The sequence below is a fragment of the Campylobacter majalis genome (genome assembly GCF_905120465.1).
Classification (GTDB): Bacteria; Campylobacterota; Campylobacteria; order Campylobacterales; family Campylobacteraceae; genus Campylobacter_A; species Campylobacter_A majalis.
This window is the reverse complement of the sequence record NZ_CAJHOF010000005.1, coordinates 1-115343: the sequence shown is the minus strand read 5'-3', so window position 1 is coordinate 115343 and position 115343 is coordinate 1. Positions and strand designations below refer to the sequence as shown.

The following is a 115343-nucleotide window of genomic DNA, read 5'->3' as shown; positions in this document are numbered from 1 at the left end:
AGCTACAGCATTATCAAGCGAAGCCCCAAGTGCTAAATTTTGAGCTTGAAGCTTTTGTAAATCTTTTAAAAACCCAAATGTTCTAGCACGTGCTATTTCCTTAATGAAGCTTGATTTTGTATATTCAAAAACATATCTTTGTTCGCCAATTACCGGATGTGCAAATTTTATGGTATAGTCAAATTTTGGTGTAGTAGATGGGCTTATGCGAACAAATTTCTCACCCATATTTACTTGCACTTCTTTTCTGATTAAAATAACTTTTTTGGGCTTATCTAAGTGCCTAACACCAGCTTCGTCAAGCAACATGCAAAAACTAATCGCACTACCATCCATTACAGGCACTTCGTTTGCGTCTAAAGTTATGCGAATATTATCTATACCATAACCATTTATCGCACCAAGCAAATGCTCTATAGTGCTTACAAAACCATTTTGATTTCCTATAACAGTTGCCATTTGTGTGTTTATGACATTTTTTGGCTCAGCTTTAAAACTAATACCAAGATCACTTCTGCAAAAGACTATCCCCATATCTGCATCAAGTGGCTCTAGAACTAACTTTATAGGCTCACCTTTATGCAATCCAATACCAACAGTCTCTACTCTCTTTGCTATAGTTGTCTGTTTCATTATTATTTTCCTATTTTTTGTCTATTATCTTTTTTGCCGCATCTAACACGCTAGTTATATTATCGGCTATCCATTTTTTATCTAGCCACTGCTGTGGTCTTACTTCAAGCGATTGTACAAGTATGCCAAAATGCAAATGATCGCCAAGTGCCAAACCACTCACGCCAGTGTTTGCAATAACTTGACCAGCTTTTACTATATCACCCTGATTTACATTTACACTAGAACAATGAGCGTATAATGAATATAACCCAAAACCATGATCTATAATTATATTTAAGCCATATATTCCATTTTCGCCGACATATGCAACTACTCCATCATTGCTTGATACGATACTAGCTTGTGCAACTGAAGCAAAATCTATTCCCATATGCCAACTTTCACTAACTATCTCGCCATTATATGAGAAGTATCTATGATCGGCAAAATCAGCTACTTTTTTACCATTTTTAAGAGGATAAAAAGGTAAAATTTTAAAATTTTCAATACTCGTTTCATCTACGCCTGATGTAACATTTTTAATTAAAACCTCATTCTCTGCTCTTAATGTTTCATTAATAAATTTCATCTTGTCAAGTCTTGATAGCAAACTCGGATCTTTTGCATACTGATCAGTTAGCTCTGAAATTTTGCCATCTAAAAAACTATCTTTTAAAGGTATAGTTGATGTTTTATATTTTACATTTTGTAAAAAATACCTAATATGAGACCTACCCTCATTGCCTGCCTTATCGGTTGCAATCACGTCTGCACTAAAATTTTCAACATCAACTGGCCACACAACCAAACTTGCATAATAGCCATCTTTATAAAAAGGAGTTGCTTTGAATTTTTTACCATAGTTTGTTTTGACATAAACTTCTTTTAAATCATTATCCGTTGCCTTAAACACAACTATTGCCGAGCCGCCTTTTGATATAGAATAAGAGTGTGACAATACATTTACATCTGGTCTTGTTGTGTCTAAAATAACTTGGATGTTTTTTTGTGTTTTATTGCCAGTAAAAAAGCCCCACTTGCTAAAATCAACTGCTTCAATTTGCATCTCATAGCTATCTTTTTGGTTAAAAAAGCTTGTCTTTGGAATTGTAAGATTAACGTCAAGCTCAGTTATAGGCTCTTGCATCACTTGATTTAGTAAATTTGATGTATTTGTGCCATCATTCATTGAAATTCTTATAAATTTTATACCACTATCATCTTTAAATTTTATATTTAATGGAGTACGCAAATTCCAATAAATTTTGTCTTGTATCAAAATTTCTGGTGCATTTCTTTCAAGCATTTTTGAGTTCAAAATAGCAAAAACACCATACAAAACTGCTCCAAGTAGTATTAAAATTATAAAATATCCAGGTCTTATTCCACGTTTTTTCAAAATTCTTCCTAATCTAAAAATGACACGGATTTTACAAAATCTCAGGTAAATTTACAATAAAAAAATAAATCAATGCTAAATATTTTATAAAATTTCCCTAATTTTTCGTGCATCTTTCATCCACTCTTGCAGCTCATCCCAATTTTCATTTTTAATTATATTTTCACATCTTGTTAATTCTGACTTAAACATTTGTATTGCTTGTATCATATTGTCTTTGTTTTGCTTAAAAATATCACTCCACATTACCGGAGAGCTTTTAGCAACACGTATCATACCTCTAAACGTAGGGCCTCCAAGTGCTATTATATGGCGTTTATCTTGTTGTTTTAACACCCCACTAGCTAACGAAAATGATATGGCATGTGGCAAATGAGATATGATTCCAACATGATGATCATGCTCAGCAGCACTCATAAATACTATCTTCATTCCAAGATGCGAAAACAATTCAACTGAACGTTTTACATGCATCTCGCTACTCTCTTCAAAATCACAAACTACAACAACAGCATCTTTATACAGGCTTTTAAATGCAGCTTCTGGGCCAGAGTATTCAGTTCCTGCCATTGGGTGTGCTGGGATAAAATTTTTACGTATATTAATCGGCACATTTTCAATAATTTTTTGCTTTGTTGAACCAAAATCAATAATCGTTGTATTTTCTTTTATATCCGTTAAATTATTTACAACTTTTAAAATTGCCTCAACCGGAATACACAAAAATATAATATCGCATTGCTTTTTCATCTCTTCGATACTTAAAATTTCATGCACTAAACCAAGCTCTAATGCTTTAGTTTCATGCATGGGATTTAAGTCACATCCAGACACTAATGATATAAGTTTTTCTTCTTTTAATGCAAGTCCTAGTGAGCCACCTATAAGCCCAAGTCCGATGATACCGACTTTCATTTATCTCCTTTAATTTTTGTTAATTTTAAAAAAAAATATGATATTATAGCGAACTTTATACTAAAATTTTAGGTTAAACAACATGAAAAAAAGTTTATTTTTACTATTGCTTGGACTTTCAGGGCTAAGTGCTGAACAAATTCGCTCAATAAATTTTAATGGCTTGTTGCACCTTTCAAATGAGGTTGCAAAAGAGATAAGCGGATTAAAAATCGGCGACACTCTAAGTGGAGAAAATACTGATAAGGCAATCATTAATCTTTTTAAACAAAACTATTTTGATGACATTTACATTACTAGTGATGGCTCTGGCAATGTAAGCATCAATGTAAAAGAAAAACCAAGTATTGCAAGAGTTGATTTAAAGGGCGTTGTAACAAACGACAAAACAGCAATCCAAAGCTTAATCTCAATAAAGCCTGGCAATATGTATGACGAGTTGGCAATAGAACGCACAAAAGAGAAAATTAGACAATATTACGAATCAAAAGGCTATTTTGACACGGTTATAGATGTAGAAAAACAAGCCGTTGCAAACAGTGATAGCTCACTATTTTTAACTCTTAATGTCAATCGTGGTGAAAATATGATAATTCAAAAAGTAAATTTAGTGGGTGCTAAAATTTTTGATTACTCTGACATAGAACCTGTTGTAGCAAATAAAAGTCGTGAGTTTATGGGATGGTTATGGGGTAGAAATGATGGGAAAGTTAAGCTTTTTGAGCTTCCAACAGATCCGCTTAGAATTCAAGATAAATATTTTCAAAAAGGCTATTTAGACGCAACTGTTTCATCGCCATATCTAAATGCATATTTTGACAATTATAAGGCCGATTTGACATATTATGTCACAGAAGGAAAACCATACGATGTATCAAGCGTAAGTATAAAAGCACCTGAGTATTTAGAGCTTGATAATAACAAGATTATTAAAAGCTTTAAGCTCTCAGCCGGAGATAGGGTAAATTCTGAACGAATCAGACGCGATATGAAAATTTTAGATGATTTGGTTGCCGATAAAGGATATGCATTTGTCAAAGTCTATCCAAACACAATCAAACATGAAGAAAATAATACAGTCGAAATTGAGTATGAAGTCGAGCCGGGCGAACAAGTATATATAAGAAACGTGCAAGTATCTGGTAATGAACGAACGGTAGATAGAGTAGTAAGACGAGAGCTTTATTTAACCGAGGGAAATTTATACAATAGGACGGACTTGCAAGATTCAATTGATGCACTAAAAAGAACCAGTTACTTTGATGATGTAGAAATAAAAGAAGAGATGGTTGATGCAAATACAGTTGATTTGCTAGTTGATGTTAAAGAGGCTTCTACTGGCTCAATTAGTGGCGGCATAGGATATGGAAGCTCAGACGGACTACTATTAAGTGCTAGTTTAAGTGATACAAACATATTTGGTTCTGGCATGAAAGGTGTTGTTAGCGTAGATAGAAGCAAAGATGAATTATCTGGTCAAATAGGATTAACAAACCCAAGAATTTTCGATTCAGAATATAGTCTTGGCGGAACATTATATGCAAACGATAGAGACTGGAATAACTACAAAGAAAAATCATATGGTTTTAACTTAACATTAGGTAGAAAACTAACTAGAAATTTAAGTGCATCGCTAAGTTACGTCATAGAGCAAAGTAAAATTTCAGGAATGAATAGAATTTTAATTGACGAGGTGGGCTATAAAGAGGGCAGAAATTTAAAAAGCTCGTTAATACCAGCCATTAATTACAACAGCACAGATGATTATTATTTGCCTAGACGTGGCATATTATCTGGTCTATCTACTGAGTTTGCTGGACTTGGCGGAGATGAAAAATTTATAAAATTAAGATCATACTTTAACTATTATCAGGGGCTAAAAGACTACATTAACTATGATTTAATTTTTAGATACAAAGCTGATTTTGGCAAAATTTGGGATAACGGCTATGTTCCTATAAATGAAAAATTATATCTTGGAGGCATAAGAAGTCTGAGGGGATATGACAGCAGGACAGTTTCGCCAAAGATTCAAGCTAGCAACAAGCAATGGTATGAAACTGGCGGTGAGATTTCGTTTAACAACTCAGTAGAGCTTAGTTTTCCAATTATTGAACGTGTAAAAATGCGTGGAGTGCTTTTTTATGATTATGGAATGATAGGTGATAGCAAACTAAATGAAATAAAGCGACAATCAACTGGTGTAGGAATAGAGTGGATAACTCCTATTGGACCGCTTCAACTAATATTTGCTAAAGCTTTAAATCCTGCTAGCAATGACGAAACAAGCACATTTGAGTTTAATATAGGCAGACGTTTTTAATTTTTGGGGATAGCAACTTCCCCAATTTATAAAACAACTTCCACTAGAGATAACAAAGAGCTTTACAGCATTAGTGGTTTTTAAAATTTCACTTTTACCATAGACACTTTAATTAAAGCTACAAACATAACTAAACTCTAAGTTTTAAAAGCTATTTTGTAGCACTTTTGCCATTTAAACTCACGCTCTTTTAAATGAAATAAGAAATTTGCCTTTGCTATGCTAAAATTTATAAAACTTTAAAACATCCAAAACCCAAAGAGCGATAGTAGCGATAAAAGCAATGACTAGTAAAATAAGATGGGTTTTTTGTAAGCTAAATAAAGCAGGGTGAATATTTATATTTGTCTAACGTAATTTATTATCCTAATGCCAAGCATCTACTAATCTATAATATCTAACTTTGCACTTATAGCGTTATTAATAAATTTAAAATCAAAGTTTTTGATAAAATCCATCAATAATTTTGCGTTTATTTGTTAAACAAACATCATCTTTTAGCAAGTATTAAGTTTGCTATAAAACCATAGATAAAATTAAATGATAAATTTTTAATAGTTGCTAACGCACAAGAGACTATGAATTTATTGATGCTATTTTAGAAACAAACAAAGTAAATTTAAAACAAGTATATTTATACTTTTTAAAATTTAAAAAGCTAATAAAATCAGTGAAATTTTAGAATTTAGTTTATGCAAAATTTTAAAGTAAATCTGTGTATATACTATAGCTAGATAAAAATCATATTGATAAATAAATTTCTTGTGCTTACACTCTTTAAGAAAGAGATAAAAAATAGCTTAAAAGAGTGTGTTTTGCTTGCAAATGAAGCAAGATAGAGTTTAGTTTAATTCTTTATAAATTTTATTTGGGTTAAATTAGGCTATGTTTAATTTGATTAATGCATTTTATGCAACATTGTTATGATTATCAAAAAGACCTCTTAGCTACACTTTGCTATAATTTTATGAAATTATCAATAAAATAGGTGTTTAAAGCACAATTTACCACAAAATAAACATACGCAAAATGCACTATTACTTTAAATCACCCCAGTTTTTTGCACTATTTAAAGATGTTTTTAATGGCACATTTAGTTTATAAATTGTCTGCATTATATCTTGCGCCTTATGACTAAACTCATCAACATATTCATCCTTAACCTCAAAAATAAGTTCGTCATGTATCTGAAGTAGCATTTTTGCATTTTCATTAGTTATCTTTGAAATTTCAACCATGGCTAACTTAATAATGTCTGCAGCTGAGCCTTGAAAACGCGTATTTACAGCTTCGCGTTCATACATGGCTAATTGCATAGGCGTTGCATTTGCAAAATCAAAAAATCGCTTTCTACCGAGCAACGTTGTGACAAATCCATCATTTTTAGCTTCATTTTTTATATTTGTTAGAAAATCTTTAATGCTTTCAAATGCTTGAAAATATCTTTGTATATACTCTTTGGCTTGTGTTTTACTGATACCTAGTTGCTCACTTAATTTATTCGCACCCATGCCGTAAATCAAACCAAAATTTATACTCTTAGCTATATTTCTTTTTTTATCATCGCAATCTCCAAATATAGAAATAGCCGTTCTTGCATGAATATCTTCATCATTTTTAAACGCTTCTAACAAAGCCTTGTCACAGCTAAAATGAGCAAGCAACCTAAGCTCAATTTGACTATAATCAAGCCCAACTAGACTAAAACCATCTTTAGCAATAAAACAAGAACGCACATCCTTAGCCATCGTGCCACGTGCTGGGATATTTTGTAAATTTGGATTTTTAGATGATAATCTACCAGTGCTCGTGCCAGTTTGTAAAAAACTCGTGTAAATTCTATGATTTTTATCTTTTAATGCAAGTGCCAAAAGTGGCTCACAATAGGTGCTTTGAAGCTTGTAAAGCTCTCTATAGCTTAGCAATTTCTCTATTACAGGATGCGTATGTATTAGCTCATTTAAAACCGCTTCGTCAGTGCTATAGCCTGTTTTGGTTTTCTTTTTTGCAGGTAATGCCAACTTTTCAAACAAAACTTCACCTAGTTGCTTAACTGAGTTAATATTAAAATTTTCTCCGCAAAGAGCATAAATTTCACTTGTTAATACTTTTAATTTAGTGTCATTTTGAGCGATTAATTCACGCATTTTATCTACATCAAGCATAATGCCTTCATTTTGCATTTTTAGCAAACTTAAAATAAAATTAAACTCAAGCGTGTCGGCTAGTTTGAGCAATTCGGGTTCAAGTGTGTTTAAAAAAGTTTTGTAAAATTTCAAAGTTATCCATGCGTCTTCACTAGCGTATTTTGTCGCACTTGCAATATCCACACTAGCAAATGTTTCACCCTTTTTTACAATGTTTTCAAATTTTATAGTCTCATACTCATATAATCTTTTTGCCAAAGCATCCATACCGACACTTAAGCCTGGTTCGCTTAGCCATGCCAAAATCATCGTATCTTTAAAATTGCTTGGCGGATTTAACCCTAAATTTCTTTGAACTACATCAAAATCATACTTTAAATTTTGCCCTATCAAAGTGCCTTTATAAATTTGTCCAACTGCCCACTTTGCGTATTCTAGGCTTATTTGTTTGCCAACACCAAGATAATTATGCCCAACAGGCACATAATAGGCCTCGTTTTCATTAAAGCAAAAACTAAAACCAACCAACTTAGCATCTTTTGTTTCAACGCTTGTTGTTTCAGTGTCAAAAGCGACCAATGTTTCTGGCGTTATACTTGATAGTATCGCTTCTATTTTGCTCTCATCGTTTAGCAAAATAGCGTTAAATCCAAGCTTTATCTCACGCTCATCGCCTTCATTTTCTAAATTTTTAATTGCCCTATTTAGTTCGTATTCGCGCAAAATTTCAACAACATTTAAAAGTGGATTAATGCTTGGAAACTCAGCATTTTTTAAATCAAGTTCATCAAATGCGTTATCAAAAAGCGTTACAAGTTTTTTACTAAGAAATGCACTATCTTTACCATCAATTAGCATATTTTTTGTGCGTTCATTTGCGATTAAAGCCAAATTTGCGTAAATCGCATCTATGTCGCCAAACTCATCAAGCAGTTTTTTAGCACCCTTTGCCCCTATGCCTTTGACGCCTGGGATATTATCAGAGCTATCTCCCGTTAATGCTAAAAAATCGCGTATCTTTTCAGGTACAACACCATATTTTTCTACACAACTTGCCCTATTGTGTTCTATTTTGCTTTGTGGGCTGTAAATACTTACTTTACCATCATCTATAAGCTGATACAAATCCTTATCATGCGTTACAACTCGCACAAAAATATCACGCTCTTTTGCCCATTTTACAGCTGTTGCGATTATATCATCAGCCTCGTATCCATCGCGACTCATCGCACAAAGCCCCATTTTGCTAATCATATCTATACAAATTGGAAGTTGTTGTTTTAATTCTTGTGGCGGTTCGTTTCTATTTGCCTTATATTGTGTTGCTATTTGATGTCTTAATGTCGGACCTTTGCTATCTAGTGCAAAGATTATATAGTCACTTTTATACTCGTTTTTCAAAGATGCAATAAAATTTACAAATCCACTCACCATACCGCTTGGCTTTCCTTGAGAATTTTTAAGTCCTGGCATAGCATAAAATAGCCTGAAAAAAAATCCAAATGTATCTATTATGGTAAGCGTTTTCAAAATTCTATCCTTTATCTTTCTTGCATAGTTTTAATTGTATTAAGTAAATTTGTCTGGCTAAAACCAAAAATTTTAGCTAAATTTAGTGCATTTTGTATGCCTTTTTGGCTAAAGCACTCTTTTATATTTATAATTTCTCTAATGACTTTTAGGGCATTTGCTATTTCATTGCTTTGTGTTTGCAGCGTTGAATCCATGATATTTTGCGATATACTTGGCTCAAACTCCCAATGCTCAAATATCTCAGCACTTATCGCCGGACTTGTAATGCCCATATATTTTATCTCCACTTCATCTATATCAAGCTTAGCCAAATCAGCTTCAAACATCTCGCCCTTATTTATCTTAACAAGTTCATTTGCAATTAAAATTTTACCCGTATCTTGAAGAAGAGCAACAATAAACAAATCATCTGATTTGCTCTGATTTTCTAGCTTAAACCACTCTTTTGCGAATGCAGCTTGTAAGCTTGAAATTTCAGCAAACTTTTCAGTATTTATCCCATATGGTCCAAGGTCAATTTTTAAGGCACTTTTAATACTTGAGCTTATCACAAGCGATCTGCTCATAGTTTTGCCAAACAAACTAACTGCCTGAAGTATAGTTTTTATCTGACGCTTAAAACCATAAAGTGGCGAATTTGCCATCTTAAGAAAATCAACTGCGATAAGCGGATCGTTTTCGATTATTTTTGCTATCTCATCAAGTCCGCTATCATCGCTTACTTGTTGTATTTTATGATATGTTTCAGGCAGTGGCGGAAGCGTTTTTATGCTATTTTTAAGCTGTGTTTGCATATTTTCTCCTTCTTGGTTTGTGATATTTTATCAAAAAAACCTTTAAGCGATGTTTTTTGCATTTATTTTAAATTTATAATATGTCTTTAGTTTTTATAAATTTAAATTATTGTCAATTTCTTACTATCAAAATTAACCACCCAATGCATAAATTTATATCAGCATATTTATTAGAAAATCTCCTGGGCTAAAAATTTTCCTGTATAACTGCCCGTTTTTTTATGATTTTTAGCCACTACAAGACTTTTTAATGGGCTTTTATTGCAGACTTTGATAGTATCTAAATATGAAAAATCCATAAACGCATTTTAGTCTTTTTTATAAAATTTCATAAATCTATCATCAAGCATTGCGTTTTCTAGGCTTCTTTGAGAAAACAAAAATCTACCATCACAAACAAACCCAAGCTCATTCCAGTCGATATCATTTAGCATTTCACAAATCATTTTTAACTCATTTAAATCACACTTAAATTTTGGAAAAATTGCCAAAACCGAGCCATCGTAAGCTGTACAAGAATGCGTAAAAAATGGGCGTTTATTGCGAGTTTTTGTATTGACATAAATGCGCGGCAACTCACTTTTAAAATAATCTCTCCCCCACTGCCACCAGTTTTGCTCGTCAAATTTGCGTATTTTTCGACTAATTAACCTTTCTTTAAAATTTAGCAAATACGCACACTCTTTACCATATTCGCCATAAATCATACGCTTTGTTTTGCCAGTTTTAGCCGTTTGTGAGCCTACAAATTCCATATTGCCAAACTTATCATTTGCGAAAATTTTGTCATCCCCACTTACAGCTCCAACCTTAACAAAAAACAGCTCATTAAATGGCACACTATAGTGATTTTTGCTAAAAAATATAACACCATTTACACAGCTAAATTCTCTATAGCAGCGAGTTTGACGGCTAAAATTTGCTTTTTCAAATCGCCAAATCGCACAATTTGGCTGGGCGTTTTCGAAAATTTTCCTATCACCCAAATCAATAAAATCAGTAATCGTGCCTTGCAAAAATATGAAGTTGTTAAGCCAAACACTCGAAGTGCTTTTTAAAAAGTCTCTTGGAGTGATGAAAATTAGCTCTCCACCATCATTTAGATGCAAAATAGCCTTGTAAATAAAAAAAAGATAAAGATTGCTTCGCTCATCAAAATTTTGCATAAATGGCGAGAGCAAAAATTTAGTTTCATAGCTAATGTCTTGATATCTAACATAAGGTGGATTGCCGATTATTGTGTCAAATTTTTGACTTAAATCATATGCAAAAAAATCTATATTTAAAATTTCAGGATTTTTTATCACATTTTTATCAAGCTCGATACCAACTTTATTTTCTGGCAAATTTTCATAAAATGCTCCATTTCCAGCACTTGGCTCTAAAAATCTACCATCATTTTTTACCAAATTTAGCATATCAGCCACAATATTTTGTGGCGTAAAAACCTGTCCTAAATTTTTAACATCAAGCATTTTTGTATTCATCAAAATAATTTATAAAATGAAAATACGCATCAGCCCTAAGTCTAAGCGACTTTGCAAAAGTGCCTAAAATAAAGCTTTTTGCTTCGTTAAAATTTCTTGCCACTTGGTTGCGGTTTGTATCCTATTTTGCTTGAAATGGCAAGTTGTTGCCGTTTGGAACGAGATTTTCAAGTGCTTTTAAAGATGTTGCAAAAACATCACTTGGCTCATTTTTATTTATAATTAAAAAATAATAATCCACATCGTTTTGCTTTAAATTTTCACTCAAAGCCTTAAAATATCGCTCCCAAACAACTTCATTTCCAAATGGTGGCAAATCGCCAGTTAAAGCGTAGTAAATGCCTAGTTTGCAGTTTAAATTATCCGCTGTTTGCGTGGTACTAACCTTGATATTTACAGGGTAAAATATGCCACCATCATCAAAACTAAAATCAACCCAATCACGCATATTTGGGCGATTTACACTAAAATTTGCATTGATTAGGTTAAAAATTTCATCTTCGTTAAATGCTGAATTTATCCTGCCATCACGTGAATTTGCTGATAAATTTAGACTTTGATTTCTTAAAAATTCAACGATGTTATATAATTTTTCAGGTATCATTTTTTATCCTTTTTTATCATATCAAGCTCCTCCGCTAAAAATTTCCCCGTATAACTGCCTGTTTTTTTGTGATTTTTAGCTACATCTTTAACCGAGCCCCGTGCGATGACTAGCCCACCACCAGCACCTCCTTCTGGCCCCATGTCGATGATATAGTCGCAGTTTTTAATCACATCAAGGTTATGCTCGATCACAAAAACCGAATTTCCAAGCTCAACCAAATGATGAAGCACACGAGTTAGCCTATCGACATCGGCAAAGTGAAGTCCAGTTGTCGGCTCATCAAGCACATATAGCGTATTTCCAGTATCACTCCTGCTAAGCTCCTTAGCAAGCTTCACGCGCTGTGCCTCCCCACCACTTAGCGTCGTGGCATTTTGCCCTAGCGTTACATAACCAAGCCCCACATCTTGCAATGTTGTAAGCTTTTGATTTATCTTTGGCACAGCTTTAAAAAACTCCACCGCCTCATCGATACTCATATTTAGCACATCGGCGATACTTTTGCCCTTGTATAAAATTTCAAGCGTTTGCTCGTTATATCTCGTGCCATGACACGCGTCGCAAATGACCATTACATCGGGCAAAAAGTGCATCTCGATCTTTATCTCGCCCTCGCCTTGGCACTTTTCGCAGCGACCACCTTTGACATTAAAGCTAAAACGCCCTATTTTATAGCCCCTTAGCTTAGCCTCCTTGGTCTGGGCAAATAAATTTCTAATCTCATCCATCACGCCAGTATATGTGGCTGGGTTACTTCGTGGAGTGCGTCCGATAGGGCTTTGATCAAGATAGATGACTTTATCAAGGTTTTCAAGTCCAGCCAGTCTCACCCCTGCTACTTTTTTGACCTTTCTGGCTCTATTTAGCTGCTCTTGTGCCTCTGGCAGTAGCGTTTGAAGCACGAGTGAGCTTTTGCCAGAGCCGCTTACGCCAGTGATGCCGACTAGGTTTTTAAGCGGAAATTTCACGCTTAAATTTTTTATATTATTGATATTTACATTTGAGATTTCTAGCCACTTTTCTTGTGGGCGATTTTGCTGATAGTTTATCGTTCTTGTGCCGTTTAGATACTCGGCTGTCTGTGTTTTGCTTCTTAGCAGATCTGTTACACCTCCAGCAAATACTATTTCTCCGCCAAATTTCCCAGCCCCAGGTCCTATATCCACGACAAAATCCGCCTGCTCTATCGTCTTTTTATCGTGTTCGACTACGATTACAGAGTTGCCTTTTTGCTGTAAATTTCTAAGCGTTTTTATAAGTTTTAGCGTATCTCTTTCATGAAGTCCGATACTAGGCTCATCTAGCACATACATGACCCCGCTTAGCCCGCTTCCTATCTGGCTTGCGATACGGATACGCTGAGCCTCTCCGCCACTTATCGTGTGTGCGTCACGACCCAGCGAAAGATAGCCAAGCCCCACATCATATAAGAAGAAAAGTCGCTCGTTTATCTCTTTTAAGATGGGCGAGGCGATGAGCTTATCTTGCTCGCTTAAATAGGCGAAATTTTTAGCCTCACTAAAAAATTTCGTTACATTTTCGATACTCATATCTAAAATCTCTCCTATGCCAAGCCCTGCGACTTTTACTGCCAAAGACTGCGGTTTTAGGCGGTGTCCACCACAGTCTGAGCATTTTTTTTCAGTCATATACTCATCAAAATCCCTATAATCTTTTAAAAGTCCGTGAGAAATTTTTATCACTCCCTCAAAGACACGCTCAAGCTTGTGCCTTTTCCAAAAAAACGCCACAGGCTTTACATTGCCATACATCACAAGGCGCCTTTCATCGTCATCTAGCTCATAAAACGGCTTTTTGATATCTATGCCATTTTGCTCACAAAACGCAAGGATAAATTTATAATAATAGCTCATATTATAGCCATAAAGTAGCTTTACTGCGCCATTTTCTATGCTTTTTTCCTCGTCTATAACCTTGCTCGTATCAAGGCTGTAACGAATTCCAAGCCCATCACAGCTCTCGCACGCACCCTTTGGGCTGTTAAAGCTAAATGAAAGCGGCTCAAGCGGCGTGAATGAAATTTTACAGTCAAAACACGCCAAATGCTCGCTGTAATGGATAAATTTCTCCGCCACTCCAAGCTCATCAGCGTTTAAAATTTCAACCTCCACCTCGCCGTAGCTCTCTTTTAGTGCCTTTTCGACATCTTGGGCTAAGCGTGCCTTGTTTTCGGCATTTACGACAAGTCTATCGATGACTACTTTTATCGTGTGTTTTTTGGTCTTTGCTAGCTCTATCTCCTCATCAAGTCGCACCATCACGCCATCGATTTGAGCTCTGACATAGCCTTTTTGGCGCAAATTTTCTATCAGATCCGCCCAAGTGCCCTTTTTCTCGCGAACGAGCGGTGCATAAAGCACGAGCTTTGCCTCATCTGGAAGCTTTGAAATTTCATTTATTATATCTTGTGCGGACATCTTCGAGATAGGCTTACCGCATTTGTGGCAGTGCTGGGTGCCGACACGAGCGTATAAAAGCCTTAGATAGTCATAAATTTCAGTGATCGTGCCAACCGTTGAGCGTGGGTTTTTAGAAGTCGTTTTTTGATCTATGGCGATGGCTGGAGTAAGCCCTTCAATCTTATCGACATCTGGCTTGCCAACTCGGTCTAAAAACTGCCTTGCGTAGCTAGAAAGGCTCTCCATATACCGCCTCTGCCCTTCGGCGTAAAGCGTGTCAAATGCTAACGTGCTTTTGCCACTTCCGCTAAGTCCTGTAAAGACTACAAGCTTATTTTTTGGGATTTGTAAGTTGATATTTTTTAGATTGTGTTCTTTTGCACCTGTTATTTTTATGCTCTCATTCATATATTCACCTATTAAAATTTTAAATCTGTGATTATATCAAGTTAGTTTAAATTTAACAGCGTTTTGATAAATTAATTTAAAGGCGGAAGTTTTTCCGCCATTTTTATTTTAAGTCAAATACTATATTTTTACCATTTTGATACGATAGTATTTGAAAATTACCATCTTTTAAAATAATGGCACGTGCGTTTGTTATCTCGCTTGGATAGCTTATAGTTTCAATAATGCTTTCATTTTTTATGTCTATTAAAACAATCACATTGTAGTTTTTGCTAATAGCATACAAAACACCATCTTTCTCGCTCATTGCCGTAACGTATAACTCACCTAAATTTCTATTATCTTTAAGCAGGGCTTTTGGAGTAAATTCAGCCGAAAGCACTCTATCTGCTGTTGAAATTTTTGATATTACAAAGCTTTTTTTATCTTTGTTGTTTGGCACGGTGGCTGTATATAGATATTTCTCGTCTGTGGCTACACTCATAATATGATGAAATTTAGCTCTAATTGTATCTACTCTACCGCGACCAAGACCTTTGCCTTGACCTTCAAATTTATCAGCACCTCTTAAAAAGTCAGCATATTGCAAAGCCTCGTCGGCACTATCATTTTTGCCAAATCTTAAATAGCTCTTGTTTGATCCTATTAGTATAAATTTATCGTTCATAAACGGCACAACGCCAACTATTGGATCAATTGTCGCTGAAAAATATGGATCAATCTCAAAATCGCTAGTTTGGTTTAAATTTTCATCCATGAAAAACACTTCCCATTTTGAACTTGCAACGTATTCGTTATTTATTAAATTTAACGAATTTAATGGCTTTGTGATACCTAGCTCTTTTGTGCTTAAAATTTCAAGTGTTTTATCGATATTTAGCGGTGCATTGTTACTATCATTGTCAAATTTTACGCCTAGTTTGTCACTAGCTGGTGCAAAGGCATAGTCTGGATTTCTAACATCTCTTTTGCCCAAAAAAGATATTGTTTTAAAGTGTTTTTTGTATCCGCTATCATCCCATATGATGTATTTTTTGTCTAAAGTAAATCTAACAGGATCACCTTGTCCATAATACGGCGGTATGCCAGTGCTTACAAATGCCTGAAACACATTTGAAGCTATAATTAAAGCAACCGCTATAAAGGCAAATTTTGCACCAGTGTTAAGTTTTCTAAATTTATCCCCATTCATCTCTGCTTCAAAACTTGAAAATTTTGGCAAAAAGAAAAATATCACACCCAAAAGTAGCACAACCGCCCAAAATACAATCTCAGCCCAAAAATATGTATGTATGCCAAAGACAGCTAGACCAAATCCTTGATCTAGGTCTCTTCCAGCATGATTTCCAAAATGTGCTAGTGATTGCCACAATCCAAATGCAGTCATTACAAGCAATGTGCCGATATATCTTGCTTTAAGTCCGTATCTAACGATAAAAAGAGCCATAACGCCTATAAATATCATAGCCTCTCTTTGTCCCCAACAAAGTGTGCAAGGACTATCTTTTAACACATATCCGAAGTAGAAATTTGCTATGCCAACTGGAAGCAAGATGATTAAAAATCCAGCCAAACACATAAGCGTATAAAAAAGCTTTGCTTTATTTATTTCGTTCATTTTAGCCTCCTATAAATTCATATGACTTAGTATATTGCTTGATTTTGCACCAATATACATCACTATCATAAATAGCCACGAGGCAACCACTAAAGTAAAAGCAAGTTTTTCACGCTCTGGTTTTACGATTAGTATTATAACCGAGACTAAAACCAATAAAAGTTGTAAAAACTCCATTTTTCCTCCTAAATTTTTTAATGTTTATTAAACATAAGAATTATATTATTTAAATACTTAAATTTTTTTGATAATGAGATTTAAAAGCAAAATAAAATTTTAAAATACAAAACCAAATTCAATTGCAAATTTTTACAAATAGCATCAAAAATACACGAAATTTTATAAATTTTTCTATTTTTCATTTACTTTCAGTTTCGTTTTTTTTTTGTAAAATGCAAACAACCATTTTAAAAATGGGAATTTTAAAAAAAGGAGCTTTAATGCTTTTAAAGAAATTTTCTATCGTTGCCGCAGTGGCATTAGTTGGCGTAAGCCTAAACGCAGCTGATTTAAAAGGTGAAGTCAGTCTATTTGGTGGTATCGCAAATACTAAAAATATAGCAAACAAAAATGAGAGCAAAAACGCTGGCACATTTGAGCTTGGCTATAAAACTTATCAAGCAAATGGCTTTGTGCTTGATTTAAATTTCAACCGCCAAGATAATAGTGGCATGAAATTTTGGGACATCGAGTTTTTGGCTGGTTGGCAATTTGGCGATACAGCTGATAGTTTAGGTGCATTGCGTATTATACCAGCTGGTATAGGATTTAGACACTATAGTTTTTATAGAATTTATGGTATATCTGGCACAAATGATGTTTCTAAAAGCTTTAGTTCATACTATTATAAAGGTGGTATAGAGTATCAAAAAGACAAACTTTTACTAGATGGACTTACTCTGACAGCAGGAGTGTATTATGAAAGTGCGCTTTATTCTGGAACTTGGAGCAAAGGTAGCAATGGTAGTCGCTACTGGGGTAACGGATACGGATACGGACTAAAATATAAGCCAAGCGGTATAGAAGCAGTGGTTGGAGTGGATTATTATTTTACGGATAACTTTGCGGTTGGTGCAAAAGTTGGCTATTCAAAAATTAGCGACGAACTGCTTACCAATGGTACAAAACTTTATGTAAATGATGGATTAAAAGCAACATTTGGCATAAAGTACAAATTCTAACAAAAGGTAAAAAATGAAAATTTGCAGTGCGATATTTGTTGCAATTTTTGGTATATTTTTTGTAGGTTGTGCAACTGTTGGAATGCCAAACGAGAGCAAAGAAAATGATGCGATAGCAAAACAGTTTGCTAAGCCAACAGATCAAAAGGCAAATTTATACCTTTATCGACCAAGCTCATGGGGAGCGAATGCAAAAATAGACTTAGATGTCAATGGCAAACGCATAGGCTCACTAACTGGAAGTGAATTTGTGCTATTAAAAGGGCTAAAACCAGGTCAAACTGGAATCATGGGCTCAACTAACTTGCAAGGAACTGGAGAAAACTGTCTAGTTGAGATTGATTTAAAAGCAAATGAAAACAACTATGTTTTGGTTCAGATACAAAGCGGTTGGTGGAGTCATGGATGTGAATTAAGCGTGACACAAGATGAAGTAAAAGCACAAAAAGATATCAAAAAAAGCGATCTTGTAAAAAGTTTTTATAAGGAATAATAATGAAAAACATTCTTTTAGTTTTTATTATAATGCTTGTTTTTACTGGATGTTTTAGCCAAATAACTCCAGAGCAACGCATAGCAAACTCAAGCTATCCAGAGCTTACAAGGCATATATTGGACGCGAATTTAAGCAACATAAGCAGGATTGAGGATGAGCGTATCGTGTTTGAATAGTATATGTCTGGTAAATTTGGAAGTGTTTCACACACATTAAACGAGGCAAGAAACGAATATCTAAGACGATACGATTCGTCACGTGATGCAATAGCAAATGCATTTATCGCAAATGCAAAAACCCAAAAACATATCGTAAGAATGTATAAAGCAAATGTAAATGCCGCTCTTACGCATAATTTGCCACTAACTTGGGAGCTGAAAAACAATCCATATTCAAACAATCTTGATAATGCCTTTATTGAGTTTAATGAAAATGATAGGATAATCGCTGTGCTAGCTCGTGCACACTGGCATGGCACAACCATAGGCGTAAATGATTACCTTGTAAGCATTATCGCCTTTGGTTCAAACGCTAGGTATGTTGAAAGTCACATCTCAAATAATACCTTACAAAATGGATTTATCGCAGAGTTTAGATAAATTAAAAATAAGACAACAAAATAAATTTTATCTTGTTGTCTTTATTATATAAAATTTCACTCTGATTTTACACTTTTAACTTGCAATCTCTAAACCTAAAACAAACTAAAAAATATCTCGTAGCGTTACAAAACAAAATAAGCTCATGCATTGTTTTGTTTGCAAATTTATAAAATGGGTTTAAAAAGCAAAAGCCTATATAAAAATAAATTGTTTGTTTGGCTAAAAATTATCGTATCAAATCGTTGCAAAATCACGCCCTGTTGTTAGCAAAAACAACTAAATAAATAAGACTTTTGCAAAGTCGCTAAAGTGTAAATTTTAAAACTGCAAATAGAAGTAAAATTTACTAAAAACTACAAACAATAAGACAAAATCGTAGCTAAAACATGATTTTTAGGATAGCTTTATTTTCAAATCACAAAATTAAAATTTGCCCACTCTAAAACTATTATTTACAAGTACTTTTGTTTAAAATAAACTATATATAATAATCTGGTTCTAAAATTTGCCCACCTACACGCACAACACGTGCAGGTATGCCAACTACAGTTGATTGCTCTGGCACATCTTTTATAACGACTGAGTTTGCTCCGACTTTAGAATTTTCACCAATCGTTATAGCACCAAGCACTTTAGCACCAGCAGATATAACAACGCCATTTTTAAGAGTTGGATGCCTTTTACCACGCTCTTTGCCAGTCCCTCCAAGCGTAACTTGATGATAAAGCATGACATCATCACCTATCTCAGCCGTTTCTCCTATAACTACACCCATGCCATGATCTATAAAAAATCTTTTGCCTATCTTTGCACCAGGATGTATCTCAATGCCTGTAAAAAAACGCGAAATTTGAGAGATAAAGCGAGCTATAAAAAAATGCCCACTATTATAAAGCGAGTGAGATAGCCTATGAAAAAGAACAGCATGTATGCCTGGCGTATTTATTAAAATCGCCAAAAAGCAACAACTCCCAACGGACGGATCTTTTTGTCTGACTACGGCAACTAGCTCCTTTATCTCATTTATCATATTTTATACTCCATATAGCTCCGTGCTTAAATATCTCTCGCCGTTATCTGGTGCGACAAATAGCACTTTTTTGCCTTCGCCTAGACGCTTTGCAGCACGTCTAGCAGCAACAAGTGCGGCACCACCACTTATACCAAGTAATAACCCTTGTGTTTTTGCAATCTCTCTAGCAGCATTAAAGGCATCATCATTGCTTACTTTTTCTATCTCATCTACCATATCGACATTCATTGTATCTGGCACAAACCCAGCACCTATGCCTTGAATTTTATGTGGAGATGGACTACCACCACTTAATACAGGCGATGCCTCAGGCTCTACAGCAATAAATTTCGTATCATATCCATTTGCTTTTAAAGCTTTTGCCACACCACTTATCGTGCCACCAGTGCCAACACCAGCTACAAAAGCATCAAGCGTATCAAAATCAGCCATAATCTCCTTAGCTGTGTGTAGCTCATGTGCTTGTGGATTGTATTTGTTTTCAAACTGACTTAGCATAACGTGATTTTTATTTGCTTGAATTATCTCATTTGCTTTTGCTATTGCACCTTTCATACCCTTTGCCGCTTCTGTAAGCACAAGCTTTGCACCATAAGCAACCATAATTTTTCTACGCTCTATACTCATGCTTTCTGGCATACACAAAACTACTTTTAAGCCAAGCGAAGCAGCTATCATTGATATACCAACGCCAGTATTACCACTTGTTGGCTCCACTATGGTGTCACCTTGCTTTAAACTACCATCAGCCAACATTTGTGTTATCATATTTAACGCAATTCTATCTTTTACTGAGCCACCTGGGTTAAAAAACTCTACTTTGGCGTATATATCAGCCTCGCCAGCCTCACTTTTTAGCTTTACTACTGGTGTATTGCCTACTGTTTTGGTGATATTTTCATATATCATCTTAACTCCTTAAATTTTATTTTTGCGTAAATATAGCGTAAATTTTATAATAAATATTTAATCACAAAGAGCCAAAAGTAGCCTATTGCCACTCTCATTTATCATCTTGCCTTTACTATATTTTTTAGCAAATGCCATTATTGTAGCATGAAAAATTTTAAATACGTGGGCATTATCATCAAGTAAATATTTTGTCTTAATTTTGTCAAAATCAAGACAACTAAGCCACTCTTTTGCTTCGTCATAGCCTTCAAACTCATAACCAAAAACTCTTAAAATCCTAATAGCATACGCATCAACAACCATCTCATCTCTATCACAGGCATAACAAAGTATAGCATCACATGTCTCAGCCCCAACGCCTTTAATACTAAGCAGCCACTCTCTACTTACATTTTGTTTAAAATTTTCAAAATCATAAAATTCTTTTTTAATAGCCTTAGCCAAACCGCTTAATCGCTTAGCCTTTGTGTTATAAAATCCGCTTGGCTTAATCATCAAGGCAAGTTCGTTTATTTGCATATTAGCTATACTATCTAGGTTTATAGCATCTATTTTACGTAAATTTTCAAGTGCTTTTTCGACATTTTTCCACGTTGTATTTTGAACCAAAATAGCCCCTATTACAACCTCAAAGCTACCTTCACCAGGCCATTTTAATGCATTTAGATCACTTTTAAACTCATCAAACAAAGCACAAAAAAGTCTAGTTTGCATTACGCCTAATCCTGCCTTTATAGCTTAGATAAAACTGTTTAGCCGTTCTGCCACTGCGACTAGCACGCAAAGTCGCATAAGATTTTGCCATATCATAAAGTTCTTTTTTGTCTATATTTTCATCCTTAAAATAGTAATCCACTATCTTTAAATACTCATCAAAATTTCCCTGATAAAAAGATATCCAAAGACCAAAACGATCAGAAAGCGATATTTTTTCTTGGACAGCATCTGCGTAGTGTATCTCGCCGTTAAGTACTGACACATCATCATTATCATGTTTATATTCGCTTACTAAATGGCGACGATTTGATGTAGCATAAATTAGCATATTTTTTGGCGGTTTTGCAATGCTTCCTTGCATCAACGGTTTTAAGTATTTATAGTCTCTTGAGCCATTTTCGAAGCTTAAATCATCACAATATATAATAAACTTAAATTTACAATCCCTTAACTCATCAATTATTAAAGGCAAATACTTTAAATCATCGTAGAAAATTTCAATCAATCTTAGATTATCAGCGTGAAATTTTGTAAATACGGCTTTGACTAAACTTGATTTTCCACACCCCATTTCGCCCCATAAAAGCACATGATTTGCCTCTTTGTCTTGAATAAAATCTTTAGTGTTTTTAATAAGTTCTGACTTTTGAAAATCAAGTCCAACTAAGTCATTTATATCGACAAAATCGATATCCTTAACGCTAATTAAACCCTTGTCGGCACGAAAAATAGCAGCATACTCTCTAGTCCAATCTATCATTTTGTCCCCCATAGAATTAAACTTAATGTATTTTACTAATTTTTATCTTTAACCTTGCTTCTAAGATAAACTAAAATTTCAGCCAAAATATCATCATCGTCCATACTTCTTGATTTTAATCTAATTTTATCATCATTTTTATCTGTTAAAACGATATTCATACCAGCATTTGAAATTGCCTTATAACCACACTTAGAGCATAAAATTTTAATCACTATTAAATCCAAAAACTGCTTTGTATAGATATCAAGTTTGCCAAATCTATCCTCGATTTCGCTTGAAATTTCATATACTTTATTAATATCATCGCATTTACTTAAACGCCTATAAAGCTCAAGCCTTAGCCTGTCCTCGCGTATTAAGTGTGCATTTAAGTAGGCATTTACACTAAGTTTTAGCTCAACCTTACTATCTCTTGGCTCATTTTGATTTAAAATTTTATTTATTTCATCTTCTAGCATCTTTAAATAAAGCGAATATCCAATAGCTTCAATATGACCACTTTGTGCCTCGCCAACAATATTGCCACCGCCACGTATTTCCAAATCATGATATGCCAAAACAGCACCACTACCAAGACTTGAATTGCTCTGTAATGCATTCAATCGTTTCAATGCATCTTCGCTTATATTGCTTTTATCATCTATTAAAAAATAGCAATAAGCCTGCTTGTCACCCCTGCCGACTCTGCCACGCAACTGATGCAAATCAGCCATGCCAAATTTATTTGCGTTTTCTACAATTATCGTATTTGTATTTGGTAAGTGTATTCCGCTTTCAACTATTGAAGTACAAAGCAATACGTCATACTCGCCATTTTCAAACCTAATCATCTCCTCTTCGGTTGTTTTAGCTGGTATTTTTGAGTGCAGTGTTAGAATTCTTAAACTTGGCAATAGCTTTTTTAAAAAATTCTCAGTTTGAGGCATATCGGCTATATGGTTGTGTATGTAAAATATCTGACCAGCTCTTCTAATTTCACGTAAAATTGCCTCTTTAATAAGCTTGTCATCAAATTCTTTCACGCTAGTTCTAACATCAAGCCTTGAACTTGGTGGTGTTTTTAGGCTAGAATATGATTTTATCTTTGAAAGTGCCATATTTAAGCTTCTAGGAATTGGTGTAGCAGACATGCTTAAAACATGCGATGTCGATGATATTTCTTTTAACTGCTCCTTTTGTTTAACGCCAAATTTATGCTCTTCATCTACAACTATAAGCCCGATATTAGATGCTTTTAAATTTAACAGTGCATGAGTTCCCACGCAAACCACAGCCTTGCCATCATCTAACGCTTTTTTAAGCGATGCTTTTTCTTTAGTGCTTGTAAATCTATCTAGTCTATAAACATCTATATTAAATGAACTAAATCTATCTTTTAAGCTTTTATAGTGCTGGGCTGACAACAACGTAGTTGGCACAAAAAATAGTGCCTGATATCCTGATTTAACACAAGCGAAAATGGCATTCATAGCAACTTCTGTCTTGCCAAAGCCAACATCTCCACTTAGCAGCCTATCCATAACCATGCCACTTTTTAAATCTGTAAAAATTTCGTCTATCGCTGTTTGCTGATCGATTGTGTAGCTAAATCCAGCACTATTTAAAAACCTAAGATATTCATACTCGTCTTTGCTTAAAATTATGCCCTTTATCAACTCGCGCTTAGCAGCAATAGCGATAATCTTTGAAGCAATTATAAATAATTTTTCACGAACTTTTTCTTTAAGTTTTGCAAAACTTGCCTTACCAAGCCTATCAAGCACTGCTGTAGAACCATTGCTAGCGATATACCTATCAATCATATTTAAATTTTCAACAGGCAATAACAATCTATCATTATTTTGATAGTTTATGACAACAAACTCTCTAGTAGCACCAAGCACACTAATTGTCTCAAGCCCAACAAACTGACCTATACCGTATTCTTCATGCACAACATAATCATTTGGTTTTAGCTCATCAATAACCAAAGATGTGCGACTTATTCGCTTTTTCTTTTCTAATTTATTAAGTGAAACAATAATGTGATTATTTGAAGTTATATTTAAAATAAATGGACTTTGTGTAAAAATAATATTATCGCCAGTTATATTTAATGACCTAAAAAGACTCTCATTTCTAGCTAAAATTTCTATTTTTTTTCGTGAGTTTAACATGACAAAATCAGGGTTTAGGCTTACTTGTAAATCGCTATAAATACTAGCTTCGCTTAATATGCCAAAGCCTTTAAATTTATCACTTTGAATCTCATAAGCATCAAAATCTATCTTTTTTAAAAGCTTAGCTTTATAAATACTTAGATAATCATCAAAATCATCAATCGCCCAAAATCCAAGTGAATTTATGTCGCGTATTATTGCATCTGAGTTAAAATTTTGTATATTTTTATTTACTTTTTCATACTCGGTTGCGGTTAAACTTGCTATTTTTGGCATTATACACACATTTTCAAGTTCGTCTTTTTTGCTTAGTTGGGTTGATGTATCATAATAGCGTATGCTCTCAACTTCTGTATCAAAAAATAATATTCTAACTGGTTGTTCAAAGCCAACGCCAAAGATATCAACAATATCTGCTCTAATGCTAAACTCGCCCTCGCTCTCAACAATATCAACACACTCATAACCAAATCTCATAAAGGTTTGGGCTAAATTTTTTAAATCTAAATTATCGCCAAAATTTATTATAAAATTTTCAAGGTGTTTTTTTGTTGGCAATTTATGAAGCAACGTGTGAAAAGGCGATATTAATAGCTTTTTACCATCAAATTTATGATATTTATTTAGCTGCTTACTAAGCTCAAATAACTCAGTGCTAAATGAGCGTAAATCATCACCATATCTAGCTCTAAAATCGGGCAAAACAAAGCACTCAACTCCAGCAAAACCGGCAGCATGGGAAGCTAAAACAGCCTCTTTATCATCTTCAGTGATTAAAATTTCTGTGTCAAAATTGCCACTAAAGTGCTCAAAAACTTTAGCTTGCAATTTTATAAGCCCTTAAAAACGCCTCAACAAGATAAAATGATCCAAAGACTAAAAATATATCATCAGCATTTAAAACATCAAAATTTTTAAAGCTTTCATGCTCGATATTAAGCTCGTTTAATGCGTTTTTTAAACCATCTTTAGCCAATGCTCTATTGATGCTATCATAATCATAAATCAAAACTTTTTTTGTTATTGGTTTTAAAATTTCAAGCGTTTTTTTATAATCCTTATTGGCAAATGAGTTAAAAATAAGAGTTATTTTTTGGTTTTTAAAATTTTGCAAAATAGCCATTGCTGCAGCCTCATTATGTCCAACATCAACGTATAAATTATGAGCTATTTTTTCACATCTGGCACGTAAATCAAGTGGTTTTAATCCAACAATATGTAACTTGCCAACAGCAGTCCTAGCCGCACCACAAGCTAATAAAAAGTTGTTTGCCAAAAACTCAGGCATATTTTGAGACTTTATATACTCTATCGCCTCTTCTCTTTCTTCATCACTAATTTTTTCACTACCAAATCTCAGCCTTACATTTCGCTTAGTCGCTATATCTAAAGCTATTTTTATACACTCTGGATTCATCTCGTTGCTTATTAAAGCCAGTGTATCGCTTTGCATAGATTTAAATTTCGTCTTTGAAATCTCAACTAAATCTTTCCCTAAAACATCAGTATGATCTATGCTAATAGGCGTAAAAATGCTAAAAAGTTTATCAAAAACATTTGTTGCATCATACTCTCCACCCATGCCAGTCTCACAAACAAAAAAATCACACTCGCTAAAAAGCACAGCAGATAAAAGCGTAGCATATTCAAAATAGCTAGTTTTAATTTTAAACTCATCATCTAAAAATTCTTGAAGTTTTTCGTGTGCGTTATTTAATTTTTCATCACTTACATTCTCGCCATTTAGCCAAAATCTCTCATTAAATGAAAAAATATGCGGACTTGTATAGTGTCCAACTGATTTGCCACTTAAGCTTAAAATTTGAGCCAAAAATCGTCCAGTTGAGCCCTTGCCGTTTGTTCCAACTATATGCATGACTTTAAACGGTCTTAATTTATCCTTTATACTAGCCCAAGCACGAGGCATCCTTGTGTAATCAATCTCTTTATAAAACATTGGCTTTGTAGCCAGAAAATCATTTAGTTTCATTATTTTTCTATCACCTGTGGCATTACTTGATTTCTGCCACCATTTTTAGCGGCATATAGCATTTTATCGGCACTTTCAAGCGTTAAGTTATCATTTATATTTAAGCTTCTTGTAGCAACACCTGAGCTTATGGTTACATTTATTCTTTCGCCCTTATACATAAATTTAAAATTTTCAATGATTTTACGTAACTTATCGGCAAATTTCACACCATCATTTAAATTAACGCTAGGAAGCAGTACAACAAATTCTTCTCCGCCATATCGTCCGACAAAATCAACAGCTCTAGAGTATTTTCTAAGTATCATCGCAACCGTTGCAAGTATAGCATCACCAGCATCATGTCCATAATTATCATTTATCTTTTTAAAAAAGTCTATATCCATAAAACATAATGAATAATCAGTTCCATATCGCTTGTATGCCTCTTCAATGCGACGCAACTCCTCCATTAAAGCACGTTTATTTGCAGTCTTTGTCAAAAAGTCCTCTTTACTTTCGGCCTTTGCGGTTGCTAGTTCGTTTTCAAGCGTTGTTATACGATTTTGAAGCTCAGATATAGTTGCTTGTTTATTATCCATTTCTACGCCTAGCTCACGACTTTCAATCTCAAGTGTTGAGGCTATATTAAAAAGCATATTTCGCACTTGTTCAAAACTACTTGCATCAAAACTTATATCTTTTATATCAGCCTTTAACTCATGTGCTTTTTGTGAGCTAATATGAGAGGTTTTAGAAAGATCTGAAATCTTGTCACTTATACTTACAAGCACACCATTTAAGCTTGAAATTTTGCTACCTATTTCATCTCTATCAGCCTCTATCCTGCGTTCAATAAGTTTTTTAATATTTTCTTTAGTGTCATTAGCACTTAGACAAATTGGATTTTGTTTAATTTGATTTGCCATTTGTTCAATATCATCTTCAAGTATAGTTGAGATGGATGGTTGCAACATTGAGACAATTAAATCACTAATTTCACATAGTGGAGAATTTTCGTTTTGAACAGTTAAAAATTTATCCAATTCACTCATCATTGATTGCAAATCATCAAAATTTCTAACCCCATAATATTTTAAAAAGTCCAAATACTCATCATTGTAATTGCTAACTATATCAAACCATTTCTCGCGCATAGCATCTATCTTGGATGCATCAAATTTACGACTAAGTAGCTGCATACTTGCTTCTGCCATTGCCTTAGCTTCCTTATTATGAAGCATCGATATGGCTTGAAGTATGCGTCTAGTAAAGGCATTTAAGGACTTAAACTCTTTTTCATCATCTATGCTTGAGTTTTGATTTTGCTGAGCACTTCTATTTATTCTAGCCGTTAAAAACGCAACAAACTCATCAACCGTATTAATATTAACAGTTGATGCTTGAGACTTATAATCACCACTTAATCTTGAGATGTATTTTTCAATTTTACGTTTCTCTTCTGTAGTAAAACCATACTTACTTGAAATTTCATTATACACCTCTGTGTAGTTTTCAGGCGTTAGCATAAGTTGCCTTACTTTTATCTCGCTTAATGCTTCTTTAATGATTTGTGCCACACTAATTGCTGCCATATTTATATCCTTTTAATGCCAGTCTTGAAATATATTCATCAAAAGCCTCTTTTGATGCCTCTTTTATCGCTTCGTATCTTTCTGCATCACTTATAACAGAATCAGCATATCTAGTGCTGCGAACACGTCTAGCTATGCTAAAATCATACTCTCCACTTGTTGTTATGTTTTCGGTTTTGCCATCTTTAAATTTTGTCTTAAACTCCAACCTCAATATAGCACGATATGCCGATATATAGCCATACTCATCATAGACCGTTGCTTGATAATCAAGCGATTTTGTAGATACGCTTATAAAGGTATTAGCATTTTGTTTATCGCTTAAAATTTTATTTAGTCTGCTTACTATGCCTTCACGCACAGCATCTTTTATAAAAACACTATTTTTAGGCTCACTTTTATCTATGATTACATCCACATAAATCCTATCATCTAGCACACTATCTGCTATTTTTGATATAGGCTTATATCCACATCCTATCACAAATATAGTAAAAATAAATCCTAAAACAAATCTCACAATCTATCCTTTTATGACTAAATTTACAAGTTTGCCTTTTACGTAAATTTCTTTTATTATCTCTTTGCCTTCTATCCATTTTGCCACTTTTTGTTTAGCTACCGACAAAATTTCCATCTCAACCATATCACTTGCCACTTCAAGCTCGGCACGTTTTTTGCCATTTACCGTAATAGCCAAAGTCATGCTATCTTGGACAAAAACCTCACTTTTAAGTGAAATTTCGCCAAAATTTTTCCTACCAAAAAGCTTCTCACTAAGCTCACATGCAATGTGTGGCACGATAGGTTCAAGCAAGTTTAATATAATATAAAAACCCTCTGCATCCACATCATCATTTTGCTGTGCATTTAGGGCATTTAAAGCCTCCATGCAAGCAGCAATTAGCGTATTAAAAGCAAATGTTTCATTAAACACATCATGCGATTTTTTAAGGGCTTCATATACTTTTAGCCTTGCATATTTTTCATCTTTGCTTAAACTATCATGATTAATATCTGGAATTTTATCCATCTTTTTGATGCTTTTTGATTTATCCCAAAGCCTATTTAAAAATCTAAATGCACCCTCAACTGCACTATCGTTCCACTCTAACTCTTTTTGTGGCGGAGCAGCAAATAATATAAAAAGTCTTGCTGTATCTGCACCGTATTTTTTAATAATATCATCCGGATCTACGACGTTTCCTTTGCTTTTACTCATTTTTTTGCCGTCTTTTAAGACCATGCCCTGAGTTAGCAAATTAGAAAAAGGCTCACTATCTCTTAAATACCCCATATCTCTAAGTGCTTTTTGGAAAAATCTAGCATAAAGTAGGTGCAATATGGCATGCTCTATTCCACCAATGTATTGATCAACACTCATCCAATAATCAACACTTTGTCTATCAAAGGCTACATCATTCCAAGTCTTATCATCACTTGCGTATCTTGCAAAATACCATGAACTTTGAAAAAATGTATCCATAGTATCTGTCTCACGCACAGCATCACAGCCGCAACATGGGCATTTCGTATGTTTCCATGTAGGATGCTTATCTAAAGGATTGCCTTCGCCAGTTATTTCAACATCATCAGGAAGTGCGACTGGTAAATTTTCCAATTTTTCTGCCACTACACCACATTTAGGACAGTGTATAGTTGGGATAGGTGCACCCCAGTATCGTTGCCTTGATATACCCCAATCACGAAGCTTATAGTTTGTAACTCTTTTGCCTAAAGTTTTATCTTCAAAATACCTTATAATGCTCTCTTTTGCATCTTCAGTTTTTAAGCCATTAATTAACGGCGAGTTTATAGCTATGCCATATTCGGCATTTGCCTTGCCTTTTTCAAACTCACCACTCTCTGGCTTAACAACATCAATTATATTTAAATTAAACTGCGATGCAAACTCATAATCACGCTGATCATGAGCTGGAACTGCCATAACTGCGCCACTACCATAATCAGCAAGCACAAAATTTGCAACCCAAACTGGAATTTTTTCATTTGTTAAAGGATGGATTACATAAATATCTAAACTAACGCCATCCTTTGCACTTGCTTGACGCTCTCTTGGGCTTTGATTTAAAATTTCTTTAATCTTTGCTTTTTTACTATCACTTAAATGACTGCCCTTAAGTAGTGCTTTTACTATTTCATGCTCTGGTGCAAGTGCTGTATAACTCATGCCATATATAGTATCTGGACGTGTTGTAAATACACTAAATCCATCAAAATTTTTACCCAAAATTTCAATACTTTGACTATCCAAAAATAACTTAAACTCAAGACCATAACTCTTGCCTATCCAGTTTTCTTGCATAGTTAAAACTTGCGACGGCCATTTGTCTTTTAGCGTTTGCAAATCATTTAAAAGCTCATCCGCATAATCTGTGATTTTTAAATAATATCCTGGTAGTTCACGCTGAACTACGGCATTACCGCATCTCCAGCAACACCCTTCTTCTACTTGCTCGTTTGCTAAAACTGTTTGATCATGCTCGCACCAATTTACGATTGCACTCTTGCGATAAACCAGTCCTTTTTCATACATTTTTATAAAAAAACTCTGCTCCCATTTTGTATAAAGTGGATCAGAAGTGGCTAACTCACGGTTTTTAGAAAATGATAAACCTAAAGTAGCAAGCTCTTTTTTCATATAATCAATATTTTCATAAGTCCAAATTTTTGGATGAATTTTATGCTGTATTGCTGCATTTTCAGCCGGCATACCAAAACTATCAAAGCCTATTGGATGAAGGACATTGTAACCCTTTTTGCGATAAAATCTAGCTAATGCATCACCTATAGTATAGTTTCTAACATGCCCCATATGAATCCTTCCGCTTGGATATGGAAACATGCTTAGGATATATTTTTTCGGTAGAGTATAGTCATTTTTTGGTTCAAACTCGCCACTTTTTTGCCATAAATCTTGCCATTTTTTCTCTATATTTAGTGCTTCGTATTTACTAACTTCAGCCATTTTTTCTCCTAAAATTCTTCCTGTGTTTTGCTTGATTCGATTAATACTAGTGCCAATGAAAAGATGTTTGCTATAACCGCACCAATAACAAGTGAATAAACAAACGTATCATTAGTACTAGTTTGCAATATAACAAATGCAGGTATTAAATGCAAATCAGCCACCAATGAACTAGCAAAAAGCTCTGCCGCTAAAACATTTCTAATGCCAATTTTAAGCAACGTAGATACTAAATTTATACTAGCAGCAACAAAAAGTGCGATTTCATTTTTATCATACAAAAAACCAGCTGCAGTCGTCAAACTCATCAACGCAAAAAATACATATATAACCTTACCCCAATTCATGTCTATCTCCCCTTTATACTACACCTTTTTCAAACATTGCTCTAGTGCGTTCTTTTTCTTTTTTGAGTTTTAGTTTTTCAGCCATTTTTGCCCTATAATCATTTACGCTAAATTTTAGCCAAACCAAAAATGGAGCTGCTGTATAAACAGAGCTAAACGTGCCTACTAACACACCAACCATCAATACAAAACTAAAGCCATTTATCATCTCTCCGCCAAACATATATAGTATAAAAACAACCATAAATGTCGTGCCAGAAGTCAGTATCGTCCTAGACATTGTAGCAGAAACAGACTCATTTATAATATCATTTATATTATCTTTGCGGCTAGTGCCAATACTCTCTCTAATCCTATCAAATATAATAATCGTATCATTTAATGAGTATCCAAGCACAGTAAGAATGGCGGCAAGTGTATCAAGATTAACATCAATAGCAAAAAGGCTAATCGCACCCATTGTGATAACGACATCATGTATCTCAGTTATAACTGCCGCAAGTGCAAATCTCCATTCAAATCTGAGTGCAATATAAATAAGAACCGCTCCAAATGAAATAAGTATTGCCATTAATGCCTTGCTTCGCAATTCATCACCAACCTTTGGACCGACAATATCAACACGTCTTATTTCTAATTTTCCAGTATCTTTTAATAGTTCGCCTACGCTCTCACCTATATCTAGTCCAACATCAGAACTAGAACCAGAAAAGCGTATTACCACCTCATACTCTGAACCAAATTCTGTTACAGAGGCATTTTTAAACGTTTCATTTGCACTAAGTGCGGCTCTTATACTGTTTAAATTTGGTACTTGTTCGTATTTTATTTGTATAAGTGTTCCACCTGAGAAATCTATGCCGTAATTTAAACCCTTTGTTGCTAGTAAAAAAATAGAACTAATAAATAATATAGCAGAGAGTATCACAGCTGGAAATTTCAGTCTCATAAAATCATAAACTCGTGCTTTTGTAAAAATTTGCATGTTTGCCCCTAATCTCTTTTGTAGCCAAACCAAAATCCAGTTTTGCCACTTCTTTCAATTTTTTCCATAAAATAATCAAAAAATCCATGTGTGCCAAGTATAGCAGTTAGCATTGATACTAAAATTCCTATACTCATAGTCACAGCAAAACCCTTAACAGGACCAGTGCCATATGCATATAAAGCTATAACTGTAATTAGCGTAGTAATATTTGCATCAACAATCGCTGACATAGCATTTTCATAGCCTTTTTGCACACTTTGACGCAAACTAGCACCATCTCGCAAAAGCTCTCTAATGCGCTCATTTATAACAACATTCGCATCGACTGCCATACCAATAGTAAGAACTATACCAGCCATGCCAGGAAGCGTTAGCGTCGCACCAAATAGTGCCATAATTGCAACTAAAATTATAACATTTGCTATTAAAGCGACGTTTGCAAACACGCCAGAAATACCATAATAAAGCAGCATAAAAACAACTATCATAGCAGCCGCAAAAGCAAGTGCATTCATGGATTTTTCAATGCTTTCAGCACCAAGCGAAGGTCCAATGCTACGCTTTTCTAGCATCTTTACAGGAGCCAATAACGCACCACTTCTTAAAGCTATTGCTACATCGTGGGCCTCTTGCACACTAAATCCACCGCTTATCTGTCCACTTCCGCCACCTATTCGTTCATTTATCACAGGTGCTGAATAAACCTTGCCATCCAAAACAATCGCAAGTCTCTTGCCAACATTTGCACCAGTAAAATCTCCAAAAATTCTAGCACCTTCAGAATTTAATGAAAAATTTATAATAGGCTGATTATTTTGTTGCGAAAATGCAACTCTAGCATCAGTAAGCATAGAGCCATCAAGCACAGGTATAGCTTTTAGCATATATTTTATCTCTTCGTTTTTCACATCAGAATAGATGATGTTGCCATAAGCTTGAACTTGGACGTCTGACATAGTATGGGCTTGATCTTGACGCTTGTCATCAACAGCCATAAGCTGCAAATGTGCCGCTTTTGCTATTAGTTCTCTTGCTCGTTGTTCATCTTCTTGTGTTTTTATGCCTGGAAGCTCTACCAAAATTTTATCTTCGCCTTGCTTTGCTACCGTCGGTTCAGCTAGTCCAAACTGATCTAAACGATTTCTTATGGTTTCTACAGCCTGATCTATGGCGTATTGTATTGTTGATTGTTTTTCTTCGTCACTTAGGGTTATATGATAGCTTAAATCTCTTTTGTCAATTACCAAACCTTGAATTTCTGAAAGCATTTTTTCAAGTTTAACACTCTCATCTGGATCTATTAAATTAAACTCTATAACGTCTTGTTTAAATTTTAACTTATCAATTAAGATATCTTCTTTTTTTGTGTAGTAGTTTATACTTGCTGCTATAGATTTTATCTTTGATTCTATTGCAACTTCAGTCTCAACACCAAGCAACATATACAAACCACCTTGTAAATCAAGTCCTAAATTAATTTTTGAACCATTTTGTGTTTGCAAAAATGACGGAGCTGAGAAAAATACACCAAACAAAACAGCTAGTAGCAAAACCACTAGCCTATATGTGACCTTGCCACTTCGCATATTACGCTTCTATTTTTTTAGCGATAAAATCGCGTGAAATTCTAACGATTACATCATCGTTAAGCTTTACTTTGATAAAATCCTCTTCTGGTTTTATTACCTCACAAATTAGCCCGCCATTTGTTATGATTTTATCACCTTTTGCCAAGGCTGCAATCATAGCTTGATGTGCCTTTTGTTGCTTTTGCTGAGGTCTGATAACCAAAAAATAAAATATCGCAAAAAGTACAACTAGAGGTAGTAATGAAGCTAGAAAATTTCCGTCTTGCATGTGTTTTCCTTATTTTTAAAAATTTAAGCTCGTATTTTAACATTAAAATTATAATAAAAGCCTTTGTTGGTGCTTTATGCCTTGCAAATTTTATATATATTTATATTTTTAAAAGCGAAATTTTAAACTTAATCTCTCCTTTTATTACAATTTTTGGACTTTTTACAATCATTTATTTACCACGTTTTGGCTATTTTTGGGCTGGATTTTTTAGTGGAATTTTATGGTTTTATTGGATTAGTTTTAGTTTTTATTATTATGATTTAGCGTTTTTGATGCCTTTTGTAATACTTGGTATCGCATTAGTTTATGCACTCATGTTTTTAGTGGCAAGCATACCAAGCTTTGTATATTTACGTGCAATTATGCTATTTTTAATCAGCTATATTTCACCGTTTGGATTTAATTGGTTTAACCTTGAAGCTACGTTGGTTTTAGGTGTTTTTAGAACCGACGAAATTGGGCTTATTTGTATTTTTGCATCAGCATTTTTACTAGGACTTAAGAAATTTTATAAACTAACAGCCATCATGCCACTTGTATTTGCTATACAAATAAACTCATCAAACACAAATTTTATACCATTTGATTTAGCACTTGCAAACACAGACACAAAACAGATACACAAATGGGACAGGGATTATAAAAATCATTTTATAAACGAAACCTTAGATCTTATAAACAACGCAATAAACAACAAAAAAAGAGCTATTTTGCTTCCAGAAAGTGCATTTCCTACATTTATAGATCACGAAAATGAACTCATGGATGAATTAAAAAATTTATCTCATAAAATCACAATAATTACTGGAGGATTGGCTTACGAAAACAAACAAAGCTTTAACTCAACATATCTGTTTGAAAATGGCGATTTTAAGAGATTTGATAAACACATTTTAGTGCCATTTGGCGAAGAGATACCACTACCAAATTTCATAAAAAAGTGGATAAATAAAGTATTTTTTGATGGTGCAAGCGATTACATGGCAGCTAGCGACATTGGTGAATATGAAATAGATGGCATAAAAATACGCAATGCCATATGTTATGAAGCCACTCACAAATCCATTTATAAAGACAATCCAAAAATAGTTTTTGCTATCACAAATAATGGCTGGTTTAAAATAGGCAACATAATCTCAACGGAACCGATTTTGCAAAGCTTGTTATTAAAACACTATGCTACAAAATTTCATACAACAATATACCATAGCGTAAATGGCTCACAAAGCGAGATAATCACACCAAAGAAAAGCTATTTAAATTTTAAAGAATTTTAGATGCTTTACAAATAGTAACACTAAAAATTCAACCAATGACAATATTTAGAAGTTTAAGCCTATAAAAAGTAGATAAATTGCATCCAAATCATAGTTGGACTATTTGATCCCAATAGTATTTTCTAGTTAATATTATATACTTTTAATCTATATTGTCTAATTTTACACCATGAATATTACTCACTCTCTTGTGTTACACTTGTATGCTTTCGTTGTATATGGTTTGTAAAATTACTTGCGTTCACAAAATAAATAAAGCAAAACAAGTAGTGGTTTTAAATTTCTAACCTATGTTAAAGTAAGTATTTTAGGCACTTTGCAACTCCTTAGTATATAACTATATTGTTTTTAGCTCAAATTTTAGTGTATAACTTCAATAAAAATTTAAGATTTTATACACTTTTTTATTAAATAGATATACATAAGTATAAAAAGATATAAATTCAAAATGTAGGCTATAAGCCCTATTTTAAGGGATTAAATACATAAATATACATTGATTTAAATAGTTTAAGTGGTGTCCCCAACAGGATTCGAACCTGTGGCCTCAAAATTAGGAATTTTGCGCTCTATCCAGCTGAGCTATGAGGACAAAATTTAAGTGCAAAAGTGATTAAATTTAAAAAGCCACCCAATTTCTGGGTGGCAAATTTAGCTTATTAGCCATTTCTTTTCTTGATAATCTCTTCACTAACGTTCTTTGGAACTTCTTCGTAGTGATCAAACTCCATTGAGTATGTAGCACGACCTTGTGTTTGAGAACGAAGATCAGTAGAGTAACCAAACATAGACGCAAGTGGGCAAAATGCTGTAACGATTTTATTACCACTTCTTTCATCCATTGAGCTGATTTGTCCACGACGCTTATTAAGGTCACCAATAACATCTCCCATATATTCCTCTGGAGTTTCAACCTCAACCTTCATCATAGGCTCAAGTATAACGGCACCTGCTTTTTTGGCACCCTCTTTAAAGCCCATTGAAGCAGCTAATTTAAACGCCATCTCAGAACTATCAACTTCGTGGTAGCTTCCATCATATAAAGTAACTTTAACATCTTCAACCGGATAACCAGCAAGGATACCATTTTGAAGTGCTTCTTGGCAGCCTTTTTCAACAGCTGGAATGTATTCACGAGGAACAACTCCACCTTTAATGTCATTAACAAACTCAAATCCACCACCTGGTGCAAGTGGCTCAATGCGTAAGAATACATGACCATACTGACCACGACCACCTGATTGCTTAGCATACTTATACTCTTGTTCAACTGATTTGCGTATAGTTTCACGGTAAGCAACTTGTGGCTGACCAACCTCAGCATCAACTTTGAACTCACGAAGCATACGATCAACAATAATCTCAAGATGAAGCTCACCCATACCAGAAATAATAGTCTGACCACTCTCCTCGTCTGTTCCAACTCTAAAGCTTGGATCTTCTTGTGCTAGTTTTTGTAAAGCAATTGCCATTTTTTCTTGATCAGCTTTAGTTTTTGGCTCAACTGCAACGCTAATAACAGGATCAGGGAAGTCCATTCTCTCAAGTATCACTTGATCTTTTTCACTTGAAAGAGTATCGCCAGTTAAAGTATCTTTAAGACCAACTATAGCACCAATCTCACCAGCATGCAATATTGAAATTTCCTCACGCTTGTTTGAGTGCATTTTTAGCAAACGTCCGATTCTTTCTTTTTTACCTTTTGTTGAGTTGTAAGCATAGCTACCACTCTCTAAGCTACCACGATAAACACGAACGAAAGTCAACTGTCCAACAAATGGATCTGTCATAATTTTAAAAGCAAGACCAGCAAATTCACCATCATCTGTGCTCTCAACATTTACCTCAGTACCATCTTCATACTCGCCTCTAATGGCTGCAACTTCATCAGGTGCCGGAAGATAATCAACTACCGCATCAAGTAGTGGCTGAACACCCTTGTTTTTAAATGAAGTACCACAAACCATAGGTATAATGCTCATAGATAAACAACCAGCTTTAATACCCTTTTTTATTTCATCAATTGTTAGCTCTTCGCCTCCAAAGAATTTTTCCATCAAAGCATCATCTGTTTCAGCAATAGCTTCAATCATTTTAGCTCTATACTCTTCGGCTTTATCTTTTAACTCAGCTGGAATTTCTCTCTCTACAAATGTTGTGGGCTTACTTTCATCTTCCCAAACAAGTGCTTTCATGGTAACTAAATCAACTACACCTTTAAAAGTATCTTCAGCACCAATAGGGATTTGAATAGGCACTGGATTTGCTTTTAATCTATCTTTGATTTGTTGCTCTACATTGTAAAAATTTGCACCAATTCTGTCCATTTTATTTACATAAACCATTCTTGGAACGCGGTACTTATTTGCTTGTCTCCAAACAGTTTCAGATTGAGGCTGAACGCCACCAACTGAACAAAATACAGCAACAGCACCGTCAAGAACACGCATAGAACGCTCAACTTCGATAGTAAAATCAACGTGTCCTGGAGTGTCAATTAGATTAATTTGATGATCTTTCCAAAAACAAGTTGTAGCAGCAGAAGTGATGGTAATGCCACGCTCTTTTTCTTGCTCCATCCAGTCCATAGTAGCAGCACCATCATGCACCTCGCCAATCTTGTGGCTCATACCAGTGAAGAATAAAATTCTTTCACTCGTAGTAGTCTTACCAGCATCAATGTGAGCTGCAATACCAATATTTCTCACCATATGTAGTGGGGTTTTTCTATTTGCCATCTTAGCCCTTTCTTACCAGCGGTAATGTGCAAAGGCTTTGTTAGCTTCTGCCATTTTGTATGTATCTTCTTTCTTCTTAAATGAAGCACCTTTTGAATTTGCAGCATCAAATAGCTCATTTGCTAATCTGTCTATCATGGTTCTTTCGCTTCTTTTTCTAGCAAAAGTTATAATCCAGCGAATAGCAAGTGCTTGTTGGCGTGCTGGGCGGACTTCAACCGGAACTTGATATGTGGCACCACCAACACGACGTGATTTAACTTCAAGAATTGGCTTTACATTTTCAATAGCGTCATTAAATACATCTATGCCTTTTATGTCATTGCCCTTTTTTTCTATCGCCTTGATAGCACCATACATTATCTCTGTAGCAACACTTTTCTTGCCGTCATACATCAATGAATTAATAAATTTAGTTATTACTTTGTTTGCATAAATCGGATCAGGTAAAACTTCCCTTACAGGGGCTTTTCTTCTTCTCATTTTATTTCCTTCAAATTTCTTAGAATTTTACTCAAACACAACCAAACAAGGGCGTGTCTGCGAACCTATTATTTTACTTTTTTGCTTCTTTAGGGCGTTTAGCACCATATTTAGAACGTGAAACTGTTCTTTTTGCGACACCAGCAGTATCTAAAGCACCACGAACAATGTGATATTTAACACCTGGTAAGTCTTTGACCCTACCACCGCGAACTAGCACGATGCTGTGTTCTTGCAGGTTGTGACCTTCACCGCCAATATAACTAATAACTTCAAAGCCACTTGTTAGCCTAACTTTGGCAACTTTTCTCAAAGCAGAGTTTGGTTTTTTAGGAGTTGTTGTATAAACTCTAGTGCAAACTCCTCTTCTTTGAGGACACTCTTTTAACGCAGGGGATTTTGATTTTACAATCACTTTCTTGCGTTCTTTTCTGACCAATTGATTTATGGTTGGCACAGTAATTCCTTTCAACTAAATTTAAAAAAGACCTAATTTTATTTAAAAATAGCTTAATAACTTCTTAGTAAATACACTTTAAGCACCAATATTTTTATTGCTATTTATAGATAATTTACTAATCTAATTTAAAATTTATGAAATTTTGTGTAAAATCTGCGTTTTTATAATTCAAAATTTTATGGTGATAGATGACATTTTTTTCAGCCGAGTTTGCAATCATATTTTTATGTTTTTTTTGTATATATTGGCTGATTAAAAACAGCTTTCGTTTGCAAAATTATTTGATTTTGTTTTTTAATTACTTCTTAATATACACTTTTAGTCCATATTTTACATTCGTCGTGCTGTTTCAAACCTGTTTTGTGTCGTATTTTGGGTTATTTATTCACTACAAAAAATCTATTAACGCCCTATTTTCGGCACTATTTTTCACATTAACATATCTTTGCTTTTTTAAATACTACGATTTTATATATACTGATTTTAAAAATATTTTAGAAATTCTAAACTTTGAAATTCTAGCCAAAAATTTAGACATAGTATTTCCGATAGGCATATCATTTTACACATTTGCATCAATCACTTATTTAGTTAGCATACAAAAAAAAGAGCTTAAACCAGCTAAATTTATTACTTTAGCATGTTATTTATCATTTTTTGCAACACTTTTGGCTGGTCCCATTGCTAGAGCTTCGTTTTTGTTACCACAATTTGAGAAAAAAAGAGTATTTAAAAATGCCGACATTATATATGTTTTATTATTTTTTGGGATTATTAAAAAAATTTTAATCGCAAACTATTTACATGGATATGTTGGAGGAGTATTTAGCGATCCAAACGAGCACAATATGCTAAAAGTAATAACTGCCGTATATCTGTATGGCGTGTGGCTTTATTGTGATTTTAGTGGATATATTGATATTGTAACCGCTCTTGCTCTTGCGATCGGATTTACCTTGCCGATTAATTTTAACATGCCTTATGCTTCACTAAATTTAAAAGAGTTTTGGGCTAAGTGGCATATAAGCTTAAGCACATTTATTAAAGACTACATATATATCCCACTAGGAGGCAATAAAAAGGGCTACTTTTTTACGCAAATTAACGTAATTATCGCTTTTGCACTCTCTGGCATTTGGCATGGGGTTGGTTTAAATTTTCTAATTTGGGGGCTAATGCATGGAGTTGGCATAAACATACTAAACACTATGCAAAAATTTCGCATCAATATCTCATCTAAAATGCCGCATTTGTCGATGTTTATAACATACAGCTTTGTAAGTATCGCGTGGGTGTATTTTGATAGAGATGAGATAAGCGAAGCAAACAATGTAATCTTAAGTATGTTTAATACAACACATCCTATAACAAACCACGACATAATGCTGATTTTTGCACTAATAATTTTGTTTTTTATCTACCCAAAAACAAAAAATATAAAAGAGATTTTAATAAATTTTCTAGCCGTTACCCCAGCCATTTTTAAACCGATAGTTTTTAGTTTTATTTTAGCATTTGTGTTTGCCATCATGCCTGATGGAATTCCTGATTTTATATACTCGAGTTTTTGATGTTTAGATTTATTTTTACTATAATTTTTACGATTATCATCACATCTTACATCATGCAAAAACCACTACAAACGTATTTAGGGCAAAAATATAATGATGACTTTGGACTAACAAAACTCACGCAAAACCCTCTGTTTAAAAAAGGTGATGAGTTCTACTCATATCTTAAGGTTAAATTTAAAAACGAAAATTTAAAACTAAGCGATGAAAATACAACGGAACAAGCGTCTAAGCCTTTACAAGAAATTTCAAATGAAAAAACAGCTGAGATACTAGCAATAAAACTAGATACCAACAAAACAGAACAAAGCACATCTAAAATTTCAACCATACAAATAGATACCAACAATACAAAACAAGATGAAATTTTAGTATCAATACCAGATGAAATCAATCTAAAAATTGGCGATGAAGTGCTATTTATAGGCGATTCAATCATGAGAAATATCGCCATTGCTTCTAAGAAATTCTTAGCAACAAAAGAGATAAAGGCAATTGACATTAGCAAACATAGCACAGGACTAATCAATAAAAATTACTACGACTGGAAAAGTGCAAGCAATGAAGCACTAAGGAGCAATAAGAATATAAAACTAATGGTTGTTTTGTTTGGTGCAAACGATACATGGGGTAGAACAATAGATGGAAAATATCGAGATTTTAATACAACAAAATGGACCGCACTCTATCAAAAACGCATACAAGAGATATATGACGTAGCAAAAAATAATAAAACAGATGTTTTGTGGCTTGGTGTTCCATGTATGAAAAAAAGCGATTTTGATGATAAAATGGCTACTTTAAATATTATCTTTGAAAATTCAGCAAAACTACACAATAAAAATTACATCAACACAAAAGAGATAATTTGCCCACAACAAACCTACGCCACACACATCACAAATGACAATAATAAAAGCATAAAAGTGCGTGAAGGCGATGGCATACATCTTAATTATGAAGGCGGTAAGGCTGTGGCTAAAAAAATATTAAGCAAGATAAGAATAGATGAAAACTCTACAAAATAGTATATTTTTTGCACTCATTTTAATGCTTTTTTATGGTTGTAATATCTTGCCATATCCAAAACAAAATCAAACATTTTCAGCCATATTTTTAGGTGATTCTCACATAGCTACTGACGATATGGCAAGTGGTTTTAAAAACGAACTTTTTGACAAAATCAACTCACCTGGCTTTGCCACCGCCCTACTTCCAAAATACCATCTAAATAGCGAAATTTCATATCAAAATAATGGATTTGAGATACTTAATTCACAAAACAATAATAATGCGAAAAAATATGGCTTTTGCGGCGTAAATGCACTCGCAAAAGATTCTGGGGCAAGTATAGAACTAGACGCTAAAAATTTCAACACTTTGTTTAATTTTCAAATCTCATTTATTGGAGATATAAGCATTATAGATGACACCAAAAAAAGCTATAAAATTTCAAATAACACACAAAATTTTAAATCTGAAAGCTTAAAGCTAAAATTTCCTATAAAAATCATAGCAAACAAAAAAAATACAACAATTTCAAACTACAAAATCACGACAAATACCCCAATATACGTAAGCTCATGCGGAATAAATGGTGCTAGTTCAGGGCTTTATAAAAAATGGCAAATCAATAAAAATGATCTAAACTACGATTTAGTGGTAATCGCATATGGCACAAATGACGCTTTTAATGACAATCTTGACGAAGCTAAATTTTATCAAAATTTAAAAGAGCTAATAACAATAATAAAATCAGCAAATAAAAATGCTAAAATTTTACTTCTTTCTCCGCCACCAACACCAAAGCCAAAATTTACAAATGTAAAAAACATGATAAAAAAATTAGCCAAAGACGAAAAAACACTATTTTATGATATAGAAGATTTCATAAATAAAACAGGCTCAAAAACTAAATGGATAGAACAAGGCTTGTCGCAAAAAGATATACATCTAACAAGGCAGGGCTATAAAAAAGTAGGCGAAAATATAGCAAAAACTTTAAAAAATAAAATTTTAAAATAATCCGCCAAAGCCATAGCCTAGACGGACTTAAACTAACAATTATAAATCTTTTTATGTTTGGTTATTGCTTCAGATATAGCACTTTTAACATCGGCTTCATTTTCAATAAATTTATCGTGAGTATTAGCTAAAATGCTATCCATATTTTTCTCAACATAGCTTGTATCAAAAAATCCACGCCTAAACTCACGCGATTTACTAATGGCTAATAAAAATGGAATGATTGTCTGAACACCCTCAATTGTAAATTCCTTCAAGGCTCGTTCTAATTTATTAACAAGCAAATCATAATCTGTTGCTTTTACCATGAGCTTTGCAATCAAAGAGTCGTAAAATGGTGGTATCTCATAGTCTTTATAGGCGTGACTATCCACTCTAACAGATGGTCCAAGTGCAGGATAATAGCCTGTGATTTTACCAGGCGCAGGTATAAAATTTTGCCTAACATTTTCAGCCGTAATTCTTGCTTCTATCGCGTATCCTTGCGGTCTTATGTCGCTTTGTTTTAACTCTAAAATTTCACCAGCAGCCATTCTGATTTGACGCACAACCAAATCAACACCAGTTATCTCCTCTGTAACCCCATGCTCAACTTGTATGCGAGTATTCATCTCCATAAAATAAAAATGATTATCATCATCTAACAAAAACTCGATCGTTCCAACATTTGAATATCCAACAGCCTTTGCTGCCGCAACAGCCGTAACACCCATCACCTTACGCAAAGCCTCGCTTATAGAAGGACAAGGTGCTATCTCTATAATTTTTTGATGGCGTCGCTGGATAGAACAATCACGCTCGCAAAGATGTATGATGTTTCCATAATTATCGCCTAGTATTTGAAACTCAATGTGTCTAGGATTGACAACGAGTTTTTCCATAAAAACTTCATCATTGTTAAAATATGCTTTTGCTTCACGCTTACAAGAGTTGTATGCGTCTTCAAGCTCATCTTCATGATAGACCTTGCGTATGCCACGTCCACCACCTCCACCACTTGCCTTTAATATAACTGGATAGCCGATACGAGCGGCATGTTCTTTTATTTTTTCAATAGTTTCATCATTTAACTTTTCGGTACCAGGAACTATTGGCACACCATTTCTTTTCATAAGATATCTAGCGATATTTTTATCACCCATTTTGCGTATTACATCAGATTTTGGACCAATAAATATCAATCCGCTATCTTCAACCAACTTTGCAAATTCATAATTTTCACTCAAAAAACCATATCCAGGATGTATGGCATCTGCTCCACAATCAAGTGCGATTTTTACTATATTTTTAGCATCAAGATAGCCTTTTATAGGATCAGTCCCTAACATATGTGCTTCATCAGCAACCTTGACATGCAAACACTCCTTATCAGGCAAAGTATATATAGCAACACTTTGTATATGCAAATCCCTACAAGCCCTAACCACTCTAACCGCTATCTCTCCACGATTTGCGATTAAAATTTTACGTATCATCCCTGCCCCTTTTTAAGGTTATTTTTGTATCAGCAAATAGTTTTTTTGAAGAATTTTCATAACTTTACAAACTCTCTCATCACTCATGTCTAGTTCATGCCCAGCATCTATTTTAAGTGCTATTTGTATCTCGTCTTTGCTTAGCTGTATTTTTTGATTTAATTCATTTGCCATTAAAATAGCTGGGTTGTCATTTTCGTAAAAGTATTTTAAATACTCTTTGATTTTTGGTTTAAGTTTTACATTTTTGATTTTTACATCTTTTAGCTCATATGTTGTTAGCCCAACATTTAAATCAAGCATAAGTTCTAAAAATGCAAATAGAGCTTTTTGCAAATCATACTCTTTAAAATCCATTATATTTTGTGATTCTGGATATTTGCTATAAATTTTCTCATATATATCATAATACTCAGGATTTAACTCGCGATCTTTGATATAAAATTTATTGTTTTGTTTTTTTATGTCCGCTATAAAATTTAATTTAGCAAATTCATTTACGCTTATATCTATATCAAAATCCTCAACGCCTTCAAGAATATCTTTGTGCATGATTAGACTTTTTCTAAAAGAACGATTTAACATAAAATCAAGCATTTGCTCTTTATCAACTCGTTTTTTATAGTTCTTATTTAAATGGGCATCAAAGCGATATACTCCTATTTGACTTTTAAAAATGTCATCTAAACTACTATCAAGAAGATAGCAAAGCCCAACTTTGTCAATTTTGTTAATAAAATCCTTAAAATAAATAGGATCATTGTGTGTTTCTAAAAACTCATGCTGGATATAGTAGTCGTTTTTGTTGTCTTTGGTGATATTTTGTAAAAAATTTAATTGTGTTAAAAGTAGCTTTTGCGTATCTCTTAGCGTTGGATCTAGCTTATCTTGCAAATTTGTTTTTAAGTAATCTTGCAAAAACTTCAATTCATCTTTTGCTTTTTGCAAACGAATACCTGGCGCTTTCTCGTCTTTACTTGTAAATAGCATATACTCCCTAAGCAAAGAAAAGATACTCCATCCAGGCATTACATTATATGATACATAAGCTATTCCATTTGGATTTAAAACAGCCTTAATGAGTGCCAAAATACTATTTTTAACATTATCTCTAACCCAGCTATAAAGTCCGTGTGCGATAATATAATCAAATTTGCCAAGCATTTTGATATCATCAGAATTTAACGAAAGTATATCTTTTTCAAGTAGTTTAAAATTAGTAAGTCCTATATTTTTTGCTATCTCGTTGCCGCCATTTACCTGCACACCAGATATATCTATCCCGACAACATCAGCATCTGGATAATGTAAAGCAAATGGCATTATGTTGCCACCATAAGCACAACCAAGCTCTAAAATTCTCGCATTTTTCAAAGGTGCTGGATTTAGATTTAAAAGTTCGCCTATAGCATTTAATCTAATTGGCGAACTATCTGTAAATGCTGCAGAAAAATACGGTGCTTCGTTATAATACTCTCGTTCTTCAAACATCTTAAGCCTTTTTGTTTTTGTTATTTTAGCGAAATTTTAAGTATTTAACGGCATATAATTATCTTTTTTTTAAAACATACAAAAACTCATTTACATACGTGTTGCGTCCGCTAAGATTGCGACCACCGCGAAACGTATTATACCGCTGTTTTAAAACATTTAAATTTCCAAATTTGCTTAAATTTGATATAAAACTCTCTTCGCTTATAAAGCCTTCTGAATTAAATGAGATAAGCACAAAACGTGCTTTTAAATCATGAATTAATTCAAAAAATGCATTTTTTGCCTCTTTTTTTTGGTTATACACAGAACGATTCCAGTCTTTTGATATGCCAGACACCTTTGAAATTTCACTTGGACGTTCATTTTTGGCTATTAAATTTAGCATAAAATAATTTGAACCATAAGGATGCTGATTATATGGTGGATCAAGATAGACCAAATCCATAAAATCAAGCCTTTTTACAAGGGCATTTGCATCATCTTGATATATCTCGTAAGGCACAGTGTAGTTTGAAAAAACAGGAGATTTTAACGTAATATCTGCTGTAATGCGAGTAAGTGCGTTTTTTGCCTCTCCACCAAACTGACCTATGCCTTGTTTGTTTTTATAAAAGCCTTTAAAAACACCACTTGTATTTGTCTTACTACTAGCTTCATATAAAAGTGGTGCTAAAAAAAACTTTTGCATATCATGCGAAAGAGTATCAATAAAATCTCTAGCAGTATCTATAAACATAGCATTTTTACGCGTATAAAAAACACGCTCATCTTGCATGATGCAATCATCATCTTTAGGTGCGTAAAGCTCAGTTATAAAGCCTTGTTTTAAATTTTCATTTATGTGTCTTGCGTATCTCTTGGCTAAAATTTTTAAGCTTTTTTTTAACTCATCATCAGAATTGGCCAAATAGCACTCATTTATTACCTTTGAATAAAATTCTAAATCATTTGCAATCAAAAAACTTGAGTGTTGCTTTAAAAACCTAGCAACTACACCAGAGCCACTAAACAGATCAACTGTGTTTAATCTATCCTTTTTAAGCTCATCTTTTGCCTGAAGCACACCCTTGTTTATTAATCCTAAAAGTGTGCGCTTATTGCCAAGATATGTTAAAATTTGCTCTTTTAAATATGCTCTATTTTCAGCCATTTTTCTTTGCAAATTCTCTCATAAAATCAGCTAAATTTTCAACATCTTCTAAACTTACAGCATTATAAATTGAAGCCCTAATCCCACCAAGAAGCCTATGCCCCTTTAAACCTATCATATTGTTTTTAGCCGCTTCATCAACAAAGCTCTGTTCTAGCTTAGAATTTACGATATTAAAACTAACATTCATGAGCGAACGATGATTAGTTTGTGCATGTCCTTTATAAAAACCTTGTGAGTTATCTATAATATCGTAAAGCAAATTTGCTTTTTTTATATTTAGCTGATTTATCTTATCTAATCCACCATTATCAAGTAGCCACTGCATATTTAAATCAAGCAAATAAATTGCAAAAGTCGGAGGTGTATTATATAGGCTTTTGTTTTGTGCATGAGTTTTATAGCGTAAAAATGTCGGAACCCTATCATCCATAACACGCTCAATTAATTCTTTTTTAATTATCACAATTGTCACACCACTTGGACCTGCATTTTTTTGTGCCCCACCATATAAAAGTGCGATATTTGAAAAATCAAGTGGTTTTGAGAAAAAATCACTACTTGCATCTATAACAAGCGGAGATTTTGTCTTAGGCAAAATTTTGTATTGTGTGCCGTATATTGTGTTATTTGAGCATATGTAGGCATAATCTGCCGTATCGCTAAAATTTACATCAGGGATATGTGTAAAATTTTCATCTTCACTTGTTGATACTACACGAACATCTACGCCTATTTGCTTAGCTTCTTTTATAGCTTTTTTGCTCCAAACACCAGTATTTACATACTCAGCCACTCCGCCTTGATATAGATTGTAAGGTATCATTGCAAACTGCAAATGAGCCCCACCCTGTAAAAATAAAATCTCATAACTATCATCAATGCCGTAAAGTTTTCGTATCTTATCCATCGCACCAAAATGTATCTCTTCATATGTTTTTGAGCGATGACTAATCTCCATTATCGAATAGCCCTCATTTTTATAATTTACAAACTCTTCTTGTGCCTTTTTAAGCACCTGAATTGGCAAACCAGTAGGTCCTGCACTAAAATTTATCTTTCTCATAAAAATGCCTTTAAATTTTTGATAGATTATACATTGTTTTTTATTAGAATTTTATTTATATTGCAGTGCATATTCTACGGCTTCAAAGGTATTTTTAAAAATTTTATCATTTACTTTGGATAGCTTAGCTTCATCATTGTATCCACATAGCACAGAGAGCGGAATAACATTTGCATTAATAGCCGACAAAACATCAAGAGTAGTGTCACCTATCATAAAAGTATTGGCTCTTGAGATTTTATTGTCTTTATTTAGATTGCGAAGTGCTAAATTTATAGGCTCAGCATGTGGTTTTGGATTTATAACATCATGTCTTCCAACCAATGTTTTAAAGTATTTTAAAATCCCTAAATGCTCCAAAAGATCTGGCAAAACTTTTGAGCCTTTTGTAGTAACTACTCCCAAATCAGCAAATTCGTTTGCCTTTATTATGGCTTCTTTTGCATATTTTAAAAGCGTAGTGTGCTTTAGATAAATAGTATGATAAAAATCCCTATAAGCATTAAAATAACTATCAATCATGTGACTTTCTACACCAATTTTTAAAAATATATCTTCTAAAGTATAACCAATCAACGGCTTGATATATTCGTGATTTACTGGGGGTTTGTTATGAAATTTAAATGCGTAATCAAAGCTTTGCAATATAGCTACACTAGCATCTATAATCGTTCCATCAAGATCAAAAAGAATAGTTTTTTTCAAAATTTAACCAAGAAAGAGTAATTGCAAAGCAAAAGCCCTGCAATTACTAGTAAAAAATTACTTACTAAAAGTTGCTTCAACGCGTCTATTAAGAGCACGACCTTCTTTAGTTTTGTTATCAGCTACCGGTCTTAATTCACCGTAACCAACTGTGCTAATTTTATCAGCATCAACACCATAGCCTTTTAGTGTCTCAGCAACAGCGTTAGCTCTTTTTTCAGATAGTTTTTGATTATAAGCTTCTTTGCCTACACTATCAGTGTGACCAGCTAGAACCACTCTATAATCTGGGTTTTCAGACATAAAGTCAGCTACTTTTTTGATTTCTTTAGCATAAGCATCACTAACTTTGTAGCTATCAAATGCAAAATTTACACCCAAATCTCTAAGAACAATAACTTTTTCACATCCATGCTCATCAACAACCACACCAGCTGGAGTATTTGGACATCTATCTAACTCATTTACAACACCATCATTATCATCATCTAGTGAAACCGGTGCTTCTGCTACAGCTGGAGCAGCTACAACTACTGGAGCTACATTTTTAGCACCAAGACCTATACCAAAGCCTAGTGTATAAAAGAAGTTGTGATCTGCGTGTTCAAATTTAATAGCGTCTCTTGCTTCTAATTTAAGAGCAAAATTCTCAGCTACTTGATATCTTAAGCCAAGACCATACTGACCAAAACCACCATCTTCATTTGCAACAAAAGTTGAACTTAAGTCTTCATAACCAACACCAACTAAACCATATAGTCCAAGATTATCAGTAAAATCAAAAATGTTTTTAACAGCATCGATATGGTATCTTAAAGCACGACCATTTCTTGTTGTTCCATCAACTGTTTCTCTTGCTTTGCGAACATAATCAACGCCTAGTTGAATTTGATCTATAAATACACCTTCAAGATTTTTAGCAACATTTAAACCTAGATTTAGCTGATCTCTATTAAAATCCAAGTTACCTTCAGTTCTAACTCCACCAATTGTCGGAGTAACCTCATAGTTGTATGCTGCATCTACAGCAAATAGTGAGCTAGCTGCCACCAAAGCAATAGCAATCTTTTTCATTGCGAATCCTTTCTTTTTTAATTTTTTGTAAAAACAAGTTACAATTATAACAAAATAATAGTAAATATAAATTAAATTTTTTAAACTTTATACTATTGTAATTTTCGATTTTTTACGCTCAACTACGCTACCAACTACGCTACTAAACTCATATCCAACGTCTTTTAAGCGATATACTGCACGCTGCACATCACTTTCACAAATTGCAAACAAAAGCCCACCTGATGTTTGTGCATCATAAAGCAAGATATCCGCATCACCATTAACATCATTGCTTGTGTATTCTTTGTTTTTATAAGTTCCACCAGGAATAATTGACATACTTGATAATCTTTTTGCCACTTGATTTACCGGCACATCATTAGCATATATTTCAAAAGATATGTCACATCTACTCATCTCGCTAAGATGCCCCAAAAATCCAAATCCAGTTATATCAGTGCAAGCATTCACTTGTATATCACTCATGGCATCAACAGCATAAAAATTTAACTGAGACATTATATCCACAGCCTGTTTTATCTCGCTTAATTCAAGCATATCAGACTTAATTGCCGTGCTTAATACACCTGTGCCAAGTGGCTTAGTTAACACCAACACATCGCCAACTTTTGCGGTATTATTTGCCCAAAATTTATTAGGATTAACCACCCCTGTTACACTTAGCCCATAATACATCTCAGGCGATTTTATGCTATGACCTCCAGTTATCATACCACCACACTCAATTACTTTGCTAAGCCCACCCTGCATTATCTCGTCTAAAATTTCACTATCAAAATTACAGCTATCAAAGCCAACTATATTTAGTGCATTTATTACTTTAGCACCCATTGCAAAAACATCACTAAGTGAATTTGCAGCTGCAATTTGCCCATAAATATACGGATCATCAACAACTGGCGTGATAAAATCAAGCGTCTGAACCAACGCTATTGTTTCATTTATCTTAAACACACTTGCATCTTCATTATTGTTAGTGCCAGTTAGTAAATTTTCATGATTTATTTTAAGCAAACTAAGTGTTTTGTTTAAACCACACGGGTCTAGCTTAGCCGCTCAACCAGCTGATTTTACATATTTGGTAAGATTTTTATTATTGTATATCATGATTTTCTCGCTGATTGTTTGATTTTAAAGACCTTTTTGCTTTATATCTAACTTAATTGCTTCGTTATCCATTATGCCAATTTGGCTATTTTGTATATCCATGGCGATCTGTTTGGCTTCGTACAAAGAGTGCATTTTATACGAACCACACTGATACTTATTTAACTCTGGTATATCAGCTTCACTTTTGACATTTAATATGTCTGTCATCGAAGCCATCCATGCATCACGCACACGTTCTGGCTCAGGTGTGCCTATTAAACTCATATAAAAGCCAGTTCTACAGCCCATCGGTGAAATATCAATAATCTCAACTCCAAAGCCATTTAAATGATCTCTCATAAAACCAGCAAATAAATGCTCTAAAGTGTGTGTGCCTTTTTCTGGCATCATCGATACATTTGGTCTATAAAACCTTAAATCAAATACACTTATATCATCACCCTTTGGTGTTTTCATGACTTTTGCAAGTCTCACAGCTGGTGCTGGCATAATAGTATGATCTACGCAAAAACTATCAAGTAGTGGCATATCTGTCCTTTAAATTTTTTAAAATTATACATATTTTTATATAAATAAAGGCTTTTAATACATGTTAAATAAATTTACTTTTCTAGCACTCTATCCGTTTGACCGTCTAAAAACAGCTCTTTAAAGCGCTTATTAGCATAGTCTTCAATATCTCGTTGAAGTTGTTTGTATGCATTTATTAGTTCATATGCTTTTGGTTTTAATGTCGTGCCTGACGCCTCTCCGCTACCTTGCTTTGACATAGTTAGCTCTTCGCCCATATTTTTGCTAAGAATTTGCAAATGACTCCAACATTTTTTATAATTCATTCCTAAAATTTCAGCCGCTTTTGAAATAGAGCCAGTCTGAGCTATCACTTCAAGGACCTCAGTTTTTCCCTTGCCAAATAGCAAATCTCCATCGTTATTTTCAATCCATGTTTTTGTTTTTACAATCATCTTTTTCCCTTTTTTCTCTTTAAAGCAACCAAGTTGGCAAAATTTCACATCTATACTATAATCCCTTAGTGTCGAACGCACCTGCTTTAAACCTATGCCATCGTTAGCTATATCTCTTGCATCCTTGCAACTTATTCTGCCTTTTTCATCTAATTTTTGTTTTAATGTTTTGCTTGTAACAAAATTGCCAAAACCAATGGGTAACTTGCCAAATTGCCCCAACTCACAAGCATCAATTTTGACTTTTAATTCATTTGCCACATCACCAACCAAGCCTATATCTACGCCTAATTTTTTAGCGATTTTAAACGCAACTCCACAATCTAAACGCCCTTTATTATTCTTAAATTTCAAAATATTTTGTGCTATGATTTCACGCATATATACGCTCCGCACCACTATATACGTTTAAATTTTCACCTCTAGCAAATCCGCAAAGTGTAAGATTAAATTTTCTTGCAATCAACACACCCAAACTAGTCGGTGCTGTGCGTGATACTAAAAGCGGGATAGAGTTCATCACGGCTTTTACGACCATTTCAGAGCTAAGCCTACCGCTAACCATCAAAAATCCGCTATTTAAATCAGCACCACCAAGCACAGCTTTGCCAATAGCTTTATCTATAGTGTTATGCTGAGCTATATCTTCGCCAATATAAAATTTATCACCTATAAAAAGCTTTGCCGTATGAACACAACCTGTTTTTTCATACAAATCACACTGAGTATAAAACTCACTCATCTGCTTTGAAATCTCTCGTCTTTGAAATTTCATATCACTTTGTATCTTTTTTGCATCTAGGCTTTGCAAGTCTATATTTGCTGTAACACTTCTGCCACATCCACTTATAATAATACCTTCAGAGTTTAGATTATTAAGTGCTTTTTGGTTTGCCTTTGCAATTATTTTTACGCTTAGAGTTTTTTCATCAAACAAAGCATCTAATATATCTTTTGGATTTGTTATAATATTTTCGCTTAATAAATAACCTATTGCAAGCTCAGTCAAATCTGTAGGAGTTGCCATCATGGCACCTATTTTGACATCGTTTAGTAAAATTTCAAGCTTTATCTCTCTTACTAAAATATCATCTATAGCAAAATTTTCGTCTGCTTTATATTTTGTAATTTGAGTAGTAAAAATTGGTTGCATTTTTTTGCCCTAAAAATTGGGCTTTGAAATCAAAGCCCTTTAAATTTTATAGTTTTGGATATACTTTTTCGTATTCTGATACGCCAATTTCATTCTTAGAAACTAGCTCATTATACCAATGATGATGCAGTATATATACCTCTTCTTCTTCTTTATAGCCATGCACCATAGACCATATTGCACCGTGAATTGCAATGGCTGCCATATAAATATGCACCAAAAAAAATACTGCACAAAGTATGCCTAAAACATTATGAATAAGTGCTGAAAGACGAAGTAGATCAATCTGAGAAATCCCAAACCAAGTTGCCACAGCAGGTTCTTTAAAATCTAAAAAATACATGGCAGCACCGGTAGCTATCATCACTATACCGCCTGGTATAGCTATCCAATACCACGCCTTTTGACCGGCATTAAATTTACCAGCTGGAACAGGGCGTTTCTTTTTTGAAAGATATCCGCCAACTATAAGCATCCATTTTATGTCATAAACAGCCGGCAACATTCTTTTTGTCCATGCAAAAAGCATTGGTAAAACCGAAATGGCAAACAAAATAGTAGCTATACCGTGAGAATCTTTGGCTAAACGAACAAATGAACCCCCACCAAATGTCGCTCCCCACATCATAATGATACCTGTTGGAACTAATATCATCCAAGATACTGCAGCAAGTCCGTGAGACAAACGCTCAACTATATTAAAAGCATATACCTTTTTGCCATCATGGCTAAAATGCTTTGGTCCAATAGCCAAAAAATGAAGCGTAAATGCTATAATTACTGCTATAACTGCACCCAAAACACAATATGCAAAGACGTCATTGCCCTGCAAATACGTCCATAACTCACCCAAGCCACCCTCGTATCCAGCTATGTTTTCTATCCTGTCTTTTGCCCATACATTACTATCAAATTGTGGCTTTCCATCTGGCAAATGAAGTCCATAAGCACTCAAAAAACTTAAAAATATTAGCATCGCTCTCATAATCTATCCTTTTTATAGTATGCTATCTTCCATGTTGGTGTATCTTTTAAATTTTTAACACCATAGCCTCTAGCATTGACCCTATTTTGATAAATTTCTTCGATGATATCACTTTCGCCAACTAACAATGCCTTTGTAGAACACATCGCAGCACATACAGGCACTTTGCCTTCAGCTATACGATTTTGCCCATATGTTTCAAACTCGTCGTGAGAATTTGTATCTATATTCACGCCACCAGCACACATTGTGCATTTATCCATACTGCCCTTAACACCAAAAGCCGTATCACGCGGAAATTGCGGAGCACCAAAAGGACAAGCATATAAGCAATATCCACAGCCTATACACATGTCTTTATCATGAAGCACAACTCCATCAGCACGGATATTAAAACAATCCACCGGACAAACCAACGCACACGGAGCATCTTCACAGTGCATACATGCAATTGATGTTGAAATTTCCTTGCCAATTTGTCCTTCATTTAAAGTAATAACACGGCGACGGCGTATGCCAATAGGTAGTTCATGAGCCTCGTCACAAGCTACTGCACAACCGTTGCAATCAATACACCTATCATCATCGCAATAAAATTTTAATCTCGTTATAGTTTCTTTCATGATTATGCCTTTTCAATCCTACACAAACCGCCCTTAGTTTCAGGTATTTGTGTAACTATATCATAGCCGTAGTTTGTAACTGTATTTGCACTCTCACCTATTGCATAAGGCTTGGTTCCTTCTGGGAAATTTCCGCTCATATCCACGCCCTGCATAACTCCCGTAAAGTGAAATGGTAAAAATATCATATCAGGCTGAACAGATGGCACTATACGAGCTTTTACCTTTATTTTTGTGCCTTCCGGCGAGTGTATCCATATCATATCGCCATCATTTAACAAGTGCTGTTTGGCTAACTCTGGATGAATATCAGCAAACATCTCAGGTGTCAATCTGGCCAAATACTTACTAGCACGCGTTTCCATACCAGCACCACTCATATTTACCAAACGTGCTGTTACTAAATTTATAGGGAATTCTTTTGAGAAATTTTTACTTAGTTGCAAGCTCTTATACTGAGTATGCACCCTATAATGATTTGGCTTATCTTCAAAGCTTGGATATTTTTCAACCAAATCCTGACGTGGCGAATGAATAGGCTCTCTGTGAAGCGGAATTTGATCTACAAACGTCCAAACAACCGCTCTAGCTCTTGCATTTCCATACGGAGCAATGCCTTTTTGCATACATTTTTCAGCGATTATGCCACTATCGTCTGTAGCCCAAGATGCACCCATTTTCTCGCGCTCTTCATCTGTTAGAGTGATTCCTAAAACCGCTTCAATATTAGCTTTTGTTATCTCTGGATAGCCATCATTTATCGCCCCATCAACTGGTGCACTACCTTTGGCTGCTAATTGACTAACACCATTATGCTCTAAACCAAAACGATTTCTAAAACCCATACCGCCACGCACAACAGGTGTGTCTATGTCATACAATATAGGACTTCCTGGATGATTTTGGGTCCAGCAAGGCCAAGGCAATCCATAATATTCACCCTCAACTGGCGTTCCAGGCTTACCAAGCAGTGTTTTTTCATCAAATTTATCCCAATGTTCTTGATGACGCTTTAATCGCTCTGGCGTCCAGCCTGTTAGACCGATTGATTTTACTATACTTGCTATCTCACGAGTAGCGGCTTCTGGCCACTCTATATTGCCGTTTTCATCACGTATTGTGCGAGTTAGTTCATCGTAAAAACCAAGTCTTTTGGCAAGTTCAAATAAAATTTCATGATCTGGCTTGCTTTCATACATTGCATTTGAAATTTTACTTCTCCATTGTCCGCTTCTGTTTGTAGCCACAACGGTTCCACTATTTTCAAACTGTGAGGTTGCTGGTAGCAAATAAACGTTATCTTTTTTATTTGTAATAATTCCAGCTTCATTTACAAAAGGATCAGCCAGAACAAGCAATTCAAGTGCATCTAAACCCTCTTGAACTTTAACTTGTTGTGCTGTTGAAGTTATACCATTGCCAATTACAAAAAGTGCCTTTAGACTATCTCCAGCATTTTCTATAGCGTCATTGCCATCTTTACCATTTAGCGAACCAGCCCACCAACGAGCAAGTGTAAATCCTGGCTTAAACATCCACTCAGGCTTTACAAAATTTCCTTGCAACCACTCATAATCAACCTTCCACATCTTAGCAAAATACTTCCATGTGGTTTCGTTTTTAGCGTAGTATCCTGGCAAACTATCTGGTGCATTTGCCATATCGCTAGCACCTTGGACATTATCATGCCCACGAAGGATATTGCATCCTCCGCCACTTTTGCCCATGTTGCCAGTTACGAGCTGTAAAATTGAAGCAATACGTGTATTTGAGCTACCTATTGTGTGCTGAGTAAGCCCCATAGCCCATACAACACAGCCTGGTTTATTTGTGGCAAAAACTTTTGTAATTTCATAAAGCAAATCCTCGCTCACTCCGCATACATCAGCCACTACTTCTGGCGTCCATTTTGATGCTTCTTTACGAATTTCATCCATGCCATAAACGCGATCATTTATAAATTTCGTGTCTTCCCAACCATTTTCAAATATAATATTCATCATACCATACATGAATGGTATATCTGTGCCTGGTCTAATAGATGCGTAATAATCAGCCTTTGCTGCGGTTCTAGTATAGCGTGGATCTACAACGATTAATTTTGCACCGTTGTTCTCTTTTGCTTTTAAAAAATGCCTAAAACCAACAGGGTGATTTACTGCTGGGCTTGCCCCAATTATAAAAATAGACTTTGAGTTTTGGATATCTCCAAGATGGTTTGTCATAGCACCATAACCCCATGTATTCGCCACACCGGCGACTGTTGCACTATGTCAAATTCTAGCTTGATGATCTAAGTTGTTTGTCCCAAACATCGCAGCAAATTTACTAATATAGTAACTTTGCTCATTGCTGTCTTTGGCAGAGCCTAGAAACATTACTTGTTCTGGATTTTTGTCTCTATATTTTTTAAGCTGTGTTGCTATTTGGTCAAATGCTTCTTCATAACTTATACGCTTCCATTTGCCGTTTTGTTTGACCATCGGATATTTTACACGGCAATGTGAGCGAACCATATCGATTACATCACTACCCTTACAGCAATGCCCACCAGCACTAACTGGATGATCTTGTGCCACTTCTTGACGCACCCATACACCATCTACAACCTCGCCAATAACACCACAGCCCACAGAGCATATCGAACATATAGACTTAACCATTTTTGAGCCTGGATATGGTTTTGCAATTTCGCTTTTATCAGCTTGTCTTGTAAGAGAATTAGCACCGATACCAATTACACCAGCGGTCGTTCCTAAAGCTGCCATTTTTAAAAACGAACGTCTTCCAACGTGCGTTCTTCTAGAAACTTCGCTCATTTTAACTCCTTTCTAAATTTTAATTTTACATGAAATTTAATTTGCTTGCTTATAATAAAATTCCCATGTTTTTGTTCTCTCATATAACACATCCTTGTTTTTTTGTGCTTTTTTGCCCTTATCATGAGCTACAGCAGATGTCGCCACTACGGCACTTACTGCACCACCTACCATTAGTTTCTTTAAAAACTGTCTTCTGTTTGTTGTTTGCATCAACTCACCTTTCTTAAAATTTACACAAAATTTTATCGTCTAAATTTTTATTAAATTTATAAATACTTCTCATGATAGCATCTCTTTTTCAGCTTTTCTTTTGGCTCTATTTATCTCTCGTCTTAAAGCCTCAGATCTAGAAATACCATCATAAGCCTTTGTCTGTTTTTCATATGCCGGCTTTGAAAGATTGTAATTTAATCTTTCAAACTCAATAAATGTTGCTAAGATATTTGATATATCTTTGTAAATTTTCGCATTTGCATGAGAATAAAGCATATCATTAAACTCATCAATGTAAGGATTTATAATCTGAGCAAATAACTCTTTTGTTATACTTTCATACTCTTGTTTATTATTAATTTGCCTATCAATAAAATCCGCCATTAAAGCAAAAACAAAACCTATATTGTCCTCGTTTTCCTTAAACACATTCTCATCACGTCTAATATCTGTATTGTGAATAAGTTTTTTTATCATCACAACCATTCTACCAGCACTATAGCCCTCATCGTAATATGAAAAAGTATTATGCATAGGTCTTGGTGGTGCATGAAAAATATCGTCATATTCATCTGAAATTTCTTGTGGATTAAAATTTGCAAGTAAATTTTGACAAGATATTTGTGAGAGCTCGTCAAGAGGCTGAGAATTTATAAGCTCAAGCATCTCTTTAGCGTCATTAAATCTAGTGATATCATATGTAAATGCAAAAAATTTTGAAAACATTAAATAGTATATTTTTCTGGCATTTAGCACACTTATGTCATTGTTTTCATGCATTTTTGCTCCTTATTTTAAATATTTATTAAAATATCACTAAATAGCCATAAAATGGTGTATTCTAAGCTAATTTGGATAAACTCTATCCAATTTTTACTTAGCATTTTCAAGGCTAAAAAAATCAAATATTTTTTTTAATTTAAACTTAAATATTCCTGAAATGCATAATAGTTATTTCATCTTATTTTTTAAATTTTTAATCTAATTTTTGTTATAATTTTTAGTTGTAAAATTCAAAAAGGATTAAATATGCAAAAACGAATCAAAATCGTAGCAACCATAGGACCAGCAAGTGATAATATAGAAATAATTAAAAATTTAATAAATGCTGGGGTTAATGTATTTCGCTTAAATTTTAGTCATGGCACACACGAATATCATGCACAAAACATAGCCAAAATCAGAGAGGCACAAGCACAAACTGGTGTGCGTGTGGGTATATTGCAAGATATTTGCGGACCCAAGATTCGAGTTGGCAAGATACAAACACCTTTTGAATTAAAAATGGGCGATAGACTAGATATACATAGTGAGCAAATAGATGGCGAACAACTAAGCCAAGCACACTATAAAACATGCATAAATCAACCGCAAATCATACCAATGCTAAAAGTTGGCGAATACGTATATCTATACGATGGCAAAATCCGTGCCAAAGTGGTAAAAACAGAGCAAGATATGGTGCAAACTGTCATAGAAAATAATGGAATATTAAGCTCAAATAAAGGCGTAAATTTCCCAAATACCAAAATCGGCATAGAGGTAATAACACAAAAAGACAAACTAGATATGGAATTTGGAGCTAAACATTTGGTTGATTACGTGGCTATTAGTTTCGTTCAAGATGCAAACGATATATTAAAAGCCAAAAAAATCCTTAATGAGCTAAATTCAAAAGCAAGGATAATTGCCAAAATAGAAAAATTTGATGCAGTCGAAAATATAGATAGCATAATAGATGTAAGCGATGCTATCATGGTAGCTCGTGGCGATTTGGGCATTGAAGTGCCATATTACGAGGTACCAACTATACAAAAGCTAATCATCAAAAAAGCCAACGCAAAAAGCAAACCAGTCATAACAGCAACACAAATGATGCTTTCGATGGCAGAGAATGAAAGTGCTACAAGAGCAGAGATATCTGACGTGGCAAACGCCGTTTTAGACGGAGCAGATGCTGTTATGTTAAGCGAAGAAAGTGCCGTTGGCATCAATCCTGTAGCAGTTGTACAAGCCATGAATAACACAATCATTCAAGCACAAAAAATATATCCATATAATAAATTTGATGAGTTTGAATTCTTCGATGAGACAGACATGGTAGCATCATCAGCAGCAGCATTAGCATATCGCATTAAAGCAGATGGGATAATAGCCATAACAGGCTCTGGAAAATCAGCCATAAAAATAGCTAGAAACAGAGCTAATATAGATATATTTGCCGTAACTCATGATCCGCAAATTGCTGGTTCACTAGCACTTGCTTGGGGGGTAAATTCTGTAAATTTTACTCTACCAAAATGCGACACTATCTCAGAATTACTAACTAAAATGATAAAACAAGCTGTCAAAAACGGCATAATTGACATAGAAAAAACCTATCTAGTTACAGCGGGTTTTCCAACCGGAGTAGAGGGTAGCACGAACTTTATGAGAATTCTTAAAAAAGAGCAAATAAATCATTATCTAAGCATATAAAAAGGGTTAATCCCCTTTTTATACCTAATCATCTAAAATTAACTTCAAAGATGCCATGATGCTCTTTACAAAATTTGCCAACACAAGTGCAAAATTCTAAAAACAACTATCAATTTTGTGGTAGTGGCAAGTAAAACAAGATAGGTTTGTTTCTTGTGTTTTAGCACTCTCTTTGAGAAAACAAGCGAAGCACTTTTTGCAAAGCAAAAATGTTTCCCTGAAAACAAGCGAAGTGCTCAGCATAGCCGATGTTTGTTTTTGTGTTTTAGTCTCTCAAACTCAAAGAATAAGAGTAGCAACCAAAGCCAAGCGATGATAAACGCAGTAAAATAGGCTTCTTGAGTGCGACAGCATGAAACAGAGCAAATACAGCTTGTTTGCTACTATCTGCGTGACATCTTTATCACGCATTATTTGCTTTAAAATAGCTTTATCAATTTTAATTCTTTGCTAAAAATTTACTTGCTTTTTCACGCTCTTTTGCCATTAATGCAGAGTTGCTTAAAAATTTTGCAGCTTTTAAATCAGCCAAGCACTTTTTGAAAAGCAAAATGTTTTAAAATTCTTTAAATTTGTTTTGGGAATTCTTAAATGATGGGTATGTTTTTGATGGTTTGGTTTTTAACTTCGCTTCGCTCGTTACAAGATGATAGCTTAAGTCGCTATCCCTATGAAGAACTTCGCTTCGCTCGTTACAATAAACAGATAAAAGTCACACAAACAACATTAAAAATTTTAGTTTTATTTGTTGCTATTTACTTATCACAAAAAATTGAATACTAAAAGTAAAATTAATATTATGTATAGCTTAAGGCAAGTTTTAAATAATTTAGATATTTTGTTAAATACAAAATAATATATAAAAGCTTTACTTGTTTGTAGTATATAAAACTGGGCTTAAAAAACCTTATAGGTTTTACCTAAAGAGATATTTACAAACATATAAGCAAACCAAAATATAAAGCTAAGGATTTGCAATTTGCTTAATAAAATCAAATTCTTAGCTTTTTAATTTACAAAAAGTTTAAATCTTTATGAAGTTAAAATTTATACTATAAATCCACTTGCAATAACCCTATCGCCCCTATAAACAACGCACAACTGCCCTTTTGCTACACCATATGCGGCATCGCTTAGCGTTATTACGGCTGTATTTTCTGACTTATCTACTTTAATTTTTGCATCTATTTTTGGGCTTCGGTATCGGATTTTAACCTCACCATCAAACTCATCATCATCTATAAACATATTAACACTTTCAAGTTTAACGATTTTTTCTTTTAAATCATCCTTGGTGCCAACAACTATCTCGTTTTTATCAGCATTTATACGAAGCACAAAGTGTGGCTCGTGAGCCCCATGCACCTCAAAACCGCGACGTTTGCCAATAGTGTAGTGCATATATCCTTGATGAGAACCGATAATTTTACCATTTTTATCAACAACATTGCCCGGCATATCGGTATTGTAGTGCTTATTTAATACATCAACATACGTTTTTTCAACAAAACATATCTCACTACTTTCAGCCTGAGTAGCGAATTCTTCAAGCACTGGAATTTGTGCAGCCAAGGCTTTTATATCGGTTTTATACTTATCGCCAAGCGGGAATATAACATCATTTAATAACGCTTTTGGAACCTGCGCTAGAAAATAACTCTGATCTTTGCTAGGATCTACTGCAACACTGATAAAACCATCTATAACTTGCACATAGTGTCCTGTGGCTAGCTTATCACAACCTTGCTCTTTAGCAAAATCAAGCAATGCTCCAAGTTTTATAAATTTATTACATAAAGCACATGGATTTGGTGTTTTACCAGCTTTATATTCATTTACAAATGGATTATAAACAAACTCATTAAATCTCTCTCTAAGATCTAGTATATGGACATTAATACCTAAAAAATCACCTACTTTTTTTACCTTTCTTATATTTTCTTCGTGATATCCTGGTTTATCGTGAAGCATCATATAACACCCCACTATCTCATGCCCTGCTTCTTGTAGCGTCTTAGCCGTCATTGTGCTATCAACGCCACCACTCATAGCAACCATTATTTTCATTGTGACTTCCTTTTAGTTTAAAACTTAAAATTTACAAATACTCGCTTTAATTACAAAATTTATGCAAGCAATAAAATTTTGGCATAAATCAGTAGCTTTATTAGGTTTATTATCATTTAAAGAAGTTATTTTGTAAATTTTATGTCAATTATATAATATATTTATTTTTTACCAATTAAAATTTAAAAGCAAATATAAATTTTTAAAATAAATCTCAGAAATATAAACAAGCTTTCAAAGCATTATTATTTCATTTACTATCTTGTCTATGTCATCAGTGATTTCATATACTTTTAGACTTTGGTCGTCTATAGTTTGCTCGTTTAATAAAGTTGTTTTTATAAAATCATCTAATCCGCTCCAAAATTTAGACGAGTATAGATATATTTTAAATTTATTCATGCCGGTTTGAGATAATGTCAAAACTTCAAACAACTCATCAAGAGTGCCATACCCACCAGGAAATACAACAAATGCGGATGAACTTTGAATAAGTGCGTATTTTCTGGGGAAAAAATTACTAAACAAAAAACTGTTTGTTAAAAAACTGTTTGAATTTTGCTCAAATGGCAACTGTATATTAAATCCTACGCTTTGAGATTTACCACTTATAAAGGCACCTTTATTTGCAGCTTTCATAATGCCGTCGCCACCACCAGTTATTATACTTATGCCATTTTCACTAAGGCGATATGCTAAATTATGAGCAGCCAAACAATACTCATTATCATCTTTAAACCTTGCCGAACCAAAAAATGTCACGCACTTGCTATCTAAATTTAGCCCATTTTTATAGGCTACAAACTCATCTAAAAATTTCACTTTAACTGCTCTAATCTTTCCCGTCTTGAACCAATTTGAGTAATTTGAATACCGAAATTACCATCAACTATCACAACCTCGCCATATGCAATAACCTTATCTCCAATTAAAATTTCAAGCGGATCATTTGCAAGCTGATTTAGTTCTATCACTGAGCCAATATCCATATTTAAAACATCTTTTAAAAGCATTCTTTTTGAACCTATTCTAACGCGTATCGGAAGCCTAACATCCATGATAAGTCCGATATTTCTCATCTCATCAGCACTAAAATCAGCTGTTTTTTGTGTATCTTTTGGTGTATTTTCCTCTTTTGGTTTAGGATTAAAAATCTCTTCAAACTGAGTATCTGAAACAAAACCTATATACTCATCTAAATCTTCGATTTTTACGTTAAACAAATAAAGTTTTGCAAATTCATTAAAATTAAACTCACCGCCTTCATCAATGAAATTTACGCCAACTACTTCAAAATTTAACTTTGCAAAACTTTTTTGTGCTCCAACCGATGTATTTACAGCACCCAAAAAGTTAGAAAATATCTCCTTGGCTGCGTCTAAATCATCTTCACCAAGCTTGTCATTATGAGAAATTTCCTCTTCTCCCATCATCCACTCACCAACCGCTGTCATCAATACAGGTGTGCATACAAGCAGACATTTTGCATCATTGTCGCCCTTAACTGCGACATTTGCTAGCACAAATGGCGGCTTTATGCCAGTTTGTGATGTTGCTTCAAAATCATTTCTTTCACCAACCTCAGGCACTCTACCTGTAAGCCCTTCAATAGTCGCCTTTAGCTCACTTACAAATATATTAAACAACTCATTCATCATAATATTCATCTTCCTCGTTTTGTTCTTGTTCCTGCTCTTCGTATGCTAACAGCTTAGCCTTTCTTTCTTCTTCATATTTTTCTAGTATATTTTTAATCTCATCTTTATCAGAGCGTATTAATTGCTCAATCTTGATTGATTTTCTATATCTATGCAAACCAACCTCAGCCAAAAATACCTCTTTTTTATCTATGGAAACTATCGCTTTATCATCAGCACCACGATCTAGTCGCAAGATATCACCCTCTTTTAAATTTAAAAACTCATTTACACTTATCACAGCCTTACCAAGTATGGCTTCGTATAAAATTTCCGCTCGTCCGATAAGCGTTTTTAGCTCTTTATTGCGGCTCTTTTTTGCACTCGTTTCACCAAGCATTATATCGCGGTTTGCAAGACGGCTTAAAATCGGCTCAAGATAGATAACTGGATAGCAGATATTTATCATGCCGCTTGAGTTACCAACGATGATCTCCATAACGACCATTATCACGATCTCGTTTTGGCTTACTATCTGAACGACGTTTGGGCTACTCTCTTTGGCTTCGACATTTGGATACATATCGGTTATCATACTCCAGCTCTCTTTAAGGCGTTGCATGATCATTCTAAGCACAGCATCAAGTAAATTTATCTCGATATCAGTAAGCTCCCTACTTGTTTCAAAATTTTCACCAAGTCCGCCAAGAAGCCTATCTATCATCGGAAATGCAATACTTGGATTAATCTCTAATACGCAGTTGCCATCAAGCGGTTTTATAGAAAAAACGTTAAAGCTAGTAGGACTTGGCAAACTCATCAAAAACTCACCATATGTCATCTGATCGACTGAGTGAAGACGGATCTCAACGATACTGCGCATAACGCTTGAAATTTGACTAGCTAGGTTACGTGCAAGTTTATCGTGTATGCCCTTTATCGCACGAAGTTGCTCTTTGCTAACGCGATTTGGACGCTTAAAGTCATATATGATTATTTGTTTTTGTTCGCCACTTTCACTTGAATGTGCCTGTATATCGTCAGTATCACCATCTCCATCAACCACTTCAAGCAGTGCATCTATCTCTTCTTGACTTAAAATATCAGCCATTAACTTCTAAATTCTCCCTAATTTTTTTAAGCAATCTTGCGTGTATCTGACTCACTCTTCCTTCGCTTATATTTAAAATTTCAGCAATCTCTCTTAAACTAAGCTCTTCATAATAATAAAGCTGCATTACAAGCTGATCTCTTTGCGAAAATTCATTTAAAACGTTCTCAATCCGCTCTAATAGCTCAGATCTTATTACAAATTCTTCAGTATTATGCTCACTTTGTATATCCACTCTCTCATCAAGAGATAAAACAGAAGCTATTGCACCAGCACTTCTAGCTTCTCTTATTTTTTGCAAATCTACACTTAATGCATTAGCCAAATATTCATCATCTGGCTCATATTCATGCTCATTAAAATAACTATCAATTAATAAATTTATCTCTTTTAACAACTTTCTATCAGTGCGACTTAATACATCCAACGAACGCAAATAATCAAGCATTGAGCCATATACTCGCTTTTTAGCATATCCCCAAAACGAATCATTTTGCTCTTTGTTATAAGTCTTACTTAGCTTTATCATCTCAATCGTGCCCATGCTAACTAAATCATTTACATCTATATTAGCAGGCAATCGCTCTTTTAGTCTATACGCCATAGCTTTTAGAGCTGGCATATAGCTTAACACCACCTCATCTTGTTCTTTTTTAATTGCACTTTGATACGGATTAGGCTGCTTTGGCTTTGAGTTTTGCATTTGTTTTACCTAACGGCTTTTTGCTAGTTTGCTCATCAACTTTTTGTAATAAATTCTCAATGCGTTTTTCACGTATTGCTAATTCACTTAGCAAATAATCAGCCACTTCTTCATGCTTTTCTTTATCAAAAAATTTTTTGATAACAACTTTTACATCAACATAATTCATAATTACAATATGCACAACAAGATAGAAAAAAAACGTTATAAGTGCCGTATAAACAAGAATATCAAGCGGATCTGTTGCACGCATTAAAGTCCATGAAACACCAACAAAAAATCCACAAACTGTAAAAAATGCTATATAATTCTCAGCTCTCATTAAATCCCTTTAAAACTGCTCTATCAGGCGTTTGAAAAAACTACCAAAAGTATCATTTTTGTTTGTAAGCACTTTTCGTTCCAATCTATATAAAATTTTAGATGTTATATCTTTTAATTGTGCTGTTGGTATCGAATACGGTGCATCATCACTCACTAAAGTTCGCTGCTTTATACTTTTTGAAACGGATTTATCAGACATGATATATCCAGCTAATTCTAAATTTAATGGCTCTTTTATGTTTGCATTTGCAACGCGTTTTATATTTTCATATATGCGAACTGCTTCGTTTTCATTTTTAACCATGTTTAAAAGAAGCATTGGATTATTTTTAAAACGTGATAAAATTTTAATCACAGCATATGCGTCAGTTATTGCAGCTGGATCTGGCACCGTGACAACCACAACCTCATCTGCCGCTTCTAAAAACATCTGTGTGCTTCCGCCAATCCCAGCACCAGTATCAATTATCATAAAATCAAGCTCGTCTAGCTCATTTGCTTCTTCTAAAAATCTTTCATATAAAAATTGGTTGTTAAATTTTAAAATCTCATCGCCACTCTCTCCTGGAATTAGAATTAAATTTTTCTTAACTGGTATTAAAATTTCAGCTAATCCGCACTCACCCTTTAAAACATGAAGTAAATTTTTACCCATTTTAACATTTAAAATCACGTCTAAATTTGCAAGTCCTATATCAGCATCAAGAAGTGCGACTTTATAACCATCAAGCGCTAAAATATTTGCGATATTTGCACTTATTGTGCTTTTGCCAACGCCGCCTTTTCCGCTCGTTACAGCAATAAAATGCGTTCGTTTTTGCGTCTGTTTTTGTCCATCAACCATCTGTTTTAGTTTGCTAGCTTGCGTTATCACAACTTGTCCTTTTTGTAGCCATCAAGCACACAAGTTACCAAAAACTCAGAATTTGCCTCAATCAAATCATCAGGAACCTCTTGCCCTACACAAAAATAACTAACTGGCGTGTTTGTCTCGTATATGAGTGAAAAAACATTGCCAAAAACCTTTGTTTCATCAAATTTTGTAACGATTAAAGTATCAATATCCAAAAACGAAAAACCATTATAAATTTCTATCAAATCTTCGACTTTACTACCAGCACTAAGCACTAAACTAACATCTATATCAGCTCCACTTGCCCTTAAAAACCTATCTAGCTTATCAAGCTTTTCTCTATCATATTGAGAATTTCCAGTAGTATCTACTAGTATCACATCGCAATGATTTAGTTTTTTTATAGCATCTTTAAACTCATCTACTTCAATAACATCAAGGATAGGCAGTTTCATCATTTTAGCATATTGAAATAGCTGCTCAACTGCACCAATACGATAAGTATCAAGCGTAATAATGCCAGTGGTGTATCGTTTTTCTGAGCTATATGCAAAACGAGCAGCCAATTTAGCTAAAGTTGTAGTTTTGCCAACTCCAGTTGGACCAACCAGCATAATTATACGCTGTTTTTGCTTAGTTTTTTCCTTTCTGCAAGGAAGCATATTTCTTAAAAATGAGTAAAAATAGCGCTTAACTGCCGTTGGATTTGTCTTCATAGAGCTTGGCATATTCGCATAAGTTGCTTGCATAATCGCCTCTAAATGCTCCTCTTTCATGCCACTTGATTTTGCACTTTTATATATCGTAGCAAACTCAGGCGGTATAGCTAAATTATTTCTGTGAGCTGATTTTTCCTCCCAAAACATATCAGTTATTAGATCAACTTTTTCACGCAGATTATTTACTTGCTTTGCTACATCGTCTATCTTTTTAGTTGATACATTTGAAATTTCAGGCGTTATTTCATCTATATTAACTATCTTTCCTATCTCTTTTGCAGCACTTGATATGCTTAAAAATACATCTTCATCACTTACGCTCTGCTTTGTATTGCTTTTTATCTCATCTATTCTAAAATTTAACCTTTCATTGCGTTCATTTGCACTATTTTCTCTTGTGTCATTTGCTCTTGCTACTTCTTCGATTTTTGGAGTTTTTGACTTGACAACATCGTAGTTTTGATTAAATTTTGAAACAGCGTTTTCATAATTCATGGCTTTTGAATTAGGACGTTTTTCATCCTTTTCTTCAACCGCTACCATTACTTCATAGATTGCTTTTTTGTTTATCGTCTTTGGCTGTATCTGCTTTGTAGTAATATGTATCGCCTCATCACCATACAACTCTCTTGCTTTTTTCAAAGCCTCTATGCTAGTTTCACCAGTTACTGCATAATGTTTTAACGCCATTAAATAATCCCTTTATTTTATCATCATACCAAGTGGCACTATTACACTTAATCTATCACTTGCGCCTACGTGTGGCACCATTAATCTCGCTGATTTTCTAACTTTTTTAGAATAATACAAAATATCTAAATCAAGCGTTCTTGGTGCATTTTTAAAACTTCTTTGTCGTTTAAATTTAACCTCATAATGTTGCATTATTTTTAAAAGCATATTTGAGCTCATACTAGTTTGCAAACTTATAACAGCATTTAAAAAATCAGGCTGATTTGTATATCCAAATGCTTTGTTTTTAATGATTGGTGAAGTCTTTTCAACCCACAATCTCTTATCATTTTTAAACGCTCTTATAAGATTGTCAAATCTTTTTTTAACATTGCCTAAATTCCCACCAACACCTATATATGCGTGATATTTATAATCACTAGCTTTGCCAAAATTTCTACCAAAATAGCGACTTTTGCTGACATTAATCACGCCATCAAGTCTCATAATATCTCAGCTCCATTTTCGCCAACCACCACAACATCTTCTATACGCACACCAAACTCATTTGCTATGTAAATTCCTGGCTCTACACTAAACACCATACCTTTTTCAAGCACAACGTTACTTCTTGCATTTATATTTGGCAACTCATGTATATCAACGCCCACGCCGTGTCCAGTAGAGTGAAAAAACTCCTTTGCATAACCGCAACTAGCTATATAATCCCTAGCCGCCAAATCAACATCTTTAGCACTTGCTCCGATTTTTATGGCATCTATAGCTAACTCTTGTGCTTTTAAAACGATAGCATATATCTCATTTTGTTTTGCTGTTTTAAAATTTTGTTTTTTAGAAAAATTAAAATTCTCATCAAAACAAGTCGTTCTGGTTCGATCTGAGCAATATCTTTGGTATTTTACACCAGCATCAAGCAAAAGCAAATCACCAAATTTTAACTTTTTCTCACTTGGTAATGCATGTGCTTTAGCTGCATTTTCATTTATCGCTACAATGGGATCAAAGCTAAGCCCAAGCGTATTTTTACGCTTAAAAATCAGCGTTGCGTTGTAATGCAGCTCTTTTTCGCTCATGCCTTCACCATTTTTTCTAACAAACTGAGCAAACTCATCAAAACACTCAGCACCAAATCTCGCTGCTGCCCTTAAAATCTCAAGCTCGTCTTTAGATTTAATGACGCGTTTTTGTTTTGAAAAATATGCTTTTTTTATAAAATTTATCCTAAGATTTTTTGAAATTTCACTAAAAGCCGCCACACTAAAATCATTTGGGTCATACACGATGCTTTTTGGTGAAAATTTACGCAAAAGCATCCTTGTGTGAGCTATCAGGCTTTTATCTGCCACAACAACATTTACGTTTGGCTTTACTAGCTCACTTGCCTCTATGCCGTATCTTGCATCTGTGATAAAAAATTTATTATCACCCAAAACTAGCAAAATTTCATTATCACAGCTATATCCGCACTCAAAAAATACAGCGTTTTCATCTCTTAGGATATAGTTTTTCATCTTACTCTTTGTCTGCTTGTTGTGCGTTTTTAACGGCTTTAATTTGATCAAAAATTTGAAGCATTCCTATCATTGCTAGATGGTAGCCAACTGGTCCAAAGCCGACTATTACACCAGCACAAACAGGTGCAATTAGGCTTTTTTGACGAAACTCTTCTCTGCGATATACATTGCTAATATGCACTTCAATTGTTGGTAAATTTATAGCACTTATAGCATCACGAATAGCAACTGATGTGTGAGTATAAGCAGCCGCATTTATGATGATACCATCTACTTCACCTAAGCACTCTTGAATCTTATCTACTATCTCGCCTTCAAAATTACTTTGGAAAAACTCTATCTCAGCACCGTATTGATCTGCTACAACTTTCATTTGCTGATGAATATCTTGCAATCTCATAGAGCCATACACGTTTGGCTCACGCAAACCTAACATATTAAGATTTGGTCCTTGAATCACCATTACTTTAAATTTATCCATTATTTTCCTTTTTGGTTTAAAATGTGTTTTGATTATACATTTTTATTTCTAAATTTTTAATTTTATTCATACTAGCTTCATTTAAATATTTTACAATTTGCAAACTTGATAATACTCAAGCAAAAAATCACAAGGAGAATAAGATGAAAAAAGGTATTTTTACCCTAGCTTTAATGTTAGGAGTAAGCACAGCTTTTGGAGCGATTGGGTTTGACCAGGCAGCAAAGATAGCACAAGATAAAACGGGTGCCGAAATAAAAGGCATAGTGTTAGCCAAAGATAGAGCTGGTGAGTTTTATAAGGTAAAATCTATAAAAGATGACAAATTTATAGAAGTCCAAATAGACAAAAATGATGGCAAAATCATTGATGTTAAAGAATTTAATAAAAAAGATAAAAATAATCGCAGCAATAAAAAATGCGATAAAAACAGAGCCAAGGACAAAGTAAAGCAAGAGCAAAAACAGTAAATTTTAAGTATAATGTCCAAAAAGGACGTGTGTGAAAATTTTAATCATCGAAGATGAAATTGATCTAAACGACATCATCGCAAAGCACTTAAAAAAGGGTGGATACAATGTCGATTGTGCTTATAATGGGGCAGAAGGATTAGAGTATATCGATGTAGCCACTTATGATGCTATAGTGCTTGATGTGATGATGCCGATAATGGATGGTTTTAGTTTTTTGTCTAAACTTAGAAGCAAAAACGATAAGACACCAGTGCTAATGCTAACTGCAAAAAGCGACAAGCAAGATATAGTAAATGCACTTGACATGGGTGCTGATGATTATTTATCAAAACCATTTGATATAGATGAGCTAAAGGCTAGACTACGAAGCATAATAAGACGAAGCAATCACAAAAGTAATAACGAAATTTTAGCACATGGGCTAACTTTAAATATGGCTCAAAAAAGCGTAAAATATGATGACATTTTAATAGATTTAACCGCAAAAGAGTATGAGATACTTGAGATACTAATGCTAAATCAAGATAAAATCGTAAGCAAAGAGATGATAAAAGAGAGTATTTATGATTTCAGCAATGAAAGCAGTTCAAATGTCTTGGAGGTATTAGTGAAAAATATCCGCAAAAAGCTAGAAAATGCTGGACTTAGTGATTTTATCCAAACAAGGCGAAATCAAGGCTATGTTATCAAAGCTTAAAAATATAGAAATTTCTCACAAAATCACACTATGGTATAGTGTTTTTATGTTGATTTTAGTTATCATAACCATAAGTTTATCATTATTTATAGCAAATAAAGTCGCAAAATACGAAACACACAAAAAGCTAATTAATAAAGTGGAGCAAATATCACACGATATAAACAAATACGAAGAGTATGACGATGGAGTCTTTTTAATCATTTTGCAAAGACAAAAGGGCGTTATAAAGGGACAATATCCTAAAAATTTTGACCCAAAACAGCGTTTTTCTGGCTCAAAAATAGGATTTTATGAAAATAATAAGACGAAATTTTATTACTATGACAGACCAATAAAAAAACAAAAAGACACAATAATACGTGCGATAATCTTAGCAGATAATACCCAAAGCATACTAGGATCGCTATTTTTTGCCATAGCACTTATAGCACCCATATTATTTGTAATTGCGATTTTTGTCGGATACAAATTGGCAAAAAATGCCCTAGCCCCAATAAATCAAATCAGCAAAACCGCACAAACCATCAGTCAAAGTGCTGATTTTAGCAAGCGCGTAAAAACATCAAACAATAATGACGAATTGGCAAAATTAAGTAGCGTAATAAACGAAATGCTACAAACGCTTCAGATTAAATTTCAAAACGAAAAACAACTTACATCAGATATATCGCACGAATTAAAAACTCCAATTTCAGTAATTTTATCACAAGCCCAATACGCCATACAGCACGCCGATACATTAGATGAAGCAAAACAATGCTTGCAAGTTATCCAAAAACAATCAAAAAAAATGGCTGAACTAACCAATCAAATACTACAAATTTCAAAGATCGAAAACCTAACAAATATCAAAATGAAACGAGTGTGTTTAAGTGAAATTTTGCAATCAATTTTAAATGATTTTGATAAAATTTCAAACAAAAAACTAATTACAAAAATAGATCCAAACATATATATAAATGCCGATATTACGCTACTAGAACGTGCCATAAATAACATCTTAGATAATGCACTTAAATTCTCACGCTCAAAAATAGAAGTAAATTTAAAAATCGATAATAGTGTAGCAAAACTAAGCATAAAAGATGATGGCGAAGGCATAGAAAAAAGCGAGTTTGATAAAATTTTTAATAAATTTTATCAAGTTGAAGCTTCACGAAACAAAATGCAAAATAGCGGAAACGGACTAGGGCTATTTATGTCCGCACAAATAGCAAGACTTCACAACGCAAAAATTACAATTAACTCAGAGCCAAAAAGTTATAGCGAGTTTTGTATTGAGTTTTTGATAAATTAAAGCTATAATTTTGCCAAAATAAAAGAAAAATAGACATAAACAAAGCTATATTAAGGCAAAAAATGAAACTAATAACGGCAAAATTTTTAATTGATGAAAATCTTGAAATTTTAGAAAATTATGGCATTTTAATGAGTGATAAAATCATAAAAATTGATAAAATTTCAAAACTTTTAAAAGAGAAAAATTACACCACTTTTATAGACTATAAAAACAGCGTTTTAGCTCCAGCATTTGTAAATACTCACGCACATCTTGAGTTTAGTGCAAACAAAACAACACTAAAATATGGCGATTTTATCGCGTGGCTAGGCTCAGTGATAAAAAACTCAAAAAAACTAAGCCAAAAATGCACAGATAAAATCATGCAAAAAGCCATAAATGACATGCTAAAAAGCGGCATAGCAACAATCGGTGCGATATCTAGCTTTGGGCGTGATACCGACATACTAGCCACATCGCCACTAAACGTCGTGCATTTTAATGAAATTTTAGGCTCAAACGAAGCAATGATAGAGCAAAATTTCAATGCTTTTAAAGAGAGATTTAGCAAAAGCAAATTGTATCAAAATGAGCGTTTTACACCAGCAATATCGCTTCACTCGCCCTACTCTATACATCCAAAACTAGCCAAACTCGCATTAAATTTTGCAAAAGAAAACAATTTAATAATCTCAACTCACTTCATGGAAAGCCATCATGAAAAACAGTGGCTAGAGAGTGCAAGTGGAGATTTTAAAAAACATCTTTTAAATTTCACAAAAGATCCAAAGCCAAATTTTAGCCCAGATGAGTATTTTAAGCTATTTAATAATCACAACACACTCTTTACTCACTGCGTTTATGCACAAAATTTTAAAGACTTTAAGACCCATCACAGCATAACACATTGCCCCAGTTCAAATAGGCTACTTGGCAAAAAGGCACTAAATTTACGCCAAATACAAAAACATAAAATCAACTTAAGTATCGGCACAGACGGCTTAAGCTCAAATTTAAGCCTAAATATGTTTGACGAGCTAAGAAACGCAATCTTTACACATCAACAATATAAACTAAATTCTTTAATCAAAGTTCTGTTTCGTGCTGCAACTTTAGGCGGCGCAAATGCATTAAAGACAAATAATGGGGTTTTAAAACAAGGTAAAAGTGCCGATATTATGGTATTAAAAGCCTTAAAATGCGATAATAACGATATGCTAACACAACTAATTCTTCATACAAAAAATGTAAAAAATCTAATAATAAAAGGAAAAATATGCAATTTATAAAATCAATTTTTAATCCAATCATAGCGGTGTTAAAATTTATAAACAACTACTTTAAAGCCATGCTGTTTTTACTGATAGTTTTTGTTGTCTTTACGCCAAAAGGCGAATTAAGCACCCCAAATTTAGTTCAAATCGATATAAAAGGTGCTATTTTTAGTGCGGATGAAATTTTATCTCAACTAGAAGAGGCTAGGATTGATGAAAATATAAAAGGTGTGCTTTTAAATATCGATAGTCCAGGTGGTGCGTTAAGCCCTAGCGTAGAGTTAGCAGAGCAAGTCAAACGCCTAAGCCAAAGTAAGCCAGTTGTGGCATATGCAGCTGGCAATATGACAAGTGGTAGCTATTATGCTGGAGTAAATGCAAATAAAATAATTGCAAACAAAGGCTCCATGATAGGCTCTATAGGCGTAATAATGCAAGTGCCAAACATAAGCGAACTAGCCACTAAAATCGGCATTAGCGAACAAGTTGTAAAGGCTGGAGAGTATAAAGAGATGGGCACATACACTAGAACTTGGTCTAAGCTAGAAAAAGATGCCTTGCAAGAGATAGCAAACAGATCATATGAGCTGTTTATCACAGATGTTGCAAGTGCTAGAAATCTTGAAATTTCAATGGCAAACGAATGGGCAAACGCTAGAGTTTTCTTGGCAAATGATGCGTTAAATGTTGGGCTAATTGACGATATTGGTGGCTATTATGATGCAAGATCACAGCTAGAAATTTTAGCACAAGTAGATAAAGCAGAGTGGAAACAAACGCCTCAAATAGAAAAATTTTTCAAAAAACTAACCGAACAAGGAGCAAACGCAATAATTTCTGCACTATTTCCTATAATAAAATAAAATTTACTTTACATTTACGGTATAAAAATATAATACTTATTTATCAAATTAAGCAAAATTTAATTTTTACTTAATTTTGAAATAAGTGAAATTTTATCTTAAGGAAAGGTGTAGAATTGAAAAACATTTCTATTCAAAACAAAATTTACATTCCATTAGTTGCCCTTGCGGTCATTGCGGCAATTGTTATGTTTTATTTTTATAACAATAGCGTTACACAGATAGAACAAAGCGTGTTAAAAGACAAGCAAAAACAATTTGCATCAATGTTTAAAGAAAAATTAGTTGGCAAAACACAAGTAGGCTTACTAAGTGCAATAAACATCGCTGAAAATCGTTACGTCACTGAGGCACTAATTCAAAATGATAAAACAATCGCACAAAAAGAGCTATCAAAACTCATGGATGTAGCCAGAGAAGCTTCTGAATATAAAAATTTAAAAGTACATATTCACACTCATGATGTAAAAAGCTTCCTAAGACACTGGAATAACAAATCAGGCGACGACCTAAGCTCGTTTCGTCACACTATAACTCACGTTAAAAATACCAAAAGACCATTAGCTGGTATTGAAGTGGGCAAAGCTGGTCTTGCGCTTCGTGGTCTTGCACCAATATTTGCAAAAGACACCGACTATATCGGCTCAGTAGAAATCATTCAATCGTTTGAATCGATCGTAAAAGATTTAAAAACTGATGAAAACGCTGACGTTATCATCGCTATAAACAGCTCACTTTTAAATATCGCTGATGGACTTAAGGATGCTCCTAAAATCGTGCAATCTCAATACGTAATAGCACAAGATATAAAAAATGCAAATGAAAATTTAATACAAGAGCTTAAAAACGTAAGCGATAAAAATTTACACAACTCAATGTTTTCAACACAAAATTACTTCGTAACAACACTTGATCTACTAGATTACACAGGCAAAAACATAGGTCAAGTATTTATTGCCGATACAAACACTCACGTCTATCACGACATCCAAACAGCAAAATCAGGAATTATTACACAAATGATAGTAATGGCAGTAGTCGTGCTTGTTATTATTTTAATTATATCAATTATCATAAAATTTAGCGTTGTAAATCCAATTAACGAGCTTAAAAATCACGCCAACGAATTAGCTGTAGGCGACGGTGACTTAACGCGTAAAATTCCTGTAAATAGCCTTGATGAAGTTGGAGAAACCGCACATGAGTTTAATAAATTTATTGAAAAAGTAAGGCTAACAGTAGCAATGGCAAAAGATGCTAGTAGCGAAAATGCATCTATCTCAAACGAACTATCATCAACCGCTGCAGTGGTTGGAAAAAGCGTCGAAGAAACGGCTCAAACTATACAAAATACTTTTGAGATGTCAAACAAAATGAATGAACAAATCCAAGTATCTATCCAAAATGTGCTTGAAACAAGCGAAATTTTAGCCACTGCTTCAAGTCAGCTTTCTAGCACCAAAAACGATATAGCTCAAATAACAGAGTATATAAATGCCACCTCAAGTAACGAAATTGAGCTATCAAATGACATTAAAACTTTATCTCAAAATACAGACGAAATCAAAAATGTTTTAAATGTCATCTCAGATATTGCCGATCAAACTAATTTATTGGCACTAAATGCAGCTATTGAAGCAGCACGTGCAGGAGAACAAGGACGTGGTTTTGCAGTAGTTGCTGATGAGGTGAGAAAACTGGCCGAACGCACACAAGATAGCCTAAATGAAATAAATGCGACAGTTAATGCCGTCGGTATGGCAATGGACGAGGCTACAAATAAAATGCAACGCAATGTAGCAAGCATCAATGAACTAACACAAATTGCCGATAAAACAATGCAAAGCGTCGATAACGCAAACTCATCAATGGCACAATGCGAAACTCAGTCAAACAATAGTGCAAATGATTTCAAACGTGTAAGCAACGATATAAATGAGCTACTTAAGCGCATCGAACAAATTAACCAAATTAGCTCTGTTAATATGCGAAACACTGAAGAGATCGCAACTGCAGCTGAGCATCTAGAACATACTGGCGAAAAAATAAATCAGGTATTGATGAAATTTAAAACGTAAGTCATACAAAGGAGCTTTTGCTCCTTTATTTAATTTTTAACAATAAGAATTCTTGTTCTAAAATCCGACAAATTATTAGCCATATCAAGATCACTATAGCCAAATCTAGAGTTAAAAACACTGCAAACTTCGCTACTTGATATCGCTAAATCTATATCTCTTATAATTTTGTCAAATGTGCCGCAAGGATCATCCGCTACAAGACTATCTTTTAATTGCTCTAAATCCTTAATGCTTGGCGTATAGTCAATAACTATCTTTGGCTCATCATCATCTCCTACAGCCTTCCATATTGCACCATCTAAAATATATTCAAGAGATTCTTTTAGTGTAGAGCCATTCCAACCTATAAACTTATCCTTAGCACTATTCGTATCTATAACTCTAAACCTATCTAAATTTACCTCACAATACCCCTTTTTACAACTATCAAAGTTAAAAGGATCGTTTAAATCATCAGGGTATGGATACTCAAGCTTTTTGCTATCCCAATAGTCTCTCCAGTGATTTATACTTTTTGCACTATCTTTGTATGAGCCTACATTATCCAAAAAGCCTTTGTGATTATCAAAAAGTTCATCTATATATTTAGCGTTACTTATTTGGCATCAATTCGCCCAAAAATCCACCGGTTTCTATGCCTATCTCATTCAAAACTGACCAAGTGTGAGCAACGCAGTTATTAGTAATAGCATTATAATTATTAAAATCAAAATTTGACAATGCTCTATTCTCATGAATGTCTCTAAATCTATCAAACTGCTCTTTTGTTATCTCAGTCGTTTTTGAGTATCTTGGCTCACCAGCATACGATGAGTTATCATCATCTTTTAGCACTCCTATATCAAACGGCATACTATTTCTGCTTGCAAAGCCAAACTCAAGTGGCTTATTAACCTCATCACTAGCACCTAGCCACATATGCCCAGCCATAGATGGATTGGTTGTATTTTTATCCCTATCTGTATGCATAGTGCCACGCTCTTCTATATTTACTGTAAGTGTATATTTTGGCATATTATTCTCCTTTAATCAAGTTCAAATTTAAGCTCTCCAAATTTACCTATACGATATCTATTTATTTTTAGATATATTCCTGCCTCTTTTGCTAAAGGTGTGTCATTTAGCACTTCTAGCCTTATTTGATAATCCCCCTTATATAGCCCAACAGCAGCTATTCTTTTGCGTTTTGCCCACGAACCATTAGGAGATTGTGCCCTAGAAGATATTTCTATCTTAGACATATCAGCTACTATCTCAAAGTCATCATCTCCTTCATACCAACGCATTCTTAAATCATCACCAGTTAGATACTTATACTTAAAATGTTTATTTATAGAGTGAATTTTAAGCTTTAAAAGTATATTTGCACCCTTGCACTCTTCTTTGCTCGAGTAGTGCGAACCAGCTATCTTAAATTGAGGCACAATCTGGCAATATATATCATCCAAGTTATAATCAACTCCTTGTTCTTTTAACTCTTGTTTTTTTTGACTAACTAGCTCAAATAGTCTTTTTTCTTCATTGACATCTTTTGATGCAATTGCTAATGTAAATTCATAAAATTCACTATCTCTTATAGATATATTAAAATCATACACATTACCCTTTGTGCTTACATCAAGCTCTTTGTCAATGCTTGGGCTTGGTGTTTCGTATTTTGTTGGTAACTTTATAAAATATCCTATAATCAATATCAAAATTATATAAAAAATATGTCTAAATTTTATCTTTTTACGCATATTGTTCTCCTTGTTTGATTTAATACTATTTAATTACTACTCTGCATCCAAATCAATCTCTGGTAAGTTTAATTCTGTCAAAACTGCCTTTGGTTTTGATTTTAACGGTGCATTCACACCTTTTTGCAAAAGCCCATCAAGTCCTGATTTAGCCAAATGTTCGTCTATATTTTTAATATCCACTTTTTGAAAATCTTCATCATATTTATAATCTGCTTGCTCATCTTCGTAAGAAGCATTGCCAGAAAGCCTATCAATCTCTTTTGAAATATACTCACAAAAAACGCCAACATATCCACGATTTTGACAATTTTTATCAAGATATTCACTCATAATTGATAAACAATTTGCATAATCACTTAAAAGTATATTGCCCTGCAAAAGCTCAAACTTCAAAAACACCCAATACGTATTTAACACGTCTGATTCGCAGTATTCATTAATTTTTTCTATCTCATTTTGATAAAATAGCTCCAAAACCTGATCCCCACTCACATCATATTTACCAGGGATATTTAATGACGCACAAAGAGCATCGAGTTTAAGGCCTCTAACTGCACCAAAATCACTAATATGATCAAGCAAATCAAGATGAAAACGCCCATCATAACGCGATCTATAATTTTTCCATTTATCCTTGTTTAGCTCTTTATTGTCAGTCTCATAATACGCACTAGCACTGATATTGTATCTCATTGCTCTTGCCATAATCATCGGCAAATCAAATCCTCTACCATTAAAACTAACTAAACGTGGATTATGCTCATTTATAAAAGTTATAAATTTTGTTAAAATTTCTCGCTCATTTTCACCCTTCATCGTGCTAACTCGCAAAAATCTACCATACTCATCAGCCATAACAGCCGATATAGCAACAACTCTATGATAAATTATGGGTAAAAACTCACTGCCACTAACTTGCTTTTGTGCCTCAAATGCTTGCAAACTAACATCCATATCGTCGCCATCATATCCATAAATACGTCTTAGCAACGAAGCATCAGGGATCGTTTCACAATCAAACACACATATATAACTTTTTGCCATTTTTACCCTTTTTAAGTATTTTATTTATAAAATGATAGCTAAAATTTTATAAAAGGTAAATTTTGAGAACAGATTTTTTAATGGATCTAAATACACAAGAGAGATTTTTTGAATTTTTGCAAATCAATGAGTTTAGTTATCTAATTATGCGAGACAAAAAGGTGTATAAAACCAATGATTTATATGAGTTTATAAGCGAAGATGGGCGTTTAAATTGCTATTTGTATCATGATTTTTTTGGAGATATTAACATGTATGTAGATGGTGATTTTATGGCATTTAGCGATATAGATGCACCAGTTATATACTTATCAAATTCTTTATATTTTGAAAATACGCATAGCGTAAAGTGTGGCAAAGTTCAAACAAATATAACCTATCACAAAGATGGCAAAAGTGTGAATAAAAACAAGGTATTAAAAGAGTATTTTTGCAAAATAAACTTCTGGCTAGAGCAAAATCTAGCCAAGAAATTTATAAATCACAAACAGATACTTGTTAGCAATGAGATAAATTATCTACTAACAATTGGAAAAATAACTAACTTTTTAAACTAGTTTTTTTAAAATTTCTAGCGTATTTATTGCGTCATTTTGTACATCTGTAACTATATGGCGATGTAAAATTTCGCCCTTGTCAATGATTAAGGTCTGCCTATGATAAAATCTAACGCCATTTAACGTGCTAAACTCGCTAAGATTAAGATCGTGAGCGAGTAAAAATTTCTCATCATTGATAAATAAAATATCTCCACCAATATCATTTTTAAACTTTTCTTGATCTTGTGGTGTTTGAGTGCCAACAGCTAAAATTTTATAACCTAACTTTAAATATTCATCGGTCAAATTTACATAACCTTTTGCTTGCAAAGTGCATCCCGTAAGCCCTTTTGTGTTCTTTAGTTCGTCACTTAAATACTCACCATTTTTACCCATTTTTGGATAAAAAAACAAAACACATCTATTTTGTTTTATAAAATTATAAAAATAAAACTCACTACCACTTGCATCTCTTATCATAATATGTTCCTTTTTGAGTTAAATAAAAACAGCAAAAATAGCACACAAAAGCTAAAAATCAGCATAAGTCCAGCATAAATATGAGCTTTAGTAAAGTCAAGCATTTCAACCGCTTCAAATATCGCTATACTAGCTACCCTAGTTTCATCCGCGACGCTACCACCTATCATTAAAACAACACCAAACTCACCCATAGTATGAGCAAAACTAATCACAATGGCACTTAGGATTGCTGGACGAATATTTGGTAGTGCTACTTTAAAAAGCGTTGTAAATTCTGATTTTCCAAGCGAATAACTAGCCTCAAATAAATTCTTATTTAAACTTTGCAATCCTGACTTAAGTGGAGAAAACATAAATGGCAACGAATAGATACAACTAGCAACAACAAGACCAGTAAAATTAAAAACCAGTCTAACATCAAAATTTTGTTGTAAAAACGCACCAATTGTAGAGTATGGCGACAAAAAAATAAGCAAATAAAATCCTAAAACACTAGGTGGCAAAACCAATGGAAGTGAAATTATCGCTTCAAAAAATGGCTTGAATATGAAATTTTTTCTAGCAAAAAGATATGCCAATGGCAATGTTAATAAAAACAAGATAATTGTAGTTATAAGTGAAAGTTTTAAAGATAAATAAAATGGCATAAGATCTAGACCAAACATAAAATTTCCTAAATTAATTTTTTATATTTTAATAAATTTTTAATAAAATAGTGATAAAAATGGTAAATTTAGCTTAAGGTTTTTAGTGCCTAAGAATAGTTTTTGACCAACCAAGCCAAGAACCCAAAAGAGCAACAAACACAAAAAGCTATGATTTGGCAATGCTTTAAAAACAATAAATAAAGTTAAGTATAAAATTTTATATATTATATTACGCAATTTTATTAAAACCAACTTTTACAATGTTTCAGACAATAACAAGTCTTTGTATGATCTGCTTACAATTACAAACAAATTAAGCAAAAACTATAAGCTCATTATGAAATTTATAGCATCTAGATTTGCTCTTAAATACTTGTTTTAACAAACCTGCTTTGGGTTACCTTGCACCGCCTTCTTTGCTGTCATTATCCTTGTTTTTTGGACTTAATTAAGCAAACCTATCTCGTTTCACTCGCCATTGCTTGGCTTGGCTTCGGTCGCTGTCGTCATCTCTCCCTTTTTTTGGGCTTGAGAAGTTTTACTCAAACTCGACTACGCCGAGCGTTACACTTGTTTTCAGGGAAACATTTTTGCTTTGCAAAAAGCGCTTCGCTTGTTTTGAAGAAACATCACTTCGTGAGCGCTTCGCTTGTTTTGACATTAATTGAAATGATAAAGATAAAATTTCAAACAACTATTAAAAATATTTAAACAAATTGGCTTTTAAATAATTAATTATTTAAATTTAGTAGCGATATTTTGCTTGCTAATGCTTTGTGGTTATAGTGATTTAAAATTTTACAATTTATCCATCTACAACTACAATATAATAATTTAATTAATAGTATTTCTTAAAAAGTTACGTAAAAGTTAGGCACAATTTACTAAAATCAATAAAACGCCTACAAATAGTTATATAAAATAGCAATTAATATTGCGTTTAGTTTTTACAAAGCAAAAACTAACCCCTGAAATCCAGGGGTTAAAATAGATTAAAGAGCTTTAATTTTTACGTTATGGTCTTTATACAAACCAGTTCCAACAGGAATCATGCGACCCAAAATAACGTTTTCTTTAAGATCTTCAAGATAGTCAAATTTTGCTGCAATTGAAGCTTCAGTAAGGACTTTTGTAGTCTCTTGGAACGATGCAGCTGAGATAACGCTGTCACTTCCAATAGCAGCTCTTGTAACACCAAGAAGTATCGGCTCAGCAATCGCTGGTTCGCCACCCATTTTCATGATACGCTCGTTCTCTTCTTTAAATTTCGTGCGTGATATCATATCTCCAACAATGAAATTTGTATTTCCGCTATCAATAATCTTAACCTGACGAAGCATTTGCGAAACAATGATTTCAATGTGCTTGTCAGCAATCGCAACACCTTGACGACGATAAACTTGCTGAATTTCACTTATCAAATAATAATGAAGTGCTTTTTCACCCAAAATTCTTAATATATCATGGCTTGAGATAAGTCCATCTGTTAATTTCTCACCAGCATGAACAAACTCGCCACTTCTTACTTGAATTTGACGTGTTTTATCTATCAGATATTCAGCCACGCTTCCATCTTCTGCCTCGATTATCAAACGCTCTTTTGAACGAAGCGGTTTATCAAATCTAACTATACCATCGATCTCAGCAACAACAGCTGTATTTTTTGGTTTTCTGGCTTCAAATAACTCAGAAACCCTTGGCAAACCACCGGTGATGTCTTTTGATTTGGCTACTGCTTTTGGTGTTTTAGCCAATGTATCAGCTTGTTTAACTCTGGCACCATCGCTTACAAAAATTGCCGTTTTTGGCTCAAGCTGATATCTTATTAAACCGCCGTTTGATGTAGCAATTATAATTGTAGGCTTTACTCCGCTTGGCAAGTATTCATTTACAACAAGCCTACTTTGACCAGTTGCTTCATCAAACTGTTCAGCCACGCTATAGCCAGGCTCGATATCCTCAAAGCTTACCACACCAGCTTCCTCTGCAATTATTGGAGTTGAGTATGGATCCCATTCAGCCACTACAAGCTTGTCATTACTCTCAGGCATAGCAATTACACTATTTAGCTTAACAGCCGCATTATCATCTAGCTCTATAATAGAATTTCTTGGTATATAATGACGCACAGCCTCTCTATTATCTTTGTCAGAAACAACAACAAAAAGACCTTTTTCAGTTACCTTATAGCCCTTTTTAACATCTTTTAAACGCTCTAAATAATCGCCTTTTAATATGAAAAATTTAGCTACACCAGTCGCATTTGCGACGATTTTTTGAGTTACAGGCTCACCATCAGCTATTTTTAACTCACTAGCAAACGGAATACGATTTGGGACATTCCAACCCTCTTTTATTACCTCAACAATACTTTCATTTTCACTTACCATGTCACCATTTGCGTATGGGATGAAAAATTTACCCTCTATCTTGCCACTTACACCAGCCAACTCGTTTGGTTTAGCTAAATCACCACGTCTTATAGTGTATTTTGTCTCTTCTTTGTCATTTTTAATGCTAATATTAACATCTTCGTGAGCGATTTCGATTGAAATTTTACCATTTATTGTTGATTTTATTTTTGGCTCAACCAAAAGCACAGCTGCACTTCTACGATTTGCAACAATTGTCTTGCCACCATTTTCATAAGTATTTAAGTTGTAATAGCGTATAAAACCCTCTTTAGTTGCTACAACTTGACGATCTTGCTGTTCAGTTGATGCGGTGCCACCAATATGGAATGTCCTAAGCGTTAGCTGGGTTCCTGGCTCACCAATTGACTGAGCCGAGATGATGCCAACAGCCTCGCCTGGCTTAACTAATTTACCTTCGCCCAAATTCACGCCATAGCACTTAGCACAAACACCTTTTGCCGCCTTGCAAGTAATAGGTGTGCGAATACTTACTGATTTTATACTGCTTTCACTAAGCACTCTTGCTTTTTCTTCATCTATCAAAGTGCCTTCTGAGAATAGAATTTCATTAGTAATAGGATCAATAACATCATCTGCCAAAACTCTTCCTAATACTCTTTCTTCTAAACTCTCGATTAATTCACCATTTTCTGTTATCTCTGTTATCTCAACGCCCTCGTGAGTGCCACAATCATGCATAGTAACTTTAACATTTTGTGCAACATCAATTAGTTTTCTTGTTAGATAACCGGCGTTAGCTGTTTTAAGAGCAGTATCTGCTAGACCCTTTCTTGCACCGTGAGTTGAGATGAAATACTCCATCATATTTAGTCCTTCACGGAAATTTGAAACAATCGGAGTCTCAATAATCGAACCATCCGGCTTAGCCATCAAACCACGCATACCAGCAAGCTGACGAATCTGAGCTGCCGAACCCCTTGCACCAGAATCCGCCATCATATAAATTGAGTTAAAACCACCCTTATCGTTTTGAACAAGCTTCATCATCTCACTAGCAACAGAGTTGTTTGTATCTGTCCAAATATCAACAATTTTATTATAACGTTCGCTATCGGTTAATAAACCACCCCCATATTGACGCTGAATCTCACGCACTTTTTTCTTGGCGTCATCGATATGCTTTTGTTTATTTTCAGGTACGATGATATCGGCAATAGAGATCGAAATACCAGCTTTTGTAGCATATCTAAAGCCTAAGTTTTTAAGCTTATCTAAAAACTCAGCCGTTACTTCTAAGCCACCATTTTTATAGACATAATCAACAAGATTTGAAATGTCTTTTTTCTTCATAATCTTATTCCAATAATTTTCTGGCACAAAATCAGGTATGATAGAGCGAAGTATCAATCGACCAGCCGTAGTAAATATCGCACGACCATCAATCATTGTTTTTATCTTAGCATGAAGTCCCAAAGAGTGTGCTTCTTCAGCGATCATAACCTCATCAACTGAGGCAAAAATTTTATTTGCACCAATCTCATCAGTTCGCTCTAAGCTTAGATAATAAATTCCCAAAACCATATCTTGAGACGGCACAGTTATCGCCTTACCACTGGCTGGAAGCAAGATATTCATCGAGCTAAGCATTAAAATTTTACACTCAGCGATAGCTTCTTGACTAAGTGGAACGTGAACCGCCATCTGATCACCGTCAAAGTCAGCATTAAATGCAGCACAAACTAGCGGATGAAGCTGGATAGCCTTGCCTTCAACTAGCACAGGGTGAAACGCCTGAATAGATAATTTGTGAAGCGTTGGAGCACGGTTTAGCATAACAGGATGATCTTTAACTACCTCTTCTAAGCACTCCCAAACTTCGTTTGTCTTATCTTCTATCATCTTTTTGGCTTGTTTAACGGTTGTTGCATAGCCCTTTTCTTCAAGACGTGCAAGAAGGTGTGGCTTAAATAGCTCAAGTGCCATTTTCTTTGGAAGTCCGCACTGATCCATTCTTAGTTTTGGACCAACAACGATAACTGAACGACCAGAGAAATCAACACGCTTTCCAAGTAGGTTTTGACGGAAGCGTCCCTGCTTACCTTTAATAATCTCTGAAAGCGATTTTAATGGACGCTTGTTTGCACCTTTTACAGCATTTGCACGGCGTCCATTGTCAAACAGTGCATCAACCGCTTCTTGAAGCATACGCTTTTCGTTTCGGATAATAATCTCAGGTGCATCAAGCTCTAAAAGACGTTTTAAACGGCTATTTCTGTTTATAACACGGCGATAAAGATCATTTACATCAGATACCGCAAATTTACCACCATCAAGGCTAACAAGCGGACGTAAATCAGGTGGAAGCACTGGCAAGTTCGTTATCATCATCCACTCTGGACGATTACCTGAGTTTAAGAAGCTCTCAACTACCTTTAAACGCTTAACTATGGTTTTTTTCTTGGCTTCTGAGTTAGTTTGCTCCATTTCAGATTTTAAATTTACTAAAATATCCATCAAATCAAGCTCAGCAAGCATATCATTGATAACTTCGCCACCCATTCTTGCTACAAAACCATTATTTTCATATCTTGAGACTAGCTGCTGGTATTGCTCTTCATTTAAAACATCATATTTTTCTACTTTTTTAGAATTTTCATTATCATAAAAAGCATCTCCAGCACTCTCTACGATATACGCTTCATAGTAAAGCACACGCTCTAAATCTTTCATTTTTATACCAAGAAGTGTCCCTATGCGACTTGGCAATGAATTTACATACCAAATATGAGCAACTGGAGTTACAAGCTCAATGTGTCCCATACGAGAACGACGAACTTTTGAACTAGTTACCTCAACACCACACTTTTCACACTTGATACCCTTATAGCGCATCTTTTTATATTTTCCACAAAGACACTCATAGTCACGAATTGGTCCAAAAATTTTAGCACAAAACAAACCATCGCGCTCTGGTTTAAGCGTACGGTAGTTTATTGTTTCAGGTTTTTTAACCTCACCATAACTCCATGATTTTATTCTATCAGGACTTGCAAGGCGAAGCTGAAAAGCTTCAAAATCGCGTGGTCTTTGCTCTTCTTTTATCTCAACAGGTTTTAAATTTAAACTACTCATTTATTTCACCCTCATCATATATCTCAACATCAAGTGCTAGTGACTTAAGTTCGTTTGTAAGAACGAAGAAAGTCTCAGGAATGCCAGTTTCTGGCACATTTTCGCCACGTGTAAGTGCTTTATAAGCAGAAAGCCTACCTTCAACATCATCGGATTTAACAGTTAACATCTCTCGAAGTGTATGAGCTGCACCATATGCTTCTAATGCCCAAACTTCCATCTCTCCAAATCTTTGACCACCAAATAGTGCCTTACCGCCGACTGGCTGCTGAGTAACTAGGCTGTATGGTCCAGTGCTTCTTGCATGAACCTTTTCATCAACCAAGTGGTGAAGTTTTAACATATACATACATCCCACATTTACGCGTTCTCTTATTTTTGAACCAGTCCTACCATCATACAATTCAGTTTTACCATCATTATCCACTTTTGCCATTTCAAATAATTTAGCAAATTCTTCAGGTTTTACGCCTTCAAATATTGGTGTAGCAAATCTTACACCATTACTCCAGTCTTTTGCATAATCAAGCAACTGTTCATCACTCATTTGTGTTAGAGCCTTTTTAGCATCCATTAATCTTGAAACACTAGCTATCTCTATCATCTTAGCACGAAGCTCTTTTATCCATTCGCCCTTTTTCTCTTCGAAAATTTCAGCTATTTGCTCACCAAGGCGGTAACCAACTAAACCAAGGTGACTTTCTAAAATTTGTCCGATATTCATACGACTTGGAACGCCTAGCGGATTTAAGACGATATCGACTATCTGACCACTTGGCAAATACGGCATATCAACTTCTGGAACAATATTTGAAACGATACCCTTGTTGCCATGACGTCCAGCCATCTTATCGCCAACTTTTAACTTACGTTTAGTAGCTATATAAACCTTAACAAGCTTAACAACACCACTTGGCAATATATCATCTTTGCTTAAAATTTCAATCTTAACGTCATGCTCTTCTTTTAGCTTACGTTTTTCATTTTGAAAATGTAGCTTAATCTCATCGTATTTTTTCTGCACATCTTTTGAAAATGCTTTAACAACTGAATTAATCGTGAAGCGATTAACTTGCTCTAAGTCATTTACATCAACGTTTGCACCCTTTTTGTATTTTTTACCATTTACTTCTGCATCTAAAGCAAGTTGGTTTTTAGAAAGAAGTGACGTTATTTTAAGCATCTCCTCTCTATCTAGTATTAAAAGTCTATCGTGATGCTCTTTTTCTAATTCATTTTTTTCTTGCTCATATGTTATGGTGGCACGAGCATCTTTTTCATATCCTTTTTTAGTAAAAATTTTCACATCAACGACAACACCTTCCATAGAAGCAGTTGCATAAAGTGATTTATTTACCACGTGACCAGCTTTTTCTCCAAATATTGCACGAAGAAGTCTCTCTTCAGGTGTTGGTTTTACCTCACCTTTTGGAGAGACTTTGCCTACCAAAATCATACCTGGCTTAATCTCTGTACCGATCTTAACTATACCACTCTCATCAAGATGCATAAGCTCTTCTTCTTTTACGTTTGGTATATCTTTAGTTATCTCTTCAACACCATCTTTTAACTCACGCGCTTCTATCTCTTTTTCATAGATATGCACACTCGTAAAGGCATCTTCGCGAATCATTCTTTCGTTTATAACAATAGCATCTTCGTAATTATATCCATTCCAAGGCATAAAGGCTATTAAGGCATTTTTACCAATGGCTAATTCTCCACGCTCCATACTTGGACCATCTGCAATAATTTGACTAGCTTTAATCTTATCGCCCTTTTTTACAATTGGATGCTGTGAAAATGTCGTATTTTGGTTTGTTCGCATATTTTTTTCTAGACTATAATGATCTATAAATGGTCCATTTTCATCTTCGCCTAAAATAAAGATATTTTTATTATCAACCTTTTCTACTATACCGCTACGTTTAGCCTTAACGCTTTCCCAAGCATCACGAGCGATCACACTCTCCATACCTGTTCCAACTATAGGAGCAGTAGCTTTTAGTAATGGAACTGCTTGTCGCTGCATGTTTGAGCCCATTAATGCACGGTTTGCATCGTCGTGCTCTAAAAATGGAATAAGAGAAGCAGCAACACCAGCTATCATACCAGAACAAAGATCTATTAAAGTTACATCCTCTCTACGTGCAAGCACCATTTCACCATCACGTCTAACTTCTAGCAAATCCTCAATTATCACGCCATTTTCATCTAGTAAAGTCGAAGCAGGTGCAATTACATTGTTTTCTTCCTGAGTAGCTGTTAGATAAACTATCTCATCCATAACTTTACCATCAATAACTTTTTTATAAGGAGCTTCAACAAAACCCAACTCATTTACTTTCGCATACGTTGAAAGCGTATTAATCAAACCGATGTTTTGACCTTCTGGAGTTTCAACAGGGCAAATTCGTCCATAATGAGTAGGATGAACGTCACGCACCTCAAATCCAGCTCTTTCTTTAACTAATCCACCCTCACCAAGTGCTGAAAGACGACGCTTATGAGTAACTTCACTTAGTGGATTAGTCTGATCCATAAATTGACTTAGCTGACCACCAGTAAAAAACTCCATTATTGTCGCAGTTATCATCTTAGGATTTATTAAATCATATGGCATAACTTCATCAATATTGCTACTAAGTGCTGTAAATTTATCCCTAATTGCCTTTTGCATTTTAACAAAACCAAGATGAAGCTCGTTGGCTAAAAGTTCGCCAATAGAACGAATACGACGATTTCCTAGATGATCGCGATCATCAATATGTCCCTGACCATTTTTGACTTTGATAAGATATTTTGCTGTTTTTATAATGTCTTCGTTTGTTAAAACGCTAACATACTCAGGCACTTCTAAACCAAGCTTATGATTCATCTTCATACGACCAACATTAGTCAAATCATATCTTTCTGGATTAAAGAATATATCATTAACAAATGCTCGTGCGGCCTCTTTTACAACAGGCTCACCAGGACGCATTACTTTATAAATTCTGATTGCTGATAGATCATTTTCATCTTCAACACCTTCTGTTTGTTTTAAAATTTTTAATGTTTCAGCATCAGCTATAAAGGAGTTTATTATCGCATCATCAACACCAAGTGCAGAGTTATTTACTATCTCAATCTCTTTATAATCATTTACCAATTTTATTAATTTATTCTCATCAAGTTGAGTTAATGTGTCATAAATAACTTCGCCACTCTCATTATCCACAAGAGGACTAGCAAGATATCTATTTAGAAGCGATTCAATAGGGTATTCAACCATATCTATACCATCTTCTATTAGTTTATCGGCTTTTTTCTTAGTTAATCTTTTTCCGGCTTCATGTAGGACTTTGCCATCTTTGTCTTTTATATCATATTCTACCCTGCCAATGTAGTCATCTGGATTAAATTTAGTAAGAAATTTATTTTTTTGAATATATAAAGTCTGAATAGGATAAAATAATTTTATAATATCTTGTTTTTTATATCCCAATGCTCTAAAAAGTATTGTCACAGGCACTTTCCTGCGTTTATTAATACGAACATAAAGGACATCTTTTGTATCGTATTCAAAGTATAACCATGATCCGCGATCTGGTATAATTTGTGCTGTATATATTAGTTTATTTACAACAGTTGAGCTTTCTTCTTGTTTAAATATAACACCAGGACTTCTGTGTAATTGATTAACAACAACACGCTCAACACCGTTGATAATAAATGAAATTCTATCCGTCATGAGTGGAATTTCACGTATAAAAATTTCTTGCTCTTTTATATCTTTAACACCAACTTTTTCGCCAGTCTTTTCATCTTTTTCATGAACAATTAATCTGATTTTCATTTTTAGATTAACAGAATATGTAAGTCCTCTTTCTATACACTCTCTTATAGTATATCGTGGCTTTGTTATCTCAGAACTAACATACTCTAAACTCAAGCGGTTTTGAACATCATGTATAGGAAATATAGACTTAAAAACTTTTTCTATACCGCTTTCAGATTGTGAATTATCTATGTTTAAAAAGTTATCAAAGCTCTTTTTTTGTAATTGTAATAAATTTGGAACGTCTATCTCTTTAACAACGTTTGAGAAATCAACTCTTAAGCGATTTCCTGAGTATAAGCTATTTAACATTGCATCTACCTCGTGGTAATTTTGAAAGAAAAGTATTGAGCCTTATAAAAGGCATCTAAATTTAAAAAAGAGAGAGCATTAGCCCTCTCTACAAGTTTTGAAAATTTCAGAAAACTGAAATTACTTAAGTTCGACTTTAGCACCAGCTTCTTCAAGCTCTTTTTTAGCAGCTTCAGCTTCATCTTTACTAATACCTTCTTTAAGAACAGAAGGAGTTTGCTCAACTGCATCTTTAGCCTCTTTAAGACCTAGACCAGTTAATGCACGAACAACTTTAATAACGTTGATTTTCTTATCGCCGCCATCTAGTAGCACAACGTTAAATTCAGTTTTTTCTTCTGCAGCTTCAGCTGCACCACCAGCCACAGCACCAGCTACCATTACAGGAGCAGCACTAACGCCAAATTTCTCTTCAAATTCTTTAACTAATTCACTTAGTTCTAAAACTGATAGATTAGATATAAACTCTAATACATCTTCTTTAGTAATTGCCATTTTATTATCCTTTTATTATGCTGTTTGTTCTTTTTTTTCTTTAAGCGCATTTAAACCAATTGTAAAATTTTGGATTGGCGCATTCCATACTTGTAGTAGCATTGCAATAAGCTCATCACGACTTGGCATTTTAGAAAGAGCTCTAACTTTTTCAACACTAGCAACTTCACCATCAATATGTGCTGTTTTGATACTAAATAAATCATTAGTTTCTTCAAATTTAGCAACAACTTTAGTTACAGCTAATTGATCTTCGCCCCAAATGTAAATATTTGTATCTTTTAACTCCATGCCATCTTTATCGACATTTTTAAGTGCGATGTTGGCTAGAGTATTTTTAACAACCTGAACTTTAATACCTTGCTCACGAGCAGTATTTCTTAAAACTTCAAGCTTTTTTACATTCAATCCACGATAATCACAAACTATAATAGCACCAGCTTCTCTAAACTCAGCTTCTAGTTTAGCTACAACTGCAGATTTTTCACTTCTTGTCACATTTTCTCCTTTCCGACCAGTGATTTCAAGCAGAGCGAGTCGGTTCAATTAAGCCTTATAAGCCTCCGCTATCTCCAATCTAAGATAAAAATCTAAATTCAATGTAAATTCACATTTTTATCTTAAAAAACGAAGAGACAAATATCTCTTCATTTTTTAATTTATAAATTATTTTAAATCCATTACCTCTTGAGTATCAAGCGTAACTGATGGACTCATCGTAAGTGCCAAAGTAGCATTTTTGACATATCTGCCTTTAGCTGCTGCTGGCTTGTGCTTATTTATAGCCTTAATAAACGCTGAGACATTATCTAATAATTGCTCTTTTGTAAAATTAACTTTGCCCACACCAGCATGAATGTTCCCCTGCTTATCAACACGGAAATTTACTTGACCACTCTTGGCATTATTAACTGCTTGAGCTACATCCATTGTAACAGTTCCCGTTTTAGGGTTTGGCATTAAGCCTTTTGGACCTAAAATTCTACCAACTTTACCAACTAATCCCATTAAATTTGGAGTAGCAATTAATACATCAAAATTTATGATACCTTTTTGAATATCCTCAACCAAATCATCATCACCAACTATATCAGCACCAGCTGCCTTTGCCTCATCTGCCTTAGCATCTTTTGCCATAACGGCTACACGAACCTTCTTGCCAGTGCCAGCAGGTAGAATAACTGAGCCACGAACCATTTGATCGGCATGGCGTGGATCAACATTAAGTTTTAGTGCTATTTCGACAGTTTCAACAAATTTTGCACTTGATAGAGTTTTAACTGTATCTATACCTTCACTTATACTATAAACTTTATTTTCATCAATTTTCTTAAGAAGATCTTGAAATCTTTTTGTAGTCTTTCCCATTAATTTCTCCGCATCTATATTGCTTCCGCCTTTAGAATCTCAACCTGGCGGTATAGGTTATTAGTCGATTATTTCAACACCCATTGAACGAGCAGAACCAGCTATAATCTTAGCAGCTTGCTCTTTGTCATTTGTATTTAAATCTACAATTTTTCTCTCAACTATTTCTAGAACCTGAGCTTTTGTAATTTTCGCAACTTTATTTTTTAGAGGATTATCTGTTCCTTTTGTAATACCTGCTGCTTTTTTAATTAAATCGGTTGCAGGTGGTTGCTTAGTGATAAATGTAAAGCTTCTATCGGCATAAACAGTAATAACAACAGGGATATTATAACCTGCCATATCTTTTGTTCTTTCGTTAAACGCTTTACAAAATTCCATTATATTCACGCCTTGCTGACCTAGTGCTGGACCAACCGGCGGACTTGGATTTGCTTTAGTTGCAGCGATTTGCAATTTTATTTCGCCTATAACCTTCTTAGCCATAAACTTTCTCCTTAAATTATCTTCTCAACTTGTGAATACAAAATATCAACTGGGGTACTTCTGCCAAATATTGAAACATTAAGGCGAAGTTTGCCATGAACCATATCATACTCCTCTACGATACCAGTAAAGTTCGCAAAAGGACCATCTATTATACGTACGCTCTCGCCATCTTCAAAGAAAATTTTCGGCTTAGGGGCAGCACGTTTTTGTACTTTTTCCAAAATTGTATTAATGTCTTTATCTGTTAAAGGTGTTGGTTTTTTTGCCTCACCAATAAATCTGCCAACTTTTGGCAATGATTGAATCTTGTGCCATAAGGCAGTATCTAAATCAAGATGTGCAAACGCATACCCTGGATAAAGAGTTCTTTCATTTATTTTTTGTTTTCCGTTTTTTATCTCTATAACATCTTCTGTTGGGACAATAACTTCTTTAAGCTGTTCTTCTATCCCATGATCTTTTACCAGATTTTCAATGCCTCTTTTAACAGCCATCTCACTTCCAGCATAAGTTTGTATAGCATACCATTTATGTGCCATATTTTACCTCGTTATATTAAACTAGATAATGTAAAAGACATAAGAGCATCAACTATCGCTAAAAATAGTGATACCACAGTAACAACAATAAAAACGGTAATAAATGCATTTCTAACTTGTTCTTTCGTTGGAAATATAACCTTTGAAATTTCAAGTTTTGATTGCTTAATATAATTTATTATCTTTTCCATTTTTAACCTTAAATGTGGCAGGGCAAGAGGGATTCGAACCCCCAACCATTGGATTTGGAATCCAGCGCTCTACCGTTGGAGCTATTGCCCTAATGGCATAAACCCACTAGCTCTTTAGCTTAACTTCTTTGTGAATAGTGTGTTTTTTAAGTCTAGGGCAATACTTTCTAAGCTCTAGCTTTTCTGTCATAGTTTTACTATTTTTTGTTGTGCTATAGTTAATATCACCACTTTCAGCACACTTTAAACCTATTTTAATTCTCATCAAATATCCTTAAAATTTTGAGTGAGAATTTTCTCACTCAAATAGTTAATTACGCAAGTATTTTAGAAACAACACCTGAACCAACTGTTCTGCCACCCTCGCGGATCGCAAAACGTGTTCCCTCTTCAAGAGCAACTGGAGCTATAAGCTCAACTGAAATTTTTAGGTTATCGCCTGGCATAACCATTTCAGTTCCCTCTGGAAGTGTTATAGAGCCTGTAACGTCAGTAGTTCTAACATAAAACTGTGGTCTATAGTTATTAAAGAATGGAGTATGGCGACCACCCTCTTCTTTTGTTAGAATATAAACTTCGCCTTCAAATTTTGTATGAGGAGTGATTGATTTTGGCTTAGCAAGAACCATGCCACGCTCAACATCTTCTTTCTTAGTGCCACGAAGTAAAACACCAACGTTATCGCCAGCTTCACCTTGATCCATCTCTTTTCTAAACATTTCAACACCAGTAACTGTTGTTGTTTGAGTATCGCGAATACCAACGATTTCGATAGTATCACCAACCTTAACAATACCTTTTTCAATTCTACCAGTTACAACTGTACCACGACCTGAAATTGAGAAAACGTCCTCAATAGGCATAAGAAGATCTTTGTCAGTAGCACGTTGTGGAGTTGGGATATAAGCATCTACTTGTGCCATAAGCTCAAGTACTTTTGCTGACCACTCACCATCAACACCGTCTTTAGCTTCATTTAAAGCTTGTAGTGCTGAACCAGCAACGATTGGAGTATCATCGCCTGGGAAGTCATAAGTGCTTAGTAGTTCGCGAATTTCCATTTCAACTAACTCAAGAAGTTCAGCATCATCAACCATATCGGCTTTGTTCATGAAAACAACGATATATGGAACACCAACTTGGCGAGATAGCAAAATGTGCTCTCTTGTTTGTGGCATTGGACCATCAGCAGCAGAAACAACTAGGATAGCACCGTCCATTTGAGCAGCACCTGTAATCATATTCTTAACATAGTCGGCGTGACCTGGGCAGTCAACGTGAGCGTAGTGGCGGTTTTCTGTTTCATACTCAATGTGTGAAGTAGCAATAGTAATACCACGCTCTTTCTCTTCTGGAGCGTTGTCTATGTTATCATAGTCTTTAAGCTCAGCAAGACCTCTTCTTGAAAGAACAGCAGAAATTGCAGCTGTTAGTGTAGTTTTACCATGATCAACGTGACCAATAGTACCGATATTTACGTGTGGCTTGTTACGTGAAAATTTTTCTTTAGCCATCTTGTCCTCCATTATGATATATATGACATAAACTAAAAATTTATATTATAACCTAAATCGCATAAACCGTGGAGCTCATAGCGGGACTTGAACCCGCGACCTCTTCCTTACCAAGGAAGTGCTCTACCTCTGAGCCATATGAGCGTGAAAACTCTTGGCAGAGACGATTATCACAACAATATAAATTTCAACTAATAGTGGATATAACTGAATGCATATACAAATTAAGTATAATATACAGCTCCCAGTTTAGTATCCAAAATCTTTTTGGAGCGGGAAACGGGACTCGAACCCGCGACCCTCAGCTTGGAAGGCTGATGCTCTAGCCAACTGAGCTACTCCCGCAATAGCATGGTGGTGAGACGTGGATTCGAACCACGGAAGACATAGTCAGCAGATTTACAGTCTGCCCTCGTTGGCCACTTGAGTATCTCACCTTGATAAATGTTATGCTTGGTATTTCTGGTCAAACACTGTTAAAGTAAAATGGAGCTGGTGAACGGAATCGAACCGCCGACCTACTGCTTACAAGGCAGTAGCTCTACCATCTGAGCTACACCAGCACCCTTGATTTGAAGCCTGAATTATAGCTCAAAAAAAATTAAATGTCAAGAGTTTTAAAAAATAAAATAATTTTTTATAAATTTTATTGAAATTTAAAATCTATAAAATTATAATTGTTTTTAATTTAAGGGGGATAATATGCATTTTTTGCCATGGATAATCATTGTAATTTTAATATATACAGTGTTTATGTTAATAAACAGATATGAAAAAAAATTAACACTTTTATCTAAAATGATAGAACAAAATGATAGACATATTCAACAAAATAAAGAATTAATAGAACAAAATAGACTGCTAATAGAAAAAAATAAGTATAACATTGAAAAAAACGCCAAACATATTAATAAAATAGACATTGACTTAGAAGATTAACGTTTCCAAAATTTTTCACTTTGCTCTTTTTGCAGATATTTTTCATAAGCATCCATACGGATATTTAATGTCTCTAGGTTTTTGCCATTATCTTTAAGTCTGTAGTATTTACCGTCCATTAAACAATATTTTGGCTCTAAATCATATCTAGCAGAGATTGGCAAAATTTTAAAACTAAGATTGTCTAATATAACTGGTTCGCTACCTTGTTTTTTCCATAGGGCAAGAACCATGTGATAACCACCAATGATTTTTTCTTTTACAACCAATAAACAAGCTTGATTTTTTACACCTAAATCTCTAAGGCTTTTTAACTTACTGATAGCATACTCTTCACAATCACCTCCCGCACTACGTAAAAACTCTGCCCTAGTGCTCCAAATATCAATATTTTTATTATAGTAATCATCATGACGAGGACGCATAGTGTTTATATATGAATTTACAAGCTCTAGTTTTCGTTCAAAATTTTCAGTACTAATTTTTTGCATAAAATTTGCATAGTGATTTAATATATTTTTGCATATTTGATTGTCGCATTTTGCTAAATTTTCATCTGAAAGTTCATAACTTTTAGCGTTTAAAAAAGCTACGAGTAAAAATATAAACAAAATTTTAAACATTTAAATTTTGTATAGCTAAAACCAATGATAACCTGTCTTTTACACCCATTTTGGCATATATTGATGTTGCGTGAGCCTTAACTGTTCTTTGTGTTATGCCAAGTTTTTCTGAGATATCCTTATTGCTCAATCCTTGCTGTATTAAAGTAGTTATTTGTTTTTCGCGAGAGCTTAAAGTATCATATATGTCATTTTGATTACTTTTAACAACGTCAGAGTCAAAAACAATTTCTTGTATCATGCTTTGAATAAATTCTGGATACAGCCAGATATTGCCGTTTTTTATGGTAGTAATGGCATCATTAAAATGGATCTCTTGCATGTGAGAGTTAGCATAAGCTTTTACACCCAAAGACACCAGTACTTTGCCTTGAACAAAATTAGGCTGATTAGCAAGAATAAAAATTTTACTATCTTGAAAATCTTGCAATGTTTTTTTAACAAACTCTACTATATTATCCACGGCATCAACATCTATGCCTAGTATTACATCCTTGTTATTTAATTGCTTTAAAAATTCTGCTTTTCCAGAAGTTATATTAACATCGTGTTTAAATTTATAACCACTCCAAAGATTATAAAGTGAATTATTTTTTGTAAACAAAACAGTTTTCAATCTATTCCTCCATGATTGTTAATCTCTTATTAAACAACAAATCTCCATCTGCATAAACAAAAATTTGCTTGTTTTGACTATACTCATCAATGCAATACTCATACAAAACACTACCTAAAAACTCAGCAACTATCATACTACTACAATCAACAACAAATATCAACTCAATACTATTACTTGTTATTGAGTATTTATATGCAGTTTTTAAATTTAAAATTTGTGTATTAAACTCAACTCTGTCAAATCTCTCATCATATCCAAGTATTACAATTTTAACTATCGTTATATTATCTTTGTTTATTTTAATCTCTTTAGGTAAATAAAAATTCCTGATTTGATTTTTATATTCACTTAATTGACTATATTGCTTTTCAACATTAGCAAAAACAAGTGTGCTAACATCACTATTAACAACATCGCAGACATCACTACCCTTTACAACAATCAAATCACGATCTAAAAACGATAAAATTTCATATTCTTCAAAATTTTTATCATAAACTATTGTTTGCATCATCTCTCTGTTAGTGCGTTATTTTTCGCTTTTAATATTGGTTTTAAAAGATAATCAAGTATGGTCTTTTTACCAGTGATAATATCTGCACTAACCACCATACCAACCTTTATACGAAGCGGTTTATCTTCAGTGCCAAGATAGTTCTTATCGGTTTCTACACGCACTAAATAGTGGCTCTCTCCAGTTTTTTCATTAGTCTCAGTATCGGCACTTATAAGCGTTACATTGCCATCTAAACCACCATATATACTAAAATCATACGCCGTAAATTTAACTTTAGCCGGAAGACCAGTTCGTAAAAACGCAACATCAGCCGGCACAACTTTAACCTCGGCTACCAATTTATCATCAAGTGGCACTATCTCTGCTATACTTTCGCCAGGCTTAATTACGCCAGATATTGTATGAATCATCAATTTACTAACTATTCCATCAACTGGAGATCGGACGTAAGTTCTTTCAACTCTATCGCTTAAATTTATTTGAGATTCGTTTATTCTAGCCATTTCAGCCGATACTTCATTTAGCTCTTTTTTTGCATTATTAGTAAATGCAAGTTTTGCTTCTGTTATTTTGTTTTGAACCTCATTTATGGTTGATTGAACTCTAGGCACAGATAATCTAGCTGCTTCCAACTCGCCTCTTAAGTCATTTAGGCGTCTTTGTAACTGCAAGAATTCAACCTCACTAACCAAACTCTTTTTAAAGAGTGGCTCCATAATATCCCTCTCTTTTACTGCAAGTTGGTAACTTGTTTGAGTTTGAGAAATTTTATTTCTTAGCTCGTTTAATTCACTCTCTCTTTGCCTTAGTTGTTCATTTAAAATTCTAATTTGCTCATTTAATTGAGCCTTGTTTGAGTCATAAAGACTAAGCTCATACATTATAGCTTTTGAATTATTTATATCACGAGTTTCATTAAAATCAAAAACTTTATCATTTGCTTCTGCATCAAGTCTTAAAAATTTAGCATGTAGCTCTTGCAATCTGAGTTGTGATTCTCCATAGCTACTTGAGAAATTTTTATTATCTATTTTTAAAATAATTTGATCTTTTTTAACCTCATCACCCTCTTTGATTAAAATTTCTTGAACAATACCGCCCTCTAAATTTTGAACCGTTTGATTTTTGCCAGATGGTATAATCTTGCCAGTTCCTCTTGTTATTTCGTCTATTTTTGCATATGATGCCCATATCATCAACCATGCCACAGTAATAAATATAGCATACAAAATTTTCCTAGAATTAGAAGGAGCTTTTGCCAAAACAGCCTCAGACAAACTCGACATAAAACGAATATCATATGCATCATAGTTTTGATTTTGAATTTTCTGCCTTATATCTTTGGCGTCTGCATAAATTTTATTACTAATACTTTTTTGCTCTTCTGTGCTAATTGTTGTTTTGGTATCATCTTGTGCTACTTGCACAATCTGATTATCGTTACTATTTTGTTTTATATCGCCCATATTATTTCCCACTCAATTTTGCCAAAACGTCATCACGTTTGCCATCTAGTAAAATTTTACCATTATCAATCACTATAAGTCTATCAACCAAATCAAGCATTGATGTTTTATGAGTAATTAATACCATTGTTTTATTTGCAATACTTGTCTTTAAATTTGCTTTTAGCTTATTTTCTATTGTATTATCTAGTGAGTTTGTAGGCTCATCTAGTAATACAATTGGACTGTCAAGTAAAAATGCTCTAGCCAATGCGATACTTTGTCGCTGCCCACCACTTATGCCATCACCTCTTTCAAGAACCGGCATGTCAAAACCAAGTGGATGCATATTAACATACTCATCCACACCACTGATTTTTGCTGCTCTAATTATTTGCATATCGTCAGCATAAGGTGCTTTTTGCACTATGTTTTCACGCACAGTTCCTTTAAATAATAGCACATCTTGTGGAACATACCCTATGTTTCTACGCAAATCTGCTGGGTCTATTTGGTTTATATCTATACCATCTATCAAAACTGAACCTTCAGTTGGAGAATATAACCCTAACATAAGCTTTTGTATAGTTGTTTTACCAGAACCATTACGCCCTATTATACCGACCTTTTCTCCGGCTTGTATTGTAAAGCTAACCCTATCAAGCGATCCTTTGACAGTTTCTGGATAAGTAAAACTGACATTTTTAAATTCTATTTTGCCATCAAACGTATTTCGCCTTACAAATTTTTTGCCTTCTGGACGTTCTACTGGCATATTCATTATATTGTCAATGCCTTTATAAGCAGTTTTCGTCTGCTCGTAATTTGCTATCAAAGATGCAACCTGACCCATAGGTGCTATAGCACGACCCGCTAATATAACCGTGGCTATCAAACCACCCATAGTTAGTGCAGTATCTTTTATCATATATACACCAAGCACAACCAAAGCAACTGTATTAATATGTACCAAAAATGCCGTTACTGTTGTAATAGAGGTGGTTATCATTTTTGATTTTATACTTCTGTTTGAAATTTCGCCAGTAGCTTCTTCCCAGTTCCACTGGACATTTCCACTAGCACCAAGTGTTTTTATGGTCTCTAATCCATTTAGACTCTCTATTAAAATGCCATTTTTAGCAGCACTTGCTTCAAATGTGCTTTTGATAGCATTTTGAAGTGGATTTTTTATAGATAAAGTATAGATCAAAATAATTATCATTGTAACTATTGGAACAACAACTAAGTATCCACCAATAAAATAAACAGTAATCAAAAATATAATAGCAAACGGCAAATCAACAATGGCAGCCAAAGAGGCTGATGAGAAAAAATTTCTTATAGTATCAAATTCTCGCAAATTTGAGGCAAATGAGCCAACGGATTTTGGACGATTTGTAAGTTTTAGATCCATAACTCTTTCAAAAAGCATAGAACTCATAATAATATCGCTCTTTTTGCCAGCGATTTCTAAAAAATACGACCTTGTAAATTTCAAGAAAAAATCTATCAAATACACAACCAAAACACCAATTGCAAGCACCCAAAGCGTTTCAGTTGCATTGTTTGGAACAACTCTATCATAAACATTCATAGTAAATAGCGGACTAGCTAAAACAAATAAATTAATAATCACACTAGCGACAATAACATCGATATAAATTTTCTTAGATTTTTTCAAAGTCCCCCAAAACCAATGCTCTTTTGTATTTTCAAGTAAATGCGAGGCTTCTCGCTCATCTGGAGCAAATTCACGCTTTAAATAGTATGCATAACCTAGATACTCTTGATTTAATTTATCCAAATCTATCGTGCTTGAACCATTTGCAATATCAGGCACAATGATGTTTGCAGTGCGTCTATCTGTGCTTATGCTTTGTAAAATACATGCTTTTTTGCCTCTTAGCATAAGTATGCATGGAAGCACAAGTGGAGATATTTGATCTAAATTTTTCCTAACCAAACTAGAAGCAAATCCAGCTCTTAATGCCGCACGCGAGAACAAAGATTTTGAGCCACTTAAAGAAAAAAGCTCGACCTCTTCACCATCTTTTACTGGCAAACCAATTGTTAATGCGTCAGCACTATATGGGTTATTATGTAGTTTAGTAAAAATTACCAAACACTCTAGTAATTCATCTTTTTTATCGCCTACCATATTTTATCCGATATTTTTAGTCTCATCTATGTAAATTCCTTGCATACTTGTTATGCCAAACTCTAGCAGTCTATCTTTTTGCTCTTGACTTTCAACACCTATTCCTATTATCTTAATATTCCTTAATCCCATAATAATATCTAGACTCTTTTTTACTTCATCAATATCTTTGCCATCAAAAAATTCAGTCAAATTTGCTGCACGTATTTTCACATAACTTGGATTGATTTGTTTAAGTCTATTTGTTCCACTTTGATTAAATTCAAAATGATCAAGCCCTAATTTTAATCCAAATTCTTTCATTGCATTTGTTAATTTAACTATGCTTCCAATGGCAATATCGTCCTTGTTTGGAATTTCAATATACACTTTGTTTTTTAAATTTGAGCCAATTTTTTTAAACAAGGCACATAATTTTATGAAATTTACATCAGATGTAATTATATCCTTGCCTAAATTTATAGCTATTGCATTGTTTATATTTTGATTTATTATCATATTTGATGCACGCTCTAGCACATGTAAATCAAGTGTAGCTCCAAGCTCAAGCTCACTAACCATTGGCATAAAATATGATGCCATTTGCCATTTGCCATACTCATCAACAAGTCTTAAATATATCTCAGTATGTTCTATTTTATCGCCATCAATAACATTTTGTCCAGCAAATTTAAACATATCGTTTTGCATAGATTTCATGATTAATTCACGATATTTTTCTTTGCCAAGCAAGATTGAATTTGTATTTAAGTTATACTCGCGTATGCAGAAATTTCCGTCCATTCTAGCATTTGCTAAAGTAACATCAGCAATAGTCATCAGCGATCTCATATCTGTTTTTGGATGATAATCAACCAAAGCCATATTGACTAAATTTTCATTCTCGTCTATACCAAAAATTTTAAAGCTATTTTTTATTTCATTCATTATAAATTTCGACATTTCACTAAGTTGCTTTGAACTAGTGCCCACAAGCAAAACAGAAAAATCGTTATCATTTAGCTTTGATGCAAAACCAAAGTATTTACTAGTATCAATCTTTTCTTGTAGTATATGAGATATTTTAATTGTCAAACTTTGCCATTTTTCAAAGCCCAAACTCTTCTTAAGGGCAATAAAATCCTTAAAACCAAGCAGCATTATAGTACCACTTGAATACTCCTCAGTATTTATATACTCAGACACCTTTGTTTGAAAATATCGCCTATTATAAAGCCCACTTAGGCTGTCTTTATATAGTATCTCTTGATATTTATTAAATGTATCTGACTCTTTATCAAATATGGCTTTTACTTTATAAACCATTGAATTCATGGCTACAACTATATCTTTTAAATCTTTAGTATAAGGTATGCGTTCTTGAATTATAAAATTACTATCTCGTATCGCCTCGGCTTGTTTTCGAACTTCGTTTAAAGGTCTAAATATCGCTTTTAATGCAAAATATGTACATATAAGCATGGCTATAAACATAGCCAAAAGTGCGTAAAAAATATCCTTCATGCCATTATATAGCTGATAATACGCTAAACCTGTATTTCCTTGAACATAGAGTGTTCCAAATTTTGCCCAACCAGTCATTATCTCACTGCTTTGAATTGGTGCATTTAACCTAATCATATTTATAAACCAATCAGGTATAGCATCAACATTTATCTCTTGAGAATTTTCAAGCAATACCTTATCATCTATGTCATCTAAACGTATCATTTGATAATAACCGCTATCAAATATAGAATTCATCATAGTTTCAACCATGGACAAATCATCCATATCAGCAACGGATTTTATTGATAAGCCAAGAGAATTTGCTGTATGTCTAGCGTTCGTGCCAAGCTGATCATTTATGTAGTTATTTAAACTATTAAAATTTAAATACCCAACAACACTAAATACAATCAAGCCAAAAAATACAATAGCTATCATAATCTGTCTAAATAATGTCATAGTCCCTCTTTTTTCATTCTATCTACTAATTCTATCCATTTTGGATTTTGTTTTTTATTTCCGCCAGGCACGATCTGCCCCAATCCCTCTTGTTTTGCTAAAAATAAAGAATCACCATTAAAACTATAAACTGGTAATAAATCGTTTCTTTGTGTTGCTATTTTAATCTGTCCGTTTATATTATCAAGAACTAAAGGTATTGATTTTGGAGTTTCATAGTAAGACAAAACCATATGAGCTTGATTGTATTTAAGTGCTTTTACATATGTAAAATATAGCTTGTTTGTTGGCACACCAAGTTGCTTTAATGTAAAGTATTTAGCAATAACATAATCTTCACAATCTCCAGCACCCTTGCCTATAAATTCCATCCTAGTAGCCCAGTAATCCTTTACTCCCCATATTTGCATATCATCAACCCATCTAAATGAATTAAAAAAATCATTTACTTTTTTTAACTTTTCTTGTTCGCTTGCATCTTTAAGTGAAACCATTAGAGAATTTAATGCCACCAAACGTCGTCTTGCACTATCACCATACTGCTTTTGCATTTGCGAAATATCAGATGATTTTATGAAATCATTTGCTAGGACAATTACCAAAAACACAGAAAGGGCAAAATTTTTTGCCCTTTTTAACATCCCTAGATACAGGGTCATATATATTACTTAAGGTCGTTTTCTATGCTGCATGCACCTTGAATATATCTCTTTGCAAAACCAGGCTCAAAGCTATCTGAAATCAGACCCATGTTATCAAGTAGCCTATATTTTGCATAAAGCAACGCTCTTTCATTGCTTGTTATCTCTTTTAGTGCTGAATTATATTCCGTTTCTGCATCAAGCAAATTAATTAAGTCTCTGCGACCTATCCTAAACTCGTCCTGATATGAATCAAGTGTAGCTTTGGCATACTCAACGTGCTGCAATAAATATGCCATTCTTTTTTCTTCCAATACATAATTTTGCCATGAAAATTTCAAGCTCTCTGTCAAATCTCTCATCAAAACATCAAGATTTTGTTGTTCTTGAGACACTGCTAACTTGCTTTTTTCTTTTTCAAGCTTATCTATTCCTTTATTGTAAAGATTGTATCTAAGTCTTACTAGCGTATCAAATGTAGCCTCTTCTTTGTTATTATCTAAAACATCAGTATGCTCATAGTTACCAGAAACTTCCAAATCAAGCTTAGGTCTAAATGGAGCATTTTTCTCTTTTACAACAGATTCAGACATTGCTATATTTGATCTTTGAACCAATAAAGATGGATTACAAAGCATAGCTTTATCATATACTTCTTTTTCTGTTGCCGGAAGATTGATATTAAATTCTGGCATATGTAAATTTTCAGGGTTTATTTTATGCCCATATAATTTTTCAAATGTCGCTATTGCATCATCATAGTTATTCTGTGCCGCAATCAGATTTGATTGAGCCAAGGTATAGCGTGAACCGGCTTGTCTCTCTTCAGAGGCAACACCAAAGCCAGATTGTGCTCTATCTCTAATTTGAGTATGAATATTTTCATGATTTACAACATTTTCGTTTTCTATATCAAGGATTCTTTTTGCCTCAACCAATGCTAGATATGCATCAACCATTTGTAGTGCTAGTCTATCTGCGGTCTGAGCAACAGAATAAGCAGCCGAATCAAGTCTATGGCTTTGTGATTTAATTCTATTTGCATCAGCACCGCCATTATATAAATTTTCAACCAAAGTTATATTTGCACCACCAATTCTACCTGAACCAGTGTTTGTGGTTATGCCATTATCTAATCGTTTATTTTCATGTCCAAAATATGCCATCGCGTCTAATGTAGGATAGTAAGCATTTTTAGCTATTTTTAAATCTTTGCCAACTTGCAAATAGTTATATTCACTGGCTTTTAGATTTGGATTTTCACTTAAAACTGTTTTAATGACACTGTTTAAGCTTAGTGGCTCTTGATTGGCATTTGATACAGGCTTAACAAAACTAGGTTCTGGTGTCATACTTGTTTCAGCAATAGGCTCTGCCAACGTATCTTCAACAACTGCAGAAGCAGTCTCGCCTCTAGCTTTCATGTTTTCGGTTACAATCTCATAATCACGCTTTGTTTTTATTTTCATAAAAGCATCATCATGATTTGGAAATTGTCTAATTGTTTTTAATAGCTCACGAGCCTGAGTTACACTAACAGGCTTTGTATCAACAAACAAAACAATTTCTTTTTTATCAGAAATATATCTATCTACTTCAACTAAATCTGAAATACCCTCAATGCTATCTTGAAGTTTTTTTGCAACCATATCAACACCTGCATCATTTTTACCCTGTGTAAATGTGCCTACATATATCCTGTGAACTAGTCCATCAGCGTTTGCTGAAGCAATACATAAAGCCGCTAAAATACTAGTAGATAACACCCTTTTCATTTTGAAAATCCTTTTCCTTTAAAAATAAATTTTGGTCGCCATTATATAACAAAAATATTTACAAAAATTAAATGAGTTTCTTAAAAATTAAATTATTTATTAATTATGAGTAAAATTTAATAATAATTATAAAAAAATTGTCACCAAAATATTACTTTTAAGCATTAAAATCAAGACTTACTCAAGTCTTTAAAACAATATACCAAAAAATCAAATTTCTGCTCAAAATAAAAAAATTAAAGTAAAAATAGACATTATTCTTAAAAATTAATATTATTAAATCATTTTAAACAAATAAAACAATCTTTATTACAATAAGAATTTAAAAAACAAAATTTAAAGTATTTTAAAGAGTTTTATAAATGTTGTTATTACTTGGTCTTTCTTGATACTCTCATTATTTAGACTAAATACCCACTTTTGCTTTACTCATGACCATATCTTTTATTTAGACTTAAGTATTTAACAAACCCTTTACTAGCCATCGCTTTGCTTACTATTTAAATACAATGATATTGCTAAGCTTTATAAGAAATTAAAAGTCTTATTAAGTATGGATTAAGCCAACAACAAATTAAATAGTTTTAGAAAATCTACGTAAATTTTCTGGAATCTTCTTTAAATACTCGTCAAAGCACATAGCAATATTTCGCACTAGCATTGAACCTGTTTGATTTACTTCTATTTTATTGGATGTAATCTCTACAAATTCTCTAAGACTATCAAGCTCTTTTAATTCATCTTTAAAATGAGTAAAAAAATCTATATTAAATTCTTGCTCAACTGCTTTAATATCAAGCATAAAATTACTCATCAAGCTCATTATAACAGACTTTCTAAGCAAATCTTCATCGCTTAAATATATGCCTTTACTATACGGCAAACGTCCAGCATCTATGGCTTTTTCATACTCAGCCAGGTCTTTAAAATTTTGAGCATAATGGCGTTTGCACTCACCTATGCTTGTTACTCCAATGCCAATCAAATCTGTGCCACCCTTTGTCGTATATCCTTGAAAATTCCTATGCAATGTGCCATTTTTAAGTGCAGCAAACAGCTCATCATTTGGCTTAGCAAAGTGATCCATGCCTATCATTTTATAACCATTTGATGTAAAAAATTCAATCGTATATTTTAAAATTTCAAGCTTTGTTTTTGGACTAGGTAGCGTTGTTTCATCAAATTTTCTCATATTTTTCTTAATCCATGGAACATGAGCATAATTAAACACAGCTAGTCTATCAGGATCAAGCGTCAAAGCCTTGTCAAGCGTATCTTTAAAGCTTTTTAATGTTTGATACGGCAAACCATAAATAAGATCCATATTTATAGAATTTATTCCGTATTTACGTGCCAAATCAACTGCATTTTTTGTCACTTCATATGGTTGTATGCGGTGTATCTCAGTTTGAACTTTATCGTTAAAATCCTGAACGCCATAACTTATACGATTAAAACCATGTGAAGTAAGAACCTGAATTTGTTCTTCGTTTAAAAATCTAGGATCAATCTCGCACGATATCTCGGCATCTATCATAAAGTTTGAAAATTTATTTTTTATTAAGTTTATAATTCTATCAAGTTGAGTAGCGCTATAAAACGTTGGCGTGCCACCACCAAAATGCATCTGTAAAATAGGCACAGATGTATCAAGATGTGTTGATAAAATTTCAAGCTCTTTTTGTAAATAATCTATATAGCGTTCTTTTTTGTCGTCTTTGCTTGTATAAATCACATTGCAGCCACAAAAATAACAGGCGGATCTACAAAATGGCAAATGAAAATACAACGACAAAGGTCGTGATTTATCGCGATTTTTTAGCTCATTTACATATTCATCATATCCAAAATGCTCTCCAAACTCAGGAGCCGTCGGATAGCTAGTGTAGCGAGGACCAGGGCGTGAATACTTCACATATGCATCAAAATCAATCATTTTCAATCCCCCTTGCTCTCATCATCTGCGATATATCAACAAAAAGATTTGGATGAGATCGCTTAATCCCACGTAAAAGCTTATCTAAATCAACGCTAAATGCCTTTTCTTCTTTTTCCTTGGCTATCTTTTTAATCTCATCCATAGCCACAACCCAAACATCATTAAAATCAACAGGAATATTTTGCCATATTGTCTTTTCAAGCCTTAGATTGAAATTTTCTCTCTCGCTATTTTTATAAGCTTGTATCAATGCTGATATTGATTTTATCGATACCATTGCATGGATATTATTATCTTCATCAATACCAAACCACGGCTCGTCGCCATCCCATGAACCACTTTTTAAACTTAGAAATTTTTCATTTTCATTTGTAGTAGAAACAATTTGAAATATTGTTCTATCTTCGGCACTTATGCCAAGCCCACCGCTTATTTCGTCTATTTTTTTATTTACACATTCAAGAGTGTTTTTGCACTCACTCATCAAAGCTCCTTAAGAATTTCTATGTCTATCAAGCCAAACCATTATCGCTTTTTGTGCATGAAGTCTATTTTCAGCCTCGTCAAATATCTCATTAGCATGTGCTTCAAACACACTTTCGCTCACTTCATACCCCCTATATGCTGGTAAGCAGTGTAAAAACATCGCACCCTCTTTTGCTAGTTGCATAACACTATCATTTACCATAAATCCATCAAAATAGCTTATTCTTTGCTCTTTTTCACGCTCTTGTCCCATTGATACCCAAGTATCAGTAGTCACGACACTAGCATCTTTTACAGCTTGTTTTATATCGTTTGTGATTAAAATTTTTGCACCTGAGACTTTTGCATTTTCATAAGCTTGTTTTACAATAGTCTCTTCTGGTTCATACCCTTTTGGTGTGGCTATTCTAAGATCAAGCCCTAACTTTGAAGCAAGCATGAGCCACGAGCCAGTCATGTTATTTCCATCGCCAACATAAGCCACAACATCACCAGCATTGTGCTCTATCATGGTTAGATAATCAGCCATTAACTGAACAGGATGATAAAGATCGCTTAGTCCATTTATAACTGGCACAGATGAGTATTTTGCAAATTCTTCTAAAGTCTCATGCTTATCAACCCTAAGCATAGCCATATCACACATTCTACTTATCACTCTAGCCGTGTCACGTATAGGCTCACCGCGTCCGATTTGAATATCATTTTTAGACAAAAACAGAGCGTGACCACCAAGCTGATACATGCCAACTTCAAAACTCACCCTTGTTCTTGTTGAGCTTTTTTCAAATATCATAGCTAGTGTTTGATTTTGTAAATATTTGGTGAAATTTTTAGATTTTGTCTCGGCTTTAATGCTTTTAGCTAGATCTAAAATTTCTAAAATTTCATCTTTTGTAAAATCATTTAATGTAAGAAAATGTCGCATCTGCTTCTCCTTATTTTGTTTTATAACCAAAATTTTATAAATGTATTATGTTATATTTTTGCTTAATTTTCACTACTTTCGTAGCAACTTTGCCGCTTGTTTTGCATGATACGTGATGATTAAATCTGCACCAGCTCTTTTAAATGCCAAAAGCGTCTCTAACATAACCTTGTCATAATCTATAACACCAGCTTTTGCCGCAGCTTGCAGCATAGCATACTCTCCGCTCACATTATACACACAAAGCGGAAGCAACGAACGCTCTTTAATATCACGTATTATATCCAGATACGCCAAAGCCGGTTTTACCATGAGTATATCAGCACCCTGCTTTTCATCTTCTAAGCTCTCATTTATCGCTTCAAACCGATTTGCACTATCCATTTGGTATGTTTTTCTATCGCCAAAACTCGGCGCTGATTCAGCCACATCACGAAATGGTCCATAATAGGCTGAAGCAAATTTTGTAGAGTAACTCATAATGGGTAAATTTTCATAACCGTTTTCATCTAAAGCTTTTCTTAAAGTTGTTATTATGCCGTCCATCATACCACTTGGAGCTATCATATCGGCTCCATTTCTAGCGTGTATGATGGCTTGACGAGCTGAAATTTCAAGTGTTGCATCGTTATCTACGGTTTGATGAACGTGATCTAATATCCCGCAATGCCCATGGTCTGTATATTCACAAAAACAAAGATCGGTTATAACAAAAAGCTCTGGAAATTTTGACTTTATAGCCCTTAATGCCGTAGCGATAATGCCATCATTACTCAAAGCGTCTGAGCCTATACTGTCTTTAGTGCTAGGTATGCCAAACAATATAATCGATTTAATCCCAAGTTTTAAAATTTCATCACACTCTTTTAAAATTTCATCAAGGCTTAGCTGATACACTTCTGGCATCGAAACAATCTCTTTTCTCACGCCGACACCAGGCACAACAAATAGCGGATATATAAAATCATCAACACTAAGATGAGTTTGTCTAATCATCTGCCTAAAATTTTCATTTATTCTAAGTCGTCTAAAACGTTTAAACATAAATTTGCCTTTTTTTGCTAAAATATCGCCATAAGTGTATCACAAATGGAGTTAATTTAGTATGAAAATAGAAATTTCAAACATAGCAAATCTACCCTCACGTTTTGGCAATTACAAACTTAAAGCCTTCAAAGAGAATGAAAAAGAGCATCTAGCCATATTTAAAGAGCCGTTTGGCGAGATTGTAAATGTGCGTATTCATTCAGAATGCTTAACTGGCGATGCAATAGGAAGCTTAAAGTGCGATTGTAGAGATCAGCTAGAAGCGAGTTTAGATTATATAGAAAAGCACGGTGGCATGGTGATTTATTTACGTCAAGAAGGGCGAAATATAGGGCTATTAAACAAAATAAACGCATATAGTTTGCAAGATAAGGGACTTGATACCATACAAGCAAATCATCAATTGGGTTTTAAAGCAGACGAAAGAACATATGAAATAGTTGATATTATTTTAAAAGATTTTGGCATTACAAAAATAAATCTTCTTACAAATAATCCAGAAAAATTGGGCGGACTAAAATGTGTGCAAATTGTCTCACGAATACCTATCGTAATCACGCCAAACAAACACAACAAAGACTATCTAAAAGTAAAACAAGAGCAAATGGGACACATGCTAAAAGATGAGTGATTTTAAACAAAAATGCGAGAAATTTTCTGAAATTTTAAACAGATATAACAAAATCCATAGTCTAACAAATTATAAAAATTTTGACGAGCAGATAAATGATAGCATAGCCATACTTGACATGATCGAAATCTCAGCCAACAAAGCCATAGATATCGGTAGTGGAGCTGGATTTCCTGCACTGTTTTTGGCGATGAAGCTTAATGAGTGCGAGTGGCATCTGTATGAGCCAAATCATAAAAAATCAGCATTTTTGACCCTTGCAAAGATTGAATTAGGGTTAGAAAACGTAATAATTCATAGCACAAAATTACAAGATGGAGATAAATTTATAGTTGATTTAATCACATCAAGAGCATTGATGAAAGTAGCTGATTTGGTTAAAATTTCACGTGGATTTTTTAATGAAAATACAAAATTTTTACTATACAAAGGCTCAAGCGTAACCGAAGAATTAAATGGATTTAACGCAAAAGTGCTTAATAAACACAATAGAAATTATATTTTAATGGATAAGGTATGCTAGGGAAAATTTTAACACTTGTTGTAATTTTGTTAATTATATATATAGTATTTTTTAAAAGTAGAAAAAAAGACGAGCAAAGAGATGTTCAAAGTTTTGTTCAATGCGATAAATGTGGGACTTTTATATCATTAGATGAAGCTATACTAAGCAGTGGCAAATATATTTGTAAAGAGTGTATAAAGGGATAAAATGCAAATAATAGGCGATGAGTTAATACCATATAAACCATTAGTTTATATCACGCATGAGAGCGAAATTTGTCAAAATTGCTTATACAGATACGACAGAGATTTAATCAAAATTTCAAAGCAAAAAGGCCATGAGTTTAGCCTAATATGTAGCGATATAACCCAAGCCATCATAGCAAATGCCGTTGGTGCAAAATATATCATATGCGAACAAAAAGACGCACTAGCCTTTAGTGAGTTGGCAAATTTTTATATGTTTGATGCAAAAATAGCATGTGTTATCGACGATGAAAGTCAGCTATCAAAACTAGCTAACACAAAAGTTGATACAGCAATTTATAAAAAAGGGATAGAAAATGGAGCTTTTTAAAACGATAATTTTGATGAGTATTTTAATGATAATGTTTATGTTTGCTGGTGCAGCATTGGGCGGTGAGCAAGGTATGATTATCGCATTTGTGGTTGCACTTGGCATGAACTTTTTTTCATATTTTTTTAGCGACAAAATTGTCTTAAAACGCTACAGAGCCGTAAAAGTAGATGAAAACAACGCAAAAGGACTGCTTGATATCGTAAAAACTCTCTGCCTTAACGCAAACATTCCAGTCCCAGCTGTATATATCATACCAGAGCGCGTTCCAAACGCATTTGCCACTGGTCGCAATCCAAACAATGCAGCCGTTGCCGTAACAGAAAGATTGCTTGAAATTTTAAACAAAGATGAAATAGAAGGCGTAATAGCACACGAACTAAGCCACGTAAGACACTACGATATTTTAACAGGCACAATCGCTGCTGTAATCGCTGGTGCAATTGCTATGCTTGCAAATTTTGCAAAATTTGGTGCAATGAGTGGCAATGCAAGACAAAATAAAAATAATGCTGTTTTGCTACTAATCGCAGCTGTTGTAATGCCTTTAGCAGCTTCAATTATACAAATGGCAATCTCAAGAGAGAGAGAATTTAAAGCAGATAAAGGTGCAGCGTTGATGACTGGCAAACCGCAACATCTAGCATCAGCACTATCTAAACTAGAAAACTACTCTAAAAATTATGCGATGCACCAGGCAAACGAACAAACAGCACATATGTTTATAATAAATCCATTTGGTTCAGTCAAACAAACACTATCAGCACTTTTTCGCACACATCCAAAAACAAGCGATAGAATAGCTGCACTAAACGAGATACAAAAGCAATTAAGAGAATACTAAGTCGATTAATTTAAATAACAACTAAAATAAGGAGATAAAATGTCGCTACTTTTTTCAAAATTTAAACTAGGCAATTTAACACTAGCAAATCGCACGGTTTTTGCGCCAAGTTGCACTTATAAAGTCAAAAACAACGACGGCAAACCAAACGAGTATCATCAAACACACTACGGTGCAAGAGCAATCGGTAGCGTCGGACTTATCATAGTTGAAGCAACAGCGGTTGAGTCTCGCGGCAGGATAACAAACAACGATTTAGGTCTATACAACGATGAGCAAATCTCCGCACATCAAAACATAACAAGATTAGTAAAATCTCTAGGCTCACAAATCGGGGTTCAACTAGCTCACGCTGGTAGAAAAAGCGAATGCACAGACTCTGAAGCAGTAGCACCAAGCACACAAGCATTTTCGCCAAATTCAAAAATACCAAAAAAATTAAGCTTAGATGAAATTTTACAAATTAAGCAAAATTTCGTATCAGCAGCCATAAGAGCCAAAAAAGCTGGATATGACTTGGTAGAAATTCATGCAGCTCACGGATACTTACTAAATCAATTTTTAAGCAAGAAAATAAACGATAGAGATGATGAATATGGCAAAGATAAAACATTGCTGTTAAAGCAAATAATTACAGAGATAAAAAATGCTGTGGATATCGAAGTAGGCGTAAGACTTAGTGCATATACGTGGCAAGATGATGATTATAGTGTAAATGATATAGTTACGCTATCAAAAGAGCTTGAAAAATTAGGCATTTGCTATTTACACATATCATCTGGCGGAGTGTATTTTCAAACAAATGACGCACCAACAATAGCCCCATTATATCAGGCAAAATATGCAAAAGCTATAAAACAAGCTGTAAATATACCAGTTATCGCAGTTGGACTTATAAAAACAGCTGGTGAGAGCGAAGCGTTGTTGCTTGGAGATGTGTGTGATTTGGTTGCGTATTCTCGTGCAATTTTAGCAAATCCAAATTTTGTTATACAAATGATGTCTGAGCTAAAAGAGTATGACCTGATCGATAATACCTTTACAAGAACGTATAAATAAAGGGCAAAAATGTCACAAAAGCACTACGAAGTTGTAATTATAGGTGGCGGCATCAGTGGTTCGGCTTTAATGTATTGTCTAGCCAATTTTACTGATATCAAAAGTGTAGCTTTGCTTGAAAAATATGACACCATAGCACCTTTAAACTCAAAGGGCGAGTGCAATTCCCAAACAATTCACTCAGGCGATATTGAGACAAATTACTCATTTGATAAGGCAAAATCAGTCGCAAAAATTGCTCAAATGCCAATTAAATATGCACTAAAATACAATTATGAGAACAAATTTATGTTCTCTCATCAAAAAATGGTTCTTGGTGTAGGCGAAAAAGAGTGCGACTTAATACAAAGTCGTTTTGAAATTTTTAAAGAAATTTATCCGTATTTAGAGCTTTTTGATAAAAACGAGCTAAAAAGTATAGAGCCAAACGTCGTTTTTAAAGATCATAAAAGCGAACGAAGTGAGAAAATTTTAGCCATGGGTGCTAGAGTAGGACAATACACGACGATAGATTTTGGCGCGATGAGTGTTAGTCTAGTAAATAACGCTAAAACAATAAGCAAGGATGATTATGAGCTGCATTTAAATTGCAATGTAAAAGAGATTAAAAAAATCGGCGATAAGTTCTATTTAAAAACTAACGATAGCGTAATAACAGCTTCATGTGTCGTCGTAAATGCTGGTAGCTACTCGTTATTTTTAGCTCATCAAATGGGTTACGCACAACACCTTAGCACACTACCTGTAGCTGGAAGCTTTTATTTTGCAAACAAAAAGCTACTTAACGGCAAAGTTTATATGGTGCAAAATGACAAGCTTCCATTTGCTGCCCTACACGGCGATCCGGATATACTAGCAAATGAGCTTACTAGATTTGGTCCAACGGCTCTTGTTATGCCAAAGCTTGAGCGATACCATGGCATGGATAGCTTTTATGATTTTTTTGAGTGTTTAAAATTTGATAAAAAAATAGCTAAAATTTTTATCGATTTATTAAAAGACCGTGATATTGCAAACTATTTAATTAAAAATTTCTTATATGAAATTCCTTTTATCAACAAACATGCTTTTGTAAAAGAAGCACGAAAAATAGTCCCAAGCCTAAGGATCGAAGATATAAAATATGCTAAAAATTTTGGTGGTATTCGTCCGCAAGTGATCGATAAAAATAGCGGAAAGTTGGAATTTGGCGAGGGTAAAATAGTCACAAATGACGGCATTATATTTAACATGACACCAAGCCCTGGTGCAACAAGTTGCTTTGCAACAGCAAAAAGCGATTTAGAGCATATAGTAGCCTACTTGGATGGTAATTTTAATATAGATAAATTTAACGCTGAGTTTTTTGAATAAATTTCACAATCAATACTTTTTTGGATATAATTACGGCAATTAAAAGGATCAAAATGTACCAACTCGCAGCCAAACTATTTCCTATATCTCGCTCTATCACAG

At 34.1% G+C, this 115343-nt stretch carries 105 protein-coding genes, 6 tRNA genes and 4 pseudogenes (1 of these 115 running past the window's edge); 27 read left to right on the top strand and 88 right to left on the bottom strand.

Translation table 11 applies throughout. The annotated features are described in order from the left end of the window. The 3 genes from lpxC to LQU93_RS03875 all read right to left on the bottom strand — a co-directional run. Positions 1–633, bottom strand: partial view of a UDP-3-O-acyl-N-acetylglucosamine deacetylase gene (gene lpxC, locus LQU93_RS03885; RefSeq protein WP_229932577.1) — the 5' portion only. 252 nt of this gene lie to the left of the window's left edge; only the first 633 of its 885 coding nucleotides appear in the window; the start codon lies at positions 631–633; the stop codon falls past the left edge of the window. Positions 634–643: 10 nt separating this feature from the next. Next, a complete protein-coding gene (gene pgp6 / locus LQU93_RS03880; protein WP_229932576.1) occupies positions 644–2014 on the bottom strand; it encodes a peptidoglycan metallopeptidase Pgp6 in 1371 nt (456 codons plus the stop codon). An 84-nt stretch (positions 2015–2098) separates the two neighbouring features. Beyond that, positions 2099–2929 carry a prephenate dehydrogenase gene (locus LQU93_RS03875; RefSeq protein WP_229932575.1) on the bottom strand — a complete coding sequence of 277 codons (831 nt, stop codon included), beginning with the start codon at positions 2927–2929 and terminating at the stop codon, positions 2099–2101. 82 nt (positions 2930–3011) lie between these two features. On the opposite strand from LQU93_RS03875, the gene bamA reads away from it, so the two are divergent. Next, complete coding sequence (gene bamA / locus LQU93_RS03870; RefSeq protein ID WP_229932574.1) at positions 3012–5252, top strand: outer membrane protein assembly factor BamA; 2241 nt, start codon at positions 3012–3014, stop codon at positions 5250–5252. A gap of 1037 nt (positions 5253–6289) precedes the next feature. On the opposite strand, the gene polA is transcribed toward bamA, so the two are convergent. The 7 genes and pseudogenes from polA to dba all read right to left on the bottom strand — a co-directional run bounded on the left by polA (position 6290) and on the right by dba (position 16443). Beyond that, a complete protein-coding gene (polA, locus tag LQU93_RS03865) occupies positions 6290–8929 on the bottom strand; it encodes a DNA polymerase I (protein WP_229932573.1) in 2640 nt (879 codons plus the stop codon). 11 nt (positions 8930–8940) lie between these two features. Then, positions 8941–9726, bottom strand: a complete 786-nt coding sequence (locus LQU93_RS03860; RefSeq protein ID WP_229932572.1) for an HDOD domain-containing protein — start codon at positions 9724–9726, stop codon at positions 8941–8943. Positions 9727–10034: 308 nt separating this feature from the next. Then, positions 10035–11213, bottom strand: coding sequence for an Eco57I restriction-modification methylase domain-containing protein (locus tag LQU93_RS03855; protein WP_229932571.1), 1179 nt, complete (start codon positions 11211–11213; stop codon positions 10035–10037). Beyond that, positions 11194–11817: pseudogene (locus LQU93_RS03850) on the bottom strand (restriction endonuclease). Before LQU93_RS03850 ends, LQU93_RS03855 begins: the two are co-directional and overlap by 20 nt. Next, complete coding sequence (gene uvrA, locus LQU93_RS03845; RefSeq protein ID WP_229932570.1) at positions 11814–14648, bottom strand: excinuclease ABC subunit UvrA; 2835 nt, start codon at positions 14646–14648, stop codon at positions 11814–11816. The pseudogene LQU93_RS03850 and the gene uvrA overlap by 4 nt, the downstream one beginning before the upstream one ends. A gap of 103 nt (positions 14649–14751) precedes the next feature. Next, positions 14752–16266, bottom strand: coding sequence for a disulfide bond formation protein DsbI (dsbI, locus tag LQU93_RS03840; RefSeq protein ID WP_229932569.1), 1515 nt, complete (start codon positions 16264–16266; stop codon positions 14752–14754). A 9-nt stretch (positions 16267–16275) separates the two neighbouring features. After that, entirely contained in the window at positions 16276–16443 is a 168-nt protein-coding gene (gene dba, locus LQU93_RS03835; protein WP_229932568.1) for a disulfide bond formation protein Dba, read from the bottom strand. Between the two features lie 263 nt (positions 16444–16706). Here dba and LQU93_RS03830 point away from each other — a divergent pair, with 263 nt between their 5' ends. From LQU93_RS03830 to LQU93_RS03815, 4 genes are read left to right on the top strand one after another with little or no spacing between them, the layout of a single operon-like run. Then, positions 16707–17447: a hypothetical protein gene (locus LQU93_RS03830; protein ID WP_229932567.1), complete on the top strand. Its 741-nt coding sequence runs from the start codon at positions 16707–16709 to the stop codon at positions 17445–17447. Between the two features lie 13 nt (positions 17448–17460). Beyond that, positions 17461–17940, top strand: a complete 480-nt coding sequence (locus LQU93_RS03825; RefSeq protein WP_229932566.1) for a DUF2846 domain-containing protein — start codon at positions 17461–17463, stop codon at positions 17938–17940. A 2-nt stretch (positions 17941–17942) separates the two neighbouring features. Next, positions 17943–18119: a putative periplasmic lipoprotein gene (locus LQU93_RS03820; protein ID WP_229932565.1), complete on the top strand. Its 177-nt coding sequence runs from the start codon at positions 17943–17945 to the stop codon at positions 18117–18119. A 3-nt stretch (positions 18120–18122) separates the two neighbouring features. Next, positions 18123–18542, top strand: a complete 420-nt coding sequence (locus tag LQU93_RS03815; RefSeq protein ID WP_229932564.1) for a hypothetical protein — start codon at positions 18123–18125, stop codon at positions 18540–18542. Positions 18543–19023: 481 nt separating this feature from the next. Here LQU93_RS03815 and epsC read toward each other — a convergent pair whose 3' ends face one another. Genes epsC through yajC form a run of 13 tightly spaced genes read right to left on the bottom strand, consistent with a single transcriptional unit; the run spans position 19024 to position 33874 of the window. After that, entirely contained in the window at positions 19024–19575 is a 552-nt protein-coding gene (gene epsC / locus LQU93_RS03810; protein WP_229932563.1) for a serine O-acetyltransferase EpsC, read from the bottom strand. A 3-nt stretch (positions 19576–19578) separates the two neighbouring features. After that, on the bottom strand, positions 19579–20487 hold the full coding sequence (gene cysK / locus LQU93_RS03805; protein ID WP_229932562.1) for a cysteine synthase A: 909 nt from the start codon (positions 20485–20487) through the stop codon (positions 19579–19581). 57 nt (positions 20488–20544) lie between these two features. Next, complete coding sequence (locus LQU93_RS03800; protein WP_229932561.1) at positions 20545–21204, bottom strand: 3-methyladenine DNA glycosylase; 660 nt, start codon at positions 21202–21204, stop codon at positions 20545–20547. After that, complete coding sequence (locus tag LQU93_RS03795) at positions 21194–21967, bottom strand: ATP-binding protein (RefSeq protein ID WP_229932560.1); 774 nt, start codon at positions 21965–21967, stop codon at positions 21194–21196. The genes LQU93_RS03800 and LQU93_RS03795 overlap by 11 nt, the downstream gene beginning before the upstream one ends. A 35-nt stretch (positions 21968–22002) precedes the next feature. Next, positions 22003–24957, bottom strand: coding sequence for a transcription-repair coupling factor (mfd, locus tag LQU93_RS03790; RefSeq protein ID WP_229932559.1), 2955 nt, complete (start codon positions 24955–24957; stop codon positions 22003–22005). Next, positions 24947–26119, bottom strand: coding sequence for a bifunctional folylpolyglutamate synthase/dihydrofolate synthase (locus tag LQU93_RS03785; protein WP_229932558.1), 1173 nt, complete (start codon positions 26117–26119; stop codon positions 24947–24949). Before LQU93_RS03785 ends, mfd begins: the two co-directional genes overlap by 11 nt. Continuing rightward, a complete protein-coding gene (locus LQU93_RS03780; RefSeq protein ID WP_229932557.1) occupies positions 26119–27693 on the bottom strand; it encodes a GGDEF domain-containing protein in 1575 nt (524 codons plus the stop codon). The genes LQU93_RS03785 and LQU93_RS03780 overlap by 1 nt, the downstream gene beginning before the upstream one ends. Then, complete coding sequence (gene lptE / locus LQU93_RS03775; protein WP_229932556.1) at positions 27680–28213, bottom strand: LPS assembly lipoprotein LptE; 534 nt, start codon at positions 28211–28213, stop codon at positions 27680–27682. The genes LQU93_RS03780 and lptE overlap by 14 nt, the downstream gene beginning before the upstream one ends. A gap of 3 nt (positions 28214–28216) precedes the next feature. Beyond that, positions 28217–30682 carry a leucine--tRNA ligase gene (leuS, locus tag LQU93_RS03770; RefSeq protein ID WP_229932555.1) on the bottom strand — a complete coding sequence of 822 codons (2466 nt, stop codon included), beginning with the start codon at positions 30680–30682 and terminating at the stop codon, positions 28217–28219. 8 nt (positions 30683–30690) lie between these two features. Next, positions 30691–31029: a DUF6394 family protein gene (locus LQU93_RS03765; protein WP_229932554.1), complete on the bottom strand. Its 339-nt coding sequence runs from the start codon at positions 31027–31029 to the stop codon at positions 30691–30693. Positions 31030–31042: 13 nt separating this feature from the next. After that, the gene (secF, locus tag LQU93_RS03760) at positions 31043–32014 is read right to left on the bottom strand and encodes a protein translocase subunit SecF (RefSeq protein ID WP_229932553.1); all 972 of its coding nucleotides are present in this window, start codon (positions 32012–32014) and stop codon (positions 31043–31045) included. An 8-nt stretch (positions 32015–32022) separates the two neighbouring features. Next, positions 32023–33603 carry a protein translocase subunit SecD gene (gene secD, locus LQU93_RS03755; protein ID WP_229932552.1) on the bottom strand — a complete coding sequence of 527 codons (1581 nt, stop codon included), beginning with the start codon at positions 33601–33603 and terminating at the stop codon, positions 32023–32025. 1 nt (position 33604) lies between these two features. Then, the gene (gene yajC / locus LQU93_RS03750) at positions 33605–33874 is read right to left on the bottom strand and encodes a preprotein translocase subunit YajC (RefSeq protein ID WP_229932551.1); all 270 of its coding nucleotides are present in this window, start codon (positions 33872–33874) and stop codon (positions 33605–33607) included. Here yajC and LQU93_RS03745 point away from each other — a divergent pair. Next, entirely contained in the window at positions 33847–35154 is a 1308-nt protein-coding gene (locus LQU93_RS03745; protein ID WP_229932550.1) for an apolipoprotein N-acyltransferase, read from the top strand. The genes yajC and LQU93_RS03745 overlap by 28 nt on opposite strands. Positions 35155–35669: 515 nt before the next feature. Here the strand turns inward: LQU93_RS03745 and LQU93_RS03740 are convergent. The 4 genes from LQU93_RS03740 to rpsL all read right to left on the bottom strand — a co-directional run bounded on the left by LQU93_RS03740 (position 35670) and on the right by rpsL (position 38832). Next, positions 35670–35746, bottom strand: a tRNA-Arg gene (locus tag LQU93_RS03740). A 67-nt stretch (positions 35747–35813) separates the two neighbouring features. Next, entirely contained in the window at positions 35814–37892 is a 2079-nt protein-coding gene (fusA, locus tag LQU93_RS03735) for an elongation factor G (protein ID WP_229932549.1), read from the bottom strand. Positions 37893–37904: 12 nt separating this feature from the next. Continuing rightward, complete coding sequence (rpsG, locus tag LQU93_RS03730; protein WP_229932548.1) at positions 37905–38375, bottom strand: 30S ribosomal protein S7; 471 nt, start codon at positions 38373–38375, stop codon at positions 37905–37907. 73 nt (positions 38376–38448) lie between these two features. Next, positions 38449–38832: a 30S ribosomal protein S12 gene (rpsL, locus tag LQU93_RS03725; protein WP_063998572.1), complete on the bottom strand. Its 384-nt coding sequence runs from the start codon at positions 38830–38832 to the stop codon at positions 38449–38451. Positions 38833–39023: 191 nt separating this feature from the next. Here rpsL and LQU93_RS03720 point away from each other — a divergent pair, with 191 nt between their 5' ends. From LQU93_RS03720 to LQU93_RS03710, 3 genes are read left to right on the top strand one after another with little or no spacing between them, the layout of a single operon-like run. Then, positions 39024–40406 carry an MBOAT family O-acyltransferase gene (locus tag LQU93_RS03720; RefSeq protein ID WP_229932547.1) on the top strand — a complete coding sequence of 461 codons (1383 nt, stop codon included), beginning with the start codon at positions 39024–39026 and terminating at the stop codon, positions 40404–40406. Further along, a complete protein-coding gene (locus LQU93_RS03715) occupies positions 40406–41434 on the top strand; it encodes an SGNH/GDSL hydrolase family protein (protein WP_229932546.1) in 1029 nt (342 codons plus the stop codon). The genes LQU93_RS03720 and LQU93_RS03715 overlap by 1 nt, the downstream gene beginning before the upstream one ends. Next, complete coding sequence (locus LQU93_RS03710; protein ID WP_229932545.1) at positions 41415–42431, top strand: GDSL-type esterase/lipase family protein; 1017 nt, start codon at positions 41415–41417, stop codon at positions 42429–42431. Before LQU93_RS03715 ends, LQU93_RS03710 begins: the two co-directional genes overlap by 20 nt. A 32-nt stretch (positions 42432–42463) precedes the next feature. Here LQU93_RS03710 and LQU93_RS03705 read toward each other — a convergent pair whose 3' ends face one another. The 16 genes and pseudogenes from LQU93_RS03705 to LQU93_RS03635 form a co-directional block, all read right to left on the bottom strand. After that, complete coding sequence (locus LQU93_RS03705; RefSeq protein ID WP_229932544.1) at positions 42464–43906, bottom strand: acetyl-CoA carboxylase subunit A; 1443 nt, start codon at positions 43904–43906, stop codon at positions 42464–42466. Between the two features lie 18 nt (positions 43907–43924). Continuing rightward, positions 43925–45397, bottom strand: a complete 1473-nt coding sequence (locus tag LQU93_RS03700; protein ID WP_229932543.1) for a class I SAM-dependent methyltransferase — start codon at positions 45395–45397, stop codon at positions 43925–43927. A 58-nt stretch (positions 45398–45455) separates the two neighbouring features. Then, positions 45456–46550: a DNA adenine methylase gene (locus tag LQU93_RS03695; protein ID WP_229932542.1), complete on the bottom strand. Its 1095-nt coding sequence runs from the start codon at positions 46548–46550 to the stop codon at positions 45456–45458. Next, positions 46543–47616, bottom strand: a complete 1074-nt coding sequence (gene serC, locus LQU93_RS03690) for a phosphoserine transaminase (protein ID WP_229932541.1) — start codon at positions 47614–47616, stop codon at positions 46543–46545. Before serC ends, LQU93_RS03695 begins: the two co-directional genes overlap by 8 nt. A gap of 51 nt (positions 47617–47667) precedes the next feature. After that, the gene (locus LQU93_RS03685) at positions 47668–48321 is read right to left on the bottom strand and encodes an HAD family hydrolase (RefSeq protein WP_229932540.1); all 654 of its coding nucleotides are present in this window, start codon (positions 48319–48321) and stop codon (positions 47668–47670) included. A 57-nt stretch (positions 48322–48378) separates the two neighbouring features. Beyond that, complete coding sequence (locus LQU93_RS03680) at positions 48379–49395, bottom strand: OmpA family protein (protein WP_229932539.1); 1017 nt, start codon at positions 49393–49395, stop codon at positions 48379–48381. 87 nt (positions 49396–49482) lie between these two features. Beyond that, the gene (gene selD / locus LQU93_RS03675) at positions 49483–50505 is read right to left on the bottom strand and encodes a selenide, water dikinase SelD (protein ID WP_229932538.1); all 1023 of its coding nucleotides are present in this window, start codon (positions 50503–50505) and stop codon (positions 49483–49485) included. A 24-nt stretch (positions 50506–50529) separates the two neighbouring features. Beyond that, on the bottom strand, positions 50530–51036 hold the full coding sequence (gene luxS / locus LQU93_RS03670; protein ID WP_229932537.1) for an S-ribosylhomocysteine lyase: 507 nt from the start codon (positions 51034–51036) through the stop codon (positions 50530–50532). A gap of 74 nt (positions 51037–51110) precedes the next feature. Continuing rightward, the gene (locus LQU93_RS03665; protein WP_229932536.1) at positions 51111–51854 is read right to left on the bottom strand and encodes a winged helix-turn-helix domain-containing protein; all 744 of its coding nucleotides are present in this window, start codon (positions 51852–51854) and stop codon (positions 51111–51113) included. Further along, positions 51847–52626: a formate dehydrogenase accessory sulfurtransferase FdhD gene (fdhD, locus tag LQU93_RS03660; RefSeq protein WP_229932535.1), complete on the bottom strand. Its 780-nt coding sequence runs from the start codon at positions 52624–52626 to the stop codon at positions 51847–51849. Before fdhD ends, LQU93_RS03665 begins: the two co-directional genes overlap by 8 nt. A gap of 46 nt (positions 52627–52672) precedes the next feature. After that, on the bottom strand, positions 52673–53602 hold the full coding sequence (locus tag LQU93_RS03655) for a formate dehydrogenase subunit gamma (RefSeq protein WP_229932602.1): 930 nt from the start codon (positions 53600–53602) through the stop codon (positions 52673–52675). A 5-nt stretch (positions 53603–53607) separates the two neighbouring features. Continuing rightward, positions 53608–54234 carry a formate dehydrogenase FDH3 subunit beta gene (gene fdh3B / locus LQU93_RS03650; protein ID WP_229932534.1) on the bottom strand — a complete coding sequence of 209 codons (627 nt, stop codon included), beginning with the start codon at positions 54232–54234 and terminating at the stop codon, positions 53608–53610. Positions 54235–54236: 2 nt separating this feature from the next. Continuing rightward, positions 54237–56750: a formate dehydrogenase subunit alpha gene (locus tag LQU93_RS03645; protein ID WP_336245576.1), complete on the bottom strand. Its 2514-nt coding sequence runs from the start codon at positions 56748–56750 to the stop codon at positions 54237–54239. 6 nt (positions 56751–56756) lie between these two features. Continuing rightward, positions 56757–57053, bottom strand: a pseudogene (locus LQU93_RS10025) (twin-arginine translocation signal domain-containing protein); the annotation flags it as partial. Between the two features lie 36 nt (positions 57054–57089). Continuing rightward, a complete protein-coding gene (locus LQU93_RS03640) occupies positions 57090–57266 on the bottom strand; it encodes a twin-arginine translocation signal domain-containing protein (protein ID WP_229932532.1) in 177 nt (58 codons plus the stop codon). Between the two features lie 69 nt (positions 57267–57335). Further along, entirely contained in the window at positions 57336–58049 is a 714-nt protein-coding gene (locus tag LQU93_RS03635; RefSeq protein ID WP_229932531.1) for a molecular chaperone TorD family protein, read from the bottom strand. A 249-nt stretch (positions 58050–58298) separates the two neighbouring features. Here LQU93_RS03635 and pyk point away from each other — a divergent pair, with 249 nt between their 5' ends. After that, entirely contained in the window at positions 58299–59747 is a 1449-nt protein-coding gene (gene pyk / locus LQU93_RS03630; RefSeq protein ID WP_229932530.1) for a pyruvate kinase, read from the top strand. Positions 59748–60026: 279 nt separating this feature from the next. Here pyk and LQU93_RS09935 read toward each other — a convergent pair whose 3' ends face one another. After that, complete coding sequence (locus LQU93_RS09935) at positions 60027–60158, bottom strand: hypothetical protein (protein WP_268250041.1); 132 nt, start codon at positions 60156–60158, stop codon at positions 60027–60029. Positions 60159–60338: 180 nt separating this feature from the next. On the opposite strand from LQU93_RS09935, the gene LQU93_RS03625 reads away from it, so the two are divergent. Then, entirely contained in the window at positions 60339–60530 is a 192-nt protein-coding gene (locus LQU93_RS03625; protein WP_229932529.1) for a hypothetical protein, read from the top strand. Between the two features lie 264 nt (positions 60531–60794). On the opposite strand, the gene mnmA is transcribed toward LQU93_RS03625, so the two are convergent. From mnmA to aroQ, 11 genes are all read right to left on the bottom strand, one after another. Further along, positions 60795–61814, bottom strand: a complete 1020-nt coding sequence (gene mnmA / locus LQU93_RS03620; protein WP_229932528.1) for a tRNA 2-thiouridine(34) synthase MnmA — start codon at positions 61812–61814, stop codon at positions 60795–60797. A 234-nt stretch (positions 61815–62048) separates the two neighbouring features. Next, on the bottom strand, positions 62049–62636 hold the full coding sequence (locus LQU93_RS03615) for an LOG family protein (RefSeq protein WP_229932527.1): 588 nt from the start codon (positions 62634–62636) through the stop codon (positions 62049–62051). Beyond that, positions 62633–63472, bottom strand: a complete 840-nt coding sequence (gene fliY / locus LQU93_RS03610; protein WP_229932601.1) for a flagellar motor switch protein FliY — start codon at positions 63470–63472, stop codon at positions 62633–62635. The genes LQU93_RS03615 and fliY overlap by 4 nt, the downstream gene beginning before the upstream one ends. After that, positions 63462–64562, bottom strand: coding sequence for a flagellar motor switch protein FliM (gene fliM / locus LQU93_RS03605; RefSeq protein WP_229932526.1), 1101 nt, complete (start codon positions 64560–64562; stop codon positions 63462–63464). Before fliM ends, fliY begins: the two co-directional genes overlap by 11 nt. Continuing rightward, the gene (locus LQU93_RS03600) at positions 64555–65265 is read right to left on the bottom strand and encodes an RNA polymerase sigma factor FliA (protein WP_229932525.1); all 711 of its coding nucleotides are present in this window, start codon (positions 65263–65265) and stop codon (positions 64555–64557) included. Before LQU93_RS03600 ends, fliM begins: the two co-directional genes overlap by 8 nt. Beyond that, complete coding sequence (locus tag LQU93_RS03595; RefSeq protein ID WP_229932524.1) at positions 65237–65587, bottom strand: hypothetical protein; 351 nt, start codon at positions 65585–65587, stop codon at positions 65237–65239. Before LQU93_RS03595 ends, LQU93_RS03600 begins: the two co-directional genes overlap by 29 nt. Positions 65588–65596: 9 nt before the next feature. Beyond that, entirely contained in the window at positions 65597–66463 is an 867-nt protein-coding gene (locus tag LQU93_RS03590; RefSeq protein ID WP_229932523.1) for a P-loop NTPase, read from the bottom strand. After that, entirely contained in the window at positions 66460–67851 is a 1392-nt protein-coding gene (gene flhF, locus LQU93_RS03585) for a flagellar biosynthesis protein FlhF (RefSeq protein ID WP_229932522.1), read from the bottom strand. Before flhF ends, LQU93_RS03590 begins: the two co-directional genes overlap by 4 nt. Positions 67852–67863: 12 nt before the next feature. Next, entirely contained in the window at positions 67864–68343 is a 480-nt protein-coding gene (folK, locus tag LQU93_RS03580; protein WP_229932600.1) for a 2-amino-4-hydroxy-6-hydroxymethyldihydropteridine diphosphokinase, read from the bottom strand. Next, positions 68337–69365 carry a M24 family metallopeptidase gene (locus LQU93_RS03575; RefSeq protein WP_229932521.1) on the bottom strand — a complete coding sequence of 343 codons (1029 nt, stop codon included), beginning with the start codon at positions 69363–69365 and terminating at the stop codon, positions 68337–68339. The genes folK and LQU93_RS03575 overlap by 7 nt, the downstream gene beginning before the upstream one ends. Before the next feature lies 1 nt (position 69366). Then, entirely contained in the window at positions 69367–69849 is a 483-nt protein-coding gene (gene aroQ / locus LQU93_RS03570) for a type II 3-dehydroquinate dehydratase (protein WP_229932520.1), read from the bottom strand. A 143-nt stretch (positions 69850–69992) separates the two neighbouring features. On the opposite strand from aroQ, the gene LQU93_RS03565 reads away from it, so the two are divergent. From LQU93_RS03565 to LQU93_RS10085, 7 genes and pseudogenes are all read left to right on the top strand, one after another. Further along, entirely contained in the window at positions 69993–70319 is a 327-nt protein-coding gene (locus tag LQU93_RS03565) for a PepSY domain-containing protein (protein ID WP_229932519.1), read from the top strand. A gap of 31 nt (positions 70320–70350) precedes the next feature. Beyond that, a complete protein-coding gene (locus LQU93_RS03560) occupies positions 70351–71019 on the top strand; it encodes a response regulator transcription factor (protein ID WP_229932518.1) in 669 nt (222 codons plus the stop codon). Continuing rightward, positions 70958–72319, top strand: a complete 1362-nt coding sequence (locus LQU93_RS03555; RefSeq protein ID WP_229932517.1) for a sensor histidine kinase — start codon at positions 70958–70960, stop codon at positions 72317–72319. Before LQU93_RS03560 ends, LQU93_RS03555 begins: the two co-directional genes overlap by 62 nt. Positions 72320–72381: 62 nt before the next feature. After that, on the top strand, positions 72382–73590 hold the full coding sequence (mqnF, locus tag LQU93_RS03550) for an aminofutalosine deaminase family hydrolase (protein WP_229932516.1): 1209 nt from the start codon (positions 72382–72384) through the stop codon (positions 73588–73590). Continuing rightward, on the top strand, positions 73578–74438 hold the full coding sequence (gene sppA, locus LQU93_RS03545; RefSeq protein ID WP_229932515.1) for a signal peptide peptidase SppA: 861 nt from the start codon (positions 73578–73580) through the stop codon (positions 74436–74438). The genes mqnF and sppA overlap by 13 nt, the downstream gene beginning before the upstream one ends. A 188-nt stretch (positions 74439–74626) precedes the next feature. Further along, a pseudogene (locus LQU93_RS10090) lies at positions 74627–75658 on the top strand (cache domain-containing protein); the annotation flags it as partial. A 318-nt stretch (positions 75659–75976) separates the two neighbouring features. After that, positions 75977–76516, top strand: a pseudogene (locus tag LQU93_RS10085) (methyl-accepting chemotaxis protein); the annotation flags it as partial. A 29-nt stretch (positions 76517–76545) separates the two neighbouring features. On the opposite strand, the gene LQU93_RS03535 reads toward LQU93_RS10085, so the two are convergent. The 4 genes from LQU93_RS03535 to LQU93_RS03520 are packed head-to-tail and all read right to left on the bottom strand — an operon-like array spanning position 76546 to position 79305. Continuing rightward, on the bottom strand, positions 76546–77067 hold the full coding sequence (locus tag LQU93_RS03535; protein ID WP_229932513.1) for a hypothetical protein: 522 nt from the start codon (positions 77065–77067) through the stop codon (positions 76546–76548). A gap of 43 nt (positions 77068–77110) precedes the next feature. Next, positions 77111–77533: a hypothetical protein gene (locus tag LQU93_RS03530; protein WP_229932512.1), complete on the bottom strand. Its 423-nt coding sequence runs from the start codon at positions 77531–77533 to the stop codon at positions 77111–77113. A gap of 11 nt (positions 77534–77544) precedes the next feature. Then, positions 77545–78258, bottom strand: a complete 714-nt coding sequence (locus LQU93_RS03525) for a DUF5625 family protein (RefSeq protein WP_229932511.1) — start codon at positions 78256–78258, stop codon at positions 77545–77547. A 36-nt stretch (positions 78259–78294) separates the two neighbouring features. Continuing rightward, positions 78295–79305: a 3'-5' exonuclease gene (locus tag LQU93_RS03520; RefSeq protein WP_229932510.1), complete on the bottom strand. Its 1011-nt coding sequence runs from the start codon at positions 79303–79305 to the stop codon at positions 78295–78297. A 62-nt stretch (positions 79306–79367) separates the two neighbouring features. Here LQU93_RS03520 and LQU93_RS03515 point away from each other — a divergent pair, with 62 nt between their 5' ends. Next, entirely contained in the window at positions 79368–79862 is a 495-nt protein-coding gene (locus LQU93_RS03515) for a hypothetical protein (RefSeq protein ID WP_229932509.1), read from the top strand. On the opposite strand, the gene LQU93_RS03510 is transcribed toward LQU93_RS03515, so the two are convergent. From LQU93_RS03510 to LQU93_RS03430, 17 genes are all read right to left on the bottom strand, one after another. Further along, entirely contained in the window at positions 79854–80324 is a 471-nt protein-coding gene (locus LQU93_RS03510) for a redoxin domain-containing protein (RefSeq protein ID WP_229932508.1), read from the bottom strand. The two genes, LQU93_RS03515 and LQU93_RS03510, sit on opposite strands and share 9 nt — an antisense overlap. Continuing rightward, the gene (gene modB / locus LQU93_RS03505; RefSeq protein ID WP_229932507.1) at positions 80321–80992 is read right to left on the bottom strand and encodes a molybdate ABC transporter permease subunit; all 672 of its coding nucleotides are present in this window, start codon (positions 80990–80992) and stop codon (positions 80321–80323) included. The genes LQU93_RS03510 and modB overlap by 4 nt, the downstream gene beginning before the upstream one ends. A gap of 974 nt (positions 80993–81966) precedes the next feature. Further along, the gene (rpoC, locus tag LQU93_RS03500) at positions 81967–86481 is read right to left on the bottom strand and encodes a DNA-directed RNA polymerase subunit beta' (protein WP_229932506.1); all 4515 of its coding nucleotides are present in this window, start codon (positions 86479–86481) and stop codon (positions 81967–81969) included. Then, positions 86474–90613: a DNA-directed RNA polymerase subunit beta gene (gene rpoB, locus LQU93_RS03495; RefSeq protein WP_229932505.1), complete on the bottom strand. Its 4140-nt coding sequence runs from the start codon at positions 90611–90613 to the stop codon at positions 86474–86476. Before rpoB ends, rpoC begins: the two co-directional genes overlap by 8 nt. A 120-nt stretch (positions 90614–90733) precedes the next feature. Next, positions 90734–91108: a 50S ribosomal protein L7/L12 gene (gene rplL, locus LQU93_RS03490; RefSeq protein ID WP_229932504.1), complete on the bottom strand. Its 375-nt coding sequence runs from the start codon at positions 91106–91108 to the stop codon at positions 90734–90736. 15 nt (positions 91109–91123) lie between these two features. Continuing rightward, the gene (gene rplJ, locus LQU93_RS03485; RefSeq protein ID WP_229932503.1) at positions 91124–91606 is read right to left on the bottom strand and encodes a 50S ribosomal protein L10; all 483 of its coding nucleotides are present in this window, start codon (positions 91604–91606) and stop codon (positions 91124–91126) included. Between the two features lie 168 nt (positions 91607–91774). Further along, positions 91775–92476, bottom strand: a complete 702-nt coding sequence (gene rplA, locus LQU93_RS03480) for a 50S ribosomal protein L1 (protein WP_229932502.1) — start codon at positions 92474–92476, stop codon at positions 91775–91777. Positions 92477–92536: 60 nt separating this feature from the next. Next, the gene (gene rplK, locus LQU93_RS03475; protein ID WP_229932501.1) at positions 92537–92962 is read right to left on the bottom strand and encodes a 50S ribosomal protein L11; all 426 of its coding nucleotides are present in this window, start codon (positions 92960–92962) and stop codon (positions 92537–92539) included. Positions 92963–92973: 11 nt separating this feature from the next. Then, entirely contained in the window at positions 92974–93504 is a 531-nt protein-coding gene (nusG, locus tag LQU93_RS03470; RefSeq protein WP_229932500.1) for a transcription termination/antitermination protein NusG, read from the bottom strand. Between the two features lie 11 nt (positions 93505–93515). Then, a complete protein-coding gene (gene secE / locus LQU93_RS03465; RefSeq protein ID WP_229932499.1) occupies positions 93516–93695 on the bottom strand; it encodes a preprotein translocase subunit SecE in 180 nt (59 codons plus the stop codon). A 15-nt stretch (positions 93696–93710) separates the two neighbouring features. Further along, positions 93711–93786 (bottom strand) — tRNA-Trp (locus tag LQU93_RS03460). Between the two features lie 15 nt (positions 93787–93801). Beyond that, on the bottom strand, positions 93802–93960 hold the full coding sequence (gene rpmG, locus LQU93_RS03455; protein WP_229932498.1) for a 50S ribosomal protein L33: 159 nt from the start codon (positions 93958–93960) through the stop codon (positions 93802–93804). Positions 93961–94009: 49 nt separating this feature from the next. Further along, entirely contained in the window at positions 94010–95209 is a 1200-nt protein-coding gene (gene tuf, locus LQU93_RS03450) for an elongation factor Tu (RefSeq protein WP_229932497.1), read from the bottom strand. A gap of 69 nt (positions 95210–95278) precedes the next feature. Continuing rightward, positions 95279–95353: transfer RNA gene (locus LQU93_RS03445), tRNA-Thr, on the bottom strand. Between the two features lie 124 nt (positions 95354–95477). After that, positions 95478–95554: transfer RNA gene (locus LQU93_RS03440), tRNA-Gly, on the bottom strand. A 7-nt stretch (positions 95555–95561) separates the two neighbouring features. Then, positions 95562–95646 (bottom strand) — tRNA-Tyr (locus tag LQU93_RS03435). Between the two features lie 50 nt (positions 95647–95696). Continuing rightward, positions 95697–95772, bottom strand: a tRNA-Thr gene (locus LQU93_RS03430). A 139-nt stretch (positions 95773–95911) separates the two neighbouring features. Between LQU93_RS03430 and LQU93_RS03425 the strand changes: the two genes are divergently transcribed. After that, positions 95912–96148 carry a hypothetical protein gene (locus LQU93_RS03425; protein ID WP_229932496.1) on the top strand — a complete coding sequence of 79 codons (237 nt, stop codon included), beginning with the start codon at positions 95912–95914 and terminating at the stop codon, positions 96146–96148. Here the strand turns inward: LQU93_RS03425 and LQU93_RS03420 are convergent. From LQU93_RS03420 to hemB, 12 genes are all read right to left on the bottom strand, one after another. Beyond that, positions 96145–96771 carry a transglutaminase-like cysteine peptidase gene (locus tag LQU93_RS03420; protein ID WP_229932495.1) on the bottom strand — a complete coding sequence of 209 codons (627 nt, stop codon included), beginning with the start codon at positions 96769–96771 and terminating at the stop codon, positions 96145–96147. The genes LQU93_RS03425 and LQU93_RS03420 overlap by 4 nt on opposite strands. After that, positions 96764–97387, bottom strand: coding sequence for a helix-turn-helix transcriptional regulator (locus tag LQU93_RS03415; protein WP_229932494.1), 624 nt, complete (start codon positions 97385–97387; stop codon positions 96764–96766). Before LQU93_RS03415 ends, LQU93_RS03420 begins: the two co-directional genes overlap by 8 nt. A 1-nt stretch (position 97388) precedes the next feature. After that, the gene (locus LQU93_RS03410) at positions 97389–97901 is read right to left on the bottom strand and encodes a DUF5416 domain-containing protein (RefSeq protein ID WP_229932493.1); all 513 of its coding nucleotides are present in this window, start codon (positions 97899–97901) and stop codon (positions 97389–97391) included. Continuing rightward, positions 97901–99193, bottom strand: a complete 1293-nt coding sequence (locus tag LQU93_RS03405; RefSeq protein WP_229932599.1) for an HlyD family type I secretion periplasmic adaptor subunit — start codon at positions 99191–99193, stop codon at positions 97901–97903. Before LQU93_RS03405 ends, LQU93_RS03410 begins: the two co-directional genes overlap by 1 nt. 181 nt (positions 99194–99374) lie before the next feature. Beyond that, positions 99375–101510 carry a type I secretion system permease/ATPase gene (locus LQU93_RS03400; RefSeq protein WP_229932492.1) on the bottom strand — a complete coding sequence of 712 codons (2136 nt, stop codon included), beginning with the start codon at positions 101508–101510 and terminating at the stop codon, positions 99375–99377. 3 nt (positions 101511–101513) lie between these two features. Further along, positions 101514–103457, bottom strand: a complete 1944-nt coding sequence (locus LQU93_RS03395) for a bifunctional diguanylate cyclase/phosphodiesterase (RefSeq protein ID WP_229932491.1) — start codon at positions 103455–103457, stop codon at positions 101514–101516. Further along, complete coding sequence (locus LQU93_RS03390) at positions 103454–104116, bottom strand: transglutaminase-like cysteine peptidase (RefSeq protein WP_229932490.1); 663 nt, start codon at positions 104114–104116, stop codon at positions 103454–103456. The genes LQU93_RS03395 and LQU93_RS03390 overlap by 4 nt, the downstream gene beginning before the upstream one ends. Positions 104117–104121: 5 nt before the next feature. Continuing rightward, complete coding sequence (locus LQU93_RS03385) at positions 104122–105873, bottom strand: TolC family protein (RefSeq protein ID WP_229932489.1); 1752 nt, start codon at positions 105871–105873, stop codon at positions 104122–104124. A gap of 574 nt (positions 105874–106447) precedes the next feature. Further along, on the bottom strand, positions 106448–107809 hold the full coding sequence (gene hemN / locus LQU93_RS03380; RefSeq protein ID WP_229932488.1) for an oxygen-independent coproporphyrinogen III oxidase: 1362 nt from the start codon (positions 107807–107809) through the stop codon (positions 106448–106450). Continuing rightward, entirely contained in the window at positions 107802–108296 is a 495-nt protein-coding gene (locus LQU93_RS03375; protein WP_229932487.1) for a DUF2603 domain-containing protein, read from the bottom strand. Before LQU93_RS03375 ends, hemN begins: the two co-directional genes overlap by 8 nt. A gap of 9 nt (positions 108297–108305) precedes the next feature. Then, the gene (argF, locus tag LQU93_RS03370; RefSeq protein ID WP_229932486.1) at positions 108306–109226 is read right to left on the bottom strand and encodes an ornithine carbamoyltransferase; all 921 of its coding nucleotides are present in this window, start codon (positions 109224–109226) and stop codon (positions 108306–108308) included. Between the two features lie 72 nt (positions 109227–109298). After that, positions 109299–110270 carry a porphobilinogen synthase gene (gene hemB / locus LQU93_RS03365; protein ID WP_229932485.1) on the bottom strand — a complete coding sequence of 324 codons (972 nt, stop codon included), beginning with the start codon at positions 110268–110270 and terminating at the stop codon, positions 109299–109301. A 61-nt stretch (positions 110271–110331) separates the two neighbouring features. Between hemB and ribA the strand changes: the two genes are divergently transcribed. Genes ribA through LQU93_RS03330 form a run of 7 tightly spaced genes read left to right on the top strand, consistent with a single transcriptional unit; the run spans position 110332 to position 115241 of the window. Then, entirely contained in the window at positions 110332–110904 is a 573-nt protein-coding gene (gene ribA / locus LQU93_RS03360; RefSeq protein WP_229932484.1) for a GTP cyclohydrolase II, read from the top strand. Then, positions 110897–111427 carry a 16S rRNA (guanine(527)-N(7))-methyltransferase RsmG gene (gene rsmG / locus LQU93_RS03355; RefSeq protein WP_229932483.1) on the top strand — a complete coding sequence of 177 codons (531 nt, stop codon included), beginning with the start codon at positions 110897–110899 and terminating at the stop codon, positions 111425–111427. Before ribA ends, rsmG begins: the two co-directional genes overlap by 8 nt. Then, positions 111421–111615 carry a PP0621 family protein gene (locus tag LQU93_RS03350; RefSeq protein ID WP_229932482.1) on the top strand — a complete coding sequence of 65 codons (195 nt, stop codon included), beginning with the start codon at positions 111421–111423 and terminating at the stop codon, positions 111613–111615. Before rsmG ends, LQU93_RS03350 begins: the two co-directional genes overlap by 7 nt. Position 111616: 1 nt before the next feature. Then, a complete protein-coding gene (locus LQU93_RS03345; protein WP_229932481.1) occupies positions 111617–111985 on the top strand; it encodes a hypothetical protein in 369 nt (122 codons plus the stop codon). Beyond that, positions 111972–112829, top strand: a complete 858-nt coding sequence (gene htpX, locus LQU93_RS03340; RefSeq protein WP_229932480.1) for a zinc metalloprotease HtpX — start codon at positions 111972–111974, stop codon at positions 112827–112829. Before LQU93_RS03345 ends, htpX begins: the two co-directional genes overlap by 14 nt. Positions 112830–112868: 39 nt before the next feature. After that, positions 112869–113888 (top strand): oxidoreductase, encoded by a 1020-nt coding sequence (locus tag LQU93_RS03335; protein ID WP_229932479.1) that lies wholly within the window; start codon positions 112869–112871, stop codon positions 113886–113888. A 9-nt stretch (positions 113889–113897) separates the two neighbouring features. Then, entirely contained in the window at positions 113898–115241 is a 1344-nt protein-coding gene (locus LQU93_RS03330; protein ID WP_229932478.1) for an FAD-dependent oxidoreductase, read from the top strand. Positions 115242–115343 lie beyond the last annotated feature (102 nt).

Excerpts from the sequence above, each read along its gene's own strand:
- argF (WP_229932486.1), bottom strand. The coding sequence starts at position 109,226 with ATGCGACATTTTCTTACATTAAATGATTTTACAAAAGATGAAATTTTA.
- LQU93_RS03395 (WP_229932491.1), bottom strand. The coding sequence starts at position 103,457 with ATGACATTATTTAGACAGATTATGATAGCTATTGTATTTTTTGGCTTG.
- mqnF (WP_229932516.1), top strand. The coding sequence starts at position 72,382 with ATGAAACTAATAACGGCAAAATTTTTAATTGATGAAAATCTTGAAATT.
- LQU93_RS03815 (WP_229932564.1), top strand. The coding sequence starts at position 18,123 with ATGTCTGGTAAATTTGGAAGTGTTTCACACACATTAAACGAGGCAAGA.
- LQU93_RS03830 (WP_229932567.1), top strand. The coding sequence starts at position 16,707 with ATGCTTTTAAAGAAATTTTCTATCGTTGCCGCAGTGGCATTAGTTGGC.
- LQU93_RS03520 (WP_229932510.1), bottom strand. The coding sequence starts at position 79,305 with ATGGCAAAAAGTTATATATGTGTGTTTGATTGTGAAACGATCCCTGAT.
- LQU93_RS03385 (WP_229932489.1), bottom strand. The coding sequence starts at position 105,873 with ATGAAAAGGGTGTTATCTACTAGTATTTTAGCGGCTTTATGTATTGCT.
- secE (WP_229932499.1), bottom strand. The coding sequence starts at position 93,695 with ATGGAAAAGATAATAAATTATATTAAGCAATCAAAACTTGAAATTTCA.
- fliM (WP_229932526.1), bottom strand. The coding sequence starts at position 64,562 with ATGGCTGATATTTTAAGTCAAGAAGAGATAGATGCACTGCTTGAAGTG.
- rplA (WP_229932502.1), bottom strand. The coding sequence starts at position 92,476 with ATGGGAAAGACTACAAAAAGATTTCAAGATCTTCTTAAGAAAATTGAT.
- LQU93_RS03595 (WP_229932524.1), bottom strand. The coding sequence starts at position 65,587 with ATGAGAGCTGAGAATTATATAGCATTTTTTACAGTTTGTGGATTTTTT.
- pyk (WP_229932530.1), top strand. The coding sequence starts at position 58,299 with ATGCAAAAACGAATCAAAATCGTAGCAACCATAGGACCAGCAAGTGAT.
- LQU93_RS03345 (WP_229932481.1), top strand. The coding sequence starts at position 111,617 with ATGCAAATAATAGGCGATGAGTTAATACCATATAAACCATTAGTTTAT.
- LQU93_RS03705 (WP_229932544.1), bottom strand. The coding sequence starts at position 43,906 with ATGATACGTAAAATTTTAATCGCAAATCGTGGAGAGATAGCGGTTAGA.
- modB (WP_229932507.1), bottom strand. The coding sequence starts at position 80,992 with ATGTTTGGTCTAGATCTTATGCCATTTTATTTATCTTTAAAACTTTCA.
- bamA (WP_229932574.1), top strand. The coding sequence starts at position 3,012 with ATGAAAAAAAGTTTATTTTTACTATTGCTTGGACTTTCAGGGCTAAGT.
- epsC (WP_229932563.1), bottom strand. The coding sequence starts at position 19,575 with ATGATAAATGAGATAAAGGAGCTAGTTGCCGTAGTCAGACAAAAAGAT.
- LQU93_RS03420 (WP_229932495.1), bottom strand. The coding sequence starts at position 96,771 with ATGTTTAAAATTTTGTTTATATTTTTACTCGTAGCTTTTTTAAACGCT.
- LQU93_RS03565 (WP_229932519.1), top strand. The coding sequence starts at position 69,993 with ATGAAAAAAGGTATTTTTACCCTAGCTTTAATGTTAGGAGTAAGCACA.
- LQU93_RS03555 (WP_229932517.1), top strand. The coding sequence starts at position 70,958 with ATGCTGGACTTAGTGATTTTATCCAAACAAGGCGAAATCAAGGCTATG.
- LQU93_RS09935 (WP_268250041.1), bottom strand. The coding sequence starts at position 60,158 with ATGCGTGATAAAGATGTCACGCAGATAGTAGCAAACAAGCTGTATTTG.
- LQU93_RS03720 (WP_229932547.1), top strand. The coding sequence starts at position 39,024 with ATGACATTTTTTTCAGCCGAGTTTGCAATCATATTTTTATGTTTTTTT.
- LQU93_RS03765 (WP_229932554.1), bottom strand. The coding sequence starts at position 31,029 with ATGAATTGGGGTAAGGTTATATATGTATTTTTTGCGTTGATGAGTTTG.
- LQU93_RS03525 (WP_229932511.1), bottom strand. The coding sequence starts at position 78,258 with ATGCGTAAAAAGATAAAATTTAGACATATTTTTTATATAATTTTGATA.
- LQU93_RS03780 (WP_229932557.1), bottom strand. The coding sequence starts at position 27,693 with ATGGCAGCAATTAGTGTGGCACAAATCATTAAAGAAGCATTAAGCGAG.
- cysK (WP_229932562.1), bottom strand. The coding sequence starts at position 20,487 with ATGATATATGAAAATATCACCAAAACAGTAGGCAATACACCAGTAGTA.
- LQU93_RS03530 (WP_229932512.1), bottom strand. The coding sequence starts at position 77,533 with ATGCCAAAATATACACTTACAGTAAATATAGAAGAGCGTGGCACTATG.
- LQU93_RS03640 (WP_229932532.1), bottom strand. The coding sequence starts at position 57,266 with ATGCAAACAACAAACAGAAGACAGTTTTTAAAGAAACTAATGGTAGGT.
- LQU93_RS03425 (WP_229932496.1), top strand. The coding sequence starts at position 95,912 with ATGCATTTTTTGCCATGGATAATCATTGTAATTTTAATATATACAGTG.
- htpX (WP_229932480.1), top strand. The coding sequence starts at position 111,972 with ATGGAGCTTTTTAAAACGATAATTTTGATGAGTATTTTAATGATAATG.
- rplL (WP_229932504.1), bottom strand. The coding sequence starts at position 91,108 with ATGGCAATTACTAAAGAAGATGTATTAGAGTTTATATCTAATCTATCA.
- yajC (WP_229932551.1), bottom strand. The coding sequence starts at position 33,874 with ATGCAAGACGGAAATTTTCTAGCTTCATTACTACCTCTAGTTGTACTT.
- LQU93_RS03655 (WP_229932602.1), bottom strand. The coding sequence starts at position 53,602 with ATGCTAATATTTTTAAGTTTTTTGAGTGCTTATGGACTTCATTTGCCA.
- LQU93_RS03800 (WP_229932561.1), bottom strand. The coding sequence starts at position 21,204 with ATGCAAACTAGACTTTTTTGTGCTTTGTTTGATGAGTTTAAAAGTGAT.
- LQU93_RS03375 (WP_229932487.1), bottom strand. The coding sequence starts at position 108,296 with ATGAGTGAGTGCAAAAACACTCTTGAATGTGTAAATAAAAAAATAGAC.
- rplK (WP_229932501.1), bottom strand. The coding sequence starts at position 92,962 with ATGGCTAAGAAGGTTATAGGCGAAATAAAATTGCAAATCGCTGCAACT.
- rpoC (WP_229932506.1), bottom strand. The coding sequence starts at position 86,481 with ATGAGTAGTTTAAATTTAAAACCTGTTGAGATAAAAGAAGAGCAAAGA.
- secF (WP_229932553.1), bottom strand. The coding sequence starts at position 32,014 with ATGCAAATTTTTACAAAAGCACGAGTTTATGATTTTATGAGACTGAAA.
- LQU93_RS03330 (WP_229932478.1), top strand. The coding sequence starts at position 113,898 with ATGTCACAAAAGCACTACGAAGTTGTAATTATAGGTGGCGGCATCAGT.
- mnmA (WP_229932528.1), bottom strand. The coding sequence starts at position 61,814 with ATGAAAATAATGGTTGCTATGAGTGGTGGCGTTGATAGCACAATGACG.
- LQU93_RS03680 (WP_229932539.1), bottom strand. The coding sequence starts at position 49,395 with ATGAAAAAGATTGCTATTGCTTTGGTGGCAGCTAGCTCACTATTTGCT.
- sppA (WP_229932515.1), top strand. The coding sequence starts at position 73,578 with ATGCAATTTATAAAATCAATTTTTAATCCAATCATAGCGGTGTTAAAA.
- LQU93_RS03600 (WP_229932525.1), bottom strand. The coding sequence starts at position 65,265 with ATGCAAAACTCAAAGCCAAAGCAGCCTAATCCGTATCAAAGTGCAATT.
- LQU93_RS03795 (WP_229932560.1), bottom strand. The coding sequence starts at position 21,967 with ATGATAGATTGGACTAGAGAGTATGCTGCTATTTTTCGTGCCGACAAG.
- flhF (WP_229932522.1), bottom strand. The coding sequence starts at position 67,851 with ATGGCGTTAAAACATTATGCAGTAACTGGTGAAACTAGCATAGAGGCT.
- LQU93_RS03335 (WP_229932479.1), top strand. The coding sequence starts at position 112,869 with ATGTCGCTACTTTTTTCAAAATTTAAACTAGGCAATTTAACACTAGCA.
- dba (WP_229932568.1), bottom strand. The coding sequence starts at position 16,443 with ATGGAGTTTTTACAACTTTTATTGGTTTTAGTCTCGGTTATAATACTA.
- LQU93_RS03665 (WP_229932536.1), bottom strand. The coding sequence starts at position 51,854 with ATGCGTGAAATCATAGCACAAAATATTTTGAAATTTAAGAATAATAAA.
- LQU93_RS03710 (WP_229932545.1), top strand. The coding sequence starts at position 41,415 with ATGAAAACTCTACAAAATAGTATATTTTTTGCACTCATTTTAATGCTT.
- rpsG (WP_229932548.1), bottom strand. The coding sequence starts at position 38,375 with ATGAGAAGAAGAAAAGCCCCTGTAAGGGAAGTTTTACCTGATCCGATT.
- fdh3B (WP_229932534.1), bottom strand. The coding sequence starts at position 54,234 with ATGAAAGAAACTATAACGAGATTAAAATTTTATTGCGATGATGATAGG.
- nusG (WP_229932500.1), bottom strand. The coding sequence starts at position 93,504 with ATGGCACATAAATGGTATGCTATACAAACTTATGCTGGAAGTGAGATG.
- LQU93_RS03390 (WP_229932490.1), bottom strand. The coding sequence starts at position 104,116 with ATGACCCTGTATCTAGGGATGTTAAAAAGGGCAAAAAATTTTGCCCTT.
- secD (WP_229932552.1), bottom strand. The coding sequence starts at position 33,603 with ATGCGAAGTGGCAAGGTCACATATAGGCTAGTGGTTTTGCTACTAGCT.
- fliY (WP_229932601.1), bottom strand. The coding sequence starts at position 63,472 with ATGATGAATGAGTTGTTTAATATATTTGTAAGTGAGCTAAAGGCGACT.
- LQU93_RS03855 (WP_229932571.1), bottom strand. The coding sequence starts at position 11,213 with ATGAATACAAAAATGCTTGATGTTAAAAATTTAGGACAGGTTTTTACG.
- LQU93_RS03820 (WP_229932565.1), top strand. The coding sequence starts at position 17,943 with ATGAAAAACATTCTTTTAGTTTTTATTATAATGCTTGTTTTTACTGGA.
- LQU93_RS03575 (WP_229932521.1), bottom strand. The coding sequence starts at position 69,365 with ATGAAAAACTATATCCTAAGAGATGAAAACGCTGTATTTTTTGAGTGC.
- rpoB (WP_229932505.1), bottom strand. The coding sequence starts at position 90,613 with ATGTTAAATAGCTTATACTCAGGAAATCGCTTAAGAGTTGATTTCTCA.
- uvrA (WP_229932570.1), bottom strand. The coding sequence starts at position 14,648 with ATGAATGAGAGCATAAAAATAACAGGTGCAAAAGAACACAATCTAAAA.
- serC (WP_229932541.1), bottom strand. The coding sequence starts at position 47,616 with ATGAGAAAGATAAATTTTAGTGCAGGACCTACTGGTTTGCCAATTCAG.
- LQU93_RS03400 (WP_229932492.1), bottom strand. The coding sequence starts at position 101,510 with ATGGTAGGCGATAAAAAAGATGAATTACTAGAGTGTTTGGTAATTTTT.
- LQU93_RS03695 (WP_229932542.1), bottom strand. The coding sequence starts at position 46,550 with ATGGCTGAAAATAGAGCATATTTAAAAGAGCAAATTTTAACATATCTT.
- LQU93_RS03350 (WP_229932482.1), top strand. The coding sequence starts at position 111,421 with ATGCTAGGGAAAATTTTAACACTTGTTGTAATTTTGTTAATTATATAT.
- LQU93_RS03410 (WP_229932493.1), bottom strand. The coding sequence starts at position 97,901 with ATGCAAACAATAGTTTATGATAAAAATTTTGAAGAATATGAAATTTTA.
- hemN (WP_229932488.1), bottom strand. The coding sequence starts at position 107,809 with ATGATTGATTTTGATGCATATGTGAAGTATTCACGCCCTGGTCCTCGC.
- LQU93_RS03700 (WP_229932543.1), bottom strand. The coding sequence starts at position 45,397 with ATGTTTGAAGAACGAGAGTATTATAACGAAGCACCGTATTTTTCTGCA.
- LQU93_RS03785 (WP_229932558.1), bottom strand. The coding sequence starts at position 26,119 with ATGAAACTAAATGATTTTCTGGCTACAAAGCCAATGTTTTATAAAGAG.
- LQU93_RS03875 (WP_229932575.1), bottom strand. The coding sequence starts at position 2,929 with ATGAAAGTCGGTATCATCGGACTTGGGCTTATAGGTGGCTCACTAGGA.
- aroQ (WP_229932520.1), bottom strand. The coding sequence starts at position 69,849 with ATGGATAAATTTAAAGTAATGGTGATTCAAGGACCAAATCTTAATATG.
- luxS (WP_229932537.1), bottom strand. The coding sequence starts at position 51,036 with ATGCCACTACTTGATAGTTTTTGCGTAGATCATACTATTATGCCAGCA.
- leuS (WP_229932555.1), bottom strand. The coding sequence starts at position 30,682 with ATGGCTGAAGTTAGTAAATACGAAGCACTAAATATAGAGAAAAAATGG.
- hemB (WP_229932485.1), bottom strand. The coding sequence starts at position 110,270 with ATGTTTAAACGTTTTAGACGACTTAGAATAAATGAAAATTTTAGGCAG.
- fdhD (WP_229932535.1), bottom strand. The coding sequence starts at position 52,626 with ATGCAACCAATTTTTACTACTCAAATTACAAAATATAAAGCAGACGAA.
- ribA (WP_229932484.1), top strand. The coding sequence starts at position 110,332 with ATGAAAATAGAAATTTCAAACATAGCAAATCTACCCTCACGTTTTGGC.
- LQU93_RS03635 (WP_229932531.1), bottom strand. The coding sequence starts at position 58,049 with ATGCATGAAAACAATGACATAAGTGTGCTAAATGCCAGAAAAATATAC.
- LQU93_RS03510 (WP_229932508.1), bottom strand. The coding sequence starts at position 80,324 with ATGATAAGAGATGCAAGTGGTAGTGAGTTTTATTTTTATAATTTTATA.
- LQU93_RS03825 (WP_229932566.1), top strand. The coding sequence starts at position 17,461 with ATGAAAATTTGCAGTGCGATATTTGTTGCAATTTTTGGTATATTTTTT.
- LQU93_RS03860 (WP_229932572.1), bottom strand. The coding sequence starts at position 9,726 with ATGCAAACACAGCTTAAAAATAGCATAAAAACGCTTCCGCCACTGCCT.
- rpmG (WP_229932498.1), bottom strand. The coding sequence starts at position 93,960 with ATGAGAATTAAAATAGGTTTAAAGTGTGCTGAAAGTGGTGATATTAAC.
- LQU93_RS03405 (WP_229932599.1), bottom strand. The coding sequence starts at position 99,193 with ATGTCGAGTTTGTCTGAGGCTGTTTTGGCAAAAGCTCCTTCTAATTCT.
- LQU93_RS03625 (WP_229932529.1), top strand. The coding sequence starts at position 60,339 with ATGATGGGTATGTTTTTGATGGTTTGGTTTTTAACTTCGCTTCGCTCG.
- LQU93_RS03745 (WP_229932550.1), top strand. The coding sequence starts at position 33,847 with ATGAAGCTAGAAAATTTCCGTCTTGCATGTGTTTTCCTTATTTTTAAA.
- fusA (WP_229932549.1), bottom strand. The coding sequence starts at position 37,892 with ATGGCAAATAGAAAAACCCCACTACATATGGTGAGAAATATTGGTATT.
- LQU93_RS03715 (WP_229932546.1), top strand. The coding sequence starts at position 40,406 with ATGTTTAGATTTATTTTTACTATAATTTTTACGATTATCATCACATCT.
- rsmG (WP_229932483.1), top strand. The coding sequence starts at position 110,897 with ATGAGTGATTTTAAACAAAAATGCGAGAAATTTTCTGAAATTTTAAAC.
- dsbI (WP_229932569.1), bottom strand. The coding sequence starts at position 16,266 with ATGAACGAAATAAATAAAGCAAAGCTTTTTTATACGCTTATGTGTTTG.
- tuf (WP_229932497.1), bottom strand. The coding sequence starts at position 95,209 with ATGGCTAAAGAAAAATTTTCACGTAACAAGCCACACGTAAATATCGGT.